Origin of the sequence: uncultured Photobacterium sp. (assembly GCF_947039875.1) — a bacterium.
GTDB lineage: Bacteria > Pseudomonadota > Gammaproteobacteria > Enterobacterales > Vibrionaceae > Photobacterium.
This window is the reverse complement of sequence record NZ_CAMRAN010000004.1, coordinates 1-115,343: the sequence shown is the minus strand read 5'-3', so window position 1 is coordinate 115,343 and position 115,343 is coordinate 1. Positions and strand designations below refer to the sequence as shown.

Annotated in this window: 104 protein-coding genes and 4 tRNA genes; 31 read left to right on the top strand and 77 right to left on the bottom strand. The window is 36.5% G+C overall.

All coding sequences use genetic code 11. From position 1 onward, the window contains the following. Positions 1-258: 258 nt before the first annotated feature. Positions 259-1,113, bottom strand: a complete 855-nt coding sequence (gene rpoS, locus Q0V26_RS02795) for an RNA polymerase sigma factor RpoS (protein ID WP_297476626.1) — start codon at positions 1,111-1,113, stop codon at positions 259-261. Positions 1,114-1,340: 227 nt separating this feature from the next. Here rpoS and Q0V26_RS02790 point away from each other — a divergent pair, with 227 nt between their 5' ends. Continuing rightward, positions 1,341-1,721, top strand: a complete 381-nt coding sequence (locus Q0V26_RS02790) for a hypothetical protein (protein ID WP_297476625.1) — start codon at positions 1,341-1,343, stop codon at positions 1,719-1,721. Next, positions 1,721-1,873, top strand: coding sequence for a hypothetical protein (locus Q0V26_RS02785; RefSeq protein WP_297476623.1), 153 nt, complete (start codon positions 1,721-1,723; stop codon positions 1,871-1,873). The genes Q0V26_RS02790 and Q0V26_RS02785 overlap by 1 nt, the downstream gene beginning before the upstream one ends. A 29-nt stretch (positions 1,874-1,902) precedes the next feature. On the opposite strand, the gene Q0V26_RS02780 is transcribed toward Q0V26_RS02785, so the two are convergent. Further along, positions 1,903-2,814, bottom strand: a complete 912-nt coding sequence (locus Q0V26_RS02780; protein ID WP_297476622.1) for a LysR family transcriptional regulator — start codon at positions 2,812-2,814, stop codon at positions 1,903-1,905. 173 nt (positions 2,815-2,987) lie between these two features. On the opposite strand from Q0V26_RS02780, the gene Q0V26_RS02775 reads away from it, so the two are divergent. Together Q0V26_RS02775 and Q0V26_RS02770 are read left to right on the top strand one after the other, a co-directional pair. Further along, positions 2,988-3,542: a YbhB/YbcL family Raf kinase inhibitor-like protein gene (locus Q0V26_RS02775; protein WP_297476620.1), complete on the top strand. Its 555-nt coding sequence runs from the start codon at positions 2,988-2,990 to the stop codon at positions 3,540-3,542. Positions 3,543-3,788: 246 nt separating this feature from the next. Beyond that, the gene (locus Q0V26_RS02770; protein WP_297476618.1) at positions 3,789-4,004 is read left to right on the top strand and encodes a hypothetical protein; all 216 of its coding nucleotides are present in this window, start codon (positions 3,789-3,791) and stop codon (positions 4,002-4,004) included. Between the two features lie 196 nt (positions 4,005-4,200). Here the strand turns inward: Q0V26_RS02770 and Q0V26_RS02765 are convergent, their stop codons facing one another. The 5 genes from Q0V26_RS02765 to Q0V26_RS02745 form a co-directional block, all read right to left on the bottom strand. Further along, positions 4,201-4,413 carry a cold-shock protein gene (locus tag Q0V26_RS02765; protein WP_036791338.1) on the bottom strand — a complete coding sequence of 71 codons (213 nt, stop codon included), beginning with the start codon at positions 4,411-4,413 and terminating at the stop codon, positions 4,201-4,203. Positions 4,414-4,764: 351 nt separating this feature from the next. Continuing rightward, the gene (locus Q0V26_RS02760; protein ID WP_297476591.1) at positions 4,765-6,270 is read right to left on the bottom strand and encodes a DHA2 family efflux MFS transporter permease subunit; all 1,506 of its coding nucleotides are present in this window, start codon (positions 6,268-6,270) and stop codon (positions 4,765-4,767) included. Continuing rightward, positions 6,270-7,316: an HlyD family secretion protein gene (locus Q0V26_RS02755; RefSeq protein WP_297476589.1), complete on the bottom strand. Its 1,047-nt coding sequence runs from the start codon at positions 7,314-7,316 to the stop codon at positions 6,270-6,272. Before Q0V26_RS02755 ends, Q0V26_RS02760 begins: the two co-directional genes overlap by 1 nt. 520 nt (positions 7,317-7,836) lie before the next feature. Continuing rightward, positions 7,837-10,671: an FAD-binding and (Fe-S)-binding domain-containing protein gene (locus tag Q0V26_RS02750; protein WP_297476587.1), complete on the bottom strand. Its 2,835-nt coding sequence runs from the start codon at positions 10,669-10,671 to the stop codon at positions 7,837-7,839. Between the two features lie 149 nt (positions 10,672-10,820). Further along, positions 10,821-11,303: a transcription elongation factor gene (locus Q0V26_RS02745; RefSeq protein WP_297476585.1), complete on the bottom strand. Its 483-nt coding sequence runs from the start codon at positions 11,301-11,303 to the stop codon at positions 10,821-10,823. A 166-nt stretch (positions 11,304-11,469) separates the two neighbouring features. Between Q0V26_RS02745 and Q0V26_RS02740 the strand changes: the two genes are divergently transcribed. From Q0V26_RS02740 to Q0V26_RS02725, 4 genes are all read left to right on the top strand, one after another. Then, positions 11,470-12,009: a hypothetical protein gene (locus tag Q0V26_RS02740; protein WP_297476583.1), complete on the top strand. Its 540-nt coding sequence runs from the start codon at positions 11,470-11,472 to the stop codon at positions 12,007-12,009. A gap of 1,116 nt (positions 12,010-13,125) precedes the next feature. Continuing rightward, the gene (locus Q0V26_RS02735) at positions 13,126-13,665 is read left to right on the top strand and encodes a GNAT family N-acetyltransferase (protein WP_297476581.1); all 540 of its coding nucleotides are present in this window, start codon (positions 13,126-13,128) and stop codon (positions 13,663-13,665) included. A 119-nt stretch (positions 13,666-13,784) separates the two neighbouring features. Then, the gene (locus Q0V26_RS02730; protein ID WP_297476579.1) at positions 13,785-14,090 is read left to right on the top strand and encodes a cysteine-rich CWC family protein; all 306 of its coding nucleotides are present in this window, start codon (positions 13,785-13,787) and stop codon (positions 14,088-14,090) included. A 123-nt stretch (positions 14,091-14,213) separates the two neighbouring features. Next, complete coding sequence (locus Q0V26_RS02725) at positions 14,214-15,257, top strand: hypothetical protein (RefSeq protein WP_297476577.1); 1,044 nt, start codon at positions 14,214-14,216, stop codon at positions 15,255-15,257. Positions 15,258-15,337: 80 nt separating this feature from the next. Here the strand turns inward: Q0V26_RS02725 and Q0V26_RS02720 are convergent, their stop codons facing one another. Next, positions 15,338-15,673 carry a hypothetical protein gene (locus Q0V26_RS02720; RefSeq protein ID WP_297476576.1) on the bottom strand — a complete coding sequence of 112 codons (336 nt, stop codon included), beginning with the start codon at positions 15,671-15,673 and terminating at the stop codon, positions 15,338-15,340. Between the two features lie 380 nt (positions 15,674-16,053). Here Q0V26_RS02720 and Q0V26_RS02715 point away from each other — a divergent pair, with 380 nt between their 5' ends. Together Q0V26_RS02715 and Q0V26_RS02710 are read left to right on the top strand one after the other, a co-directional pair. Continuing rightward, complete coding sequence (locus tag Q0V26_RS02715) at positions 16,054-16,545, top strand: CreA family protein (RefSeq protein WP_297476574.1); 492 nt, start codon at positions 16,054-16,056, stop codon at positions 16,543-16,545. Between the two features lie 288 nt (positions 16,546-16,833). After that, the gene (locus Q0V26_RS02710) at positions 16,834-18,402 is read left to right on the top strand and encodes a DUF4832 domain-containing protein (RefSeq protein ID WP_297476572.1); all 1,569 of its coding nucleotides are present in this window, start codon (positions 16,834-16,836) and stop codon (positions 18,400-18,402) included. A gap of 72 nt (positions 18,403-18,474) precedes the next feature. On the opposite strand, the gene Q0V26_RS02705 is transcribed toward Q0V26_RS02710, so the two are convergent. The 15 genes from Q0V26_RS02705 to Q0V26_RS02635 all read right to left on the bottom strand — a co-directional run bounded on the left by Q0V26_RS02705 (position 18,475) and on the right by Q0V26_RS02635 (position 33,930). Then, positions 18,475-19,374 carry a hypothetical protein gene (locus Q0V26_RS02705; protein WP_297476570.1) on the bottom strand — a complete coding sequence of 300 codons (900 nt, stop codon included), beginning with the start codon at positions 19,372-19,374 and terminating at the stop codon, positions 18,475-18,477. Between the two features lie 105 nt (positions 19,375-19,479). Beyond that, positions 19,480-19,914 (bottom strand): hypothetical protein, encoded by a 435-nt coding sequence (locus tag Q0V26_RS02700; protein ID WP_297476568.1) that lies wholly within the window; start codon positions 19,912-19,914, stop codon positions 19,480-19,482. Beyond that, positions 19,914-21,023 carry a glycosyltransferase family 4 protein gene (locus tag Q0V26_RS02695; RefSeq protein ID WP_297476566.1) on the bottom strand — a complete coding sequence of 370 codons (1,110 nt, stop codon included), beginning with the start codon at positions 21,021-21,023 and terminating at the stop codon, positions 19,914-19,916. The genes Q0V26_RS02700 and Q0V26_RS02695 overlap by 1 nt, the downstream gene beginning before the upstream one ends. Before the next feature lie 53 nt (positions 21,024-21,076). Next, positions 21,077-22,282: a glycosyltransferase family 4 protein gene (locus tag Q0V26_RS02690; protein ID WP_297476565.1), complete on the bottom strand. Its 1,206-nt coding sequence runs from the start codon at positions 22,280-22,282 to the stop codon at positions 21,077-21,079. A 14-nt stretch (positions 22,283-22,296) separates the two neighbouring features. Continuing rightward, positions 22,297-23,520, bottom strand: a complete 1,224-nt coding sequence (locus Q0V26_RS02685; RefSeq protein WP_297476562.1) for a glycosyltransferase — start codon at positions 23,518-23,520, stop codon at positions 22,297-22,299. A gap of 3 nt (positions 23,521-23,523) precedes the next feature. Then, on the bottom strand, positions 23,524-24,024 hold the full coding sequence (locus Q0V26_RS02680; protein ID WP_297476560.1) for a hypothetical protein: 501 nt from the start codon (positions 24,022-24,024) through the stop codon (positions 23,524-23,526). Continuing rightward, a complete protein-coding gene (locus Q0V26_RS02675; RefSeq protein WP_297476558.1) occupies positions 24,012-25,403 on the bottom strand; it encodes a capsular biosynthesis protein in 1,392 nt (463 codons plus the stop codon). The genes Q0V26_RS02680 and Q0V26_RS02675 overlap by 13 nt, the downstream gene beginning before the upstream one ends. After that, a complete protein-coding gene (locus Q0V26_RS02670; RefSeq protein ID WP_297476556.1) occupies positions 25,404-26,612 on the bottom strand; it encodes a capsular biosynthesis protein in 1,209 nt (402 codons plus the stop codon). Further along, positions 26,609-28,708: a polysaccharide biosynthesis tyrosine autokinase gene (locus Q0V26_RS02665; protein WP_297476555.1), complete on the bottom strand. Its 2,100-nt coding sequence runs from the start codon at positions 28,706-28,708 to the stop codon at positions 26,609-26,611. The genes Q0V26_RS02670 and Q0V26_RS02665 overlap by 4 nt, the downstream gene beginning before the upstream one ends. A gap of 15 nt (positions 28,709-28,723) precedes the next feature. Continuing rightward, on the bottom strand, positions 28,724-29,263 hold the full coding sequence (locus Q0V26_RS02660; protein WP_297476553.1) for a polysaccharide biosynthesis/export family protein: 540 nt from the start codon (positions 29,261-29,263) through the stop codon (positions 28,724-28,726). A 1-nt stretch (position 29,264) separates the two neighbouring features. Continuing rightward, positions 29,265-30,599, bottom strand: a complete 1,335-nt coding sequence (locus Q0V26_RS02655) for an outer membrane beta-barrel protein (protein ID WP_297476551.1) — start codon at positions 30,597-30,599, stop codon at positions 29,265-29,267. 3 nt (positions 30,600-30,602) lie between these two features. Then, the gene (locus Q0V26_RS02650) at positions 30,603-32,018 is read right to left on the bottom strand and encodes an undecaprenyl-phosphate glucose phosphotransferase (protein ID WP_297476549.1); all 1,416 of its coding nucleotides are present in this window, start codon (positions 32,016-32,018) and stop codon (positions 30,603-30,605) included. A gap of 326 nt (positions 32,019-32,344) precedes the next feature. Further along, positions 32,345-32,635: a molybdenum cofactor biosynthesis protein gene (locus tag Q0V26_RS02645; protein ID WP_297476548.1), complete on the bottom strand. Its 291-nt coding sequence runs from the start codon at positions 32,633-32,635 to the stop codon at positions 32,345-32,347. 209 nt (positions 32,636-32,844) lie between these two features. Continuing rightward, entirely contained in the window at positions 32,845-33,378 is a 534-nt protein-coding gene (mog, locus tag Q0V26_RS02640; protein ID WP_297476546.1) for a molybdopterin adenylyltransferase, read from the bottom strand. 105 nt (positions 33,379-33,483) lie between these two features. Beyond that, the gene (locus Q0V26_RS02635; protein ID WP_297476544.1) at positions 33,484-33,930 is read right to left on the bottom strand and encodes an isoprenylcysteine carboxylmethyltransferase family protein; all 447 of its coding nucleotides are present in this window, start codon (positions 33,928-33,930) and stop codon (positions 33,484-33,486) included. Positions 33,931-34,067: 137 nt separating this feature from the next. On the opposite strand from Q0V26_RS02635, the gene Q0V26_RS02630 reads away from it, so the two are divergent. The 3 genes from Q0V26_RS02630 to Q0V26_RS02620 all read left to right on the top strand — a co-directional run bounded on the left by Q0V26_RS02630 (position 34,068) and on the right by Q0V26_RS02620 (position 35,547). After that, entirely contained in the window at positions 34,068-34,574 is a 507-nt protein-coding gene (locus tag Q0V26_RS02630; protein WP_297476543.1) for a M48 family metallopeptidase, read from the top strand. A gap of 40 nt (positions 34,575-34,614) precedes the next feature. Next, entirely contained in the window at positions 34,615-34,965 is a 351-nt protein-coding gene (locus tag Q0V26_RS02625) for a hypothetical protein (protein WP_297476541.1), read from the top strand. A gap of 159 nt (positions 34,966-35,124) precedes the next feature. Next, on the top strand, positions 35,125-35,547 hold the full coding sequence (locus tag Q0V26_RS02620; RefSeq protein WP_080155523.1) for a DUF3010 family protein: 423 nt from the start codon (positions 35,125-35,127) through the stop codon (positions 35,545-35,547). 69 nt (positions 35,548-35,616) lie between these two features. Here Q0V26_RS02620 and Q0V26_RS02615 read toward each other — a convergent pair whose 3' ends face one another. Together Q0V26_RS02615 and Q0V26_RS02610 are read right to left on the bottom strand one after the other, a co-directional pair. Next, positions 35,617-36,171 (bottom strand): rhodanese-like domain-containing protein, encoded by a 555-nt coding sequence (locus tag Q0V26_RS02615; RefSeq protein ID WP_297476537.1) that lies wholly within the window; start codon positions 36,169-36,171, stop codon positions 35,617-35,619. Between the two features lie 96 nt (positions 36,172-36,267). Next, positions 36,268-37,863: a DUF4832 domain-containing protein gene (locus Q0V26_RS02610; RefSeq protein WP_297476535.1), complete on the bottom strand. Its 1,596-nt coding sequence runs from the start codon at positions 37,861-37,863 to the stop codon at positions 36,268-36,270. Between the two features lie 162 nt (positions 37,864-38,025). Between Q0V26_RS02610 and Q0V26_RS02605 the strand changes: the two genes are divergently transcribed. Beyond that, positions 38,026-38,871 (top strand): mechanosensitive ion channel family protein, encoded by an 846-nt coding sequence (locus tag Q0V26_RS02605; protein WP_297476533.1) that lies wholly within the window; start codon positions 38,026-38,028, stop codon positions 38,869-38,871. Between the two features lie 43 nt (positions 38,872-38,914). On the opposite strand, the gene Q0V26_RS02600 is transcribed toward Q0V26_RS02605, so the two are convergent. The 4 genes from Q0V26_RS02600 to Q0V26_RS02585 all read right to left on the bottom strand — a co-directional run bounded on the left by Q0V26_RS02600 (position 38,915) and on the right by Q0V26_RS02585 (position 40,971). After that, on the bottom strand, positions 38,915-39,706 hold the full coding sequence (locus Q0V26_RS02600) for a ParA family protein (protein ID WP_297476531.1): 792 nt from the start codon (positions 39,704-39,706) through the stop codon (positions 38,915-38,917). Between the two features lie 116 nt (positions 39,707-39,822). After that, positions 39,823-40,206, bottom strand: coding sequence for a VOC family protein (locus Q0V26_RS02595; protein ID WP_297476529.1), 384 nt, complete (start codon positions 40,204-40,206; stop codon positions 39,823-39,825). Between the two features lie 2 nt (positions 40,207-40,208). Next, positions 40,209-40,751, bottom strand: a complete 543-nt coding sequence (locus tag Q0V26_RS02590; protein WP_297476527.1) for a hypothetical protein — start codon at positions 40,749-40,751, stop codon at positions 40,209-40,211. A 4-nt stretch (positions 40,752-40,755) separates the two neighbouring features. Next, complete coding sequence (locus tag Q0V26_RS02585) at positions 40,756-40,971, bottom strand: DUF3820 family protein (protein WP_297476525.1); 216 nt, start codon at positions 40,969-40,971, stop codon at positions 40,756-40,758. Positions 40,972-41,310: 339 nt separating this feature from the next. Here Q0V26_RS02585 and Q0V26_RS02580 point away from each other — a divergent pair, with 339 nt between their 5' ends. Next, positions 41,311-41,727 carry an META domain-containing protein gene (locus Q0V26_RS02580; RefSeq protein WP_297476523.1) on the top strand — a complete coding sequence of 139 codons (417 nt, stop codon included), beginning with the start codon at positions 41,311-41,313 and terminating at the stop codon, positions 41,725-41,727. Positions 41,728-41,786: 59 nt separating this feature from the next. Here the strand turns inward: Q0V26_RS02580 and Q0V26_RS02575 are convergent, their stop codons facing one another. Next, positions 41,787-42,335, bottom strand: coding sequence for an NUDIX hydrolase (locus Q0V26_RS02575; protein ID WP_297476662.1), 549 nt, complete (start codon positions 42,333-42,335; stop codon positions 41,787-41,789). Between the two features lie 118 nt (positions 42,336-42,453). Beyond that, positions 42,454-44,772: a penicillin-binding protein 1B gene (gene mrcB / locus Q0V26_RS02570; protein ID WP_297476521.1), complete on the bottom strand. Its 2,319-nt coding sequence runs from the start codon at positions 44,770-44,772 to the stop codon at positions 42,454-42,456. A gap of 294 nt (positions 44,773-45,066) precedes the next feature. On the opposite strand from mrcB, the gene Q0V26_RS02565 reads away from it, so the two are divergent. Next, a complete protein-coding gene (locus Q0V26_RS02565) occupies positions 45,067-45,522 on the top strand; it encodes an exoribonuclease R (RefSeq protein WP_297476519.1) in 456 nt (151 codons plus the stop codon). A gap of 132 nt (positions 45,523-45,654) precedes the next feature. On the opposite strand, the gene Q0V26_RS02560 is transcribed toward Q0V26_RS02565, so the two are convergent. Together Q0V26_RS02560 and hdfR are read right to left on the bottom strand one after the other, a co-directional pair. Beyond that, positions 45,655-45,819 (bottom strand): hypothetical protein, encoded by a 165-nt coding sequence (locus tag Q0V26_RS02560; RefSeq protein WP_162836320.1) that lies wholly within the window; start codon positions 45,817-45,819, stop codon positions 45,655-45,657. Positions 45,820-46,045: 226 nt separating this feature from the next. After that, a complete protein-coding gene (gene hdfR, locus Q0V26_RS02555) occupies positions 46,046-46,906 on the bottom strand; it encodes an HTH-type transcriptional regulator HdfR (RefSeq protein ID WP_297476514.1) in 861 nt (286 codons plus the stop codon). A gap of 219 nt (positions 46,907-47,125) precedes the next feature. Here hdfR and Q0V26_RS02550 point away from each other — a divergent pair, with 219 nt between their 5' ends. From Q0V26_RS02550 to Q0V26_RS02540, 3 genes are all read left to right on the top strand, one after another. Beyond that, positions 47,126-47,482 carry a DUF413 domain-containing protein gene (locus tag Q0V26_RS02550; RefSeq protein ID WP_297476512.1) on the top strand — a complete coding sequence of 119 codons (357 nt, stop codon included), beginning with the start codon at positions 47,126-47,128 and terminating at the stop codon, positions 47,480-47,482. Positions 47,483-47,609: 127 nt separating this feature from the next. Next, positions 47,610-48,635, top strand: a complete 1,026-nt coding sequence (gshB, locus tag Q0V26_RS02545; RefSeq protein WP_297476509.1) for a glutathione synthase — start codon at positions 47,610-47,612, stop codon at positions 48,633-48,635. Next, complete coding sequence (locus Q0V26_RS02540; protein ID WP_297476507.1) at positions 48,622-50,601, top strand: flavohemoglobin expression-modulating QEGLA motif protein; 1,980 nt, start codon at positions 48,622-48,624, stop codon at positions 50,599-50,601. The genes gshB and Q0V26_RS02540 overlap by 14 nt, the downstream gene beginning before the upstream one ends. 99 nt (positions 50,602-50,700) lie before the next feature. Here Q0V26_RS02540 and Q0V26_RS02535 read toward each other — a convergent pair whose 3' ends face one another. From Q0V26_RS02535 to Q0V26_RS02500, 8 genes are all read right to left on the bottom strand, one after another. After that, entirely contained in the window at positions 50,701-51,987 is a 1,287-nt protein-coding gene (locus Q0V26_RS02535) for an MFS transporter (protein WP_297476504.1), read from the bottom strand. Positions 51,988-52,387: 400 nt separating this feature from the next. After that, positions 52,388-52,861, bottom strand: a complete 474-nt coding sequence (locus tag Q0V26_RS02530; protein ID WP_297476660.1) for a glycine zipper 2TM domain-containing protein — start codon at positions 52,859-52,861, stop codon at positions 52,388-52,390. A gap of 163 nt (positions 52,862-53,024) precedes the next feature. Beyond that, the gene (locus Q0V26_RS02525) at positions 53,025-54,176 is read right to left on the bottom strand and encodes an ABC transporter permease (protein ID WP_297476501.1); all 1,152 of its coding nucleotides are present in this window, start codon (positions 54,174-54,176) and stop codon (positions 53,025-53,027) included. Beyond that, positions 54,163-55,347 (bottom strand): ABC transporter permease, encoded by a 1,185-nt coding sequence (locus Q0V26_RS02520; RefSeq protein ID WP_297476499.1) that lies wholly within the window; start codon positions 55,345-55,347, stop codon positions 54,163-54,165. Before Q0V26_RS02520 ends, Q0V26_RS02525 begins: the two co-directional genes overlap by 14 nt. 4 nt (positions 55,348-55,351) lie before the next feature. Beyond that, positions 55,352-56,326: an efflux RND transporter periplasmic adaptor subunit gene (locus tag Q0V26_RS02515; protein WP_297476497.1), complete on the bottom strand. Its 975-nt coding sequence runs from the start codon at positions 56,324-56,326 to the stop codon at positions 55,352-55,354. Then, the gene (locus tag Q0V26_RS02510) at positions 56,326-57,741 is read right to left on the bottom strand and encodes a TolC family protein (RefSeq protein ID WP_297476495.1); all 1,416 of its coding nucleotides are present in this window, start codon (positions 57,739-57,741) and stop codon (positions 56,326-56,328) included. Before Q0V26_RS02510 ends, Q0V26_RS02515 begins: the two co-directional genes overlap by 1 nt. Before the next feature lie 216 nt (positions 57,742-57,957). Then, positions 57,958-58,419 (bottom strand): TetR family transcriptional regulator, encoded by a 462-nt coding sequence (locus Q0V26_RS02505; RefSeq protein ID WP_297476493.1) that lies wholly within the window; start codon positions 58,417-58,419, stop codon positions 57,958-57,960. Between the two features lie 130 nt (positions 58,420-58,549). Next, on the bottom strand, positions 58,550-59,269 hold the full coding sequence (locus Q0V26_RS02500) for a L,D-transpeptidase family protein (protein WP_297476491.1): 720 nt from the start codon (positions 59,267-59,269) through the stop codon (positions 58,550-58,552). Between the two features lie 230 nt (positions 59,270-59,499). Between Q0V26_RS02500 and Q0V26_RS02495 the strand changes: the two genes are divergently transcribed. Together Q0V26_RS02495 and Q0V26_RS02490 are read left to right on the top strand one after the other, a co-directional pair. Continuing rightward, positions 59,500-60,753 carry a leucine-rich repeat-containing protein kinase family protein gene (locus tag Q0V26_RS02495; RefSeq protein ID WP_297476489.1) on the top strand — a complete coding sequence of 418 codons (1,254 nt, stop codon included), beginning with the start codon at positions 59,500-59,502 and terminating at the stop codon, positions 60,751-60,753. 297 nt (positions 60,754-61,050) lie between these two features. Then, positions 61,051-62,676 (top strand): AMP-binding protein, encoded by a 1,626-nt coding sequence (locus tag Q0V26_RS02490; protein WP_297476658.1) that lies wholly within the window; start codon positions 61,051-61,053, stop codon positions 62,674-62,676. Positions 62,677-62,737: 61 nt separating this feature from the next. Here the strand turns inward: Q0V26_RS02490 and Q0V26_RS02485 are convergent. From Q0V26_RS02485 to Q0V26_RS02470, 4 genes are all read right to left on the bottom strand, one after another. Then, positions 62,738-62,814, bottom strand: a tRNA-Asp gene (locus Q0V26_RS02485). Positions 62,815-62,854: 40 nt separating this feature from the next. Next, a tRNA-Ser gene (locus Q0V26_RS02480) sits at positions 62,855-62,945 on the bottom strand. 157 nt (positions 62,946-63,102) lie between these two features. Then, positions 63,103-63,450, bottom strand: a complete 348-nt coding sequence (locus Q0V26_RS02475) for a RidA family protein (protein ID WP_297476487.1) — start codon at positions 63,448-63,450, stop codon at positions 63,103-63,105. Between the two features lie 103 nt (positions 63,451-63,553). Further along, positions 63,554-64,834: an FAD-binding oxidoreductase gene (locus tag Q0V26_RS02470; RefSeq protein WP_297476485.1), complete on the bottom strand. Its 1,281-nt coding sequence runs from the start codon at positions 64,832-64,834 to the stop codon at positions 63,554-63,556. 188 nt (positions 64,835-65,022) lie between these two features. Between Q0V26_RS02470 and Q0V26_RS02465 the strand changes: the two genes are divergently transcribed. Then, complete coding sequence (locus Q0V26_RS02465; RefSeq protein WP_297476483.1) at positions 65,023-66,057, top strand: spermidine/putrescine ABC transporter substrate-binding protein; 1,035 nt, start codon at positions 65,023-65,025, stop codon at positions 66,055-66,057. Between the two features lie 67 nt (positions 66,058-66,124). On the opposite strand, the gene Q0V26_RS02460 is transcribed toward Q0V26_RS02465, so the two are convergent. Further along, entirely contained in the window at positions 66,125-66,763 is a 639-nt protein-coding gene (locus tag Q0V26_RS02460) for a deoxynucleoside kinase (protein ID WP_158258924.1), read from the bottom strand. A gap of 343 nt (positions 66,764-67,106) precedes the next feature. Here Q0V26_RS02460 and Q0V26_RS02455 point away from each other — a divergent pair, with 343 nt between their 5' ends. Next, positions 67,107-67,727 (top strand): LysE family translocator, encoded by a 621-nt coding sequence (locus Q0V26_RS02455; protein ID WP_297476656.1) that lies wholly within the window; start codon positions 67,107-67,109, stop codon positions 67,725-67,727. A 665-nt stretch (positions 67,728-68,392) separates the two neighbouring features. Here Q0V26_RS02455 and Q0V26_RS02450 read toward each other — a convergent pair. The 4 genes from Q0V26_RS02450 to Q0V26_RS02435 form a co-directional block, all read right to left on the bottom strand. Beyond that, positions 68,393-68,469, bottom strand: a tRNA-Asp gene (locus tag Q0V26_RS02450). A gap of 40 nt (positions 68,470-68,509) precedes the next feature. Beyond that, positions 68,510-68,600, bottom strand: a tRNA-Ser gene (locus Q0V26_RS02445). Between the two features lie 165 nt (positions 68,601-68,765). Then, entirely contained in the window at positions 68,766-69,752 is a 987-nt protein-coding gene (locus tag Q0V26_RS02440; RefSeq protein ID WP_297476479.1) for a formimidoylglutamase, read from the bottom strand. A gap of 41 nt (positions 69,753-69,793) precedes the next feature. Further along, positions 69,794-70,522 carry an IclR family transcriptional regulator gene (locus tag Q0V26_RS02435; RefSeq protein WP_199190749.1) on the bottom strand — a complete coding sequence of 243 codons (729 nt, stop codon included), beginning with the start codon at positions 70,520-70,522 and terminating at the stop codon, positions 69,794-69,796. A gap of 326 nt (positions 70,523-70,848) precedes the next feature. Between Q0V26_RS02435 and Q0V26_RS02430 the strand changes: the two genes are divergently transcribed. Further along, positions 70,849-71,571: a YebC/PmpR family DNA-binding transcriptional regulator gene (locus Q0V26_RS02430; RefSeq protein WP_297476476.1), complete on the top strand. Its 723-nt coding sequence runs from the start codon at positions 70,849-70,851 to the stop codon at positions 71,569-71,571. 269 nt (positions 71,572-71,840) lie between these two features. Continuing rightward, positions 71,841-72,524, top strand: a complete 684-nt coding sequence (locus tag Q0V26_RS02425) for a type 1 glutamine amidotransferase domain-containing protein (RefSeq protein ID WP_045036249.1) — start codon at positions 71,841-71,843, stop codon at positions 72,522-72,524. A 141-nt stretch (positions 72,525-72,665) separates the two neighbouring features. On the opposite strand, the gene Q0V26_RS02420 is transcribed toward Q0V26_RS02425, so the two are convergent. The 18 genes from Q0V26_RS02420 to Q0V26_RS02335 all read right to left on the bottom strand — a co-directional run bounded on the left by Q0V26_RS02420 (position 72,666) and on the right by Q0V26_RS02335 (position 96,264). After that, positions 72,666-73,253: a DJ-1/PfpI family protein gene (locus Q0V26_RS02420; RefSeq protein ID WP_045036248.1), complete on the bottom strand. Its 588-nt coding sequence runs from the start codon at positions 73,251-73,253 to the stop codon at positions 72,666-72,668. A gap of 9 nt (positions 73,254-73,262) precedes the next feature. After that, positions 73,263-73,907 carry a bifunctional 4-hydroxy-2-oxoglutarate aldolase/2-dehydro-3-deoxy-phosphogluconate aldolase gene (locus Q0V26_RS02415; RefSeq protein ID WP_045036247.1) on the bottom strand — a complete coding sequence of 215 codons (645 nt, stop codon included), beginning with the start codon at positions 73,905-73,907 and terminating at the stop codon, positions 73,263-73,265. Further along, positions 73,894-74,874, bottom strand: coding sequence for a sugar kinase (locus Q0V26_RS02410; protein ID WP_052668021.1), 981 nt, complete (start codon positions 74,872-74,874; stop codon positions 73,894-73,896). Before Q0V26_RS02410 ends, Q0V26_RS02415 begins: the two co-directional genes overlap by 14 nt. Before the next feature lie 191 nt (positions 74,875-75,065). Beyond that, positions 75,066-75,920, bottom strand: coding sequence for a tagatose bisphosphate family class II aldolase (locus tag Q0V26_RS02405; RefSeq protein ID WP_297476463.1), 855 nt, complete (start codon positions 75,918-75,920; stop codon positions 75,066-75,068). 117 nt (positions 75,921-76,037) lie between these two features. Beyond that, a complete protein-coding gene (locus tag Q0V26_RS02400; RefSeq protein ID WP_297476460.1) occupies positions 76,038-77,597 on the bottom strand; it encodes a DUF2264 domain-containing protein in 1,560 nt (519 codons plus the stop codon). Positions 77,598-77,682: 85 nt separating this feature from the next. After that, positions 77,683-79,302, bottom strand: coding sequence for a sulfatase-like hydrolase/transferase (locus tag Q0V26_RS02395; protein ID WP_297476457.1), 1,620 nt, complete (start codon positions 79,300-79,302; stop codon positions 77,683-77,685). Positions 79,303-79,372: 70 nt separating this feature from the next. After that, positions 79,373-80,662, bottom strand: a complete 1,290-nt coding sequence (locus tag Q0V26_RS02390; protein ID WP_297476455.1) for an anaerobic sulfatase maturase — start codon at positions 80,660-80,662, stop codon at positions 79,373-79,375. A 203-nt stretch (positions 80,663-80,865) separates the two neighbouring features. Then, entirely contained in the window at positions 80,866-83,310 is a 2,445-nt protein-coding gene (locus Q0V26_RS02385; protein ID WP_297476450.1) for a polysaccharide lyase 8 family protein, read from the bottom strand. A gap of 209 nt (positions 83,311-83,519) precedes the next feature. Beyond that, positions 83,520-83,813 (bottom strand): SemiSWEET transporter, encoded by a 294-nt coding sequence (locus Q0V26_RS02380; protein WP_107275984.1) that lies wholly within the window; start codon positions 83,811-83,813, stop codon positions 83,520-83,522. A gap of 326 nt (positions 83,814-84,139) precedes the next feature. Beyond that, complete coding sequence (locus Q0V26_RS02375) at positions 84,140-85,072, bottom strand: alpha/beta hydrolase (protein WP_297476447.1); 933 nt, start codon at positions 85,070-85,072, stop codon at positions 84,140-84,142. A gap of 212 nt (positions 85,073-85,284) precedes the next feature. Further along, positions 85,285-86,292, bottom strand: coding sequence for a substrate-binding domain-containing protein (locus Q0V26_RS02370; RefSeq protein ID WP_297476444.1), 1,008 nt, complete (start codon positions 86,290-86,292; stop codon positions 85,285-85,287). 32 nt (positions 86,293-86,324) lie between these two features. Then, positions 86,325-87,242 carry a ribokinase gene (gene rbsK, locus Q0V26_RS02365; protein WP_297476442.1) on the bottom strand — a complete coding sequence of 306 codons (918 nt, stop codon included), beginning with the start codon at positions 87,240-87,242 and terminating at the stop codon, positions 86,325-86,327. Between the two features lie 172 nt (positions 87,243-87,414). Next, a complete protein-coding gene (locus Q0V26_RS02360; protein WP_297476439.1) occupies positions 87,415-88,431 on the bottom strand; it encodes an aldose 1-epimerase family protein in 1,017 nt (338 codons plus the stop codon). A gap of 53 nt (positions 88,432-88,484) precedes the next feature. Further along, positions 88,485-89,807 carry an L-fucose:H+ symporter permease gene (fucP, locus tag Q0V26_RS02355; RefSeq protein ID WP_297476436.1) on the bottom strand — a complete coding sequence of 441 codons (1,323 nt, stop codon included), beginning with the start codon at positions 89,805-89,807 and terminating at the stop codon, positions 88,485-88,487. Positions 89,808-89,902: 95 nt separating this feature from the next. Further along, a complete protein-coding gene (gene rbsD, locus Q0V26_RS02350; RefSeq protein WP_297476434.1) occupies positions 89,903-90,322 on the bottom strand; it encodes a D-ribose pyranase in 420 nt (139 codons plus the stop codon). A 369-nt stretch (positions 90,323-90,691) separates the two neighbouring features. Further along, entirely contained in the window at positions 90,692-92,407 is a 1,716-nt protein-coding gene (locus Q0V26_RS02345; RefSeq protein ID WP_297476430.1) for an NAD-dependent malic enzyme, read from the bottom strand. A gap of 651 nt (positions 92,408-93,058) precedes the next feature. Continuing rightward, positions 93,059-94,522 (bottom strand): MFS transporter, encoded by a 1,464-nt coding sequence (locus tag Q0V26_RS02340; protein ID WP_297476427.1) that lies wholly within the window; start codon positions 94,520-94,522, stop codon positions 93,059-93,061. Between the two features lie 605 nt (positions 94,523-95,127). Further along, positions 95,128-96,264, bottom strand: a complete 1,137-nt coding sequence (locus Q0V26_RS02335; RefSeq protein WP_297476424.1) for a YadA C-terminal domain-containing protein — start codon at positions 96,262-96,264, stop codon at positions 95,128-95,130. Between the two features lie 391 nt (positions 96,265-96,655). On the opposite strand from Q0V26_RS02335, the gene Q0V26_RS02330 reads away from it, so the two are divergent. The 3 genes from Q0V26_RS02330 (at position 96,656) to Q0V26_RS02320 (ending at position 99,174) form a co-directional block, all read left to right on the top strand. Beyond that, complete coding sequence (locus Q0V26_RS02330; RefSeq protein WP_297476421.1) at positions 96,656-96,877, top strand: GntR family transcriptional regulator; 222 nt, start codon at positions 96,656-96,658, stop codon at positions 96,875-96,877. Positions 96,878-97,315: 438 nt separating this feature from the next. Beyond that, positions 97,316-98,347: a tryptophan--tRNA ligase gene (trpS, locus tag Q0V26_RS02325; protein ID WP_297476419.1), complete on the top strand. Its 1,032-nt coding sequence runs from the start codon at positions 97,316-97,318 to the stop codon at positions 98,345-98,347. A 281-nt stretch (positions 98,348-98,628) separates the two neighbouring features. Then, positions 98,629-99,174 (top strand): DUF2799 domain-containing protein, encoded by a 546-nt coding sequence (locus Q0V26_RS02320; protein WP_297476416.1) that lies wholly within the window; start codon positions 98,629-98,631, stop codon positions 99,172-99,174. Positions 99,175-99,251: 77 nt separating this feature from the next. Here the strand turns inward: Q0V26_RS02320 and Q0V26_RS02315 are convergent, their stop codons facing one another. The 8 genes from Q0V26_RS02315 to Q0V26_RS02280 form a co-directional block, all read right to left on the bottom strand. Then, a complete protein-coding gene (locus tag Q0V26_RS02315) occupies positions 99,252-101,705 on the bottom strand; it encodes a molybdopterin guanine dinucleotide-containing S/N-oxide reductase (RefSeq protein WP_297476389.1) in 2,454 nt (817 codons plus the stop codon). A gap of 13 nt (positions 101,706-101,718) precedes the next feature. After that, positions 101,719-102,810, bottom strand: a complete 1,092-nt coding sequence (locus Q0V26_RS02310) for a NapC/NirT family cytochrome c (protein WP_297476386.1) — start codon at positions 102,808-102,810, stop codon at positions 101,719-101,721. Between the two features lie 332 nt (positions 102,811-103,142). Continuing rightward, positions 103,143-103,388: a hypothetical protein gene (locus Q0V26_RS02305; protein WP_297476384.1), complete on the bottom strand. Its 246-nt coding sequence runs from the start codon at positions 103,386-103,388 to the stop codon at positions 103,143-103,145. Between the two features lie 154 nt (positions 103,389-103,542). Then, complete coding sequence (locus tag Q0V26_RS02300; RefSeq protein WP_297476381.1) at positions 103,543-104,634, bottom strand: hypothetical protein; 1,092 nt, start codon at positions 104,632-104,634, stop codon at positions 103,543-103,545. Beyond that, positions 104,597-105,316: a hypothetical protein gene (locus tag Q0V26_RS02295; protein WP_297476378.1), complete on the bottom strand. Its 720-nt coding sequence runs from the start codon at positions 105,314-105,316 to the stop codon at positions 104,597-104,599. Before Q0V26_RS02295 ends, Q0V26_RS02300 begins: the two co-directional genes overlap by 38 nt. Before the next feature lie 2 nt (positions 105,317-105,318). Then, positions 105,319-108,117 (bottom strand): CS1-pili formation C-terminal domain-containing protein, encoded by a 2,799-nt coding sequence (locus Q0V26_RS02290; RefSeq protein WP_297476375.1) that lies wholly within the window; start codon positions 108,115-108,117, stop codon positions 105,319-105,321. After that, positions 108,114-108,659, bottom strand: coding sequence for a hypothetical protein (locus Q0V26_RS02285; protein WP_297476374.1), 546 nt, complete (start codon positions 108,657-108,659; stop codon positions 108,114-108,116). Before Q0V26_RS02285 ends, Q0V26_RS02290 begins: the two co-directional genes overlap by 4 nt. An 82-nt stretch (positions 108,660-108,741) precedes the next feature. Continuing rightward, a complete protein-coding gene (locus Q0V26_RS02280; protein ID WP_297476371.1) occupies positions 108,742-109,314 on the bottom strand; it encodes a hypothetical protein in 573 nt (190 codons plus the stop codon). Positions 109,315-109,822: 508 nt separating this feature from the next. Here Q0V26_RS02280 and Q0V26_RS02275 point away from each other — a divergent pair. Further along, positions 109,823-112,069, top strand: a complete 2,247-nt coding sequence (locus Q0V26_RS02275) for a hypothetical protein (RefSeq protein ID WP_297476369.1) — start codon at positions 109,823-109,825, stop codon at positions 112,067-112,069. Between the two features lie 614 nt (positions 112,070-112,683). Beyond that, complete coding sequence (locus tag Q0V26_RS02270) at positions 112,684-112,821, top strand: hypothetical protein (protein WP_297476365.1); 138 nt, start codon at positions 112,684-112,686, stop codon at positions 112,819-112,821. 385 nt (positions 112,822-113,206) lie between these two features. On the opposite strand, the gene Q0V26_RS02265 is transcribed toward Q0V26_RS02270, so the two are convergent. Then, positions 113,207-113,974, bottom strand: a complete 768-nt coding sequence (locus Q0V26_RS02265) for an EAL domain-containing protein (RefSeq protein ID WP_297476362.1) — start codon at positions 113,972-113,974, stop codon at positions 113,207-113,209. A gap of 245 nt (positions 113,975-114,219) precedes the next feature. On the opposite strand from Q0V26_RS02265, the gene Q0V26_RS02260 reads away from it, so the two are divergent. Then, positions 114,220-115,119: a helix-turn-helix transcriptional regulator gene (locus Q0V26_RS02260; protein WP_297476360.1), complete on the top strand. Its 900-nt coding sequence runs from the start codon at positions 114,220-114,222 to the stop codon at positions 115,117-115,119. Positions 115,120-115,343 lie beyond the last annotated feature (224 nt).

Here is a 115,343-nt window from a genome sequence, read left to right as displayed (position 1 = left end):
ACCAAACTAAAACAATGACAAATATAGTTAAAAAAACAAACACTTCGCTTTGTTAACTGCATCATGGATGAGATATCACAACAATACTTATAAATGATAGGGACTTTATCACTAAGGACGTAATGTTATAATATGCACTTTTAATATAAAGTGCTATCTATCAGTATAAAGCATAACTCTATATTTATAATCAATACCTTGGAAATAAAAAAGATGACAAATGTCACCTCTTTTTATACTAAGATTAGCAATAATTTTTTATGCTGATGCTGAAAACAACATTTCCACATCATAATTATTATTAACTAAAGCACGCTTCAAACGCATAAGATTTTTTATTTGTAATTGTCGAATACGCTCTCGTGTTAACCCTACTGCATCAGCAACTTCTTGTAATGTTTGCGGCTCATAACCTAATAACCCAAACCGACGACAAATAATTTCACGATCACGCTCAGTTAATGTAAATAACATTTTTTTAGTAATCATTTGCATATCACTACGTTCTATTACTTTATCTATATTTGCATCTTCATCTGCAACAAAGTACGATAACGAATTATTATCATCTTCATTCAATGTTTGTTCAAATGATAAAACATGCTGATTATTTGTCATTAAAAAAGAAATTTCACTTACATCACGCTTTAAATAGTCTGCGATATCTTCTGGTGATGGCTCATTATTATTCTTCGCCATTAAATCACGATGGGCGCGTAAAATCGTATTCACTTCTTTTGACACATGTACTGGCAATCGAATAGTACGACTTTGATTATGAATGGCCCGTTCAATCGTCTGCTTAATCCACCACGATGCATAAGTAGAAAATCTGAATCCTTTTTCTGGATCAAACTTTTCGACAGCCGTAATTAAACCAATATTTCCCTCATCAATTAAATCACTCAATAATAAAGTAGAGGCTCGATATTTTTTAGCTAAGTTAACAACAAGACGTAAATTAGATTCAATAAGAACACGTTTAGCCTGTTCATCACCTAATAATGATTTACGACTATAAAGAATCTCATCTGTTTTTGTTAACAAAGGTTTAAACGATATATCATTCAAATAAAGCCGAACAACATCATTTTCAAATATAGCTTCCTTCATATATCATCCTTGAGTATTTACCATTATTTATAGATTACATAATAAATCCACTTTTATCCGATATACAACAATTAATTACAAAAATTTAACCTTACACTGATAAGTTTTTATCAGTTACAAAAGTGAGAGCTTAATAGTTATTTTATATATTTACTATATGTGTCTAAGGTATAATATTTATATTATTAAACCTAAATAATGGCAAAGTAGATCTAATGCATCCCTTCATGAAAAAAACAATTTTAGTCACCCTTACTGTTGGTACTCTATTTTCAGCGGCAGCAAATGCAACCAATTCTATTGTTGTGCAATCGTGTGTCAGTAACCAAAATTATGATGAACAAGGTCTTATTCTTTGTTTACAGCAAGCCACAAAAAGTGCCAAGAATCAAGTTTATAGCTTTACAAATCAAGGTGATAAATACAGCAAACAAATTGATGATCAATGCTCTAGCCAAAAAGCTACCATTGATAAAGGAGCAGTAATAAGTAGTGATAAAGCAACATTAGCCATGTGCTATGCCAACGCATGGTCTGCCGCTCGTGATTCACTACTTGGTGAAAAATACAGTACGACATTAACGACTGATGTTTATAAGGATAAATAATGAGACAGCTATCTGATTACCAACAACAGATTCAGTCATTAGTTTGTAATAATGAATACTCGCTAGCACAAGCAATCTTACAATTAAGATCACTGCTTGAAGATATTGAAAATGATGATGCGATTACAGATACTGCCATGCATGCTGAATAAATCATTTATTATTTACAATTAATAACATATCAAACAGCAGCCGTCACAATATCATCATTAATATATGACTCAATTTCTTGATAAAGAAGTTGAGTTGATGGATTCTGCATTTTCTCATAGTTACTAACCAAGTAATAGCTAGGAATATTATCCTGTATAACACCCATATCAATAGCTTCTATAAGAACACCCTGTCTCAAATACGATTCAACAAAGATACGATTTATAAATGCAATACCGATACCTTGTATTGCAGCTTCAATCGCATGCATTGAATTTTGAAAATACACCTTACTTTGATTAGGGTCTAATTTAACATTATTATTCGCTAAAACTAAATCCCATTGAATTAATCTATTCGTCGTTTCAATCAAAGTACTCGTTGATAATAATTCTGCTGACAAGTAACTTAGAGGCTTATCAGTATAATCAGGTGCACAAACAGCAATCATTTGTTCCTGAAATAATAACTGACAGTATTTTTCATTTGGTTTTTCAATACTATAACGAATTGAAATATCGATATTTTCTTTATTTAAGTCTAACATTTCAATGGTATCAATAAAGACAACTGAAATATCATTTTCATTCAGGTATGTGTAATTAATTCGAGGTAATAGCCACTTGTTTAATAATGTTGGTGGGATCGCTATTGTTATTTTTTGCTTTTTTGTCACGAAACCAATATCTGTCGTTGCCTGATCTAAATCTTTTAAAATCAAACCAATACGATTGAAATAACGCACACCAGCATTGGTTAATTTAATTCCCCTATGTTGGCGAATAAATAATTTTTGACCAATAAATGCTTCAAGTGTCTGAATCTGATGGCTCACAGCACCAGGTGTTACAAATAGTTCTTCTGCTGCTAATTTAAAACTTTGTAATCGAGCTGAAGCTTCAAAATAAATAATACCTTTTAATGGGGGAAGTGATCTCACATTGAATCCTTAAGTGATTTTTTCTCAACTATTGATACAATTTTATTGGTTTGAGCTATTGTTATGCATAAAGCATTATACGAATTAGATATTTAACCATAACGTTTACTGATTATTCGATAATGATAACACATTAAAATAACATCAGTTTTAACTAACCCATAGGTACTACTATGAAAATTAAGACGCTTGCTGTAGCGCTGCTTTTTACCCTACCATCTTTTATGTCACAGGCTGCAATGACATTAAACAGCCAAAATATTACTAATGATCAAACATTAAGTAATTCACAACTTTTTAACCAATGGGGCTGTACTGGTAAAAATGAATCACCACAGTTAAGTTGGACTGATGTTCCTACCGGTACTAAAAGCTTCGCTGTAACTATGTACGATCCGGATGCACCAACAGGAAGCGGTTGGTGGCACTGGAGTGTAATTAATATTCCTGCCGACGTACATTCATTAGCAGAAGGTGCAGGTGCCGTTGGTGGTAAAAACTTACCCAAAGGTGCAAGTATGGTAACTAATGACTTTGGTTTTAAAGGTTTTGGCGGTGCATGTCCTCCACCAAAAGCAAAACCACATAATTACCAAATTACGGTTTATGCCTTAAATACAGCTAATATCAAACTACCTGAAAATGCATCTCCAGCATTAGCGGGTTATAACATCCTTGCTCACGTAATTGGTAAGGCTCGCCTTGTTGCACCAACAAATGCTCGATAAACGATAATGACTCATTGAAGCTACTCTAACATTAAAGTAGCTTCAATAGATTAATGCACCTTTCTCCATAGCCTTATATTCCTAAAGTCCTTCTATTATAAGCAATTTAATATTACCTAACCTGCTTAGATTATCCCCTATACAGAATGTCGATCTGTTTATATCTATCATGCTAAATACTGCTATTATTCACATACAGAATGACATACTATTTAAATAAAGATATTGGATTTATTAAGGAACAGCATGACATATTGGAAAAAGCTTCATCTGACTCGCCAAACAATCACTGGCTTATCATTATCAATTAATGTTGTTTATCCTCCAGAATTTGAATCTAATATACGCAATGAAATGCGATCGTTAAAAACAAACTATCAATGCCCACAGATCTTTAAGAAAGAAGTAATTAGTATTATTTGTGCTTATGATGGACGATTAGTCAATTTTAATCAGAAGTAATTAACATTATGACTAGATGATAATTAATCAATTAATGTAGATAAAGAAAGGTAAGATGTTAGCGGATAATGCAGTCGTTTATGCGTTAGCAGAAAGATTAACGCGAAGATATTTAAAAACAAGCCCCAGAAACTACAAAAGCGCAAATAACAGAGTTATTTACGCTTTTATCAAACTTTATAGATTAACTATAAAATTATAGAGCTACAACGTTTGCAGCTTGAAGACCTTTTTGGCCTTGCTCTACTTCAAAAGACACTTTCTGGCCTTCAGCAAGAGTTTTGAAGCCTTCAGAAGCGATTGCACGGAAGTGAACGAATACGTCAGCACCGCCGTTGTCTTGAGTAATGAAACCAAAACCTTTCTCTTCGTTAAACCACTTTACTAGACCAGTTGATTTGTTAGACATGATGTGTCCCTTATATAAATTCTTTAAAATTATCGTAAAATACGATGCACTGAAGCTCGAATTATTAAATATGACGATGAAAAGCGAAGGGAAACACTAGTTTACACAACAATAACGAAGATGCTTCTAAGGGTTTTTCTTTAACTTAATTCTCGTTCAATAACTCTAGCTACAGAGTAGCAATATAATCTCATTAAACTTTGTATTTGTAAAGTTTTTTATAGGCGAGATTTTATTGCCGCCAAAAAAAAGCACTGCTATTAAAAAATATTTTATATCTCATTATAAATAATCATAATGTTAATAAAACCAGCCTATTATCATCAAACTTTAGCGCCTAAAATATGCCGTTTAATTCTCACTAATTACATTTTTTTTAAATCGATATAACGCTAACAATGGTAATAATGCTACGTAAGAAAACATCAAGAAACCAAACGTGTATACAAACGCCACTAATGTTGATTGTTGATATAATAACGCACTCACTTGCGCAATAAAGTTAGGATCAGTCACTGTTGTGTGATGCTGCATTGCTTGCTGCTGTAATATTGGATTGGTCGCCGTAATATCAGCACCTAATGCATGCCACTCTCGTTGTTGAGTACGGCTGAAATAAGTGTTTACGATTGAGATACCAAATGAACTACCAATGGTTCGGCATAAATTAAACATTACTGCGCCACCAACAGCATATTTTTGCTCTATTGTGCGATAAGCCATTTGACTCAGTGGTGCAAACACCAATCCCATTCCCATTCCTTGAATGATCGATGGCATCAGAACCCAATATAAATTTATATCCATTGAGTATTGCATCATTAAATAGGTGCCAAAGATACTGAACCCAAGTCCGACAGCCACCAGCATTCGAGGATCTAATCTATCCATGTATTGCGCCATAACGAGCAATACAACAGCAGATGCTAATCCACGCGGAGCCATCACAAATCCAGTTGTTTCCACTGGATAATGTAATAACTGTTCTAACATCATTGGTTGAAGTTGGGTGATACCAAACAATCCCATCGAAAAGCCAGCCATGATCAAGCATGACACCGTTAGGTTACGATCTTTTAATAGCCACATAGGAGCGACATCCCCTTTTGTACGCCATGAACGAACAATAAAGAATACCCATGCTATTGCACTAATGATCAATGAAAATAAAATGAAGTTAGACTCAAACCATCCTTCTTCATTACCTCTATCTAGCACCATCTGCAATAAACCAATACCCACTGTCATACCAATAACAAGAGGCCAATCTAACTTTGTTTCACCTTTACCATCAATCTTAACAAATAGATAAACTAAGGTTAAACATAATGCACCTACGGGGACGTTAACGTAGAAAATCCAGCGCCAGTCCATATTTTCAGTGATAATCCCTCCCACAGTTGGCCCTAAGATTGGTCCCAATAAAATACCAACGCTAAATAATGCCATGGCTTTACCACGCTGATCCGCGGGATAAATTTGCACCATAGTTGATTGTGCGAGTGGAATAACTGACGCCCCAAAAGCCCCCTGCATAATACGAAAGGTAACCATTTCAGCAAGACTATCTGCTTGACCGCATAAACCTGATGTAATGATAAAGCCAATAACAGAAACGATCAGCAACTTGCGTACACCAAATTTGAGCGCAAAATAACTCGCAAGAGGAATACAAATAGCTTCAGCCATTGAGTAAGAAGTAAGTACCCATGTCACCTGTTCAGACGTAACCCCTAGTGCCCCCATCATATGCGGTAAAGCAACGTTAGCAATCGTCATATCTAGCAATACCATGATTGCTGATAACATAACGGCTAAGGTGATCCATAAGCGGTTAGCTGGTGTAACTGAACTCATTAGTTAGTCTCTGATTGAGTATCAATAGTCACATTTGCACTCGCACCAACACGAAGTAATGGTTTATTTTTCAAATCAATAAACTTCACTCGTACAGGGAAACGCTGTGGTACTTTCACCCAGTTCCCCGTTGCATTTTCAGCAGGTAGTAGTGAGAAAGATGAACCACTTGCAGGAGAAAGAGCTTCAACCTGACCGTGATAAGTTACATTCGGATACATATCTAATATAACCTTAGCAGTCATGCCCACTTTTAATAAGCCAATATCTTTCTCTTTATAGTTCGCTTGTAACCATGCTGTATTATCTTCAATTAATGGCATCATCGCCAAACCAGGAGAGACGACACTACCAGGACGAACGCTAACCTTACCTAGCTCACCATCATGTGGCGCATAGATATTAGTATAAGAAAGATTCAATGTTGCTTGGCTTAATGCAGCAGCTGCTTGCTTAACTTGTGGGGCTTCATTGCCTTTCGCACCTTGTTGGTTAATTAATTGCGACATTTTTGCACGAGCAGCTTCAAGTGATGTTTGAGCTCCTGCTAATTTTGCTTTAACGTCATCACCTTGTTGTGCTGGTAACAATTTGCGATTCACTAAATCCATTATACGGTGATACGTTTTTTGAACATCGACGAGATTGGCATCAGCCGCACGTACATTTGCACTTGCCGCTAAAATAGCATCATCAGTGGCTTTATTTTGCTGTGTTGCTACTTCATAAGCCGCTTTAGCTTGTTCTAGCTCAATTTCATAAGGGGCAGGATCAATCTTAACCAATAAATCACCTTCAGTAACATGTTGATAATTTTCAACACCTACAGTAAGTACTTTGCCACTGATTTGTGGTGCAACATAAAGAATGTTGGCATGAATATAAGCATCATCAGTACTTGGATATAATTTTTGATGACGTGTATAAAAATATCCTGCAGTACCTAAACCTGCAGCAATAACAATAAAAATAATAATATTACGAAACTTATTTGTTTTTTTTGTTGAGTTTGGTTGTTCTAGTTGAGCCGTATCTGTCGTTGCCATGGATTTATCCTATTTAGCTAAATTTGAGTCTAGGTGATAGAGATTATTTTCGCTAAAAATATTTTTATATTCATCATGCGTACATCATCATCGTCATTAATATAAGTAATGATTTTTTGGTGAAGATAAGCGCAACTTAAAGTCATAAAATAATAAGCTTGCCCACCAAAGCTTTCAAGTACAGAAAACAGTGACCAACAACTCAAATAGGTATATTAATATCGATTTTTACGATTTATTTAATATGATTTAGAGTAAACGCATTAAATTAATGATTTTACTCTGCTAAATAACCATAATCAGAGAGATATTAATAATAGAAAGAAGATTGCTTTAAATATAAAAACTTAATAACCACTTTTACTCACGGTCGCTTTTTAAACATTTTGCCACTAATCCATACCATTAAAATAAAACTTCATCTGCCGCGATATTTTTTAAACAAATTTAAAAACAAAAGCCCCATAAAAAATAGGGCTTGATTGTCCATCATATTTAAACACTAATAAACTATTTAGTATTAATGCAAAGCGCTTACTTTATCCACTAAATATAAAATGGAACGATACTCAATACCGCTGTGTTCTGATAAACCAATTTCACAAGTTCGACTATTTGAATACCCTTCACTACACCCTGCTGGGACCTGTGCCTTTAACGGTGCAAGTGCACTTGCATTAAGTTCAGGTGTAGTAAAACCTTTATCGCCAGCAAAGCCACAACAACTAATATCATCGGGAATAATGACATTTAATGCACATGCTTTAGTCACTTGCTCAATCAGTGGTGCTAACCCTTGGCGTCGAGAAGTACAGGTAATATGCAACATCACTGGGTCTAACTGAGGTGTGATTTTTAATCTTGGTAAAACAAACTCAGCAACAAACTTGAACGGTTCATAAATAGTCAATTCTTTACATAAATATTGTTTACTGGTGCTGGCACATGGACTGGTATCCATCAAAATTGGATATTGGCCTTGTTCTGAAGCCGCCCATAAAACTTGTTCAAGTTGTTGCGCTTTAAGGTGTGCTGTTTCGGGAAAGCCTTTACTTGTATAAGGCATGCCACAACATTGATTATTTAAATCAGCTGGCAAAATAACCTCATAACCCGCTTTTTCCAATAACGATATCGTAACTTCAACTAACGCACGCTTATCCTTTGCTTGTGCTTCAACCCCCATATTTCTGGCGGCACAACTTGGGAAATACACTATCCGCTCTTTGGTAATACCACTAATAATTGGAGCTACTATTTTTGCAGCAGGTAACGGTAAATGAGGTGTCCATTGTGGAATTTTATGGCCTGATAGTTGGTAAGCCTTTTGCGTGAACTTATGCATTCTATTGGTACCTAATAGATTATGCATCTTATTCGCAACAGTTAATCCCGCCTTGGCTGACGCTGTTACCGTTGCAAAATGGTTTCCTGTCCATGTGGCAATTTTCTTGGCTTTTTCAGTATGATTCTGGCGTAATTTACGCACTAAATCACCCGTATTAATACCAACAGGACAACGCTCTGCACATAAACCTGTTGCTGCACACGTATCGAGTCCATAGTAACGGTAGGTTTTTTCCATCGCCGCTAAACGAGCAGGATCTTCATCGCTACGTCGTAAGCGTGATATTTCACGAAACACCGTATTACGCTGACGTGGGGTTAATGATAAATTACGCGAAGGGCATACGGGCTCACAAAAGCCACATTCTACGCACTTATCAATAAGTTCATCAGCAACGGGCATGGCTTTCAAATTTTTAATATGTGATTTTTTATCCGCGTTAATGATCACGCCAGGATTTAGAATACCGCGCGTATCAAAAATACCTTTAATTGCGAGCATTAACTGATAACCGTCATTTCCCCATTCAAGTTCAATAAACGGCGCCATATTTCGGCCAGTACCATGCTCTGCTTTTAACGAGCCCTGATAATCAACAGCAACCAATTGAGCCACGGCATCCATAAAGGCGCTATAGCGTTCAATTTCAACTTGTGTATCAAATGCCTGTGTAAAAACAAAATGCAAATTGCCCGCTAAAGCATGACCAAAAATAATGGCTTCATGGTATTCAAATTGTACAAACAGTGTTTGTAAGTCACGTACTGCGGGTGCCAATTGATCAATAGGAAAGGCAACATCTTCAATTATTACTGTGGTACCACTTTCTCGTACAGCGCCAACAGCAGGAAACAGCTCTTTACGAATACCCCATAATTGATCACAAACTTTCGCATCACGACTAAAATTCACTTGTTCAATTGGCGAAAATGCGTTGATTATCTGTTGTATGCCATCACTTTGAAGACCTAAATCTTGTTCATCTTCAGCATGCAACTCAATTAATAGCGCCGCCGCTTCAGTGTTGCCATCAATACCCAGTTGAGCAATAAAGCGTGGCATGCCTGGTTTTTCTGCTACAGATGCCAATGACCGATTATCCATTAGCTCTACCGCTGCGACACGGGTTTTACTCAATTGGCTTACTGCAAGGCATGTTTGTTCTATGTCAGCAAAGACAAACAGACCAGATGCTTTAAAGGCGTGATTTACGACTGTGTTATAAGTGACATCCGCAATAAAACCTAATGTCCCTTCTGAGCCAACAAATAAGTGCTGTAACACATCAATGGGATCATCAAAATCCACCAGCGCATTTAAACTATAACCCGTGGTATTTTTTAAGCGGTATTTATGGCGGATCTTATCCGCTAAAACACGGTTAGCCTGACATTCACTCACCAATAACATTAATTCTGAGATCATCTTGGCATGGCTTTTTTTAAATGCAGCAATACTGTTGAGATCTAACGTATTAAGTAACGTACCATCAGCCAATACTACCGTCATTCCAGCAATAGTACGGTAGCTATTTTGTGAAGTACCACAGCACATTCCAGATGCATTATTGGCAACAATACCACCGATTTTACAACTATTAATAGAGCCAGGATCCGGGCCAATTTTACGTCCAAATGGCGCTAAAATAGTATTTGCCTCGGCACCAATAATTCCCGGTTGTAACCAGATTTGAGCCCCATCATTCAGTACTTTATAATCACGCCACCGACGCGTTAATGTAATTAATACGGAATCTGATTGCGCTTGACCTGAAAGGCTCGTACCAGCAGCACGAAAAGTAACAGCAATTTTACGTTCATAACACGTTTTAACGGCAAAAATAACTTCATCAAGCGTATCAAGCTGTAGAACTAATTGCGGTAACAAACGGTAAAAACTGGCATCAGTACCATAAGCAAACAGTAATGTTGGATCGGTAATGATTCTTTGTTCATCAATTTGCTGACGTAATTGTTCTATCAAATCCGTATAAACAGGCTGCATCATTGCTCCATGTAACTAGTCGTCGGCATAACCTTTATGCTCATAATTTTATGTCGGAATAAATGATTCTACTGCTATAGATAGGATGGTAACTCGTAACTAATTCACACTTTTGATTATTAGTATGATCACGTTGGGAAAATCAATAATGATTAAACAATATTAATAACATCAAACAATATGATATTACCGCCGATATGAATATCTACTTCTTCATCAACCTCTCGTCCTAGTAATGCTTCACCAAAAGGTGATGTAGGTGTAACGATAATCACATTTTGTCCACCAATCGTAAACTTTAATCCACCAGCCGCTGGGCCTAAAAATACGTGTTTTACATTACCGTCATGATCTTCTAAAGCAACTAAATGGCCAACGACAACAGTATTTTGTTGTGTAGGCATTGAGGCAAATAAGTGCTGGTACGCACTAATATCAGCTTTACATTCAGCTACCCGCTGTGCCTGACCATGAGCAAGATATGAAGCTTCTAATGCAAAAGTATCATATTTATTTTCAGCCACATTTTCATCGTCTGTAGCAGTATTGTAAGCGCGCATTGCAGCTTCAGTCGCTATTTGTAATGTCTGTACTAACTGCTGCTGAATACGCTCGAGTAACACAACTTTATTCATCACAGTTCCCTCTCTATAACCAAATGGGCGCTGATTATACATTGAATAGAGAGACAAACAAAAATGGCAATAAACGATTGTTATCAGTATCTGTTCACATTAAAGAAATACACCTCTATGCCGATATATTGTTGTCTTTATTATTACAAAACCTAGGTCTATTTATATGTGTATTGTTAAACGGTTATTATGTGTGATGTGTTTTGTGATGGCACAACCCACAATGGCATTGACCCCAATCCATTTACTCAATTATCAAGATAGCTATGGTAATCTTTCACTAAAAGACAGCGGTAATATTCGCTTGCCTGATCCCTTAATCATAAATGGCAATCTCAATCTCGAAAATAGTCGCATTAGCATGCTGCCTTTACGCCTTACTGTAAAAGGGAATCTCAATTTAGCTTATAGCAGCATAGAACACTTACCATTAGCACTCACCGTTGATGGGTATATCAATCTTACTTACTCTAAAATTAAACAGCTTAACTTTGGTTTACGAGTACTTGGTGATCTTAGTGTTGCGCATACTCAACTCAAAAAACTACCTGATAACCTTTACGTCAAAGGTGACTTATTGCTTCAACATAGCCAAATTCAGACCTTACCGAATAAACTGGTCGTCGGCGGTAATATTTATATCGGTAATATGCCACTCAAGACTCTACCAAGCGATATTATTATTGGTGGCTCGTTATATAGATAATAATAAAAATTGCATATATATGAGTATTAACATTGAGCTAAGCAGCAAAGCAAACGGTTGCCTTTGTATAGTACAAAATAAATAAGAGCATGAATTATTAAAAGGGATATAAGTTAGCCAGAAATTTTATAACGTGAATATGGATTTCTGGCTACTTTGGCAGTTGATATTTGTTATAAACAATCTTCAACAACATTTAATTAGAGGATAATTAAATGTATTCATTCCTTTATTGCCTAGAAAGAAATGTTTTCTTTAAACCTAAGCTTTAATAGCTTTAGTTGTTTGATTCTTATGGTAAAACCACTGTCTGCGACTACGTGTTTTCATTATAAACCTCTCATTTTTTTCCCAATGAGCAAGGTTGATATCACTATATATTAATACCGTTCTTACTCGACTATTTGTGCTCTATACTAACCAATATTATATGACGTTATAATGACACATTAATTGAATTATTATGAACAACATGATTTGCATATCTATTTATGACAACAACTTCTAACAACAAGTTCAATTGTGAATAAATATCACTGTGATAATACTTCGTGGAGGGTAATTTAGGAAAGAATACAAACGTAAGACTTTCTAATTTTTAGAATAACTTTCACCTAACGATCTATATCAACATAGTTAATATAATTATATTTTTACACTTTGACAACTCTTCTCACCTTTTTTTTGTGAGATATATCTTTATTTTATTAATTATAAAACCAAAAAAAACATAACACACTGATAAAAAAGAACAAAACCATCATAACAATAGCATAGCGCAATCCATGAAATAGATAATGGCTTGTACTTATCAAGAACAGATCATTGATTTTAAAGAGAATGAATACCTTCACTATAAAATTATTACTGGTTCACTCATCGCCAAGCATAACAGTTGGATTTAATTTATCAGAATCAGTGCAAATCAATCAAACCGCGCTAAAGCTCCTCAATAAAATGTTAACCAAAAGATCTATCTCCTGATAATAATTTGGTGTGACTCCACAGATCTATGATTTAAACCAGTTATCTACTCAATAATTGATCATAACCCTATAAGTTAAGTTGTATTTATTGATTAATAGTCACATCTAGCCATGTTTACGAGTACATTCTATGACTAAAAATCAACCACTGCTAACAACAGAACGCTTAATTCTACGTCCTTTAGAATTATCTGACGCAACCAAGATACAGCAGCTAGCAGGCAATGTGGATATCGCTAACGGTACAATCAGTGTTCCACACCCTTATTCTGATGGTTTAGCTGGAAAATGGATCGGAAAACATTTGGCAGGTTGGTACAGCCATCAATCCGCTATTTTTGCTATCACACTAAAAAGTAATCACCAACTTATAGGCTGTGCAGGATTAGAAAACATTAATCAGCACAGTGCACAATTGGGTTATTGGATTGGCGTCCCTTTTTGGGGTAATGGCTACTGCACGGAAGCTGTTGAACGCATAAAAGAGTTTGGGTTTAATAAACTTAATTTACACCATCTTTATGGACGACACTTAAAAACAGTGTCAGGCCCCGAAAATGTTATGATTAAAATTGGCATGAAGCATGTGCCCACACTTACAATACCAAGTCATCACATCTCACAAGATAATATTGCGATCTATGAAGTGTTAAAACAAGCAGCATCATAGAATTGAACTATGATATGAGAAAACACCAACGGTATTATCATGATAGTGAAAGTAGCATTTGTATTTATTAATCGTTAGCATACTCATCATTAAACATGGCTTATTAATGAGTATTAATCGTGAAATCACCTTGTGTTGCTAAATGTAAAAACAATGCCGGAATTTGCAGTGGCTGCTTACGTACAATGACAGAAATCAGCCACTGGATAGCCTATCCAGAACACCAACAACTGGCGATCATGGCTGAAATAAAAGCAATAATACCAACGCATCAGTGCCCACAATGCCAACAGTCCGCACAATGTGATATTCAAGCAGGAAAATCGACCTGTTGGTGCTTTGAGATTGAACCTCGTCAAGCACTCACTGATTTTCCGAATACTTGTCTGTGTCGCCAGTGTTTATCATTGATGCCCACTTTGTAATATTTCACCATCGGCATATAGAAGCTAACCTTATAGCCATTAATGCTTCCAACACGTTACAATTATTACTGCATTATAAAATAATACAACGCATATACGCGATCGATACTATCTGGAACAAATATGGGCATAAAAGTTAATAAACGTCAGGGACAGCTTCTTAGTGATACGATCACCCAATGGCAGCAACAGCAACTTATTGATACTCAACAAGCTCAGCAGCTGCGTCAGAGTTACCACGTTATTAGTTTTGATTGGAAGCTCCTCGCCGTCTATTCTTTTTGGGTTGCTATCGCCTGTTTTATTCTTTCCGTTATTTTATTAGTGGCCGATGATTATCTCATAGCATTAGTCTCACGCCTCATTAACACACCAACAAGCGTTTTAACGGCATTGAGTACAGTACTTGCTGGACTATTATTTTACTTTGGCGTTAAACGCCGCCAACGCTATCCAGAAAAAAACGTCAGTAATGAAGCCGTGTTCTTCTTCGGCATACTCATAACGGCAGTAGCAAGTGGGTTTCTCAGTCACACCACTTTAGCATTACATTGGCATGAAAGTATTTTCATACTCATCCCGACGATGGCTTATGCGATTATCGGGCTTCAACTTCGCTCTGTTTTAGTATGGCTATTTGCTTTATTCGGTATTGGCTTATGGGTATTAACTGAAACTTCTTATCTTGCGCACGATCATTACTTCTTCTGGGGAATGAACATCCCATTACGGTTTATTTTTGTAGGAATGCTGATTGTGGCGTTAAGTACGGTCTTTAAACCGCATACTCGATTCTGCTTTGCTAAAGAAGCTACTTTGTTTGTTGGATTGATTTATTTCTTTAATGCGTTATGGATGCTAACTATTTTTGGTAACTATCACAGCCTACAAGCTTGGTCTCATGTTAAACAAATCGAGCTATGGGGCTGGAGTGTGGCAATGTTTTTTATCACTATAGGTGCAATTTTTTACGGTATTAAAAACAATAATTCTTTAATTCGTGCTTTTGGCATTATCTTTTTATTTCTGTGTCTTTATAGCCGTTATTTTGAATACTTCTGGGACACGTTACACAAAGCCCTATTTTTTGCGATATTAGCATTAAGTTTTTGGGCAATAGGTAGTCGAGCAGAAAAAATTTGGCAATTAGGAAACAAAAAAGAATAAACAGCCGCTGTAATAATAATCATTCGCCAGCGGCATTAAAGAGGATTTATCGAACTGAAGACAAAAAAGCAGAGTTATCACTATCTAACAGCGTGTTGTTCTAAATTATATAGTCGAATTTCATGTAACACACGCTCAGTTAACATATCATTCATAGTCTTTCGCATTGACTCCTGCATATCAGAAATAACAGGAAATACATTTTGATTCATTTCATCTAAGCAATTTTTAGACACTTTCATTTTCAAATCAAACTCAAACGAAGCAAGTGTTAAAAATTTTTCCATTCGCTCGATAACAATGTCAATCATGTAACTATCAGCACCTAAATCTAACAATTCCTGTTCAACAATTAATTCTAACGGCGTACGATCGCGAGGCTGTTCTTTTACTGGAAACACAAGAATATTTGACATCATATCCTCCTCATAATCAGTAATAATCATCCGTTGATAATTATTATAATAACAATGCTGTTACATTCATCCTATGTGTAATTTTAGCAATTGAAAAGACTATTTTTAATATAAATTATAATTTAAGGAACATATCTGTTTTTAATCTGTAAGATAAAACCAATGATGATACCTATTTATCAACAACTTAACTAAAAATAAATCTTGCCTATAAATCTATAATATTTATTTTTATCACACTTACCTGAAACAGATTTGTTGATGAAAAACACGATTTTTAAAAAGTGTATAATGAAAAAGATCAAAATTTCGCGTATAACTTAGCACAATAATAACAAATTATAATTTAAGTGAGATTATTCATTTAACAGGGAGTCTATATGAAAAAATTTTTAATAGCCGCAAGTTCTCTTGCTATCGCATTAACACTAAGCGGCTGCTCGGATAATGAAGTAGGCGATGTTTCTTTAGGAATGTTTACCACTAAAGACATTAAATTAAATACATTAGTCGATCCCGTCGTTCCTGGCGTTACGTGCCATATAGCAAGTATTGAAGCCGATTTAAGTCTAGCTGATCCTTCTGATTCTTCTATTTCATGCCGCCAAACAGGTGAGATAACACCTGAAATGATCGCTAATATTAATAAATCAAAATCAGGTGAAGTAGTATTTAAAAAATCTAAAAGTATATTTTTTAAATCAATGAAAATACGTCGAATTTATGATCCTCAATCAGAAACATTGATGTATTTATCATATTCAACCAAAACAACAACCGGCAGTTATAAACACAGTTTATCAACAGTACCATTGTGGGGAACTAAAGCTTACGTTGATCATACGCCAGCGTCGGCAACCAATATTCAATAATATTGCATTATCGCTTCTTATCTATCTGATTTAGAGGCGATATATTGCACCCACCCTTCAGTTTCAAATATATAAAAAGTCAATAATGCCCCCAGAAAGCGTTAATCTAATAACCGCATGCAACATAATAGCAACATTTCACCTGCAAACAAAATTATCATTATTGAAAAAATGTGATTTTGATTCCGATAATAACCCTTCTCTATTAGTCTTTTTTTGGCATAGTTCACACAATAATAATACATATTAACGATGTTTAATTATTTAACATTCCACGGATGAATAATTATGCTAACAAATACTAAAAAATCGATCGCTTTCAAGATACCTTCCCAATCAATCACTCTGTTGGCGAAAATTTGCTTACTAACGTTTACAACTTTACCATTAGCTAATATGACGATAGCACAAGAGATAACCCAAATAAGCACACCAACAATTATCGATAATATATTAATCAATCCTGATATCGGTATTACTGATCATCAATCATTTAATATTCATGGTGATCCATGGTGGAACAAGCCAAGCCACCCAGAAACCTCTGTGGTTTATTTCCGTTGGTACTGGGAAGAATTGGAACCCAAAAAAGGTCAATATAACTTTCAACTCATTGACGACACAATTAATCAAGCTGCCGCATTAGGTAAAAAAACAGTTATCCGATTTATGACAATGGCAGGAAAAGACGAGGTTTATTACAATCCGTCCCCTAATGAAGGAAAAAAAATACTAGGTGTTCCTTGCTGGGTAAAAAAACAAATAGATAATAATACAACAGGGGACGATTGCGCAGACGACAATCACTTTGTAGTCGATTATAAAAATCCTATCTTAAAAAATAACTTACAACAGTTCATTACCGTGATGGGAGAACGCTATAACAAGAATAAGAATATATTACGTTTAGATATCGGTTTAATTGGTACTTGGGGAGAATGGAACCTAGCATCACAAATGGGTTATCAACAGCCAACACTAGGTCACCATGGGTATGGTACAAAAGATTTAATCCCCTATATCAAATTAATGCAGAATGCGTTTCCGAACAAACAACTTTCTATTGATTTGACATCAACTGATGATGATATTACTAGCTATGCAACCAAACGTGGTATTGGCTGGCGTGCCGATTGTATTGGAGACTGGCAACCCAATTGGAATCATATGGAACAAGGCTATCCAAGTACCATTGAACACATACAAGGCAATGGTCATAATACGAATGAGCATGCTGATCCCTATTTCCTTAATCGTTGGAAACAAGCACCCGTTGATTTTGAAGTTTGCCAAGACCTCGATTATTGGGCAAAAAATGAAAAAATTTACACACTTGATAATGTTAAAAAGACGTTTGACTTTGCCCTTGATTCACATGCCTCTTTATTTAATCTAAAGTCAGGTAATGTACCGACGATCTATAAAGATCTTGTTAATGATTTCATTAAGAAACTCGGCTATCGATTTGAACTTTCATCCGTTGAAATAAGTAGCCGTTTTATACCAACATCACCCATAACTATTATTTCAACATGGCAGAATACGGGCGTAGCGCCTAGCTATAATAACTACCCTGTAATGTGGCGTTTACGTAACGCTGATAATCATGTTGTCACCTATCTTTCAACCGACAACGATATTCGCACATGGTTACCCGCAGAAAACCGTGATGCTAGCGCACCAACGTATAAACAAACGAATACCTTTTATCTACCCGCTAATATTAAACGTGGCAACTATCAGCTAGATGTTGCCCTTGTTGAACCCTCAACGACAACGGCTAAAATTAAACTGGCCATTGATGGGATACTTGATGATAACTGGCATCATATTGATACGATAAATATCAAAGAATAAGTACTAAAAAGCGCCTATTCATAATGAATATGGCGCTTTCTCACTTAAGCATCTTAAGCGTGTAAATACTATTTATTTACTAAAATAAGGAATTTCCTTACCAAACTTAACCATAGCTAAATAATTAATTTTTCTATAAATATTACTATATTTAGATAAAATATTTTTTGAGTCAATAACGGTCATATTGCCCCAGTATGACAATGTATGAATACCATCAGAAAATGGAGCAACAGGCATTACATCTTTGAAAAATTCTTCTGCATAAACGGTTTTTGATAGCTTCGTAATATGCATCACTTTTAAGCTGCCACCATATGTTACGGCGCAGTTTTGACAAATACGATAATAATTATTATCACGATCAACGATCGGCCCACCATTACGACCAAAAGCTTTATCATTTGCGATAGGAGAACAAGGATGAGGTTGATAATCACCTAATAAAGTATCTGCAAAAAATAACTTTTGCTTAAAAGGCTCGTCAGAAGTGGAGGTAAACAAGTAAAATACACCATCAACTTTTTTTATACAGGTATCAATATATTTACCACCACTAAGTAACGTTTTTATCTTCTCAAATTTAATACCATTAAACTTATACAATGAAATTTCATGCAAATCTGACGTTTCAATAATAGAATATAATTCATTTTCCTCTTCAAATATAAAAGGAAATGATTTATGCCCTACAATTTTATTTACATTTTCAAAAAAATCATAACGTTTACCATTAAAATCAACACATTCAATTTTACCATTACCATGAGAGTAATCAAAAATCTCATATGCAATATAATCTTTACTGTTTAATGTAAATATAAATGGATCAGCTTCAAAATCTTTATCTGTAAAATTAAACCAATGAATATCATAGGTATTTAAGCCATTGATAATCACATCTAATGGATTTTCTCTAATTAACCCAATACGCCAAAAATCTTGATCCGTAAACTTCACCACCCACTTCATATTATTTAATTCCTTATATTATCCTGTAAAATATAGAACACATATAATCATAAAAACATTAACAACTTAATAGAATATTATACTTTAATAAGAAATCCATTATCACTATTGTAAAATATGTAATCTAAAATAATCCCAAATCCCAAACGAAAAATGCTTAAAAATATCGATTCCTAATGCAGACTTAATTAAATATAAAGCTAACACAGCAGATATAAATACAACACATAGCCCAAAAACAATGTGGATTGCTTTAATAATAGTAATAATCGGCATTTGATGCCGAGGTGCTGTACGACGATCTTTACCTAATAAAAATACGGCATAATAACGCCAACGTCCAATACCAATAACAGGACGAAAATCAATATAGTGATCATTATAACCACTATTAATCGCCACTGATTTTTTAATTGCAGCTAATTGCTTATAATCAAATGAATTCAAAACCTCTGTAGGTATCGTGCTTATAACACGATTAATAACATCTTGTTGAATTTTAGTATACTTATCGTATGAATCAACTACATCCTCATTCATTACAATTGACCATTTTCTGAGGCTAAAAAAACATCATAAGTCTGCTGTGCAATTAATTGCCAATCATATTTTTTTAAATATTCAAAATAACAAACTAATGGTTGATCTATTGTCATCGTCAACAATATTGCTAATTTTTGACTATCTCCGCATGGAAAATAGCATTTATGATCCAAATGCACAGCCTTATTAGCCGGAATATCACTAACAATAACAGGTAAAGAAAATGACATTGCTTCTAATAAAGCAATTGGTAACCCTTCACTAAATGATGGTAAAACAAATGTATCTGCTTGCGAGAATATACTATGTAATTCCTCTCCAGATAAAAACCCCGTTAATATAACGTTGTCCATCTCTCTTGCTGTATTTTTTAACCGATAACTGTATTCTGTTAAATGATCACTATCGCCAACCAATACTAATTTTTTTTTGATACCGCTAAGTTTATAAGCTTCTAATAAAACGTCTAACCCTTTTTCTTGAGAAAAACGCCCAACGGCAATAATATAATCTCGCGGCTCAAGATCATACTTAGTTAAATAGTTATTGATCTTACTCTGTACAGGTAATTGTGGAGGGTTAACACCATTAAAAATCAGATGGGTGTCACGACCATATTTTTCAATCATTAAATTTTGCATAAAATCAGAGATAACAATAACCTCTGATGAATAATTTATTGCCCATTTCTCGCCAAGACGAAAGATAAATTTTGCTAATTTACCCCATTTTTGATGATCATAATTTTGGCTATGGTGTGTAAATACTACTTTTTTACCAAATAAACGTAATAAAGGAATAACTAAACCAGAACCAATAGCATGCACATGTACAATATCAGCACCTTCTTTTATTGCGTAAAAAGCAGCTAAAAGTGAATGTAAAGGAGCCTCTAAAGATTTATTTGTCACTGTAGGTAAGGCTTTTAATTTAACACCTCCATACACACTTTCTGAATAAGGAACATAAGGTTTACGGGCTGTTACCGTTATATCTAAGCCATATTTTTTAACTAATAGAGGATATAACGACTGGCAATGGGACTCAACACCACCAGGTACATTAGGTATACCGCGCGTACCCAAAACTAAAATAGATTTATTCACAATATCATCTCTTAAAATGTCAGCAATTAACTGGCATTTATTATTAGGGGAAATTAGTTAGCTAAAAGTGATTGATATAATTTAATCAAATCTCTTTTATGCGTATCTAATGAATATTTCTCTAATAATCGCGCCCGCCCTTTTTTCCCCATTGCGATAACTAATGCTTCATCATCTGCTAATAACTGCATTTTAGCGGCAAGGTCATCGGCATCACCAGGTGCAAACAAATAACCCGTTTCAGTATCTAATACTTGCTCGGGAATACCACCTATATTGGCTCCAATCACTGGCTTTCCGTAGCTCATCGCTTCTAACACTGACATAGAGCAGTTTTCATTCCACTCTGATGGCACAATAACCGCTTTCGCATTTTTGATAATATCAGTCAATGCCTCTCCAGTTTGAAATCCTAATAACTCAACATTATCAAACTGTTGTTTAATATGATCAAACATCGGCCCAGTGCCTAATACTTTCAGTGGTGTATTGCCCTTAAGTTGGCTATGTGCTTGTGCTAAAGTCACAATACCTTTTTCTTGAGTTAATCGACCACAAAATAAAAAGTATCCCCCATCGTTACCAATACCGGTAGTTGATGCATCAATACCATTGACGATCACATCAACATTTGCTGATGGAATTTGACGTAAAATCATTAATTTCATAAATTCACAAGGCGCTATAAAAGCATCTAATACTTCATAGCTCTTCATCATACGATGATATACCGCCTCTAATGATAATAGTATGCTTCGCGGCCATGAGCCATCCTGCCACTGGTATTTAAATAAATTAATATTACTACCCGAGATCCAATCTAAGTCAATATTCTCACCAGCAGCAAGCATACTGTAATTGGGGCAAACAGACTTATAATCATGCGCAGTTAATACTGTTTTACAGCCTAATTTTCGTGCAATCTTGATCACGGATGGTGTGATTTGATGATAAATATTATGGAAATGAACAATATCAGGTCGCTCAGCTTTAATTAGCTTTTCAAATTGATCACATGCATATTGATTATGTACAAAATTCACTGCAACTTTAATATTATCAAAAATAGAATGTTTACCATGATAATCAACATTATCAACAAAAAAATCCGTATAATCTGATGGAATATTCTTTTCATGCTTCATTGAAAAATCAATAACTTGATATCCTGCTTCTTGCACCATATCGCGTTCTTGAAAGAAAACAGTCTCAGCGCCACCATGTGGGAAGAAAAATTTATTAACAAATAGAACTTTCATTAAATTACCAGCCATTATGAATTTTTTTGATTAACGACATTCTTAATATCAGCAGCAACTTGCTCACCAATAAACGCGTAAGAACGGTTATTTTTAATATAATTATATCCAGCATCTAACTCTGTTTGTGTCATTGGATGCTGTGCCAACTCAACCATTGCAGCAGCATAGGATTGGCTCGTTCCATCAGTCACTCGTCCACAACTCGATTGTTCAATTACAAATTGTTGATCAGGTGAATCATTACAAATCATGGCTTTTTTAAGTGCCATATACTCCATAGCTTTGGTCGGTGTTGATACATCTAGCAATAACCCTCGATTCATAAAACCAATCACCATATCGACACCTTTAAGGTATGCCCACGCCTGCTCTGTTTGTACCCAACCCGTAATATGAAAATCATCACTCAATTCCATATCATTAGCTGTTTGTTGTAAAAATTCGCGATCTTTCACCACTTCTGAATCGCCAACAAAAAGTAATTTAAGTGTAGGCACGGTAAGTTTAGCTTTTTTAAATGCTTCAATAATAACGTCAAGTTTGCGAAGTCGATCAAGGCTACCTAGATAACCAATAACAGGAGCATCACCCCATTTTTGTATTTTTATAGCATCAGTATTAGCAAAGTCATCGATCTTTTCAAAATCAACCCCCATTGGCACAACCATCATATTGCTTTGTTCAATGCCTTTATCTTTAATGTAATTAAGCATGAAGTCACTTTGGACATAAACACGATCTGAATGCGGTAAAATAATACGATAGAGGATAAACTCCTCAAGCAAACCACGCGCTAAAATAATAGGACGCTTCCAGCTAGATATATTTTCAGTCTGATCTTTCGCACGCATAGTGCGACTTTCAGCATATAAAAACGACACCCAATAGGTATAAGGTAGCTTGATTATTTTAGCGATCACTAAACAAATTAAGCCCACCCAAACCATGTCACGTACTTGAATTAATTGAAAACCGTCTTTTTTTGCGCTAAAAGCTAACTTTGCAGCATTAAAGAAATAAACTATTGAATCTAAATAACGATTAGCTGTTTTTTTACTCGTTTTTAAGGTACTACTCTCGGTATGAATATTAACAGTTTCAGTTTTAGGCATACCTACAATAGTGGTATTCACACCCTCTTTTGGTAGTTCTTTCGAGTATAAAACATCAACATCTGGACGATAAGATGGTAATTCTTCAGGTACAAAGTTAATCACATTTACTTTATTATCCATCAGTTAACCCTCATTTATTTGTTTAATCACTTTTGCAGGATTCCCAACAGCAACCGAGTTTTTAGGTATGCTTTTCACAACAATTGCTCCTGCACCAATAATTGAATTATCGCCAATACTCACGTTACCTAGCACAACCACACCAGGGCTTAATTCAACATTATTGCCAATAACAGGTGATACATGCAGACCAGAAACAGGATCAACTTTATTACCTATCGTGACATTATGTTTAAGCATCACATTATCACCTAATACACTATCAGCATTAATTACAATATTCTGAGGGTGATGCAATATAAATCCTGCACCAATCTTTGTTTTTGGTGATATATCAAGTCCACAAATAAACTTTAGAAATTTTAGAATAATAACGTTAAGAATGAATATTTTTTTAATTATTCCACAAGTATAATATAAAGATGCTAACCGAAAATTAACAATAAAAAATTTAGATGTTAAACCAGAATTTAATATTAGCTCTTTTTTTATTAATTCAAGCATATCAAAGCCCTTTTTTTTGTTAAGGTTGCTTTACGAATAATCATTATTGCACCTAATACAAAATAGAACTGAAATTGAAATACAGGTATCAATGCAAGTAATGGTGAATAAGGCAAAGTAAGTAGGCCTGCAATAATAAATCCAATAAAAGCAGGTTGATAGGATAACAATTTAATATCTGCTTGTGATAAATTCTTAATCGAAAAGAATGGCTTTGGCTTTGATCCTTTTAAAATAAGAAATACAATCATTAATAATAATCCGATTCCGACAAGACCAATTTCCCATAAAAAAATGGCTAATGCTGTTGAGCCTAAACTTAATTCAAACAACATCGCAATATAACCAGGATCGGCACCACCAGCATTTGAGCTATTTAGACCATAACCAAATAACTGATTTACAAGACCATGAATATCAGAATGGTATGACCAAAATGCTAATGCCGTCACACGCCCTAATTCATCTAGGTTACCATCAAGACCAGCAACGATAATTGTCGGATCAAAAATATAACCAATATTTTGTAGAAAAATATCAAAAATACTCATCGAATGTGATTGATATTGACTTGAAAAACCTAATGATAAAATAGTTATTATTAATGATAATAGAATAAAGATACCAGCAATAGACAAAATAATTGTTTTAAAATCAATGACTCTAACTTCTTTAATATAGCTAGATTTAATATAGACATAAAGTAAAAAGAATGGAGCTAGTAGCGTAACAAACTTCACTTCAGCAACGACACAAATAATAAAACCAATGGCCAAATGCAGTACTAATGACCGTAAATTTGCAACACCATGCTTATATTCAGATAGTTTCATCATCATAATTAGCAGCGTAAATAGTCCCATTGAGGCTCCATTACCACCAGCGACCATACTACCGCCAAAAGTACCAACGACAGAATCCCATGAATCCATTTTTCCTTGAAAAGCCACACGAGCAGGAACAACGACTAAAGCTTGATACATTACCAATGGTATTTGAGCATAGAACACCCAATATAACTTTTGAGTGATTCGATACAATTGCGATTCACGACAAAAACCAAGGATCAAACAAGGTAATAACAATGATATGCCTAACCCGTTTTTAATACCTGCAATAGTGGTTTTTAGCCCTTCTTGCATCAATGTAGTCGTTATCGCTAATACAAAAAAACCGATAAAAAGTACAAGTATTGCTACTTCAAGCTGATCAAGTTGCTCATAATTATAACGTGTTTGTAATGGCACCAGCACAACCATTACCATCGTCATAATAAAAGGTAACCATAAAAATGCATCAATATCTGAAAAATATTGAGCAGTTCCACTAAAAATGAGTGTAATAAAAATATAAGCCTGAAAAAAGGTGCCTGTATTCATTTACACAACACCTTCATCACGTAAAATAATGGCATGTTTATTAATTTTAATATAAATCACTAAGTATCTTCCTGCCGTTAACACAGTGAAGACTAACAATGAAACTGCATAGCTTTTATATATTAATGGCATTATTAAAAATGCTAATACAACGATTGCTAACTGCTCACATTGAATTCGCAAAAAATAATTAGGCGTGCCAAATATTAATTCAATAACAGTCATTGGCACAAAAGCAAGCATAGCAAATACATAAGGCAACATTAAACGCGAGGTTTCAACAGACTGTACCCATTGTTCACCAAGTACATGTTGCGTTAACCATGGATACACAAAATAAATACCGCTAACAGTCAGCGTTGCTATCGCTATTAAAAATAATCGCACTTGCTTAAATTCAGCGTAATTAAATACTTTATTACGGAAGTCCTCAGACCATTTAGAGAATGTATAATTACGTACTGATTGCCCAAGAATAAGTACTGGTGATAAACAAAAGCGGTTAACAACAGCAAAATAACCTGCAACTAATGGACTAAACCAATAATTAATAAGTACAGTTGGTAACTGTAAGCTTGCATTAGCGACAACTTCAGCGGTTCCTACTCGAGATAAATGATTCCAATGTTTAATAAAAAAACGAACTTGGGTTGTAGGTAAAAAATCAGACTTACAAAAAACATTAAAATCCAAACACTTACACAACCAATAACTAATTAAGCATAAATGTGCACCAGCCCATATATAATAAAAAAGCTCAATTTTCCATGATATTAATAGTGCCAAAAATACGATCAAAGTAACTGATATTCGTTGAATCGCTAATTTACTAAACACCTTATTTCGTAAGAAAACATACTCAGAAATAATCATCATTGAATAACTGGCGGTTAATATATAAATCGCAAAAAATGGTAGCGAAAAAAAATGACTCACAATATAAATATAAATTGCACTTGTTACCCAAGATTGAAACATACAAAATACTACGGCTTTACCCAGATCTTGTTGATCAACTTTTGGTAACAAAAAATGCGAACCATAAAGCGCAATTTGGGCACCAATCATAATAATGCTAAACGTAAGTGCGTAGTTACCCACATCTGACATACCAAATCGGTATGACATGAAGAGGATAGTAAACGCAGCTATCAATTGCGAAATAACGGAAGCGCCACCTAACGTAGAAGCCCCTTTTATTAAACTCATAAAAGAACATCCTTTGGTGATGTAACTGCTATATTCTCATTTGATTCTAGATCTGATTCACTAACTTTGTTCAATACACATCCCAACACCGTTGCTTTATATTGCTTAAGTTGATTTATCGCAGATACAGATACATTAGTACTATTGCAATTAGAAGCAACCACAAACAAAATTGCATCTGTAAGTTGGCTAATTAAAACAGTATCTTTAGCATCCGTTACAGCAGGTGTATCGATAATAATATAATCATATTCATGCCGTAGTTCAGTACATAGAAGACTTAACTTATTATGTGTTAATACTAATAATGGAGAGCAGGTTGTATCACTTCCTACGGTTAAAATATCAATACCATGATGATTAACAATCACATCCTGCACTAATACATTATTATAAAGAATATCAGTTAAGCCGCCATTATTAGCATAGCCGAAAGAATGAGTAATACTTCGATGGCGTAGATTCATATCAATCAATAATACTTTACTATCAATAGCTATCGCTTTAGCAACTAAGGTCGATACTAATGACTTCCCCTCTCCCGCCGTTGCCGATGTTACAGCTAATATTTTAGCATCAGTATTAAGTAGCAATAGTTGACTACGAATACCTAACGATGCTTCATCTAATGTTGAAAATTCCACACTATTATCAACCACTAATTGAGGGGTGATCGATTGAGGATATAACTTGATCTCCCCAATAACTTCAAGTCCTAAGCGTCGTTTTATTTCATTAATAGACATTACCCTATTATTTAAGGCTGCCATTACAATGACAAACAAAACAGAGATCAGTAATGACATAATAGCGATAACGATAATTAATAATTTTTTATTAGGTTTTGTTGGCTTCAATGGCGCTATCGCACTATCAATCGCTTTTGCCGTAGGTTCAGCAAATTGGCCACTAACCTGTGTTTCATTCTGGCGTTGTAGTAATTGATTATATAATGTACGTGTTTGGCTAATATCGTCCATTAAATTGTTATATGTTGTCTTTTTCTCACCTAATAGCTGAAATGCATTTGTCCGTTTATCTACAGCAGTTTGTAATTGATTTTGCTTAATTATTGCTGATTGATATTGCTCTTTAATCCCTTCTGCTATTTCATTAATCAAGCTAGTTGCTTGACGCTGAAGAATCTTCAGTTGTGATTGCGCTTGAATCACTTTCTCGTATTTAGGCCCATAACGATGTTTAAGATCTGCAAGTTGCGATTTCTGCTCTATAATCATCTGCCGTAAATTTTCCATCTGCGGATGACGAGAAACATCAGGAATAGCAGCTAATGCATTGAATCCTTGTTTTTTATAAGTCGTCACAACATTATAAAGCGCTTCTAGATTTACTCGCTGAGCAGTAGCCGTTGCTAAATTATCCATCAATAATGATAGCTGTTCAGTTTGAAAACCATCAACACCACGAAAAGTAATTAAATCTTCAGTTTTGAGGAATGCATTCAGCTTAGCTTCTTTAGCTTTCAATTGATGATTTAGGTCACTTACTTCTGTTTTTAATAATGATGATACATTTAAATTAGCATCTCGATTATCTTCAATTGAATAATTAACAAACACTTTAACAATATCATTAGCAACAGCCGCTGCATCTTTTGCCATTGTTGACTCAAAACCAATTTCAACCAATTGTGTTTTTCGAATAGGTGATACCGTCATATGCTTCAATACATACTGAATGCTGCGTTCTTTTTGTTTCGCTAACGTATCCAGTTTGTCATTTTTATTACCAATAAACTCACGATTTTCATACAGCTTTAAATTATCAACTACTCGTGAAATCACACGACGAGATTTTAATAATTGATACTGAGTTTCATAATATTCTCTACGTGTCGAATCAAAATCAACGACTTTATCAAATGTTGTTGGATTAGCGAGTTGGGCCTTTAACAACACAGTGGCATAAGCTTCATATTTTGGCGTTAATTTTAAAATAAATGGAATCGATATTCCTGTTACAATTACAACAAAAGCTAAAATTTTCCACCAATTTTTTTTTGTTGATTTAAATAAACGTGAAAAATCAATAGTACTTTCTAATTTACTTCCTTCTTCAACAAATAATGAACTCATCGATAATTACCCTATCTAGAAAAAACTTTGATCAATAATAACTATATCACCTGGAGAAATAGCCTGAGTTACAACAACATCTTTCAAAAGTTGCCCATTTGAGCGACGAAGATTAATATCACAACGATCGGCACGATCAGTGAATCCTCCTGCGACAGCGATAATTTTTTCTACAGTTAGCCCCGGTTGATATTCATAACTACCTGGCGTTTTAACTTCACCAGAAACATACACCGGACGAAACTCAAGCATTGAGATAGTTACCATTGGATGGTTAATGTAACCGTCTTTCAGCCTATTACGAATATCAATAGCAACTTGATTGGGTGTTTTCCCTGCCAACTGTAATTTACCAATCAGCGGATAAATTATATTACCACTACTATCAATGATCACTTTCATTGACAAATCAGGTTCATTGAAAACTAAAATTTGAATATGGTCACCAGCACCAAGTAAATAATCATCACCTACTATTTTCGATGCCGGAAATGCACTAGTACTCATAAATAAACTAACAGTTAACACCCAAAGAATAGATACTATTTTCTTCATTTTAAATCGCCACCTTAACTGATAAGCTAAATTGATTCTTTTCATAGCCTAAATTTCTAATATATTGTCTAGGAATAGGTTTTTCATTAATAAATACTGCATCTGTATTCAGGCTTGAATAAAAAAGAGCGTATCTATAATCAAAATTTACTTCTATTTTTGGTCTAAATAAATAACTTAACCTTAAATCAAAATAATGATACTTATCCTTTCTATCTCGAATATGATAACTATCATTGAGATTCTTATAAGAAAGATGACTAGATATATTCGCTAAAAACTGATGATCCCATGTAATACTATTTTCAAAAGATTGAACAAAGTCACCTGTATTTTCAGGTTCTTTTACTTCACTTTTTGACTGTATAAATAAAGTAGAATAATCAGCAGGTTGCCATTTATAAGAAACATTCCAATTTACACCTGAAAAATCACTACTTTGCATTGTCTTTTGTACTCTAGACACGGTTGCTTCTATTTTTGACTTTCCTGTTATTTGACTAATAAATGAAAGTGCTGTAATTAATTCATCATTATCACGCTGATAATCTCTATAATTATATTTTTTATATATCAGCTTATAATCAAAACGAGTTCTATCTGTATATTGATGCTTAAATGTTACATTAGCATCTGTTTCTGTCATATTTTCATCATTTAAATATGTATTAAAAGCAGATGTATAACTACTAAGAATATCATAATCTAATCGTTCTTGTGATAAATCAAAAACGAGATTACCTTTAGCACCTTTAGCACCATAGATATATTTTACATTTGCTTTTTTATTTATTTTTTCAATTGGTCTCGTAATATTAAACAGATCAAATGTCGCCGATTCTTGTGACGGAGAATCATCAGAAAAATAAAAACCATTTGTAACACCAGTTCCGAGAGCTTCATGCCCAATATCATAATTCACTAACAATTCTAAATGGTGCCGAAAACCAAGTTCCCAAGTAAAAATACCTGTTAGATTATGATCTTTATAATTTTGATCACTTTTTCCCCGATAACTTGAGACGTCATTATTATATTTTTGATAATTACCAAAATAATAAAAACCAAAATCTTTTGTATTTCGCTTACCAATGATAGACATCGAAGGATTTAAAAAATAAAAATCTGAACCAATAATATGATCATCGTGTTGATTAAATACATTATCATCAAAACCATAGCCAGCATTGATTGATGAAGAAAATTCCAAACCTAAAAGAGAATCTATATGCTTAGACTCTTGAAAAGTACTGTCAGCATTTACAACTAAACTGTAAGTTATACAAAGATAACTTACGAGCAATAAATGAATATTCTTCATCTTAAATAAAAACATAATTTAGTACGCTGTCTCACTAACAAATCCTTTAAAGATCGTTAATAAAATAATCTTTAAGTCTTTTGATAATGTCCAGTTTTGAATATATTGTAAATCATACTTAATACGCATTTCCATTTTATCTAAAGTATCCGTTTCACCACGGAAACCTTTAATTTGAGCAAGACCTGTAATGCCAGGTTTAACCTTATGACGTAACATATATTTATTAACGAGAACTCGATATTCTTCATTATGCGCGACAGCATGGGGGCGAGGTCCAACAATAGACATACTACCTTGTAACACATTAAAAAATTGTGGTAATTCATCCAATGATGTTCGGCGAATAAAGGCACCAAATTTAGTTACACGAGGATCATTTCTTATCGCTTGGGTGACTGTTGCATCATTTTCCATGACACCCATAGAACGAAATTTCCATACTTGGATTTTTTTACCACCTAAACCATAGCGATCTTGTTTAAACAATACTGGACCTGGAGAACTACGCTTGACACCAATAGCGACAACAACCAGTACCGGTGAAATTAATAAAATAATAATAAGACTAATAATAATATCTTCAATGCGCTTCAATATCCCCCCCATACCTTCAAATGGAGAGCTAAACACACTAAACGTTTGAACATTACTAATAGTGCGGATCTGACTGACATTTAAATCATAAGTATATAAATCAGGGACGATATACGTTTCAACAATGGTATCCGATAACAATTTCAAAATCTTTTGAATACGATTTTTTGCAACCATTGGCAAAGCAATATAAACTTCATCAATTTCATTATTTTTAACTAGCTGTACTAGTTTACCTATATCTCCACGAAGTGGTGTTTTTGATAAATAACCAAACCGATTAAGATCACGATCATCAAAATAAAATATTTCAAATTTTTGATAACGAATATCTTTTCTTAATGCATGTTCAATAGCAATACCACCTTTAGTCATACCTAATATTGCAATTCTTCTCACTCCACCTCTACGCCTTAAGAATTCACGAATAGCATAAATAACTACGCACTTAATGATAATCATGCAACTAATTGATAATATGATCCACTGCCAGACAACAGCATAAGTTAAGTTTGTATTATTAATATCATCAAATGTATTTAATTGTTGGCATAAGAAACTCCATACTATAAATGATAAAAAGAACGTTAATAATGTTTTTAATATCGAATGATAATAATTTTTACGAACAAATTCTTTATACAATCGACAATATTCACCAATAAGTAAGAAAATAACAGAAAAGAGAAAACTAGCACCTAAGCCAACAGCAGTTTCATGTATACCATGCAAGGATGTAACAAGGGTCAATAGCATATTAAGCAGTAGGAAATCACTGGCTTTTATTAATATAGCGTAACCGTCATCTGCTATTTTTATCGTTTCTGTTTTCATCATTTAAATCACCTTCTAACACTATTCGTTTCATACTTGCCTAAATAATGCTCTGCAGTAGATATATAGACGTATTTAGTTATTATACTGTAAAAAAAACCCAAAAAAGGCTAATTTTTTAACTCGGGAACAATAATAAAATATTCTAATTAGGCATCAACAAAAATAAAACTAACAGAGGGATAACACCTAAAAAATATCACTTTAAAAACAAACACTTAAAAACACCCCCCCCCCTTAATATTAAGGATGTAATGATGACCATAAGTATAAACAAAAAATTTTAATAAAATATTATCTGCTTTTATTTTTAATCATAAAAATGATAACTAAAATATTCTTGCTGATTTTACAGGGTAACTTTTCATTAACAAAGAGCCAATAATGGCCATACAGATCCCAATCAATAAAACAACAAAATTTTTATGTTGATCGACCGCGAATATATTTTCTGCATATGTATTATCATATAAATCAGAGCCAGCAAGATTAAGAAATGCGCCCATTTCAGTAAATATATGCTCTTGACCAATCATGCCAGTTAATGACATAACACTCCATAGCAGAGAAATAAAACCCAAAGAGACAGAAATAAAACCCCAACTTTGTTTAACATCCATATCCAAACCTATGTAGTGACAATTTTACGCATTCAATAATGAAATTTGCACGAGAATATTATAAATAACAAGTAAAAACAATTCACAAGGTAAATGTTATTAATATTTTACTGACCTTTATTTACGGGTTTTGTGAGCTTTATCCAAATTTTCACCAATAAAAAAAGCGATACCGAAGTATCGCTAAAATAATATCATTTACAAAATATTTATTTGTTTTTAGGACGAAATGGTTTAATGACAGTTTCATTGCACGTCAAAAATGGGCCATTCATTAAATCAATACAATATGGAATAGCTGGAAAAACGGCATCTAAGCATTCACGAATAGATTTTGGCTTGCCTGGTAAATTCACAATTAAGCTATCACCGCGTAATCCTGCTGTTTGACGTGATAAAATTGCTGTAGGCACAAATTTTAATGATTCCGCACGCATTAATTCACCAAAACCTGGCATCATTCGATCACAAACGGCTTCTGTTGCTTCAGGTGTAACATCACGCTTAGCTGGACCAGTGCCACCGGTTGTCACAACTAAACTACACTGATCTACATCTGTCATCTTAATTAATGTCGCTTCGATAATATCTTGTTCATCAGGAATGATTTTATAAACAGGCTCCCAGTCCGAGGTAAGATAATCATTCAATGTATCAATAATTGCTTGCCCTGAGATATCTTCATAAATACCCGCGCTCGCACGATCACTTACTGTTACGATACCAATTTTTGCTTTACTCATGTGTAGCCTCTTCACTTAAAATCAATCTCACATTGAATAGTAACATTTCCATCACTACCAATGGTTACCCCGTGTATAAAAATCAATAAGATGATAAATCAAATATCAAAACCATCGTCTTACTTGACGGCAATACTGAGTATATTCTTCACCAAATAAGGTTAATAATACTTTTTCTTCTGGTTTAATTTGATAGTGATTGATCACTACTATAAAGAAAACTATACCCAATATTGTTGATAATTCACCATAAATAAAAACTGCCGCAATTAACAGTAGCAACAAACTTACATACATTGGATTACGACTATATTGGTATATACCACGCGTTACTAATCGAGCGGTTTGCTGTGGTATCAAAGGGCTGATCGTTGTATCCGCCTTTGTCAAAGCTAAGACTGATAAAAAACCACTCACCACAGCAATAATAATCAATGGTATAGCAATGATCCAAACTGTATTGAATTGCCACCATGGTAATAAATAGTGGCATCCGTACATAATAATTAATGCGACTAACATGAAAATGGGGGGCGGTATTTTTAAAGCCACAGTCATCGTCCTTATACTGATAGATAAATATTTTATCATTGTTAACTTAATTTGACGTTAAAGTTATCAAATAATAAGGTTGCCTCAACAGTGGTCACCTTATAGCATGAGCATTTTGGTTAAGAGTCATATCGGTCATGCAACAACTCAAATATATTCAGGGTTATCCTGCTCACCTCGTGGATCAAGTTCAGCAATTAATTGACAAAGACCAACTCAAGACATTGTTACTTAACCGTTACCCTGCACCGCATACCATTAAAACAGAAAAAGCGCTTTATGATTATGTTATTGAATTAAAAAATCAGTATTTAAAAAAATCAGCCCCCATAAGCAAAGTCGGCTACGACAATAAAATTAATGTGATTAACCATGCATTAGGCCTACATACCTTTATTTCACGTGTACATGGTAATAAAATTAAAGCTAAACATGAAATTAGAATAGCAACTGTCTTTAAAGATGCTCCATTGCCTTTCTTACGCATGATTGTTGTGCATGAGTTGGCACACTTAAAGGAAAAAGATCATAATAAAGCTTTTTATCAACTTTGCTGCCATATGGAACCTCAATATCATCAACTTGAATTTGATATGCGAATGTACCTAACACAGGTTGAACATTTTGGTTCTATTTACAATTAAGGTTATGATACTCATCATAGTGTAATTATGAGATAACAGCATGCAACAAGATGAATTTGAAACACTGGTAAAAGAATTAGCACAACTTGATTCCGTATCAGCAATCCTTGAAATGCTAACAAACAATGAAGAGCCAGAAATTGCAGAAGCTGCGGCAGCATTAATTGGCCACTTTAGCCTCGCGGAAATCGAAGGTGAAAAACGTATTTACCACGTTTTCAGTCAAGAAAATGAACAAGGCGAACCTGAAGAATTTGCAGAATGGGTAATGAATGATGGCGATGAAATGCTACGTTTTATTGCTTGGTTCTTCTACACTACATTTGAAATCACAGATAAAGAAACATATTTAGCCGCTGGTTGTACTTACAAGCCTGTTAAGCGCAACTAAAATGCAATAACAACGCTAACGACGGGATCGTTGTTAGCGTTACTAATAGTAAAAATTTAAGTTTCAACAACAATATTAATAAAAAATTACCGCATCACTAACAGCTCACCGCTTTTTAGCCTACAATAACGACCAAAATATTATGATTCAGGTATAAACATGAAAATTTGTTCAGTTGAACTACGTAGCAACGAAGCTATTATTTGCCTACTCACTTTAGAGGGCGGAATGATCGGTATTCCAGAATGCCGAACTCAAAAGTTCATTATGGATAATTCTCTTGATAACCAAAAAATGAGAGATTTCCAATTTGCATTTAAAAAACTACTTGATGACTATAAAGTAGAGAAAGTTGTGATTCGTACACGCGAAACACGCGGAAAATTTGCAGGAAGTTCTGTCGGTTTTAAGCTTGAATCTGCTATTCAGTTAATTGAAGATCTTGATGTTAACTTTATGTCTAATGCAGATATCAAAGAAAAACTAAAACGTAACCCTATGGCTATTGATTTCCGTGCAACAGGTTTACGTCAGTTCCAAGAAGCTGCATTTACTACAGGTTATGCCTTTCTTGGTCGCTAATGACAACAAGCTGTAACAAATAAAAAGGCAGCGTTATATCAATAACGCTGTCTTTTCTCTAATTACATCCTATTTTTTAGCCATCAATTGTTGATAGCCACCATCTAAATTAATCAGTTTACAGTGACCAAGCAATTTTAATAACGATATTGCAATAACTGAACGATACCCGCTTCCACAATGCACAATATATTGTTTATCTTTATTTGGTAGCTGGCCTTGCAATATATCAGATAGCGGTAATTTTTCGGCATGAGGCACAGATCCTTGTGGATACTCATTAACCTCTCTAACATCAAGTACAGCAGGAGCATCACTTTGTTTTATGTTATTAAATTCGTCCGTTGAAAGGTGAGCTAACACATCACCAGCAGAATTTAGCTCCATTAATTTAGCGTTGCTATAACCCAACTCATTAATAATTGCTATGACCTTATCAGCATCCGTAACGGTAGCAATTACTTCAATATCCGCATTTTTATCCGGTAATAATAGTTCTAACCAATATTTAAAGTTTCCCCCACTAAACCCAACAAAAACACTGCCGTCTATATGGTGCTCTAAAAATTCATCTGCTGATCGTGTATCAATAATAATATGCTTACGATCTGTAAATATATGCATGTTTACTGTCCTACATTCAGTGCGTTTACTTATAAAAACCCAATCTATTTAGTAACTCAGGTTTAAAACAACAGTAGAAATCGTTGTAATAATATATTAAATAACATTTATCATTGTTATCTCATTCCAGCGACCTATATTATTTTGTTCTTCAATATATTGTTGACGATTTATCATTTTAGATTGTTTTTTATTCTTATCAATAACGTAATTGTTACCATTATCATCAGTAAGTTTAGTATCAATAGCCAAACTTATTTTGGCTTTTCGTGTATATATATCAACTAAACCGACATCAAGGAAATATTCTCCTGCTGGAATATTATTAACTTTAAATTTGTCAGTAATAATATAAATAGGATTTTTAGTCTCATCATTATCAGCAGGAAGCCAATTAACAATATTGGCCATTGAAGTATAATAAGCAACAATATCACCATTTATAGATCTTAAACGCCAAGTCACTGGATAATTACGATAACTGGGAGCAACACCTACATTTTCCCAGGTTGAATTGATATATATATAGTCATTATTATGTACTACATTATTTACTTCTAGTTTATTTAATTGATATCGATAACCTAATTTATTTAGAAATTGTTTAACTAACAATTGATACTGTTCTGGAATTGCGCCTGATTTAGCATTAATTAATGAAGCATGCTGCTTTAAAGCAAAGTCAAATGTTTGTCGTACCTGATTATACGTAAGGCGTTGGGGATTTTTAATATTATGCCAATCTTGTAATGAACCTTGACAAATTTCAAAATCGACCGCTGATTTTTTCCAGCGTTGATTAAATAACATATCTGGGTATTTATTTACTGATGCGTCTGTCATATGTGAAATCATCGTCGGATAACCATCTTCCATATGATTCCATCCTTTATTCCAGTCCCCTAAGCAATCAACTCGCCAGCCAAGACCCTTTTGAGTTGCATAACTAAGATAGTCGCCTTTATTGGTACCTAGCATCACTTTTGGCGTATGTGGGAAAGCTTTTATAATAAAATCAATATAGGGCTTAAGATCTTGAACCCTGTAACCATTATCTGCCATTGCTACACTTAAACTACTTTTTGAGGCGTAGCCAGATAAATTCCATTCACCCCATGAACCCACCATACCCACATCAATACGTAATAATGCTTGGTTATTATCATAGCGCTTACCTAGTGCCGATAAAAACTGTTGCGTCCTATGAATAAACAATGGATTTTTGAACATATTTACAGCTTCTTTATCGGATAAATGGCAGCTGGTTCCATTTAAGCCATGACCATATAATTCTTCTACAAGCCAACAAGGTATGCCACTACTATCTTTATTAACATCAGCATCATAAATAGGATCGCCTTTCCCTCTCAATGCCATAAAACGAATGACTACTTTCTTATTTACTGAAGCCGCTTCTTGCAAAACATTATCTATTTTTCTTTTAAGCATTGCCTCATTCAAGCTCGGATTATCTGCCGTCGTTAATTGATCCCAATACCAACGGTAATAGACTGTGCTTGTATCAGGATAAGATAGAATTGGCGTATCACCATAAAAAGGATTAGAGAGTTCATTACTAACAATTCTTTGTAATTCTGTAAATCCAATACCTGGATTTGTTAATATAGCATCACTTTTTTTAGGATAAATAACAGAAGAAGTGAGAAGCAAAGAAAGTAATATTGAGCTCATTAAATATCCCATAATAAACTAAAAACACCTAGATAGTATAAAGTGAATATGTATAATATTAAATACTATTTTTATATTATACAAAAATTAACCATTGGATTTAATATCAATCTATGCAATATTATTTAGATTAATAGTAATATCATACATATAAAGGAATTTATGGATATAATAACTGAAATATTCACCTATTTATTAACCAATAAACTTCTTTTTACTATTATAATAGTTGCAATTATTGCTCTCGTACGCCGATTTATTTTATCGCAAGTACGAGGAGATGAATTTTTCGTTACCGAAACACAACGCAAATGGATGTCACGCACTAAAAACGGGGCATTTATTTTAACTTTAGCGACTTTATTCATATTATGGCGTTTAGAAATAAATGAATTTGCACTTTCCGTCACAGCAATTGCTGTCGCTATTGTTGTCGCATCTAAAGAAATTATCTTATGTTTCACTGGCTCTATTCAGCGCGCAAGCTCTCGTTCATTTCGAATTGGTGACTGGATAGAAGTGGGAAAAATTTGTGGTGAGGTAATTGAACACAACATGATGGCAACTGTTATTCAAGAAATAGATCTGCATCATGGGCAATACCATTATACGGGTAAAACCGCCACTTTGCCGAACAGTATGTTTTTCACTTATCCGGTAAAAAACCTCAACTTTATGAAACGCTATGTTTATCATAACTTTTCAATTGTAGTAAAAGACTTTGTTAACCTTTACCCTTTGTTACCAATAATTATAACTAAAATCGATCACCACAGTGAGGATTTTATCGATGTTGCTCGCCGTTACAATAATGTGATAGAAAAACATGCTGGTGTCGACCTTCCGGGCTCTGAACCTCATATACATATCAGTAGCTCAACCACAGGCGAACAAATTGTACATTTTATGCTATTTTGTCCAACAGAACGCGCGACCCACCTTGAACAAGATATCCGTCGTGATTTTATGGAAGAATATCAACGTGCATTTCCATCAACGACGGCATAATCTGTTAATGGTAATTCAAGTTAGAATTACCATTAATTCTATTTTATGCTTTATTTTCTACTGTTACAGCGGGTTCAATTCCATCATACAATGCAATAAATTGCTGAGTCAGCTTATGGTTAGGATCAAAATATAACATTGGACACTGTTGATAGTGAGATTCTTTCATTTTTATCGATTGAGACAAATAGGGCTCTAAAATAGGAAAACCCAGCATTTTTATCTCCTCAATAATTTGCCGCGGAAACTTTGCCTGTGCATTAAACATATTCACGATAATGCCTTCTAAAGCTAAATCACGATTATGATCATCGCGCAACTCAGCTAGATTATCCATTACCTTGATTAAAGCTTGCTGAGAAAAACTATCACAATCAAAAGGAATTAGTAATTTATCTGCGGCTATTAAACCCGCTTTAGTATAGAAATTTAGATTTGGTGGGGTATCGATATAGATACGATCAAAATCATCGGTTAATGCGTCAAGTACTTCACGTAGCTTATATATTTTATAACGTCGTTCAAATTCCACTTCTAACTTATCAAGTTTAGGGCTAGAAGGAATAACAAATAAGTTTTCATACGCAGTTGCTTGAGGATAATCACACGCAGGAGTCGACATCGCGAACCAAGATGCGGTTTGATTCAATAATTCAGCCATCGTTTTATCGCTAGGTTGATTAATATCAATCCCTAAATAGGCACTACTGTTGCCTTGTACATCAAGATCTATCACTAATGTTTTATATCCATTAGCCGCACTAATTGCCGCTAAATTAACCGTGATACTTGATTTCCCTACACCGCCTTTCTGATTAAAAATAATCCTGCGCATTTACTTCATCCCTGATCATCGATAACTACCAATAAATATACATACACACGCATATTGTTGTTAGTTAAATATATCATTAATATTGATACACTGTGATTTATTCATGATCATATTTATTATATTTGATACAACTCTAACGGTAAACCATCAGGATCATTAAAAAAAGTAAAGGCTTTATTGGTTAATTCATCAATACGAACAGGTTCAACAGCCACCCCATTTATTTCTAAATAACGTACAGTTGCAGCGAGATCATCAACTGCAAACGCTAAATGACGTAACCCTTGTGCTTCAGGATAATTGGGCCGCGAAGGCGCACCGTTAAATGAAAATAACTCTATTTGGCTATTATCGGGTAACTTTAAATCTAATTTGTATGAATCCCGCTCTTCCCGGTACGTTTCACAAATAATCTCTAACTGTAATAATTGTGAATAAAACACTTTTGAGCGCGCATAATCACTACAAATTATTGCGACATGATGAATTGCTTTCAACATTACTATTCTCCACTTATTGTTGGGCCATTTGGCACATAGATAGCATCAAAGGGAGCAAGTAAGCGAGGGTTATGGCGAATATCGACATTTTTAATCAAAGTTTTATCATAATTTAAGTACATGAGTAGCGGGTTATCACTCACATCTAATTTTTTTAAATGATTAAAACTAACATTAACAATTTTTAACTGAGGATTATCGGTCAAATCTAAATGAGACAATTTATTATGTTCAACACTTACAAGTTGTAATTGACGATTGTGACTAATATCAAGATAAGTCAGCCTATTTGATGATAAATCTAAACTATTCAGATCAGTTAAATAACGTATTTCACGCGCATCTCGTATATTAAAATGACTGCACTTTAACGACGTAATTTGTTGAATATTATCTTTACCTTGCGCAACAACACAACGCTTAAAATTAGGGTCAAGAAACGTTAACTCGCTAACTGTTTTAGGTTGCGCGCACCCAGTGAATACAACGCTAGTGATAACCACGATGATAATTTTATGTAAACAACGATAATTATATTTCAACACTTGACTAAACCTGCCTCAAAGGACGAATCACTGATTCTAATCCTTCTATTTTAAATTCAAGCGCTAGCGCCATTAATATACCCAACTGCCCTTCAGGGAAACCCTGCTTTTGAAACCATAATAAATATTCATCAGGCAAATCGATTAACACTCGACCTGCATATTTACCAAATGGCATTTTCATATTTGCCAATTGCATAAGATGCTGTTTTTTAAACATAAATACCCTAATAACGATATAAATAACTTAAATAGCCACTGTTAAAAAAGAGTACGTCCAAGACAAATACCCTCATAAGATAATCTATCATATTAAAAACAATAAATACCATGTAGATATTTACTCTATTAATATTCTATTATTTAGCAACTGAATATTTACATTTTTAACGATCTTTGTCACACTTGACGTCCGTTTTTTTCATTAGCAAGCGGATATAATCGGCAATAGATAATTACTACACATTCATATTCCCACTATCGCTGATTATCAATATAGAAAACAAATAAATCTCAATACCTTACGGTAGACATCGACAATAAGATTAAGAGAATCTCCATGAAAAAAACGTTACTAACAGCGCTATTTATTACAACTATATTAACAGGTTGTGCAAATTCATCCCAAAATACACCAGATCTTATTAATACGTGGGCAGTAAGTTCTATTGATGGTTATACTCAACCTATCGATACTTTAACCACTAAGCCACAACTAATTATTAATAAAAATCTTAATGTTACCTATTCTGGTTGTAATACACTAACCGGTAAAATACGCGTAACAACTCAAGATATTACAACCAAAAACTTAGTATCAACCCAAAAAATGTGCATTCAAACAGAGCAAGCAACGGTTGATGGTTTTGTGAAAAAAATGCTAACTGGCCCTTCTGATTTTTTAGTCAATAATAATACCTTAATTTTAAGCTCAGATAATCATACAGTTAGCTTTAAACGTGTTGCAAAAAAATAAGTTTATTTCAAGGCTTACAACAGCTAAATGATATTGTGAGTCTTGCTATTTATTGCCAACTATTGCGCTATCGGTGTGGCTAATAATTCAGCAACAATACGTTTTAATAAAAACGTTTCGCGTTCAATAGACATGCCTTTTTTATCAGAAAACTGCATGGTGTGTTCATTATGAGCAATAGCATCAAAAATATTAATCCATACTGGTCTCATACCATTTTTCTGCTCATAATCTTCTAGTTGTGTTTTACCTAATTGTTCATCAATCGTGCAGGTATAACAAAATGATTCCATATGAACAATATCATATTCAGCTTTATACCAAGGTCTAAACTCTTCATATAATCCAAACGGTTTAATATCACGCACATTCATCGCGCCGGTCTCTTCAGCTAACTCTCGAATTAATCCTTGAACCTGATCTTCTCCGGCGTCAATGCCACCTCCGGGTAGAGTGTAATCATGATAACGAGCAGTATATAACATCAAAATATTATCACCATTTAGTACAATCGCGCGTGTTGCTTGGCGATGATATATTGCTAATGTAGCTGACTTGAGATCAAGCTTGGTTAAGTCAGTGTGTACTGACGATTTTAAAAAGCGCATCACGGTTTACTCATTTTATATTGCAAGCGAACATTGTACTGAATCAATCGCTAAAACACGAACCATCTATATATGAAAAAGCCTCCATAGCAGGAGGCTTTTTGATAGTAAGTACTAATTACCAGTTAAACAAATTATTGAAAAAACCTTCAACTTTATGTTTTACTTTTTCGACTTGGCAGTTTTGTTTAAGATCGCCATGTGGGTCCCAAATAGGCATTCGAGTTTTACCTGCACAACTTGGAATATACTCACCATCTGCGGCAATATTATATTTTTCAGCTTCTATATTTGCAGGTTGGCGCAGTAATAATGGCTCAGGCTTGCGATGTTGAATATAGTTAGTATAAAGACGCAAGGCACCACTCGCCCCCGTTAAATGGGTACTCTTATTATCATCGCGCCCCATCCAAACAGTAACGACTTCACGGCCATCAATACCCACATACCAGCTATCACGGCCATTATTCGTCGTACCTGTTTTTCCGGCTAAATGAGTATTTGGAAACAGTTTATTCAATGAATGAGCTGTACCAAATTTAACCGTATCTTGTAGTGCAAACATAGTTAGCCATGCCGCTTGCGGTGGTACAACTTCTGCTGCTTTAGGCCAGTTTTGATACAATACTTTACCATTCTCATCAACAACAGCATTCAACGCCGTTAGCGGTGCTAAAGAGCCTTCATTACCAATCCCCTGATACATTTGTGCTACGTCTAGCGGTGATAAGCTAATTGAACCAAGAAATAAAGAAGGAACTTGAGGAATGGCTTCCCGTGGAATACCTAATTTAGTTAACGTATCGGTTACTTTATCAACACCAACAGCCATGCCTAAGTTCACCGTTGGCACGTTGTATGACTTAGCCAGTGCAACAAATAATGGCACTTCACCACGGTATTGACGATCGTAATTACGTGGGCTCCAAGTTGCACCATCATGCATTTTGATCGATAACGGTTGATCTTTTAATGACGTTGTAAGACTAAACTGTGCTGGATTTTCCAACGCACTGAGATACAGCGCAGGTTTAATCACGGATCCCACTTGACGCTGGGCATTTATCGCACGGTTATAACCTGCAAATCCAGGTTTATCGCCACCGATCATCGCGCGAATTTCACCAGTGGTACGATCTACAATAACCACTGCGGTTTGTAAGTCCTTACCTGCGCGTTTTTGCACTTCAGGCATGACTTGAGCAACCGCTTCTTCGGCTAATTTTTGTGATTGAGGATCCAATGAGGTAAAAATGCGTAATCCTTTACCAGCTTCAAACGCTGTACCTGCTTTTTGTTCAAGTTCGGTTTTAATTTGATCAAAATAGGCTGGTTGACGTTTAGCCAATTGACCTTTCTTCTGAATATCCAGCGGCAACTTAATCGAAGTTTGATAAACTTTATCACTGATTTCGCCATCTTTGTTCATTAGACCTAAGACGATATTGCGGCGTTCTTTAGCTCGCTCTGGATGACGCCAAGGGTTGTAATAGGTTGGCCCTTTTACCATACCAATTAATAGAGCAAGCTGATCAACCCGTAACTCAGATAATGGGCGATCAAAATAGTATCGTGATGCTAAAGCAAAACCATGGATCCCATGCCCGCCAAACTGAGCCAGATACACTTGGTTCATGTAGGCATCAAGGACTTCTTGTTTGCCATAGCGAGTATCAATAATGATCGCCATGTAAGCTTCTTTGAATTTACGCCAAAATGAACGCTGACTACTTAAAAACATGTTCTTCGCTAACTGTTGCGTTAGTGTACTACCACCTTGAACAGTATGACCTGCTTTAATATTGGCAATAAATGCACGCGCAATACCCACTAATGAAATACCATCATGCTCATAAAAATGGCGATCTTCCGTGTCAATCAATCCTGCGACTAACAATTTAGGCATTTTATCTTCAGGTAAATAAATACGCTGTTCATCTGAATGGGCTTCTAGCATCCCTAACATTTTAGGATCTATGTGCAAAAAGCCTAACTCACGATTAGAATCTAAATCCATGATACGAGTAATGCTGTCATTATTAAACGACACCGAAACATGCCGCGCCCCTTCCGGCCCTTCTTTAAAATTAAATGGTCGACGGACAAAATCAACTTTCCAACCGTTAGCTGAGTATTCGCCACTTTGATCTGGGTTCGCAACCTTTTGATACCCTAATACTTTAAGTTCATTAACTAAGGTGTTATATGTTATCGGCGCCCCAGGCTGTAATGCCATTTCACGCGCATAAACAACAGAAGGCAATTGCCATAATTGACCTGCAAACTTAGCGCTAATTTGTTGGTTTAAGTCATAACCTAAATAAGCCATACCAGCGGTACCAATTAATGCAGCACCAATTAAGGTACGCACAATAATACTGCGCTTTTTCTTTGTTTGAGGCACTTGAGAAGGTGTTTGTTGATTATTTGACGTCATAAGCCTGTTCAATGTAATAAGTTCGTCCTTACCACCTTATAAATCAGGGTGGCAGCCAACGTATTTTGGTAAAGCATTCACTAAATGATACCAGTATTTGCACACTGATTTTAAATAGAATTACTATAACTTAATATGTAAATTTGGTTATCATCACGTTGCCAGATATTTTCACACTAATCTATCAATTTGGGTTTTATTAGCCTTTTAGACATAAATACTCCAAAATACGCTTCTTTATTTATTCGCCTATGATCAATCCTGATCGGCGTCGTGGTATCTGCGAGAAATTATATGCAACGTGATTATACTTTAAACTGCCTTTTAACCATGCCGCGACATGAATTAGAAGAATTTAGTCTTCGCGTAATCGGTCGTATGGTACCAGAAGATGTAATGCAAGAAATATTTACCTTTGATCAAGAAGAAATTGATAGTGACGAGCGTTTAAAATCAACCCAGTTTGATGCGATGCTACGCATGACAGCAATTGCCTTAGGGGAAGTAAATGTTGCATTTTCTGATTCTGATAATGCCAAACAAAATAGTGAGCGTATGATCCGTTTATTATTATGGCATTTTTATGCCATATCTTTTCAGCTAGAAGAAGCAATAACATTAGAACAACACTGTGCTGAAGTAGAAAAAATCTTAATCAATGCACCAGATAATGCGTTTGATTGGGTCAGTGTGTTAACTGAGTTGCTACACCGTTATGCTACGTTAAGTGAACAAAAAAGTGCATCATAACTGCTAGTTATTATATTTATCACGACAGCATATATTTTGTAACACGATTAAATAATAAAAAGGCGTACCCTTCTAGGTACGCCTTTTTTAATGCTTAATTGCCGATCTTTTATCGTGAATTACACATCACTATTAATAATCGAAATCGCTGTACTCCGGGCTATCGAAACGCGAACGAGTCACACGACGTTTCTTCTTACCACGAGATTGCAGATCTAAATCCTGAAAATCATCTGCAAATTCAGAATTGAATTTTGATTTGCTGCCTTTGTGAAATTTTTGGTTTAACTTAGCCATTTGCGTTTCCTGAACTACATCCAGAGTAGATAATTATTAAAATAGAACACTGGCAATTGTAATGTTCTATTGTGACAAAACAGTGCTAAGTTGATGTAAAAAACATGACAGACAATCCGGTCCATAGCTCATTGTTTCTAACCCTAGCAGTATTTTTTCTTAGACTAATTCAGGAATTCGCTCCCGTACAACAAGTTATTTTACTGGTAATGATAAATAATTCACATCAAATGCTTTCGATCACATTCTGAAACGGAACATCGACAATTGCATTAATTAATGCTTCTTTTTCACTACCTTCGCGCCATACTAAATAAAGACTTTGCTCCATAATTGGTGCGTCTTCAACAACATACAATTTATCTGAAACAGCACTATTACCAACAACAAAAGAAGGGAAATATCCGACTCCGCCATTTGCCAAAAGATAATCGAGTGCCATTTTGCATGAATGGGTATGCAGTACAGGCGTACGCTGTAATTCAGGTATGCGACTGTGTTCCACCGAAAAACGGGTTCCCCAATCAAGATAGATTAAAGGCATGTCACGCACACTATGTACATTACAATTAGGCTGATGAGTCACTAGCTGTAATTGATAATCACGTACTTTTTGAACATATAAGTTTTCAATTTTAGGAGGTTCACTGGTAATGAACAAATCAATACTTTTATCAAACAATCGTTTTGCCATACCTTCTCGTTTTACAGACTCTAAACGTAAAGCAAGACCAGGCACAGTGGCATAAATATGATTAATCCAAGCTGAGATACCATCAAACTCCCAAAATAAAGGTGATGCGCCAATCGCTAGCTGGGTATTTAGGCTATCAGTTAACGCCACATCTTGTTTAGCCCGACCCCAAGTTTGCAAAATTGCTTCTGCATAAGGCTGTAAACGTTCACCAGCAGCAGTAAGATGCACATTTCCACGCTGACGAGAAAATAGCGGATTACCTAATTGTGACTCAAGCTGGCGGATACGAAAGCTAACTGCAGATTGGGTCAAATATAAGTTATCTGCAGCACGACCAAAGTGACGTGTTTTGGTAACTTCCAAGAACGTTTTAAGTAATTCAGTATCCACGGAAATATTCTCAATAATAAGAGTAGGTTAAATAAAAAAAACGGTATAAGCCTGTCATTATATAGCGAATAAATTCAATGTTAATACCTTATAGAATAGTACAACCTATTATCACTGAATATTAATTAAATATTTTCATCGTAACAATAAAAAATAATTGATTTACAACTTCGCAAGTCTGGATAAATATCAGCGCAAATCACATCAAGGACTTTATGAATGAGAAGTGAAGGTAAATTTTACGACGATAAAAATTTCCCACGCGGCTTTAACCGCTCGGGTATTTTTACTATTAGTGAAGCCAGCGTCTTAGAAAATTATGGACGTTCTATGCGGGCTCTATTTGACGGCACCACCCAACCTATTGATGATTCTGAAATTCAGTTCTTAGCTGAGATTCAAGGTCAACAACAGGCAGTGTCTGAATTTGGTAAATGTTGGCTCAAATACCTAAACCATACCAGTCATAAAACACGTAGTTATACATTATGTGTTTCACAACGAGCTCATACGACAGGCTCTTACGGTGAAGATGATGATAGCGATAGTGGCACTGATAACGATATCGATTATTAAATAGCACTTACAGAAACGGATTTTCAAAACAATCGCCAACAAAATGAAGCCATCCCACTCTGTGTGATGGCTTATTTCTTTATATTAGCCTGTACGATAATTTAACAGGCCACTTTTTGGTATAGCTATGAAAATTTGTTTTGTTATGTATCCGTGGGAACGCGTTGAAGCAGAAAACGACTCTACTTTGCGCCTGATTCATGAAGCCGCAAGTCGCGGTCACACGGTTGCAATCACAACACCGAGTAACTTAACCATGCGCGACAGTATGGCAATTGCTTTCTGCAACGTATTAAAAAAAGGTGAAGTCTCAAACAATATTCCAAGCTTCTACCGCAAAGCTGAATTTAATAACGCCGAACTACCATTAGCGGGATTTGACGTTATCTTTATGCGTGCTAACCCGCCATTAGACACCATGGCGCTGAACTTCCTTGATTCAGTACGCGACCATACCTTTATCGTTAACGATATTGATGGCCTACGTGTGGCAAATAATAAACTTTATACCGCTTCATTACCCGATCCAAACAAAGAATTTATTCCTGTTACTCATGTATCTAAAAACCGTGATTACCTTGAACGTGTTCTTGATGAATCACCACAAGAACGCATGATCCTTAAGCCGTTAAATGGTTACGGCGGAAAAGGCGTGATCTTGATTGAAAAGAGCGCTAAATCAAGTGTGAAATCACTATTAGATTTCTACATTGGAGATGATCAGAACTACGTGATTCTTCAGGACTACATTGAAGGCGCAGAACAAGGCGACGTGCGCATCATGCTACTAAATGGTGAGCCTATTGGCGCTATGCGTCGTATCCCAGCAGAAGGTGATGTACGCTCAAATATTCATGCAGGTGGCCGCGAAGTAAAACACGTGCTGACTAAGCAAGAACTTGCCCTTTGTAAGCACATTGGTGCTAAGTTAGTCCGTGATGGCCTTTACTTCGTTGGTTTAGACGTGATTAACGGCAAATTAGTTGAAGTCAATGTGTTAAGTCCAGGCGGCATTACCCGTATTAATCGCTTAAACCGTGTGAAGTTACAGCGTAATGTGCTGGATTTTGTAGAAAGCGTTGTGATGGCAAAAGAAGTTGGCATCACTCGCAAAAACGATTTTCGGAAGGTAATTGCAGATGCAGCTTACTGAGTTAGAAATTTTAGAAAAAATCCGCACTCTTACGCCATTTGAAGCCCATCTCAATGATGGCAGCTTAATGATTCGCATCAGTGAGTATCAGCCTTATATCGCAACAGCGATCCATAACGGTCATAAACTACGTCAGTCATTGCAATCACAGTGTGCATTGACTGAAGAAGAACGTTATTTTGAAGAAGATCCCTTTACTGGTGATTTTATTTCTTCATTACCGATTGTATTACAAGGTGAAGATTCACGTTATGAGTATGATCTCAATCGTACACCCGAAAATTGCATCTATGATGACGCATGGGGTAAGAATGTTTGGTCAACGCCTATCAGTGATGCTGAACGCGAAATAACCTTGGCTAAACACCAAAGTTACTACCGTATTCTTCAGTGCTTAGTAGAGACGTTAGAGCTGCAATTTGGACTATGCCTAATTTACGACATTCATTCGTACAATTACCAACGCATTGATACTGCAACACCGACATTTAATGTAGGTACTATGCAGATTAATCGTCGTCGCTGGCGCAAAGAAATTGATGTCCTGTTAGAAGGGCTTAACAATATTGAGCTGCCTAATATTGATGTTAATGCACTTGAGAATGATATTTTTAAAGGTTTAGGCTATCAAGCCGCTTTTATTAAGCAACATTTCAAAAATACCTTAATTATACCGATTGAGGTGAAGAAGATTTTCATGAACGAAGAAGGGGGTGAAGCCTATCCTCTCGTGATTGAAAAACTAAAAGAATCAATGAAAACAGTAATCACTGAACACGCAGCGTTTACGATCACAAAACGCACCAAAGCGAAAGGACTTACAGGCAGTGATGTTTTAGCATCGAATCTTTCCAAAGAAGTACTTAATCTTGACCGTAAGCTGTATAAAATAGCACGAGGAATTAATACCTTAAGCTATATTAACCCTACTAACTTAAAACAAGAAAAAAGACGTTTTTTAAATAAGCCATACAGTTATCAGCCACAATTCACTTACCGTCAACTGGATTTGGATCCGTATAAATTCCGTGAGCAGCTTTATCGCTTACCCGTTGAAACAATCCGTGATGCTGATGTACAAAAAATGTACCGTAAGGTCATCGATCAGTTAGCTGTACGTATTGATTTGCTTTGTAGCATTGGTACTGATGAGTTTTTATATAACTCACTGCGTTATTACGGCCAGCCTGATGAGCGTGATATCGCCAATGCAAAATTTATTTTGCATGCGTGTGAATATAAAGATCAACAACCTGCAAATATCAATGCCAAAGAAGCTATCGAAGCCTTTAAAATCGCGGCGGCTGAATATGATATCCCTTGTAAAGTAGTATCATCAAAGCAATTAATTGCTCGCGCGATGGTGAGTGGCAAAGTGATTAAAGTTAATCCAAATAGCCGCTTTACTCAAGATGATTTAGACGCCTTGATTCACCATGAATTAGGTGTTCACCTTGTTACTTCAGTAAACGCTGAAAGACAACCACTTAAAATTTTACAACTAGGCTTACCGGGTAATACCCATACTCAAGAAGGTCTTGCGATTTTATGTGAACATTTATCTGGCAACTTTCCACTGCATCGCTTAAAAACATTGGCGTTACGTGTGGTTGCGGTTGAAATGATGGTTAATGGCGATAGTTTTAACGATTGTTTTAATAGTTTACGTCATGATTATGACGTGTGCGATGATGAAGCCTTTACCATTACTGCGCGAGCTTATCGTGGAGGTGGTTTTACAAAAGACTTCCTTTATTTACGCGGCTTAAAAGATGCCATTCATGCATACCAAACAGAAGACTTAACCTCATTATTTATTGGTAAAACAGGGTTTGAATTTAAGCCGTTACTCGATGAACTGATTGAACGTGGTATTTTGAATACACCAAGCTTTATGCCAAAAGCATTGGATATTGATGCCGATATAGATCCTGTGATGGATTTTATGTTGAACTCTATTCGATAATCTGCGGTATAAATTTTTCATCTTTTATTATTACTAATATCGAAATACAAAAAAAGCGACCATGATGGTCGCTTTTTTATTACCTATAAAATCAAAATATTACATAGGTAAACGTTTACTATCAACGCGGATAATAACGCAAATTAACACAACTAATGTTACAGCGATAGCAGCTAACAATGTAAACACACCATTCCATGAATAAGCAGTTTCAATCATTGCAATCGGCGCACCAGCAAGCGCAGCACCAATATATGTAACACCACCTTTAAGGCCTGTTGCCGCACCCGCACCATCAGCATGTGACGCTTCAATAATGCCTAAAGCAAATAGCATCTGTGGAGCATAAATACCAGCACCGATAATAAAGAAACATAGTGCAACAAGCAGGTAACTCAAATGGATAGTTAGAGCAACACCAACCATACCGCCAATCAACACAAAGCTATAAATTAAAATTGTTTTCCAACGATCGGCACCAAAGAATTTATCGGAGATAATACCAGAGGTTAAGCCGCCAACAATACCGCCGACTTCAAACCAAGCCACTAAAGAATTAGACTTAACCAAATCCCAATGCAGCACATCAACGAAGTAAACACTTACCCAGTCACTTGAAACAGTACGAATAACGTAGATACATAAATCACCGCCAATCGCTAACCAAATAATTGGGTTAGTTAAAATGTAGCGCTGAAACATTACCCACATTGATAATCCAGCTTCAGAACGCTCATTAATTTCTAATTGTTTCGCATCATTACGCCATACACCAACGTTCGGTAGACCATAATTTTCAGGCTTACCGCGCATCAAAATAGCGGCAATCAAGGCTTGTACTGCGGTAATAGCAGCTGGAACATAAAACGCATAACGCCAGTTACCTGTGTAAGCGATCACAGCAGAGGCAATTAATGGGGCTAATGCACCACCGACATTATGCGAAGTATTCCAAAGTGAATACCAACCGCCACGTTCAGATTTTGAATACCACTGACTAATCGCTTTCGCAATAGGTGGAAAACCACAACCTTGAACAATCGCAGTTGAACAATACAACACTAACAGCATCGTGACACTGTTCGTCATACCAATACCGACGTTAATAATGGCAATAACAACGAGTACTGGAGCTAAAAATAAACGAGGGTTAATTCTATCGGCAAGAAGGCCTGAACTAAATTTTGAAAGGCCGTATAGAATATAATAAATCGATGAGGCTAAACCAAACTGAACCACAGTCATGCCAAGATCTTTCATTAACAATGGTGCCGCAGCGGCAAACGCTTTTCTTGAAATATACATCACTGTATAAGTTAAGAAAGTCGTGATAATTATTTGCCAACGAAGGCGTTTATAAGTCGCATCGAGCTTAGGATTATTCATTAAATATGCGTCGTTCAAAGAGGGTATTTAGAATAACGCACAGCCTACTCTTTGACACAATTAGTTACAATTTAATTATTCGTTCATTATTTGACCTTTGGAATATTCCTTCACAGCATTGATAAGTAGACTGATCATACCAGATAAACCCCCAACAGATACACGATTAACAGGGCAAAAAGTTAAAGGTGTTAAAAAAACAGCATCTCATGATAATTAAATCATGACTAACAGCATAATAATTTGTTAAAAAAAACAGATTCAACGTTCACAAAAAAACATCCAGGGAAACATTGACCCTAACAAAGTAACAACCAATGAAAGTTAAAAATCATATTGTTAAATAATAGGCAATAAAAAAGGCAGTACTCACTGCCTTTTTATCAATCATGCTGTCAGATTAATTGGCTGAGACAACACGTGTTGTACGTCCTTGCTGATAAAGATCGACGCGTTGTCCAACTTTAAAGAGCATATTAGGATCAACTTCCTGTACAACGGCAACAGTACGGCCACTATCCAGTTTAATGATAATGTTGACACCTTGGCGTTTACTAATTGCATCACCAGCGCTACTACCTAACGCACCACCAGCAAGAGCACCGCCAATAGCTGCAATATCAGAGCCTGAACCACCACCAATTTTCGAGGCTAAAATACCACCGACAGCAGCACCTGCAAGCGTACCTATCGTGCTTTCACCATCAGAATTCATTGTCACAGCATCTAGCTTGGTAATTGTCCCACTCAAAACAGTTTGCATTGTACGAGCTTCAGCAACATTATAAGTATTGCCATAAGGATTTTGAGCACAGCCTACAACACCGAATGACAATATCATTGCCACAGCGACCATCATTTTTTTATTTGTCATCGATTTATGACTCAAGACAATCTCCTACTATTAAAGTCTCATTCAACTTACTAAGTGTGGCTGTAATTTTAACATTTGCCACATCTTATTTACGCAACTAGCGCCAATATAAAACAGCGTATATTTAAATGCAAAAAAAAGAGCACCTAAATGCTCTTTTTTATTATTTAATTATTCGTCGTGAACATCGCATTAACCAATAACTAATCCCTGCAAAACCAATAAACTGTAACCATAGCTGTCCCCAACGATCTATTTCTTGAGCAAATGTCGCACCAAGTTGATTAAGTCCAAGAAAACCATTAATTGCCGCAGTTGAAGGTGCAAGTTGCGCAATATAGTTAATCGCTGTAGGTATTGCTGACGGTGGCCAAATAAATCCAGCACTAAATACCAGTGGTAACGAGCTCAGAAGTACGACTAATGTGACTAATTCACAACGTGGTAATAATTGGCCCAATACCATACCAAGCATGATAACGGCTAATAAAAATGGGATCGTCATCATGATCAAGTCACCTATTGATGCCAACCGATTCACACCGTAATAAACATAACTAAAACCAAAGTAATACATCACTAAAGGTAAATAAATCAAACAAAATAAACATGCGCGTACCGTCATTACCATCCAAATTGGATACTGCGCCCAATATCCGGTTTTACCCGCAGCGCGCGCTTCATTCTCTGTAGCTCCCATCATTCCAACCCCAATTAACAGAGTTTGATGTAGAATCAACACAAAAACGGCAGGTACAACATAATTGATGTAGCCCATGGTGACATTAAATACTGGCCGCATATTAAGCTTCATGGCTGTCGCATGCTGAGTTGCCTCAACTACACCATCTCCGGTTAACATCATACGGTTTATTTTGGCTTTAATGGCTAAGCCATTGCCGGCATCATTTAAGCCTTCAACCACCGTACCATAAACTAAGAATAAGGCAGCATTACCAGCATAGGCCAATGTTGGGCTGGTTTCCATCATCACATCCCGATAAAAATGTTCAGGGATCACCAAAATACCATCCACTTGCCGATCTTCTAACGCAACTGCCGCGGCATGAATACTGCCAAGCCGTTCTGTAATATGAACTTGTGGCGTGGCATTCGCCATTCTAATTAACTCACGACTCATTTGGCTATGATCAAGATTAACCACTGCCACCCGTTGTTCTCGTGGTAATTCATTTATATAAGGTAAAGGATATAAAAATGAATAAAAAACAACCCCACCAAAGACAGTAAATACCAATGAAAAATTACTGAAAATGGCTTTTAATTCATGTTTAAATAAATCACCCCAACTCATGATGATCTCCCGCGACAGTGCCCATAGTCACCAATGCTTTTTTACGACGAACTAACATTAATCCCATCGCTAAAAATAAAGCGCAAATAAAGCTACTTAATACCACCAATTGATGGAAAGCTTGATACCAACCACTACCATAATCGACTTGCTGTAATTGCACTTCAATATAATGGCTAACGGGTAACAATCCACGCCACATTTTAGCAATAATCGGCATATCAGTAGCAGGAAAGGTGATCCCCATAAAGGCAAACGCAGGTGCAGTATAAGCGGCAACAAAGCTCATTGCCCGTGGAGCTTCCATTGCTACAAAATAAATTAAGCTCCCCATACTTTGACAAGCAAACACCATAAATAGCTGCGCGACAATCAATATTCCCCATTGACCATGCATTGGCCAATCAAGCGCAACATACATCCACCATAAAAAAAGCACACCTTGAATTAAAAACAAACCAGAATAAGCAAATAACTTACCTAATAATTTTTGACACGGAGTATGTGCTAACCAACACCACAGCCCCTGACCACGAGCCTCATGTACTAATGCCAACACAGTCGTTGCTACAATTAGAATTTGCCAAATAGACGGAATAATCGCTGAAACTAAAAATTGACCATAATGGCTATTACTATTAAACAAAGGAGTTATTTGAGCACGAATAGGTACCGCTTGCCCTAATGCTTGTAAGGGCACTGGCGCACCGGAACTCATATTCCTTATCGCCTCGACACCAGCATTATAGGTACCTTCAACTTGTAGCATTGCCGAGCTAATAACTTTACCAATTAAGATAAATTGACCATTATAAAAAGTGGTGATTTGTGGTGCTTGGCCCAACTTAACGTCTTTTTCATAGTTATCGGGGATCACCACCATCGCATAAATGTCATTAGCCCGCATTGCAGCACTGGCTGTGTGATCATCGGTAAACTGGCGTGTCACGGCCATACTTGGGCTGGCATCAATATAGCGCGTTAACTGGCGTGACATTTGGCTATGATCAAGATCCACAATACCAACAGGTAAATTACGTGCTATACCCGTCGCAAAAATCGCCCACATCGTCAAAAATAACAATCCAGGTAGCCAAATAACTAACGCTCGCAGCCATTTATCTTGCCAAATAGTCCGCCACTCGTTTTTTATTGCTGAATAGACAACCATATCATTACTCAACAATCACACTCATACCAACTCGTAACCCTTGAATAGGTTGAGTTGGACGAGCTTCAACTTCAAACGTTCGCATATCAAAACCTTTCGCGGTGTCGGTTGCACGCCACGTCGCAAAGTCACCCATAACCGCTACATGGGTCACTTTTAATTGATAGCTTTTATCTCCTAGTGCAGGAATGGTCACGTTAAAGGTTTTACCTTCTTGATAGTCTTTTAATTTATCTTCACGAATATTAAATACAGCCCAAGCATCGCTAATATCGATAATATTAACCACGGGAAAACCTTGTGGTGCTAATTCTCCATCATGTAGTAGTACTTGTGATACTTCACCTTTATGCCAGCTACTTATTTTTGTATCAGCAACATAGGCTTGAACTTCAGCAACAGCGCCTGCTGCCATTTTTACTTTTTCTTGAGCCGCCCGTTTGGTTTCAACACGCGCCCCTTCTTTAGCCATTTGATACATCTGGAAAGCAGCACTTTCTGTATATTGAGCCGCTTGCCATTGGGTATACACTTCGTCACGCTTTTGTTCTGCTAATACACCATCTTTATATAGGTTATTAATACGAACATAGGTTTTTTGCATCAGTGCCGCCGCCGCTTTCGCTTTACCCCACTGATCTTTTGCCGCGGCAATCTGTTGAATACGTGCGCCATTTTCTGCTTCTTGAGCTAATGCTCCCGCAGCTTGTTCACCCGCTTGTGCTTGTTCTAATTTAGCATCAATTTCAGGGCTTAAAATAGTAAAAATTAACTGCCCAGGTTGTACTTCATCACCTTTACGTACCAATACTTTGTCAATACGCCCGGGCACTTTAGATGCGATATTATATTGCTGAGCTTCAATTTGACCTTGCATACGTTCAGGTTGAGGTTGATAAGCATGCCAAAAGGTATAACCGAGCCATCCAACCACTGCGATAACAGGAACCGCCACTGCAATTGCTTTTAACTTACTCATTATAATTTAACCTCGATCCCTTGATATTGCTGATAATTTTTAAATGTATTCATCTCGCCACTGATAGCAAGCAAGCGCGTTAAACTCGCGACATATTGATAAGCCGCAGCTAAACGTTGCGTTTTAATACTGGCGACAAATAACTCGGCATCGACGACATCTAATGAGGTTGATAGCCCTTGCCCAAAGGCTTTTTCTCGCAATAAACTGTTTTCATTCGCCAGTGCTAAACTAGATGCAAGACCGTTATATTCTTCTAATGCTTGTTTCGCTTCACGGTAAGTCTTTTCAACCAATACCGTTAGATCTTGCTGTGCTTGCGCTTGTAAGTGATTAACTTGTGTCACCATTGAATGCGCTGCACTTAGTTTTCCTGAGCGGCCAGAGTTATCAATCAGTGGTACACTCACCCCAACGCCAACGGCCCAATCAGGTGCCAATGTCGCGGCTAAACTGCCACTATCATGCAGGTTATAATCCCCATATAAGTACACTTCAGGGTAGTATTTACCTTGTTCAACATCTATCAAGCCTCCCGCTTGCTTACGTTTTGCATCCAAAATATGCAAACCGGGATACGTCGCTAAGGTTTTATCAACAAAAGTAGACATTGGTGGTAATGAATGATTAATAAACAGCCCTGTTGATGGCATTACCGGCGTCGCTTGCTTTAATAACTGAGTTAATGCTACTTGCGCGATTTCTAAATCACGTAATGACTTCTGCTGTTCTACTTTTGCTTTATCATAAGCTGCTTGCGCTTGTAGACGCTCTACCCGCGCAATTTGGCCTTGTTGTTCAAGCTTTATTGCGTCTTCATAATGATGTTTTAAACCACTCGCCACTTCAATTCGCGTTTGTAATACATTTTTCGCTAATACAACCCCAAAATAAAAACGGGATAAATCTTCAAATTTTGCTTGTTGCTGCATGGCTAACATATATTTTGCTTGATCTGTTTTTCCTTCGGCAATATCTTGAGCAGCATTAATACGACCACCAGTAAATATTGGCCAGATGGCCCGAATCGAGCTAGTAAATACATCACGATCAGAAATATTAGAGGTCAATGCCGAGTTCAATTGTGAATTAGAAACAATATTATTGATCACTTGACCAATTTCAGTATGTGCAGCAGAAGTACTACCAAAAATGTCTGATGGCGACAATTTAATATCATGATCTAAACGCGTATAATTCGCCCCAATGCTAACCTTGGGTAAATACATATCTCTGGCAGCATCTTGCATATACTGTGCTTGTTCAACACTGGCTCGATCAGCTGCTAAGCCATCATTTGTCGTAACAACAGTATGCCATGCATCATTAAAACTAACAGGTGCAGCATGTACCGTTGGGACGATAACTAATAATGCAATCGTGAGTTGCTTCACCATCAATGGCCTAATCTTCATGTATGAACCTTTAACCTCTTTCCAGCCAATGCGTAAATATAGAGCAGATACTCTAAATTAATAAATTTTAACAGATAATGAAAAGATTACTTTATTTTAATTACCTGCCTATTCAACGAAAATATTAATATCAGCTGTACCTACAAACAAAATAGCCCACAAAATGTGGGCTATTAATATTTAGTCAAAAAATTACTGTTATTAAATAAGCAATAATTAACGTGCTAAACGAATTAATGAGCGTCCTAATAAACACTCTAGTTCACCAATACTTTGTTTGCCGTAACGTTGTTCACAAAGCGTAAATAAACGCTCAATGCCGCGATGAGCAAATTCATGTGATGTTTCAGCAGAGGAGATATGATGGAATAATAATCGTAAAATAGCGCGAAAACTTTCATCATCTAACGCAGCAGACCAACTTGTTGCAAATGCCTGCAAATCACTGGTTAAATCCAACTTATCAACAAAGAGATGATAGATACGGCCATCAAGTGCATGAGCGAAATCTTGCTTCTTAGGAAAGTGATGACTGATGCCTGTTCTTGATATACCCGTTTGGTTACTCAAGGTGGTATACGACATTTTATCGTAACCTAAGGTTAATATTTGCTCAATCACTGCATCCATAATAGTCTGAATAGTGATCTCTGTGTCTTCTTTACTACGCTTAGGCATAATGCGTTGGCTCTGTTCTAATCATTTTATGCAACGATAATATCCTTGACACGAAGTAATCATCTCAAGGATATTGGTTCGCTGTAGTATTACAAAATGTTTTTCGCTTAACTAGGGTAAACCCACATAATTAACGATTAAATTTTCTCGCATACTGTTCAATGTCGCGGTATAAAATTTTAGTCCAATAAGGTTGCGTGTTTACAGCGAGCAATTTACTTTTTCGCGGATCGTGTGGGCTAATCAATACTTCTATGTTGTTAATACCTGTTCTTTCGGCTAATAAAAACAATTCTTCAATCGCGTAATCCCCCATAGCTAAACAACCAACTGAAGATTGCTTACCGTGAATAAAAATATTATTCCCCGGTGAAGTGCGCCCTTCTAATTGCGCATACTTTCGATCAAATGCGTTAGGATAATTGAGCTTCATTGATAAATGATAACGGCTATTAGGGTTTAGCAATGACACTTGATAAACACCCTCAGGCACTTGTTTATCACCTTCACGCATTTTGGGCCCCATATGACCACTCATTTTTTGTATATCATAATCTTTTACGTAAGACCATTTACCTTTTTCTTTCGCCCACAGCTCAACACTTTGCTCTTGTTTCATCGCAAATAAAGCAATATTCTGCGGCGGATAAGTTAACCCAACATTATCAAAGTACCGTTTTAATCGAGGCTCAACAAAAGGCGAATAACGATTCATAACATCACTAACAGTACGACTACCTGCTGGTGGATATGATGCATACGTTGATGATGGGATATATAACGATTCTGCGTGTGCACAACTGATCGATGTTAACACTAGCATTACTGGACAAATAACGTTCTTTAACACACTACCCTCAATGATAATTTTTCTACACGCATAACATTGCGGTAATTCACCGATAACTAACCATGGTCTATGGCTGAATTGTATCAGTTTACTCGAATTACTGCTTAAACAACCATCAATTTATACATGAATTTAAATGAAATCGTAAACTTGTACAGTAGTCGTGATCTAACCCTTTAAAATCTTTACAATAGCACTATAAATTATACCTAATGAAAAATGAGACAATTTTGCATACGTTAGAACAATTACGCTCAGGCCAACTTGAAGGCACTACACATTTAGCGTTAAGCGAACAACTGACGCTGTTTCCTAAAGAAATACTAACACTTGCGAGCAGCTTAGAAGTGTTAGATCTAACCAACAATCAATTAAGCCATTTACCTGATAGTTTCAGCCAGCTAACTAAATTACGCATTATTTTTATTTCAAATAACAATTTTACTGAATTACCTACCATTTTAGGGACTTGTCCTAATCTTGAAATGATCGGCTTTAAATCCAATCAAATCACCACCGTTGATGCTAGTTCACTGCCGAAAAAATTACGCTGGTTGATCTTAACCGATAATAAAATAACAGCCCTACCCGAAGCACTTGGCGACTGTATCCATTTACAAAAACTGGCACTCGCAGGCAACGCCCTAACGGCGCTACCGCTATCAATGAAAAAATTAGTTAACTTACAATTAATTCGATTATCCGCCAATGCATTAACCGCCTTTCCAGATCAATTATTGGATTTACCCAAATTAGCATGGCTGGCTTTTTCTGGTAATCATTTCAATCGTCATCAGCAGGTTACTAATTCACTGCCTTATGTTGCTTCAAATGATTACCAACTAGAAAAAGTATTAGGGCAAGGTGCTTCAGGCGTTATCTCTTTGGCTCAATGGCGGTCTAACCCACATCAACTAGATAACGACATTGCGGTTAAAGTATTTAAAGGGCAAGTTACCTCTGACGGTTATCCGCAAGATGAATTAAATGCGTGTTTAAAAACAGGTGCACACCCCAATTTAGTGGCATCATTAGCCCAAGTGAGTGAACCCAATTACTTAGCCTTAATCATGGCTTTAATTCCCGCGCATTATCATAATCTTGGATTACCGCCAACATTCGTTACTTGCACTCGTGACACATTCCCTGCTGAATTTACACTGTCAATTGCAGCAATAGCGACAATTGTTAAACAAATGACAGCAGTAATTAGCCATATACAAACACAAGGTGTCGCTCATGGTGATATTTACGCACATAACGTATTAGTTGACGACAATGCTAATATTTTAGTGGGTGATTTTGGGGCTGCATCTATTTATGATGATTTATCCCCACAACAACAAAAAAAAATTGCCGTTATTGAATGGCGAGCTGTTGGTTATTTTATTGAGGATTTATTGTCTATTTGCCACATTCAAGATCAAAATACAGCGCTATATCAACAATTATATACTCAATCCCAACGTTATATTTCTGCTTAATTATCATTATTATTCTCTCTAATATTCTTATTCAATTTATCTATGTCACATAAGACGCATAAATTGAATAAGTTCACGCCCAATTATTCATACATCCGCTTAAATATAAGCCATTATTATTCAGTAGGTTAAGTTAACACCCTCTTCCAAAAAGCCTTTAAAACATTAATTAACCAGTATTATCACGCTTGACTATGATGAACATAACAGCTTAAATTTAACATTATAACAACATCATAAGTTATGACCCATTTATCAATCGGAGTGCTTATGGCTCAATTGCAAACACCTGCTGATATGATCATCAAATGGGCCAATGAGCGCCCTGACGATATTTATTTAAAGCAAATTATCAACCGTAAGTTTGTTAATTACACTTACGCAAGTGTTGCGGATAAAACACAACGTCTGGTCACAGCATTTCAGCAACTAGGCATTCAACCAGGTGAACGTATTGCTCTGATTTCTAAAAATTGTGCTGAATGGTTTATTTGTGATCTAGCTATGATGTTAGGGGGTTATGTTAGCGTCCCTATCTTTCCTACTGCGGGAGCAGACACTATTGCCCATTGTATTGATCATAGTGAGGCAGCATTAGTCATTATCGGAAAATTAGACAACCCAGCAGCCGTCAATGATGTCATAGCCAGTCACCCTACACTACCAACAATTGCCTTTTCTTACCCTGGCACACCAACATGTCAGTATCAATTCAATGACCTTATTGAACAATATTCACCCACAACTGAACGTCGAACACATCATGATACGGATTTAATGTCTATCGTTTACACTTCGGGCACCTCAGGCATGCCCAAAGGTGCGATGTTAACGTATGGCGCATTTGTATGGTCATCACAAAAAATTATTGAGCATATTGGCTTAAAAAGTGATGAACGGTTATTTTCTTATTTACCATTAGCCCATATTACTGAACGCGTTTATATCTTTGGATCTTCGATTATGTCAGGGTTACAAGTCGCCTTTCCTGAATCTCTCGATACCTTTATTGATGATGTAAAAATGCATCGTCCGACTATTTTTGTTTCTGTACCCCGTTTATGGACCATATTCCAACAACGGATCCAAGATAAACTGCCACAACCTAAATTAAATATTCTGCTTAAAATTCCACTTGTCTCAACATTAATTAAACGTAAATTAGCCCAAGGATTAGGATTAGATCACGCACGAGTGCTCGGCTGTGGATCGGCTCCCATATCTACTGGATTATTATCTTGGTATGAAAGTATTGGACTTAATATTACTGAAGCATGGGGAATGACCGAATCATTTGCCTATAGCACCCTTAATCATCCTTATCGTAGTGATAAAATTGGCACCGTAGGTAGAGCAGGTCCCGGTATTGAATTAAAAATTGCAGCAGATAAAGAGATTTTAGTGCGCAGTAAAGGCTTATTTAGTGGCTATTATAACAACCCACAAGCAACCCAAGAAAGTTTTGATAATGATGGGTGGCTATATACGGGTGATATTGGCCATTTAGACAATGATGGCTATTTAACAATTCAAGGCCGTAAGAAAGATACATTTAAAACAGCGAAAGGCAAATTTGTTTCACCTGTCCCTATCGAAAAGCGCTTAATGGATCTGGGTAATTTTGAAATGGTATGCTTAATAGGATCAGGAATGGCCGCGCCTATTTTATTAGCCGTTGCTCATAACTATGTTGAATTCGATCAATCTCGCTACGAGAAAAAACTCCAAACTATTATTCAAAAGATAAACACAGAGCTTGAATCACATCAAAAAATAAAAGGCGTACTAATGATAAAAGAACCATGGAGTATTGATAATGGTATTTTAACGCCAACCTTAAAAATAAAGCGTCATATTTTAGAACAACAATATGCAACACTTGAGGAAAATTGGAATAATAAACAATTAATAAAATGGCAATAGTACAGAGTAGATAATCCAGATGCAAAAAATCCCCGTCATTTCTGACGAGGATTCATTGTGTTGGCGGAGCGGACGGGACTCGAACCCGCGACCCCCGGCGTGACAGGCCGGTATTCTAACCAACTGAACTACCGCTCCAATTCTGTATGAAACTCGATTAAATCAAATTTCTAGAATATGGCGGAGAGATAGGGATTTGAACCCTAGATACGCTATAAACGTATGCTGGTTTTCAAGACCAGTGCTTTCAACCGCTCAGCCATCTCTCCAATGCCGCGCATAATATCGAGGTTAGCTAATCGTGTAAAGCTAAAATTTAATTAAAAACATCAACCGATTAGTTTTTGTACTAAATGTAGCGTTTTACCATGTATTCATATATAAAAGGCCGACATATTGTCGACCTTTTATGATTACAAATAAGCATTATTTTTCAGCAGCAATCACAGAGATTTCAACCAATAAAGCATCACGTGCCATGCTTGCTTCAACACACGCACGAGCAGGAGCATATCCGGCAGGCACCCAATTGTCCCACACCGCATTCATCTCAGCGAACAAACTCATATCTTTAATATAAATAGTTGCTGATAACATATGCTCTTTATCACTGCCCGCTTGTTCAAGCAACACTTCAACTTTATCGAGCATCGTCTGTGTCTGCTCGGTAATGTCTTTAGTTGCATCAGCACAAACCTGACCACAAAGATAAATAGTACCATTGTGCTTAACAATACGACTCATACGGGCTTTCGTTTCTTGACGCTCGATCATAAGGCTCTCTCTGATTGATTTAAATAAGCAAATAATTCACTATTACCGTACCAAGATGGCAAATAAACTTACTTTTTTATATTTTATTGCAACTAAATTTTAATTATTTACCCAGTGAGTCTTCTAATCGTGCTTTCCAGATAGCCATTGCTAGTGCCGGTTTGCGTAAAACTTCTGGGGTTGGAATCCAACCATGTTTAATTTTAGCAAACACATCAAACCGTTCAGCAGTACCTGCCATTGCTTCAGCAACAACTTTACCTGCAATATTGGTTAATCCTACACCATGACCAGTATAACCATGAGCAACATAGATATCATTGCCTAGATGATCAATTTGCGGCATGTAAGAACGAGTAACAGCAAACAATCCGCCCCAATGGTATTCCATCTTCACGTCAGCAAGTTGTGGGAACACGGTGATCATGCGCTGGCGTAGACGCTCACTTGAATCGCTGTATTCACCGTTAAATGGGTGATTAACACCACCAAACAGAATGCGACCATCCGGTGTTGGGCGGTAATAATCAAGGCTGTTATTTAAATCTGACATTGCCATCATATTACTGATAGGTTGACGATCGCCCAATTGCTCAGTCACACCAATGTAAGACACTACAGGCAATACAACACTTTGTGCTTTACGGTGCAATCCTTCAAGGTACGCATTACACGCTAATAAAACTTGTTTGGCTTTAACCTGACCTTTTGGAGTATGGATAATATGCGGATTACCTTTATCCAGTTTTACTGCTGGCGTATTCTCAAAAATAGTCGCACCTAAGCTTAACGCTGCTTGTGCTAAACCTAAGGTGTAATTCAATGGGTGCATATGAGCACTGTTTGAATCATATAGACCACCTAAATAACGCTCAGTGTGTGCCACTTGATTGACTTTATCTTTGTCCCACCAGCTAGCACTTGGATAATCATAACGGCTCTGTTTTAAGTCATACCAAGATTTTAGCTCAGCTTCTTGGCTTTTCTTCAACGCCAGTTCGATATAGCCTTGTTGAAAATCACAATCAATATTAAATTTCTCGATGCGATCACGAGCAATATCAACTGCTTCACAAGAGAGATCCCACAGCTGCTTACCCCACTCAGGTCCGTATGTTTCATCAACTTCACGTAACCCTAAACAATAACCCACTAAACACTGACCCCCATTACGCCCAGATCCTCCCCATGCTAAGCGTTGTGATTCAAGCACCACAACAGAGAATCCTTTCTGACGTAATTCAATCGCGGCGTTTAATCCTGTCATACCACCACCAATAATACATACATCAGCTTCAATTGCTTGATCTAGTAGGGGTTGTTCAGGTAACGCATTAACGGTTGCTTGGTAGTAACTATCGATATATTGACTGTTGATTGACATTCCAATTGCCCACAAAAAAAATACAGGTTAAAAATCGCGCGGATAATGTCACGAGTCTTGATGCTTCACAAGCAATTTATTACTGTGACTTAGTTCATAATTTAGCTTGATTGTTTTTGACACAAACAAACTTCTGTCTAATATCCGCGCTCAGATCTGACTTACCTGGTCAATTAGGAATTAATAATATGAATAAAATATTCAAAGGGGTGACCACACTAGCATTCGCACTTTCAGCATTTAATGTTTCGGCAGCAAATGATGTGCTTAACGTTTACAACTGGGCGGAATATATGCCAACAGATGTAATCAAAGCCTTTGAGAAAGAATATGATGTCACCATCAATTACTCTACATTTGATAATAATGAATCGATGTATACCAAGCTCAAGCTACTTGATAGTAAAGGCTATGATGTTGCATTTGCTTCAACGTATTTTATTGAGAAAATGGCGCGTGAAGGCATGCTTGCAAAGATAGATAAAAGCAAAATGCATTACTTAAATGACATTTATTCTGGTCTAATGAAACAACCATTTGATCCTAATAATGATTACTCTTTACCTTATGTATGGGGCGTCACGGGGATTAGCTACAATGCAGAAGTAATCACATCCGATCAGGTAACGAGCTGGAAAGATTTATGGAACACCAATTTCAAACAACAAGTGATGTTACTTGATGATGTTCGAGATGTGTTCGGTATGGCACTGCGGGCACAAGGTCATAGTATTAATAGCACCAATGAAGCAGAAATTAAGCAAGCTTACGAGAAATTACGTCAATTACGCTCAAACGTTGTCGTTTATAATTCTGATGCTCCTCATGTTCCTTATGTTACCGGGGAAGCAATGGTAGGAATGCAATGGAACGGTAATGCTTTTATGGCACAAAAAGAAATGCCAGAGCTTAAATTTGTTTATCCAACCGAAGGCGCTATTTTATGGATGGATAACTTTATCATCCCTAAAGGTAGTGAGCATAAAGATCTCGCATTTAAATTTATCGACTTCTTTATGCGTCCTGAAAATCAGGCAAAAATTGTTGAAGAGCTAGGCTTCCCTGCCCCAAATAAACAAGCCAAACAGTTTTTACCGACTGAATTACAAAATGACCCGATGATTTTCCCAACTGACGCACAAGTTGACCACGGTGAGTTCACTGATGATGTAGGTGACGCTGTTAATATTTACCAAAAATATTGGCAGATGCTAAAAAGCTAATCACAAAAAAAGCTACAGTTAATAGTTAACTGTAGCCTCTCTGGTGTTATATCACTACTCAGTGACATTAGTTCATATCTAAACCAGCAGCATTCAATTGTGGTAATAGATCAGCAACAGCAAGTGGTGTATTCCAATCAATATGAATTAACGTCGTTCCCATCTTACGACATGCTTGTGGTAATACAGCATCATGAAATGCATCAATATCACTAATATAACCAATATCTAATCCCATTTCCTCTGCACGTCCACGCTGACGCATACGGCTATAAGCCACTTCAGGATCGGTTTTTAAATAAATACAATAATCAATGGTTGGGTATTGATTGATTTGACTGATCAAATGCTGATAGCACGCCATATGCTTAGCAATATCTTCAGCCGTGCTGTTGTAATTAGCAATACAAGCATGAGTAAAGACTAAATCACTAAGTAAAGAACGCTCAATAATATAGACACCTTGAGGATTCAAATTATTCAAAAGTTCAGCACGTTGAGCCGTGATGTAGCACTGAAAATTACTGCGAGCCTCGACGTTAAATGGATCACAAGTAAATTCACCTAATAAATGTTGAAATTCAGGATCAGAATCTACTGGTTCTAAAATGGCAGTTGCATTTAAGGCGACAGCTAATTGAGGGAGTAAGGTCGATTTACCAGCACCAATATTACCTTCTACACATATAATTTTAGGCTTATCCAAGAACTTTTCCCTCTGAAGACTTAATAGACAGAGAACCACGCAGTGATACTCTTAAGATTTGCTAATGCAATAAGCTCGACATTCTGAAACTAATCGCTCCAAAAAACCATGTTTTATGTGTTGTTTGATTATTAAAAAAGCAAAAAGGAGTACTTTAATTATCACGTTCAAATTAACAATAATAATTATTATCATAAATCAGCGGTAGCCAACAAATAAAAATATATAAATACAATAAGTTATACAAAAATGAACAATGTTGTCATTGATGTATGAAAATTTAAAGGCAAAACATTGTTTGCATGATAGCATTCAAAAAATGCGTATTTACAAGGATGATATGATGTCACTAGAAGCTGCAATTGCCTTCTTTTTTGCTATTTTTATTTTTGCTATTACTCCCGGGCCTGGTGTATTTGCTATTCTCGCCAAAGCAATGGTCGAAGGTCCTCGTCAATGCATCATGATGGCATTAGGGATGGTAGCAAGTGACCTGCTTTATTTACAATTAGCCTGCTTTGGTTTAGCGACTATCGCTGACAATTGGTCAGAAGTGTTTGTGATTATTCGTTATTTAGGCGCAGGTTATTTAATTTACCTCGGCTATAAAATGTTGACGGCTTTATCACAAAACCAACAATCAGATACTGAGCAACAGCCACAGCAAGCACCTTTAGCCAGTTTTGGTCATGGCTTTTTGATTTCAGCCTCTAATCCAAAAGTTATTTTGTTCTATGTGTCTTTTTTACCGACGTTTATTGATTTAACCCGTTTAAACAGCACTGATATCATTCTAATTTCTGTTTTGTCATCCATTGCCTTGATGTCAGCCATTATGTTAGTTGCTTATGGCGCTTCACGATTAGCTAAAGTGATTAAGGCACCCATCGCACAGCAACGATTAAATAAAACAGCAGGTAGCATTATGATCGCGGCAGGTGCGTATTTAGCGGTGAATAAGTAGTTGTTTGATTCGCGACTAACTAACCTTATATCATTCTCGACAGCGAGGTGACGAACAACCCCCCGTCATTCCCTACAGTGAGGTGACGACCAACCACCCGTCATTCCCTACAGTGAGGTTACGAACGAGATAGGGAATCTACTTCCCACGCGTCGTAAAGTGACTGTTTTCGTTGCATTTTAACGTATGTTCACTGCCGTCTTTAATGCTCAAACACGTGATGAATAGATCACGGATAGTTCGTGCCTCTCTTCCGAGATGACGGATAATAACCCACAATCATTTAGCATAGAACAGATGCAAAAAATCCTCACATTTCTGACGAGGATTCGTTGTATTGTGAAGCGGACGTGAACTTGCCATTCCGAAAATCAGCGCGCCCCCCAGCGTAACAGGCCGACGATTAACACTTATGCCATCACATCTAACATTTATTATCTAAGTTTTGAAACTCAAAACGCAAAAAATCCCCGTCATTTCTGACGAGGATTCATTGTGTTGTGAAGCGGACGGGACTTGCCATTCCGAAAATCAGCGCGCCCCCCAGCGTGACAGGCCGATATTGACACTTATGCCGTCATTTATCGCATCTAACATTTATTATCTAGATTTTGAAACTCCAGATGCAAAAAATCCCCGTCATTTCTGACGAGGATTCGTTGTGTTGGCGGAGCGGACGGGACTCGAACCCGCGACCCCCGGCGTGACAGGCCGGTATTCTAACCAACTGAACTACCGCTCCAATTCTGTATGAAACTCGATTAAATCAAATTTCTAGAATGTGGCGGAGAGATAGGGATTTGAACCCTAGATACGCTATAAACGTATGCTGGTTTTCAAGACCAGTGCTTTCAACCGCTCAGCCATCTCTCCAATGCCGCGAATAATACCTATCATCACGGTGGCTGTAAAGGCTTTTTTTATAAAAACATTATAATTAATGACTTTTGTATTACTATTCAACCAAAGCCATCAAAAGAGCATCTTTATGATCATAAAATCATCATTTTCATGCTGTTACTCATATATAAAAATGCGTTAAACAAAATGAACAATGGTTTGAATCAGTTTAGTCGCCAATTTTGCAGTCTGATTATCGTAATCATATTCTGGATTCAACTCTGCAATATCAACAATTTTAACTTTGCCACTCGCCATAATATATTTAATTGCCCACTCCACCATTGATAAGCTAACACCATGCATACGCGTCATATTCGCACCAGGAGCAATCGAGGAAGAAAATACATCAAGATCGATACTCAATTGAATACAATCAACACTATCAATAAAGCTATCTAATTGTGCTTGAACATGTTTTTTATTACGCGTCGTCATTTGATTATCAAGTAGCCACTGACAACCGAGATCTTCTGCCAATTTAAACATTGCTTGTGAATTAGCATGATCACAAATACCAAGACCAAGAAAATCAAAACTGCGCTGTTGTTCTTTGCTATAACACCATGCAGCATGAAACGCAGATCCCGCCCGTAACGATAATGATGGTCTTAGTTCAAAATGCGCATCAAAATTAATCACGCCCACTCGTTGCGGTAACAATTGTGGTTGCTGATCTTCAGTAATCATCACGGGGGCTGATTTTACTTCGGTACTGAAATCAGACAGTGCTTGATAACTAGCAATAGAGATTTCATGCCCACCACCGAGCACAACAGGAAAATGACCATCACGTAAGCAACGCAATAATAATTGGTGCTGTCGTTGGCTAACGGCAGCAAAACTATGATCATTATTGGTTTGTTCTATATCACCCGCATCATAAAAAGGTAATTTTGTTTGAGCATGGGTGTAAGGCAATATCCGTCGAATACTTGCAGGACCTTCTTTCGCGCCTTGTAAGCCACGTCCCCAATCAAGACTCAGATCAGAAATGACACCAACAAGCATAATACCGGGCTGGTATTGCTGGACATAAGGGCTGATGAGCGTATGTTTACGATGGTATGCCATCGGTTTTTGAGGCTCATTTTTAAATAACTTTTTTAATTGATCAACTAACATACGCCAATCTTCCCTCTCTTTCATTGCACAAACAACACAGGCTAGTGTTGTGGTGGTAATGCTCTTGCTGCTTGTAATACACTCATTACAATTTTATTTTTACGGCTATTTATACGCTCTGCTGGCGCCATAACACTAACCGCACCGACAACTTTATTACCAACAAATACCGGTGCACTCACACCAGAAACACCCGCATCAATTTCGGATGTACTGATTGCAAAACCATCTTGTTTAATAAGATCTAATTCAGCAATCCACGTATCTATCTGTGTTTGTTCGGTAATATCATAATGCTCTAAAATCGTTAATTGGCGAGCTAACGGTAAGTAAGCCAAAATAACTTTAGCTGATGCACCACGAATCAATGGCTGGCTTTGGCCTTTTTCATAACTACAACGCAACGCATAAGGGCTATCGATACTATCAACACAGAGTGCATTAAAACCTACGGCAACCATATACGCTGACATCTCACCAGTTTGCTGCTGTAATCGTTTTAAAATCGGTCTTACACCATCAGGTAATGGTGAATTCATTTCAAAATTACGTTGCAGTTGTAACGCAGCAGGACCCGCACTATAAGTATTACGCCCATGATTCTCTTCAATTAAATTCCAATCACGAAGCAACGCTAAATAGCGATATAAACTACTTATCGGCATTTCCATTTCGGTACTGAGTTGCTGTGCTTGAAGCGGTACATTTGACGCCGCAATATGAACCAGCACTTGTAACAATTTTTCATTAGCGCTTAGTGAATGAGTCACAGGTAAGTTATCTCTAATTTGTGTGATGATTATTTGTAACCAATTATAGCGCGAACAACAAGAGGAATTCTTATATTGTAAGAAAATATAGGATTTATTTGCTTTGTTTTATTACCTTACGAGAAATTAAACTATATTTGAAATCTTTAGCTCCAAAAATAAGTATTCCGATTACTCTTTTTTAAGTTGGTTTAATATTTCAACGTAAAAATAAAAAAAACGTCTTTACTTAGCATAAATACAGATCTAACTAGCCAGAATAAAGGGGTGCTGGTAAAATATTTGCATAATTGACCGTTTAAAACAGTAAAAGAGAGTGATTCCTCATGGGAAGAAAGTTCGAAGTACGCAAATTGTCTATGGCAAAAACCCAAGGCGCTAAGATCAAGGTTTACTCAAAGTATGGTAAAGAGATCTACGTTTGTGCTAAGAACGGTAGTCCGGATCCTGATAGTAACCTAGCGCTTCGTCGTCTTATCGAAAAAGCGAAAAAAGATCAGGTACCAAGCCACGTTATTGAAAAAGCAATTGATAAAGCAAAAGGCGGCGGCGGTGAAGATTACTCAACTGCACGTTACGAAGGTTTTGGCCCAGGCAACTGCATGGTTATCGTTGACTGTCTAACAGACAACAACAACCGTACTTTCATGGACGTTCGTCAAGCATTCGTTAAAAACAATGCAAAAATCGGTAGCCCAGGCACTGTTGGCCACATGTTTGAACACCAAGCTGTGTTTGAATTTAAAGGTACTGACGAAGAAGTTGTTCTTGAAAATCTAATGATGGAAGACGTAGACGTTACTGACATCACTTGTGAAGATGGCGAGATCACTGTTTACGCTCCACACACTGAATTCTTTAAAGTGAAAAACGCACTTACTGCAACAATGGCTGACGTTATCATTGATTCAGAAGAAATTGCTTTCGTACCACAGACAATGACTGAATTGGCTGGTGACGACATTGCAATGTTTGAAAAATTCCTTGATGCACTAAACGATTGTGATGACGTACAAAACGTTTACCACAATGCGGAAATGGCTGACTAATTATAGTCTTTCATTTCTTCACAAAAAGGTCACTTTAGTGGCCTTTTTGTTTATCCCCTTATATAATATCTACGATTAAAAACATTGACTGCACTACAATTATAATAATGCTAATGTTCAAGCCATTATTTATTATTTTTCCTTAGATATAATATTGATAAAAAGAGTAATTATTACGCTTGTGAGCCACATTATTTAAGCCTATAACTAATACAGGCATTAAATTATGTATTTTTAATCTCAATGATTAAACGAGGGCTTAAACTAATATGAATATCTTAATCGTATTAACATCTCATCAAAATTTAGGTACAACCACAGCAAAAACAGGCCTATGGTTAGATGAGTTTACTGTCCCTTTTTATCTCTTTAAAGATAATAACGATACTGTGACCCTTGCCTCTCCTCTGGGTGGACAAGTACCCATTGATCCAAAAAGTGATACCGCAGAGATGCAGACAGAATCGGTTATTCGATTTAAAAATGATACTAATGCAATCACGCAATTAGCTAATACCTTACTATTATCAACTATCGATCCAGCCGATTATGACGCTGTATTTTATCCTGGTGGACATGGGCCACTGTGGGATTTATCCCAAAATGCCGCATCAAAACATATTATTGAATCAAGTTACCAACACCACAAACCCACTGGCCTTGTTTGTCATGGCCCCGCAGCATTAAAAGCACCTAAAAACGCTGATGGCAGCCCACTTATTGCAGGCAAAAATGTCACTGGTTTTAGTAATAGTGAAGAAGACGCGGTTGGATTAAGTGCTGTGGTTCCTTTTTTACTGGAAGATATGTTAACTGACCAAGGTGCACATTACACTCAAGGGCCTGATTGGCAGAGCTATATTGTAGTCGATGACAATCTTATCACTGGCCAAAATCCAGCATCAGCACAGGCAGTTGCGACAGAGATAATTCGTCAATTAAAAGCACATTAATATATGCCCTTTCATTACGATCTCTTTTTGATAGATTTATTGTTAAATGATTATTTAAAAGGTTTCCGCTAAATATATAAAAGCCTAGTTATTTAACCTAACTAGGCTTACTACTTTCTCTCTATAATTATCGCTATAGCACTATGCGTTATTTAACGGCCAGTGATCAAAATAGATATGGCTTGCTTGCCAATCTACTTTGGAATGATTATCAGCTAACAAATAGCGTGCAACCGTAAAGGCAAATTCAAAACTCACCCCTAAACCACGCCCGGTAATAAATTGACCGTCAACAACCACTTTCTGTTTAACAAATTCACCGTCATCAAATTTTTCAGCTAATTTATCACCGGTAGTATATGTACGACCTTGTAATAAATGATGCGCAGCAAGTACTTTTGCGCCAGAAGAGCATAATGCACAAATATACTTATTGGCTTCAATATGACGCTTTAAAAAAGCAATAACATTGGCGTTAGCGGATAAATTATCAGTACCTTGTGGGCCACCAGGCATCATCACCGCATCATAAGTCTTATCAAATTTATCTGTTAACACATAATCGGCGCTGATTTTAGTTTCAAAGTAAGTATTAAGTGCTGTAGTTTCCATGCAAGACAACACATCCACTTTAATGTCTAAGCGGCGCATAATGTCGATAAAAACCACCGCTTCGCCTTCTTCAAAACCATCAGCAAGCAGTACTGCAACGTGTTTTACTTCTGTCATCGTCAATCCCTATGCCTTCATCTGAGCAATCATTGCACACACTTCACGTACATTACCGGCAATCAGATCCCAGTCATGATTGGTAATTGCCTTGGTTGGTGCAATCCATGTTCCACCACAAGCGATTACTTGTGGAATCGCTAAATACTCACCCAAATTAAGCGGTGTTACGCCACCCGTTGGCATTAACTGAACCTGACTATAAGGCCCAACTAATGATTTAAGCATGTTCACACCACCAGAAGCTTCAGCAGGAAAGAACTTCAGTGCACTCACACCTAATTCTAATGCTTGCTCAACCAAGCTTGGATTATTCACCCCAGGGATCATTTTAATATTATTAGTGAGGCAATATTTCACCGTAGTTGGATTAAACCCAGGGCTAATAACAAAGTCAGCACCCGCCTCAATAGCTGCATTCACTTGTTCAACGGTTAAAACAGTGCCTGCACATAACACTATCTCAGGATAAGCAGCACGTATTAAGCGAATAGACTCCGCAGCAGCTGCGGTACGAAAGGTAATTTCAGCAGCAGGTAGACCATTTTCAACTAATATTTTAGCAAGAGGCACAGCATCGACTGCATGCTCAATTTGAATGACAGGCATAACTCGCAATGCACGCAAACGATCAATCCATTCATTTGTCATCATAATTACTACTCATTAAATCCGTTAAATATTGGGTACATTGCAGAGGAATAACGGCACCGCGATGCTGAATCACTTGAGCGGCAAGATTATTTCCCCACTGACAGCAAGCAATCATTGGCATACCTTTCGCCCATGCCGCTAAATAAGCAGCATTAAAAGAATCCCCTGCGGCTGTTGTATCAATGACAGCATCAATCTTATTACCATCAACCAAGCCTTTTTGACCTGCTTGTGACCACATAGCGCCTTTGCTGCCTAACTTCACCACCACTTGGCTAACCCCTAAACGGTGCAAGCGATCAGCAATAATATCAGCGGGTGTATCCACCTCACCACGTAATAAATCTTCATCATCTGCGGTAACTAACGCAATGTCAGCTAAGCGATACAATTCTGATAGCCATGTTTTAGCATGGGTAGCGCCATTCCATAATCGTGGCCGATAATTTGAATCAACCGCAATTTTACAACCTGATGCTTTTAATTTTTCAAGGGCCTCAACGAGCTTAATTTTGCCATGTTCAGGCAAAATAGCCAAAGAGATCCCTGAGAGGTAGATCAAATCATAGTCTTTTAATTGCGCAATAATCTGTGAAAACTGAGCATGTTCACACATATAGCGTGCGGCGGAATCATTGCGCCAATAATGAAAGCTACGCTCTCCTTCGGCATCAATTTCAATGGCGTACATGCCGGGTAATTTATCGCGTTCACGCATCACAAAACGGCAATCAATGCCTTCAGACTGCCATGCATCAATCATGGCATTACTATAATTATCAATGCCTAATGCGGTGATATAACTAGGGGAACGTTGAGGAAGCAATCGAGAAAGATAAATCGCAGTATTGAGCGTATCGCCACCGAAACTTTGTTGCTGAGTTGCAAAAGGCGCACCACTCAGCTCAATCATGCACTCACCTAAAATGGCGATATTGCGCTTTATTGCTGAAGTTGGAAATGTCATTTTTCCTCACCTATTAACCATTATTCGCTATCAGAAAAAAGGCCATGACGATGAGATATGAAAATCAATCATGGCCAAAAAACATCATCACTCAAAGTTATAAATGTAATGCCAAATAAAGCTGATCAGCTTAAGGGGGAAATGGCATTACATTGTGTCATCCCTGGCGAGAGGTTATAGTCTGTGGCTAATTACGCTTTTCCCTCGCTACCACATACGCGAATTTTATCTTGAATAATTTTCTTCATTGCCGCTTTACCCGGAATAATATAATGACGAGGGTCATTCGCTTCAGGGTGCTCAATAAAGTATTGTTTTACAGCATCAGAAAAGGCGATTTTAAGTTCAGTCGCAACATTCACCTTCGTAATACCGAGTTCGATACAACGACGTACATCGGCATCTGGCACACCTGAAGCGCCATGAAGCACTAATGGTGTATCCGTTTTACTACGAATAATGCCAAGACGATCAAAATCTAATCGCGGCTGCTCTTTATACATACCATGAGCAGTACCAATGGCAATCGCTAATGAATCAATACCTGTCGCATTAATAAATTCAACCGCAGCATCAGGATCGGTGTAAAGTGCATCTTTATCTTCAACAATAAGATCATCTTCCTGACCACCTAAACGGCCTAGCTCTGCTTCAACAGAACAATCCCAACCATGACAGAATTGCACGACTTTACGAGTAAGATCAATATTGCCTTCAAAGCTATGATGCGAACCATCAATCATCGCTGATTTAATACCTGCTTCTACTTTAGTACGAATATCACTGAACGACTCATGATGATCCATATGTAACGCAATTGGCGTTTGATAAATATTTGCCGCTTTAAGACAAATACCCACCAAGTAATCAGTGCCAGCATAAGAATAAGTTCCAGGCGTGCCAGCAAGAATAACGGGAGAACGCATCTCTGCCGCTGTTTCAAGTACAACTTGAATTGTCTCAAGATTATGAATATTAAAAGCAGGAACGGCATAACCGCCTAGCTGCGCTTTCAACAGCATTTCACGCGAAGAAACCAAAAACATAAAAAACCCCAAACCTTCCGTTAACTTTCGATTTAGATGATATTCGAAAACAAAAACAAATAAAAAGATCTGAATCACATAAACACTTTCAAATCGAAAATAAATAACAAAATGAAATCAAAAGAAATGCGACATCTTCGATGAATAACAGGTAATACCTTTACGCAATAAGTTATTCTTCGGCCTTTCCGCTCGTCCTAAAATAGTTTCTAGCCAGTAAGAACGGGCTGATTGGGTCTCTAAACGACGAGATAATGGATTTTGTTCGGTGATATAATCATTTTTAAATATCACTACTACCTCTTTCGTTTCGAAAACGCCAATGACTTGCGCATTGATCGCCTTAAATTCCACATTAAAATTACTTTGTTCAATGGGTAATGGTTGTGGATCTGCTTGCCACAAGCCACTTCGATCACCACAAAATAAGGCAATATTCAATGCTCGCAATGACCAGAAACTGCTTGCTGGGCCACTGTAGTTATCAACTAATCGAGTATCATCATCAAACAGCCCTTGTGTTGGCGCGCCATGTTGCATCGCGCCATGACCAATAAAATATTCCAAACTAGTAGCAAAGGCGCGTTGAGCTTCACCAGCAGTAATAGCTTCACTGTGTTGATCTAGAGCCATAATCAGAGGTGCGGCGGCGGCAAGACGATAACAGGCACTGCGACCAAAAAAAGGCAGGCCTTCTGCGGTAAATAAATAGCGATATTGACTGACAAAATCCGCAAGAGTTTGATGAATAAATCCACTATCAAAACTTGAATCTATTTGATCGAGCCAATAGAGCGAGTAATGAAATCCCCACGCGTTGTAATAATCATAATTCCCTTTCGCACCATCACGGAACCAGCCATCACCCACATGAAACGCTTTAATGCGTTGGTATTTATCCTGTGCAATAGTGTCTTCCCCTGTTAATGCCTTAATGACAAATTGCACCGTCAACGGAAAAAGGTGCCAATTATTATCAACCGTTTGACAGTGGTTAACTTGTTTAAACCACGTAATAATTTGTGTCTGCTCAGCCGTGTTCATGGGTTGCCAAACATGGTCACGACTCAACCATAGCGCTAACGCTAAATCAGCACTTTCACAAATACGCTGGTCATAGTCATGCAATTCCCCCCAATATCCCGCATGCTGAGGGTCTGTTCCGGCTAAAAAAGCATTGCGTAACATTGCGACAAAGTCTAATGGATGACCATTAAGCCCCTCTAATGGCTGCGAACCATGCTGGCTGACCCATGCTGCTATTGTAGGTAACACTCGACTAGTGCCTTCCATCGCATCGGTACGTGCACTTTGCTGGCTAGGACGCCCCGGATAATAAGCATGGCTATAGTCCCATACCGCATAATGATCAAACGCTTGTGCAACATAGCGTACTAAGTATTCACATTTATTTTTAATACTTAGTGCATCATTAGTAAAACAGGCCGCCACTGCGACATCATTATCAGAGTAAGTCGCCGCTTTCATTTTTAAACGCACAAGTCGCTGTTTAAATAACGTCAAATACATTGCCGGTGTTGGGTGCTCATAAGGAATAATGGGACGTTCAGTTGCTTGAATTTGTTTTGCTACATAAGGTAATGGCTCTGTAACATCGGTGGGGGTATGTAATGCCGATTCAGAAAGTGAAATAGCCGCTTGAGTATCATTTATCATTGTTATCCTCCATGAACAATAACGCACCACAGCCATGTTGATATAACGTCAACATGATTGCAGTGCGATAGTGGGTGATGCGTGATTAACCTTTTGCTGATTCCGTTAGCACTTGGTAACGATCTTGTCCCCATGCGACTGGTTTTGGCTTGTCTTTGATCCACTCATAAAAAGCTTGTTTCATTTGCTTCACTTTTTGTGGATATTGCTGAGCAAGATCTTTTGATTCACTTGGATCAAGCTTGTCATTGAATAATTTCACTTTATTGGAGCCATCATCATAGAAATACAATGCCCATTCTTGATCACGAATTGCCCATGAACCTTTTGATAACTTCTCTAGATTTGGATTGCTAGGAATGTCATTTGACTCATAAGTGATCCACTTCCAGTAACCATGCCAAAATGCATCATTTTCTTCACTGTAATGTTTCGCGCCAGGACCTGCCCAGTAAATGTATTGGTGTGGAGACTGTGTTGTTTTTCCTTCAAGTACAGGCAAAATATTTTTACCGTCAACTTGCATCTCTTCTGGAATCGCAATCCCAGCAGCACTTAGAGCAGTTGGTAGAATATCTAATGCTGAGATCAGAGTATCGTTAGTGCCACCAGCAGGAATATGCTGAGGCCAATAAGCGACAAACGGTACCCGTACACCACCATTGTACATCTGACCTTTATAACCACGATCCATACCATTCATTGGCATTGGTGATTCATGTACCGCGCCATTATCAGATAAGAAGAAAATAAGTGTATTGTCTAATTCACCCTTTTTCTTCAGCAATTCAACAATTTGTCCAAGCCCTTCATCAGCAGCATTGATCGCAGCAAAATATTTATCCGCTTCAACATTACCGGTATTAAAACGCTCCATATATTTCGCGGGTGACGCTTCTTCTAATGGAATATGCGGCACACTAAAGGCAAGGTTAATAAAGAATGGCTTATCACCACTTTGTTCAATAAATTGCAGCGCTTCATTGGTCAGGTTATGGGTTAAATAACCCGGTGCTGGAATATTTTTACCATTTTGATAAATCGCAGGTGAGTTCCATAATGCGGCGCCAGAGGCGTAAAAACTGTAGGAATAATCAAAACCACGTTGTTCTGGTGAGTATTCTGTTGGTGTTACAGGGATCTGATTATCGTGATAGTCACGAGTTTTATTATTATCGGCAACGGCATTTTTACTGCTTATTTTTGAATTATGCCACTTACCAATATTGGCAGTATTGTAGCCATTTTCTTGAAATAGAGCGGGAAGTAATTTGATATCTAATGGCACACCTTGAAGTGCATCATCATTACTGTAAGTACCAAAGCTAGTTGGGTAACGACCAGTGAAAATACCTGCGCGCGAAGGACCACAAACAGGATGAGCCACAAAAGCATTGGTCATTTTCACGCCTTGTTGCGCTAAACTCGCCACCGTTGGCATCGCACGTTTAGCGGCATCGACCATCTTATCAAAATCACCTTGATAGCGAACAGGTACAGGCCGTTCAGCTAAGGTTTTTTTATTCAAACTGTCTAATGCAAAATCTAATTGACCTGTCCCCAAATCATCCATAACCACTAATAATACATTGGGTTGTTTTGCTGTGGCTGTTATTGGGGCTGCATTTGCTACAGCAGAAGAGGCCATGCAAGCCGCGGCCACAAAACTCGCAATTACCGTCTTCTTCGTCGAGGACAGATTCATTGTATACTCCTTGTAATATACTGCTGTAACACACAGCAATACGTCTTAAAATTCAATTTAATAATCAATATTATGCTGAGCGTAATTGTGCTAAATAAGGCAAGGCATCTACTGCCGTTCCTCCTTGTTGAATCGCCTGACTCATCATGTGCATGGCAGGGGCGGTATGGCGGAAAATCTGCTTATAGGAACCACACAGATAATTTTGTTTATGTTTTTCCCCTGCCACACTAACTAGCCGATGCTTAGGGCAACCGCCATAACACAACCCATGCACCTCACATTGCTGACATTGTTGAGTCAACTTTTGCGATTTAGCACTTCCAAACCGCTGTTGTTGTTTACTGGTCGCTAACTTAACCAGTTCGGTGGTGGCAATATTGCCCAGTTTATTCGCGGGATATACATAGTGATCACATGAATAAATATCACCATTGGCTTCTATTACCATTGCTTGACCACATTCTTTTGATTGCACACAAACAGAGGCTGGATAACCAAGCCATGTCGCTAAAATACTGTCAAACATACGTACAAACACAGTGCCAACATCGTGCTGTAACCACTCATCAAACACTTCACTCATAAACTGACCATAACCCTCAGCAGGCACAGAGAAATGAGTTAATGGTGCGTCTTTTTGGGGTGAATAATGACCGCTGCTATTGGCTTGATATTGTGTCTGTACTTCAACAATAGGGATGAACTGTAAGTGGCGGGCGCCTAATGAAGTTAAAAAGCGGTAAGTCTCACGGCCTTTGTTCCAATTTTGATCATTGATAACCGTAAGAATATTAAATTCAACTTTATATTCTAAAAGTAATTCAATGGCTTTTTTAACTCGCTCAAAAGTTGGTTTACCGTTGACTGAAATACGATATTTATCATGTACTTCTGGTGTGCCATCAACGGAGACACCAATCAGAAACTTATGTTTGGCAAAAAATTGCGCCCACTGACGATTAATAGCAACCGCATTAGTTTGAAAACTATTGGTAATATTCTTACCAACGCCATATTGAGCTTGGTATTTAACCACGTTACGGTAAAAATCCAATCCAGCGAGCGTGGGTTCACCACCCTGCCACGAAAAGTCGATATCAGTACTATTTTGACTTGCAATATAATGTCGAACATACCGTTTAAGAGTCGCATCTGACATTTGATCACTACTTGAAATCGTCGAGCTTGAATCTGTAGCATTTACAGCAGAACCACAACGATTATCATTGGCATTACCCACAACCGTTTCTTTTTCTAAATAAAAGCAATAATCACATTTTAAGTTACAACGGTAACTGGTTGGCTTAACCATCATATGGAAACGTGCTTGTTGAGAATGAAATGAAGACAGCGCCATAGTTAACCTTTTTAAATGCTTTCGAAATACTGATAACACATCATACGAAAGAAAACGAAAGATTAAAGCGGCAAAGATCACAAACGAATAAAAATGAAAGATAACGTAAGTATTTTTATCTTATGAAATAGAAAGTGAAAAAATGCCGTTACTAAGTAGCGGTAATCTGTAACTTAATAACGGCGATATTAATGACAGAATAATTAATCAGCGGAGACGACTTTCAGCGCGAAGTGGTAGCTTTGACCAATTAATCCTTCTACATTGATCATCAGGTTGCCTTGACTATCAAGTTGTAATCGTTGCTCTGCATCACTTTCAATTTGAACAGGCTTTGTTAACTTCATATATAACGTTGTCTGCGTCTGTAATGGATCACTAACTGCAATCTCTAATTCGCGATCATCTTTTTCAATTATTAGTGCCATTTTTGAAAATGCCGTGATTTGCTTGGTGATCATAACGCCTTGTTCTGTCCAGACGTTAGCCGCTGTTACCTCTTTATCTTTATGGATGATAATATGGGCTAAATTATCATTACGACGAACTTTAATTGGCATTTCATCAATAAAGTCCTGCACATCGTCTTTATTAGCATTAGGCATAACGACGTATGCATAGTGATCATTTTCAGGTGTTTGTGCTATTTCAGCAGAAACAAAGTTAGCACTTACTTGTCCACTACGCGTTCCAATATCACTCCAATCCCCTGTCCTTAGTTGTTGTGCAACAGTAACCGTTGTTGGTTTTAGAAATACATAGCTAATATCACTGTCATCAAGTTCATCATTGCCAAGGGTTAATGTTCGTAATTTCAATAATTGATTTAACTGCGGTTGCCAACGCTTACCATTAACATATAACGTATTATTTCCCCTATCAGCCAACTTTCGGTTCATTACTGTGGTGGTAATATCAGCTTGAATAGTTGATTTAATATCAGAGCCTAACATCACGATCTCATCTTCAAACATAAACCATGACTTTTTAGCTGTTAACGTGTTACTCCAATTACTAAACATCATTCCAGCAGCACCAATATCGTCAAAACGCACCGAGCCAACCCAATCCATTTGTGTTTGACGACCACCTCGAATTTGATTTCGCTGGCCACCACAATCAGACATCAATTGATTATCGACGGTTGTCCCTTCTAAGCGGTAACGGTTTACTGCTGGCCAATAATTCTGATAATGATCAAGCTGACCATTGTAGAGATAGCCCATGCCATCGCCAGTAAACCATCCTTGTTTGTTTTCATTATTCATACACTCAAAATTACCTAACCGACTTGAGTGCATCGCTAAACTAAAGCTCCAATCATCACCACGATAGACAACTCTATCCATCGCTGGATAGTTAAAGAAACCTTGTAACTGTTGCTCACCATTAATACTGGAATCAGCCACTAATAGTTTTGCTTTTTGGTAATTTCCAACGTGATTAATCGAGGTAAAAAAGTCGAGGGAAGTATCTTGAATAATTTGAGTTTTAATTAAATCTTGTAACCGCAATTTTGTTTGTGGATCAGCACCATCAAGATAATGTAACAGTGAAGCAATCACTAAATGCCCAACCTGATGACCTTGCTCTGTTGGCCGAGATATAGCACGACCGTTCACAAACTCCATCATGGTGCCACGCTCTAATAATGGCGCGTAACTTTTAAAAATAATTGGATAAATATTTTTAAGCACAGGATCAGTAGCTTGCCAAGGTGATCCCGCAACCAAATCTAATTGTGCACCGAGGCCATTAAGTAACACATTGCCGTAAGTACCGTTATAAGCAATATCATAATGCTGTAAAAAGCTACCGTCACTATAAAAGCCATCACTGGTTGTCACTTCCGCCAATACAGGTGATAAAGCAGCAATAGCGGCTTCTATTTCAGCACTATTGTTATCCAAAATACCACGCAAAATAACTACTTGAGTATTATCAGTGCGGTTACCCCCTGTTGATAAACGGTAATGAGGATTACTTGACACATCAGCACCAGGCCCAGCACCTAAATGGGTTGCCTCTGGCGTAAAATAACGGGTTGCTTGAGTATGAGCGGTAATTAGTTGCAGCGGTAATTGGTCATATAACAACACTAAAATATTATGTATATCTTTGGGCGTACCAAGCTCCCAGTGCCACCAATTACCCCATTCTTTAGCACCAACTTTATAATAATGTTGATTTAGAAATGTCATTCCATCGATAACCGCATTTAATAACGCTGAATTATTTTGAAGCGACCCATCACGTAAACGATAAGCTTTTGCCATACTAAATAGCCGCTGGTAAGAGGTTCGAAGATTAGCCCCTAAAACCTTTTTACCGACATCAGTTTGATCATCTAATACCACATCACTCCACAGACTCGTCCGTGTCGACACGGTTAACATTGATGACCAATATCGATTAGCAGCATTATTAGTTGTAATAACAGTTTGTTTTAAAGTTTCATCAAAGGGAATAGTGGCATCACCAAGAAAGCTCGCCGCCCAACGTTGGCGCAATGCTTGATATTCCACCAGCGATTGTGATTGTTGATGGCTAACAATCAAAGCAGAGTTAGATTGAGCAAATACAAAGGTAGGTACAATCAATGTCGATAACGCTACGGCAATAGATACCGCTAAATTAGCATGTTTCATTATTCCTTTATCCTTCCGTTATTAATTTTCGTTTAATTACGGTACTGGATAAAATGAAAGCAACAAAGTGCCATTGTCACTCTTTTCCGATTGAAAAATGATCATAACTTCAGTTTTAGCCACAATATCACAACTGAAAGCTGAATATATGTAAAAATGAAAGCAATGACCATTGGTAAACAAACTACATACAACAATCGTACATAGCCTTAAAACGTGCCACCAGTATGCCAAAAAATACCAATCACCATTGCCATATCCATTAAAAACCCCAAGCTATTACCAACCCAAATCGGGGGATTTTTATGAACAAAGCCATATACAGCCCATAATGCCGCTAATAAGGCATAAAGTACCCATGTGGTTAATGATAATCCCAATGCGTGTTCTGTATGAGAAAAGAACAACTTAAACAACTGCGGTAATGTTGCTAAAGGCCCTACGATACCCATTAACAACATAAACGGTTCAAATGCGCTTGCTAAACGTTTAAGACGAGGAATCATTGGCTATCCTTATGTATTTTATTGATAACCTAATAGTATTCAAAAAATACAGTTTAAAACACCCGTTGTTACTCATTAATAACAAATCGTGATTAAGATTCACAATATGCACTTTTTTACAGCAATAGCCATTGACTTAATACGCAACCACACTATTCTGGATAAGAAGAAAATGATGAAATATATACAAACTATGGAAGGTGTTAGATGGATTTACTACGCGGTTTATATTTATTACTAGAGTCAATATTTGAATAATGAAACAACTATTTCTCAACCACTAAGTCGTAAGTAAATCATTTAATACGTTTACTTACGGCTTTTTATTCAGTCTCATCCATTCTTAAAAACTCTCCAATCACAGTGTACAATTGCCGACAATGCTGCGGTACCACATATTCTAAGTTTAAAAACGCATGTACCATATCAGATACATGATAATGTTGCGCATTAATGCCTTGCTGACGTAATTTATTGTAATAAGCAATGCCTTCATCCTTTAAGGGGCAAAACTCGGTCGTAATCACTAACGTAGATGGAAAACCAATGCGGATTGGTAACCATAACGGTGATGCCGTGTATCGATCTTGGTTATTTTGAAAGTATTGATCGAAATACCATTGCACTTTATTTATCTGAAGAAAATAATCATTACCATTCATCACCACCGAAGGTAAAGACAATGTGTAATCAAGGCTAGGATATATAAGCACTTGTTTACTAATATATACCTCGTCATTTTGTACCATCGCACACACGGTTGCCGCCAGAGCGCCACCAGCAGAATCACCGCCAATAGCAAGGTAAGGAATATAATTAACCGCCATATTATTAAGTCGTGAAAAAAGATGTTGTAAGCACAATCGTACATCATTAATCGCAGCGGGATAGGGATATTCGGGGGCTAGACGATAGTCAATCGCCACAATAATATACTGGCAAGCTAAGGCCAATTTACGGCAGATAGGATCATAAACGTCAAGACTACCCGCAACATGCCCACCACCATGTAAATACACTAATACAGGTAAGGCTGTTTGTGGCTGAGGATGATAAACACGAATAGGCACATGTTCGATAATGTCATCAACGACCATATCTATATGTGGTATCTCAGTAATGTATGTTCGAGTTATAGTCGCTAGACCTGCTCGTACATTGGTCGTACTAAATTCAACACCCGCAATCATTGTAGTGGCTAATTCATGATTAAACGCCTGTAACCAGACTGCAAGTGAATCATCTACTTTGCGCATAGATTATCTCGCCTCTCTCAAAGTACCGCTTATTGAGTATGCTATTTTAAATCTCAGCGCTATCTGAAAAATAGCGATAGTTAAATTATAATCTATTGAGATAACATCATGCTATGTAAGATAAAAAAATATGACAAGCGGGGGAAACTTATCATCTAACGGTAATCTATTCACTTGTTATTAGCTCGATAAAGTCGAAGCTATTACTTATTCTAATTGACTATTTTGACACTGTTTCGAGTCACTAATGTAGGTTCAATTTGAATCACTTGTGTTGCACTTGCCTGATGATCTAAACGGGTTAATAAAGTTTCAACCGCAGCCTGCCCTAAGCGATACTTTGGCTGGTGAATAGTCGTCAACGCTGGTGACATAAATTTAGCAATATGGATGTCATCATAACCAATCACAGATAAATCATCAGGAACACGAATATCACACTCATTAGCCGCATTCATCACCCCTAATGCCATCATGTCATTAGAGACAAAAATAGCACTTGGTAGCACACCATGTTGCTTCATTTTCATAAAGGCATCATAGCCACCTTCACATTCAAAATCGGATTCAATGATCCACTCAGCATGAAAGGCTAAACCCGCCTCATTCATCGCGCGTTTATAACCTTCATAACGCATTTGAGCTTGATGTCTAATCAATGGTCCGGTTATACAACCAATATCAACATGACCTGATTCAATCAAATATTGGGTTGCCATATAGCCGCCCCGTAGAGAATTATCTTGAATCTTGTCGCTAGTAAACAACATCGGTCCCCAATCCATTACTACAACGGGAATATCAGGATATTGTTCAAACACATCAATACGTTCACCTTCTAATGATGAACACATTAAGATCAACCCATCAACCCGCTTTTGTAATAATGTATTGATAGATTCACGCATCCGTTGGTGATCACCTTCGGTATTACACAAAATAAGGCTATACCCATTTTGATAACAGCTACGCTCAACACCTTTTACCACTTCACCGAAAAATGGGTTGGTTGATGTCGTCACCAACATGCCAAATGTTTTAGTGCGATTAACTTTAAAACTACGTGCCAACACTGATGGCCCGTTATAATGCAGTTCTTTTGCCGCGTTATTAACCCGCTCTGATATTTCATCACTGACAAAGCGGGTTTTATTAATAACATGACTCACCGTGGATGTAGAAACCCCAGCTAATTTTGCGATATCTTTCATCGTAGCCATGTTGTTGATCCTTGGTGAATAATTACGCTTATTTATTGCTGTGCAAGAAAATCTTCAACCTCTTTACGGGTTGGAATTGATGTTTGAGCACCAAAACGCGTCACGGAAATAGCCGCCGCCGCATGAGCAAATTTGATTGCTGATTCTAAAGCTAAACCATCTAACAAACCAGTCACGAATGCACCGTTAAACGTATCACCCGCCGCCGTTGTATCAGTCACTTCAACGTTAAAGCCTGCAATAATGTCTCCACGTCCATCCTGACTTAGCCATACACCTTTAGCACCAAGGGTAATCATTACCGTTTTAATTCCCTTTGCATGCAGAATATTCGCCGCTTGTTGCGCACTTTCAGCATCAGTAACCGTTACCCCAGTCAATACTTCCGCTTCGGTTTCATTGGGGGTGATCATATCCACACAGGCTAATAATTCATCAGACAATACGCGCGCTGGTGCCGGATTTAAGATCACCATAGTATTTGCGTCTTTAGCAACTTGCGCCGCTTTTTCAATGCCACATAACGGCGTTTCTAATTGCATCAATAAATAATCAGCATCACGAATACGATCTAAATCAGCTTCAATCGCACTAGCTGTTAACTTTGCGTTCGCTTCAGCAGAAAGACAAATACTGTTCTCACCGCAATCTGATACTTGAATCATTGCAATACCAGTGGGGCAATTCGGCTCCATTTTTACGGCCGTAATATCAATGCCATCCATGCGGAAGTTTTCACGAATATTGATTCCAAATGAATCATCTCCTACACAAGCAATAAAGCCGATATCTGCATGTAAACGCGCAGCAGCCACCGCTTGGTTAGCCCCTTTTCCCCCAGGAATAACTTGATAATTACGACCGTGAAGCGTCTCGCCTGGGCGTGGGAAAGAAGGGACTTGCAGAACATGGTCAGCGTTAACACTACCTAATACCACTAACTTATTCATAGGATTTTCCTCGACTCTTTATGAGCCTTTCTAGTAGAACATAACAAAAATGGATGATTTTAATTTTTAGTTAAATAAACCGTTAAAATAAAAAATCAAAAGCATCCATTTTACTCTCTCCTATCATCATTAAATAACATTTAGGAGAGAGTAAACTCTCATTGATAACGATTTAGAACGATTGGCAAATACCTGTACGTACACTAAAACAACGCTCTTCATTCGGTTGAAGATAAATCAAAGTACCCTTCTCTTTAGCGGCTAAGAAACCTTCAGGTCGACACGTTGCAGGCAATGCAAATGCCGCAACTTGTTGATCACCATTGCACAATAACCATCGTGTCGCACAATTAAAGTCATGGGTATCAAACTCAGTTTGCAGGTACTTATCAGCATCAATCTGCATCTTAAATACGGCTTTATCAACATAACGAGCAATATCATCCATGCAATACACCACTTCAGGATCATGCATTTCTGGTTGATCTAATATTGAAATCGGTGCTGATGTTTTCAAACCTTCGTTATATGCCAACCACTGTGATGTCGGTTGTACGTGCGCAGGTACACTTTCTCGTAACATTAAAGCACTGTCTGGAATATTCTGCGTCATCACTGCATTTTCAACATATGTGGCGTTAATGTGACACATATACTGCAACGGCATATTCACAGAGGCAAGGTTTTTCACCACCATATTAATATCAAAGAGGCTGACATCTTTATTCAACTGTACTGAAGGCGTCGCTAAGTAGTGATCGCCAAATCCCATTACATATTCATAAGAGCCTTTGATAACAACACGATCATTATCAATCTCTAACCACGCAGTATCCATTGTTGCGCAAGGCATTTCACCATGTAATACATGATCATCTTGTGGCGATGGGCATCCCATACGAATCATGCCAGCATGAAAAGCAAAACACCCATAAGTTTCAACGACTGTTTTGGCAAATTTTGGTTCAGAGAACATATTTTTCATGCATAAATCAGTATTCAAAAACTGGGCATCCCAAATCATCTGTCCCATAAAAGGTAATACGACTAAATGCCCTTTTGCGTTTTTAATTTCAATGGCATGCACACCTGAATTATATAGAAAGCTATGGATCTCAAAATGTTCAGACTGAGCGATCAAGGTTCTCTGTTTTGTGAAATTTTCTTTATATAACAGTAAGGTAAACATATTTAATTCCTCCAAAAACTGACCACCCATGATTGAGTGGTCATAACAGAACATTACGCTTTAGCAGCCACAAAATTGAATTGTTGTTTGTATTTCTTCTCATTCATGAAGTAAACAAATACCACAGCAAAACACAATGCACTGACAATGAAAGAAGACTGTAGGCCAATATTATCGGCAAGTAGACCTTGAATCACAGGAATAGCCGCACCACCGATAATAGACATCACCACAAAACCACCCGCTGTTTCTGTGTAACGTGTATCAACAGATTGTAAGGTAGAAGCAAAAATTGTAGCCCAGCAAGGTGCAAACAAGGCTGACGTACCCACTGCAACCCAAACAGCGCTGAAATTAGGAACAAAGGTGACATACATCAAGCAAAGAAAGCCGATTGCTGAGTAGCCCATTAATACATTTTCTTGTGCCGTTTTAGTGAATAAGTAGTTTGCTAATAACTTACCTAAGAAGTACATAATGAAGGCATACAATAAGTAGTTAGCCGCATCATGCTCAACCATATTATGATCTAACTCTAACGCCAAACGAATGGTGAATGACCATACTGCTACCTGCATACCAACATAAGCAAACTGAGTCGCAATACCTTTAAAGAAACGTTTATTGCCCATTAGGTAAGACAGTGTCTCACCAAATGATGGCTGATTATCTTTACTGTCTGTCGCTGCTTTACAGTTAGGGTATTCAGTAATCGCAATTAAGATAGCGATAGTTGCTATTACACCGACTAGCCATTTGTACGGTTCTAATGTTTGTTGTAATACTTGGTATTTAAACGCTTCAAGTTCAGGACCGGTTAACGTTGCCATCATATGACCAACATCAACACCTTCTTGGAAAATTAAATGTTTACCCAGTAATAAACCAATAATGTAGCCCATCGCATTGATCGTATGAGAAACGTTTAAACGTAATGTTGCACGCTCAGGCTCACCAATCATTGCAGAGTAGGTATTACATGATGTTTCAAGGAACGATAGTCCAATCGCAATACAAAAAATTGCGGCTAAGAACATGGTATATGTACCGGCATGAGATGCAGGGAAGAACATCAAACAGCCAAAAATATACAATGCTAAACCTAATAAAATCGCTAATTTATAAGAGGTTTTTTTCACAACCATCGAGGCTGGAATAGCCACTAAAAAGTAAGCGCCATAAAACGCTGACTGTACTAATGCGGAAGCAAAATTAGACAGTTCAAAAATTGATTTAAATTGCGTAATCAATACATCGTTCAGAGCAGCTGCCGCAGACCAAAGTGCAAATACTGATGATAATAATAAAAATTGGAATATCGGTGTTCTATTTAAAAAACCATCAGCATGTTGAACTGTATTATTCTTAATAAACATAATTTATCTTCCATAAATAATCACTCTAATCAAAGAGCATGGTATTTATTCTCTGTTGTCATAAAACAAGGCATCGATAAAAATTATTTTAGCGCTTAAAAAACGACACCGGTTTGGAAAATAACATTGGCATACGGTGTATATTCTCCTGTTCTCACAACCGCACGGCTTTGCGCTGTGCGTTGCTTAAATTCCTCATGAGATAAATATGAGATATGAATCGGCTTAGCTGTTGCTGTACTCTCTTGATCTAAAATAGCTAATAATGCTTGATGATGTTCAGGACTGACTTCAGCAAACTCAGCGGCCATAATAACCCCTTCAATTTGTGATTCAGATAACATTACTTTCACTGTATCAAGAAAACTTGGTACGCCATGAGTTAACGCAAGATCGATGCGTTTTATATGTTGAGGTATCGGTAAGCCTGCATCACAAATAGTAATTTCATCTGTGTGTCCTAGTGTTGCCACAAGGTATGAAAGCTCTGCATTAATTAGCGTCGTTTTTTTCATTTGGTAGACCTTCTCGTTACACGTTATACCGTTCAAATTTTCTGTCTTAGAATTGATATTTTTAAGTGACAGAAAAACACATCGAAACGTTTCGATGTGAATAATAAACGGCCTCAATAATTTCACCAGTGCGAAATAGATAAGGTGTGAGAATGATCGCTTTCAACGTAAATAAAAGACCCAAAATATCTATTTGGCTCACAGTTTCACCATCGAAACGTTTCGATAAAAAAATAAAGCCATGAGATATAACAACGGATAAGCCCCAAATAACATAAAAACACTAAGATAATGATTTATAAAATAAAAAAGCCATATCCAATCATGAATATGGCTTTCTTTATCTGAATATTTTATAAAATAACGTGCTTATACGCGTCGATAAGGTAAGTATACCGGTTCCCACATATGCTCAGATAATGCTTGCTTCAAATCTTTATCTCGTAAATGGCAACAAGCATCCGTTGCTTGCATCTGCGTTAAAATTGAATGAGCCACATGAACAGACACAGCTTTCAACACACTAATACGAGGGTAAATACAACCTCTGGCAATATCTTCATCACTCACACACGCAGCAAGCGCATAAGATGCCGTGGTAAACATATCTTGAGTGATTTTTTCCGTTTGCGACACAATCGACGCTAATCCAACTCCTGGGAAAATAAACACATTATTGCCTTGTCCAATACGATATTGATGGCCATTATATTCAACATCAGAGAACGGGCTGCCCGTTGCGACGATCGCTTGCCCATCACTCCAATGATAAATCGCTTCAGGAATCGCTTCACAATTAGCGGTAGGATTAGATAACGGAAATATAATTGGCCTTGGCGTATATTCCATCATCTTTTGAATATGTTCCGCCATAAACGCACCACCGATACCACTTGCACCTAATAATACCGTAACAGGATGATTATTAATAAGCTCAGTTAAACTTATCTTACCCAACTCAGCGGCATGCCACCCAGCAGAAATAGAACGTGATTTAGCATAACGACGTTTATAATCTTCAAGCCCATCGCGATCATCAAATACCACACCTTGAGAATCGAGAATAAAAATCTTCGCTCGCGCAGAATGATGAGTACAGCCTTCTTTTAGTAGCCCAGCATAAATCTGATCAGCAACCCCCACGCCACCAGCACCCGCTCCATAGATCACATAAGTTTGATCCACTAAGCGCTCTTGTTTTATCTTACATGCCCCTAAAATACCCGCTAATACAACTGAGCCCGTACCTTGAATATCATCATTAAACGACGGCAAGCTGTCTTCATAATCACTCAGATTATCAAACGCATTGGCTTTACTAAAATCTTCCCATTGCAATACTGCTTTTGGAAAATGGCGTTTAACTTGTTGTACAAATGTTTTAATAAAGCGTTTATAGGCATCACCACGAAGACGTTTACGTGAAATACCCAAATACATAGGATCATCAAGCAACTCTTGGTTATCAGTACCGACATCTAATACTATCGGTAAACAATGTGCGGGATGGATCCCTGCCCCTAAAGTATAAAGTGATAACTTACCAATCGGGATCCCCATACCGCCAACCCCTTGATCGCCAATACCTAAAATACCTTGGCTATCAGTTACGACAATAATTTTGATATCTTTGCCCATAAAATGACGTGACATCTCACCCATCGCACTTACGTTTTCTTCGGTAATATATAGCCCACGCGCTTTTTGATAGCGATGGCTAAATTCCTGGCATGCTTTGCCAACAGTAGGGGTATAAATGATGGGGGTCATTTCTTCTACATGACGTGAGAGTAACGCATAAAAAAGGGTTTCATTACGATCTTGAAGTGAGCGTAAAAAGAGGTATTTTTCAATATCAGTGGAAGCACTGCTAAAGCCGTCATAGACACGGTTAAGTTGATCATCAAACGTTTGTACTCGCGGGGGTAATAATCCCGTCAATTGAAAAGCATCGCGCTCTTCTTGAGTAAAAGCCGTACTTTTATTTAAAGTGCGATCATTGAGTAACTCGGTGCCCGTTAATGACACAGGACGAAACACTTTCCCTTGCGAATCTTTCCATCTGAGGTACTTACCGATAGTCATATTCTATCTCCGTGTATAACAACAATAGTCCACACACTTTATGATCACAGATAACCATAACGACTGTTATGCGTAATGATAAAGTTGCAATATAAAACCAAGTGTATATATAACTGTTCAACAAAAATGTGAACAGTCGCATTTTTAATCACATTGCCGATTAAAAACACTCATCTAATTGGTTTGCTACATTCAGTTTGTTTGCTACACGAAGAAAGAGATCTATGAAATATTATTCAAAATAATAGAAAATTCTAATTAAGGTATTTTTGTTTAGATTAAAGATTTTCATGCCTAATCACAACATTATTGCCAGTAAGATGCAATTAACAACAATACAAAAATCGCAACAATAAACTTTAACAATAATCCTAAGCTTGCGCCGCCTTTTGGGGCTTTATTACAACAGCTCATCTTGGCATCTACTCTCTACTATCAATCTATTTAATAACATTATAAAGGTTACATTGAGGGGAAGGTCAAGCGGATAAAGTTAAGAGAGTTACATCGTCATCATGTAACTCTCTTTAAATAATAGCGCATTGATCAACACTATGTAGCGTCAGGAAAATATACACTCAGCAACGTATAAATATAAAAAAGCACCAACCATAAGCTGATGCTTTAAAATAAATTGGATGATGTCAGTATTTACATACTTTCAATATTTCTACCTGACGTTTCGAAACGGTACTTATGTGTTACCCATGCGCCAAGCAATGACGTGACCACTAAACATAATAAGAGCGTAAACACGCCAATTCCATGTAAAAGAATCGGAAATAAGAAAGCCGTTAAAATAGCACCAAATTTAGCAATTGATGCTGCAAAGCCCGCCCCTTTGGCTCTAATTTTTACTGGAAAAACTTCACCAGATATCAAATAGGTTTGCGCATTAGGACCTAAATTATTCATGAAATTGAATAACATAAAACCTAAAAACAGCATGTACATTTGATAATCACCATGCAACTTCACTGAAATTGCCGCACACAACAAACCAACTGCACAACCAATAAAACCGTAAATCTGAAGCTTCATCCGGCCAACAGATTCAGAAAAAATAATCGCACAGATAACGCCAATAATTAACAAGCAGTCAATAACAGCGGTACCTTTTGCTAAATAAATTGTATTAGCAATTGTGTTATGTAATGCATCGCCCCCTGCTGCTTTATGTGGATCAAGCACAGAAGCAAGAATCACTGGCGTAAAAATACCAATACCATAAGTACCAAGATCTTGAATGAACCAAGGAACTGATGCCAAAATTGTTTTTGCACGATATTTTTCTTTAAATAACCGCTTATAGCCATGTAGCCAAGACGTTAATTCAACTTCATCACACGGTGTCTCTTCAATTGGCATCGATGACTGCTGCGAACGATGCAGTAATCGTTTCAATGAAACTTCAGCATCAGCTTTACGATTTTTAGACAAAAGCCAATGCGCACTTTCTGGAATAAAAAAACGTGCAATCGTAATCGCTAATGATGGAATCAAAGCAATAATATACATTATCCGCCATGCATTAATGTCATTAACATACGTCAACACAAAAATACCGGTTAAAATACCAAACAAAACACCAATAGACTGAAATGCAAACGCCCCCAAAACCAACTTACCACGGTTTTTAGATGGGATACTTTCAGATATCATTAAGTGCGCCGTAGGATAATCACACCCTAAAGCTAAGCCAATACCAAAGTTAAACACTAAAAGACTTAAATAAGATTGACTAGTCGCCATTCCTATCAAGCAAATAGAGAGTAAAGCCATCTCAATAATGAACATTTTCTTACGTCCATAAAGATCAGATAGCCCACCCAGAGCACTCGCTCCAATTAAAATACCAAACAGAATCGAGGAACTAATTATACCCTTCTGTAGCTCTGTTAAATGAAATTGTAGGGTTAATAATGGTAGAGTTAACCCCATCATAAAAACGATCATACCCTCAAAAAACTTACCAAATGTTGCTAGTAACCAAATTCGCCATTGCACACGTGTCATTGACATTGAATATTTACTAGTAACTGGATTATTTATTGATATTTCATCAATATAACTCTGGATCGTATTTTGCGGTTGAATCTCTATTTTTTGATTCATGTTAAAATCAACAATGCTTATTGTCTTAATTCAGACGAATATCAGTATTAAAGTTGGCAGTATATAAACATATATCACAACTAAAGATGAAATTTATTTTCTAACTGTAATTAATCGTCATTATGCATCACTGACTGTTTAATTTGCTTTTAGAAGGTAAACCAAATCAAACAACACCAACATTAAGCTTTAAAATCATACCGTTACACAAAACAAGGAACAATAAAAATAGCGCCTACATGCTGATTTTGAGGTTTATTTTATATGTAAAGATCAAAAATAAAATATAAAATACTATTTATTATATATGTGTAAACTAACATTTAAGCAATCTTCGCTATTTTAATGAAATTTAAATCTCCTCCACTCACCATTTTTATTACTAAAAAATAACTATCAAGCGTGAAATATTCCTCTTTTTGTTAAAAATACGATCTTTTTTATAATCATAATGAACAGGCCGAGACTTACTTAATAATCCTCATTATGAGTAATAACCACGGCCTTAGATGTTACCGCACACAAAAATATTAATTATGATTAACTGTTTTTATGTGTATAAAAATAAAGATTTTTTCTCTATTAATTCATAATATTAGAGAAATTTATCTAAATGACCAGTTAGCACCAACAGATGTACCAAGATTATGCTGAGAATCATACGAAGATGTTAATCCAATGGTCGTACTTTTATTTACTCTAAACTTAGCACCAATAGCTGTTGCGGCTTGCTCACCATATGAACCAATACCAATACCAATATTATATTTATATCCATTCAGTGGTGCTGCGATTTGTGTCATTGCCATAGCAGAAGCTGTGCCAGCATCAGCACGCTTTCTTACTTGATAGATATCTGTCTTTAATTGATTAAACTTATTATCAACGTAAGTTTTATTATCAGAATCAATATTGTCTATACGATCAGAATTATGTTGAATATTGTTACGGTTAGTTGTTATCCCATTCGTATTTTTACTAATATTCGTCTGGTTGGTTGACGCCAATTGCTTCGTATTCGTTATCTCAGTCGTGTTGTGCTCTACATTAGCTGTATTGGTACGAATATGAGTCGTATTATTATTGATAGTAGTTACATTACGATTAATCATTCCAGCATTAGTCGTTATATTTGATGTATTAGTATTAATCGCACCAGTATTGGTGGTGATGCTTGATGTGTTCGTCATTATTGTATTTTTATTAGTCACAATATCATTTTTATTCATTGTTATATTGGACGAGTTTTTCACTACCGCCGACTCAACGGTTTTAATTTTCGCTTGATTAGCCGCTATATTATTTTTTAATGGCGTAAGTTGACTAACATTAACCCCATCAGTATCTTTTTGACCTGCTGCCATATTTTCAATACGACGCTGTTTATATTGAGTACCAATAGATACCTGACCATCATCAGAATACGACTGATTACCTATGGCAATGCCGTTATTAATAGCAACAGCACCAGCACCTAGAACAACTGATTCACCCTGAGCTGAAGAATGATTGCCAATAGCAATAGATGTATCGGCCGCATTTGCATTAGAGCCAATCACAAGATTACTACTTCCTTGAAAAGATGAATCTCTACCTATAGCTACATTGCCGCTTGAAATTGTGCCATTTATGACTGGATCTTGACCGCCAATATTCGGTGTATTTATTACAATATTAGTATTTGCCGCAAATGCAGATGTACTTAGTAATGTAGTGCATAAAACAAACGGAAAGATTTTCATGATTAAATCTCTAATTAATTGTGTTGCTGCATAATTGAGAGATCGATACAAAAAATCCATGGCAAAAAACCGTCAATATCAATCTAAAAAAACGATAATAAAACAGTGATCAATTTTGTTAAATTACACTTTGATATTAAAAATCATGTTACCCATTGTTTTATAGATAAATTACATTTAACAGTAAATAAGCATATGAAATACATATAACAAAAACAAAATGCATATTAACGATAAATGAAACGTATCTTTCCAATAAAATATAGTGCTGAAATAATCCTTTTTAGTCCATTACAACCAATAACCTTGGCAGTAATGACACAATAATGACATACCACTGTTATGCTATTCGGTATAAGTACAGCTTTAACAATGATAATCAAAGGTAACAATGAGCACACAACAGCCATCATCACTCTCAATAATTTGTGACACGATTCTTCAACAAATTGACCGAGGGTTATTTGCTACTCAATCAAAACGATTACCATCAGAACGAGAGTTAAGTGATATCTTTAATACTAACCGAGTGACAGTAAAACAAGCACTACTACAGTTAGAATCTCAAGGTATTATCTATCGAAAAGAACGTCGAGGTTGGTTTTTAATATGATAATAATATCAAGACTACGAGCAAAGGAATGCCAACATAGAAATATAAAATAAAGAGAAAAAAAGAAAAACCACAATTAATCTTTTTCACTTATAAAATCCGCAGTATAAAAATATATTCAGATATCTCTATTTTCATATAAAAACATTCACTACGCTCAACAAACCAATTACTTGGATTTACAAGCAATAAAAAACATCATTTATTTACCAAATAAAACAACTTGTTTCATTTAATTATTTTGATAGGTTCATCATATGAAAAAGATAACAAGCACTATCTCATCCCTTTTCTTTTGGTGGCGTTCTTCATCGAGCGGCGCTGAATAGAGTTATCTTTTTATTTCTATTTCATTTTGCCGCCGGAAGGTTGCAAATGAATACGCCTAATCTTATCCGTATTTCCCCACCTCTCCGGCGCACTTTTTCGGAGAAGCATATGAACACTCAAGCATCAATTGCACCAAATCAACATCAACCTATTATTCTTACTGGTGACCGTGCTACAGGTCAGCTTCACCTTGGCCATTATGTTGGTTCATTACAACAACGAGTACAATTACAGCATCAATACCAGCAAAACATTCTCGTTGCTGATATGCAAGGTCTTACCGATAATGGCCATAATCCACAAAAGATCGCAGACAATATTCTTAATGTTGTCGCTGATTATTTAGCGGTTGGTATTGATCCAAAACTCACCACTATTTGTCTTCAATCTGCCATTCCTGCTCTCGCTGAATTAACCATGTATTACTCCAACATTGTTTCGATTGCACGTTTAGAACGTAACCCTACCGTTAAAAGTGAAATTCAGTCTAAAGCCTTCGGCCGTTCTATTCCTGCTGGATTTTTAACTTACCCAATATCTCAAGCCGCTGATATTACAGCATTTCGCGCAAGCTTAATCCCTGTCGGTGATGACCAATTACCAATGCTTGAACAAACCAATGAAATTGTTAGAAAAATAAATACTATTGCAGGTAAGAATATTTTAGTGGAATGTCAACCGCTATTAAGCAAAGTCGCTCGCTTACCAAGTACTGACGGTAAAAATAAAATGTCTAAATCAATGGGGAATACCATCACATTAGGTGCTGATAGTAAGACGATTTCACAAGCAGTAAAATCAATGTATACCGATCCTAATCATCTCCGTGTTGAAGATCCTGGCTGCGTTGAGGGTAATATTGTGTTTACTTACCTTGATGCTTTCCACCCAGATGGGGCTTATATTGAAACGTTAAAGCAGCAATATCGCCAAGGAGGTTTAGGTGATGGAACAACCAAGAAAATCTTAGAACAATGTTTACAAGATCTAATATCACCAATACGTAAACGTCGTAGTGATTATTTAAATAACCAAGATTATCTCATTGAAGTCCTAAAAGCAGGAACCGAACATGCTAACCAACAAACCCAACAAGTTTTAACGGATATTAAAACTGCCTTTGGTTTGAATTTGTTTTAATCATTAGCGATATCTATAACCATTAAATATAGGTATCGCTTTTAATTAACACGATCTATTAACATATTAAATAATAGCACTATCAATTCATTAGCCTTTTTATTACCAGAAAATCACTGTTATTTATGCATAGATCTTAGTATTAAAAACACCTTACTTTATTTTTAATTGTTATCCCTCTAGAATACTCCGTTTTATTCATTATAAGATAATCATTCATGACGATAAAATCACTCACTATTACACTTATATTATGCTCAACGGTAAGTGCATGCTCCGTAATGAATGAACAAGAATGCCAGGCGGCGAATTGGTCGGCTTTAGGATATTTAGATGGCTCACAAGGCGCATCAGCTAATCAATTTAATGAACGTAGCTCTGCATGCTCTGAATATAAGGTTCATGCTAACTTTAACCAATATCAAGCAAGTTATCAGCAAGGGTTAATAACATACTGTACTGAAAGTCATGGTTTTTTTGTTGGTTCAAATGGCAATCGCTATCTTGGTGTTTGTCCACAATCGACCTCTGCTCTATTTTTACGAGGTTATCATCAAGGACAACAATTATTCACGTTAAAAAACAAAGTGACTCAAGCCGAGCAAGTATTACAAAATGAACAATATGATAATGAATATCAGCAACAACGATTGAATAGATTAAAAAACAGCATCATTTATGATAAGTTAACGGCTCGTGAACGACAGCAGAAATTAGAAAAGATAGAAGAAATCAATCAACAGCCTAATTTGATAAAAAAGCAAAAAGCACAATTAAAGCGATTAAAAAAAGAATTAGCTGAATTAGAATTAGTACAGCGCAATTAAAAATATCTTTTTTATTAACTATTTATAAAAAAAGCCGAGTATTAATACTCGGCTTTTTAGTCAGGTTACACTATTAACTAACCGTTTTTAGGTGGTGTAAACGCCGTTAATGTTGGAGCAATACCTGTGAATTTCTCAATTTTCACCACTCCAGAATTACCACAGTTACCATTACCTAAACGGGATGTTGGAATATCCATAGTTAATACGTTTGGCCCACCATTTTTACACATGCCTGTTTTAGAGTCTAAATCAGGCCATGCACCTTCGTGGATACATACGCTGCCTTTTTTAATACCATCAGAAACAAAAGCACCAACCAAAACTTGGCCACGTTGGTTGTAAGCACGCACTAAGTCGCCATCTTTAATACCACGGGCTTTTGCATCTTCTGGATGGATCGTAATCGGTTCACGGTTCTGTACCGCATATTGTTTACGAAGATCAGCATAGTTAAATTGGCTATGTAAGCGATGTGCTGAGTGTGATGTCATTAACTGCAATTCACCATCATTGTAATTAAACATCCACTCGGTTGGCTCCATCCATACTGGGTGTGGAGGACAATCATCTAACTTAAAGCTTTCAATCGTTTTAGAAAAGATCTCAATTTTACCACTTGGCGTACCGAGTGGATTCATAATTGGATCTTTACGAAAATCAGCAAAACGTACAAACTCAGCGTTCTTTGCATTCCACTTCATTTCAATAAGTTTGTTTGCTTCCCAAAACTTAGAGAAATTCATCATAGGAACACGTGCGTTACGGCCACCTTTTTGAGCAGTTTTATAGAAATCACGCAGCCATTCCATCTCCGTTTTGTTTTCCATATACACATTTCGACCGCCGGGCTTTAGGTGTTCTGCCATATCAGCAAATACATCTAAATCACTACGCGCTTCGTTTTGTGGCTCAACCACTTGCTTCATCGGCACAAGATGCTGATTAGAGTAATCACCTGTCATCGTCAGATCATTACGCTCAAATGAGGTCGTAATAGGTAGCACGATATCCGCATGCTTAGCCGCAGCCGTCCAGTATGGTTCAGAAATAACGATCAATTCAGGTTTTTGCCATGCTTTGATCAGACGGTTGGTATCTTGGTGGTGGGTAAAGTTAGCACCACCCGCCCACCAGATCATTTTTAATTCAGGGAACGTTAGCGTATGACCATTATGTTGGTACTCTGTGCCCGGTTTTTCTAAACATTCCACAATACGCGCAACAGGGAAACCCGTCACCGAACCTTGAACAGCCCAATCATTACCGCCGGCTGAGCTTGTTCCTAGAGATGGCGACATTGCAGGTAATACACCAGCGTCACGGGTCGGATTACCACCATTAGAGTAATGGTATGAATAACCAAAACCACCGCCAGGTAAGCCAACTTGACCAAGCATAGAAGCAAGAACTGTCAGCATCCAGTGACGTTGCTCACCGTGTTGCTGGCGTTGCATACCCCAACCAGCCATCAGCATGGTGCGGTTTTCTTTGAAGATTTTAGCCAGAAGCTCCATTTGTTTTGCAGGAACGCCACAAATAGCTTCAGCCCATTGTGGTGTTTTCTCGATGCCGTCTTCTTTACCCATGAGGTAGGCTTCAAATTGCTCAAAACCTACGGTGTATTTAGCAAGAAATTCAGTATCGTGTTGTTGTGTTTTGATCAACTGATAAGCAATACCCATCATCATTGCCACATCTGATTGCGGATTAGGTGCAATCCATTGTGCTTTATCACCAAAAAATTCAGCAGTTTCTGAACGCATTGGGTCAATGATAATAACAGTTTTGCCTGATTTCTTAAGTTGATGGAAAAATTCAAGACCTTGACCATCACTTGAAGACCATGCAATTTTTAAAGTGTTAATTGGGTTCAAGCCCCACAACACCACCACTTCACTGTTTTCTAAAATTACCGGGTAAGTAGTTTGTTGTTCATAAACTTCAATCGAGCCAACAACGTGCGGCATAATAACTTGAGCCGCCCCCGTAGAATAGTCGCCTAAGTGACCCGCATAACCACCCGACATACTCATATAACGCTGAAGTAATGTTTGCGCTTTGTGCAAGACACCACTTGAACGCCAGCCATAAGAACCAGCAAAGATAGACTCTGGACCATAAGCTTTACGAATACGCATATGTTGCTCATGGATCAGCTTATAAGCCTCATCCCATGATACTTGCACAAATTCATCGCTACCGCGTACACCTTGAGGAGCACTTGGGTTTGCTAAATAGCCTTTACGTACCATTGGGTATTTAACACGTGCTTTAGTGTAAACCTGTGATGGTCCTGTTTGTTGTAAGCTGTTGGGTACAGTTTGCGCTAAGCCACTTTTGGTTGAGATAAGTTGACCATCTTTAACTTCACAAAGCAAAGGCCCCATACGACCAGCGGTTAGAATTAATGAATCTGTACGACCCAATGCAGAGGCGTTTACAGATAACGGAGCGATAGAGGTGATCGCTAATGCACCAGCAGATGCACTTGCGCCTTTTAAAAAGCCGCGACGAGTAATCGTTGTCATAGTCACCACTCCCTTATTGATGAGTTGCCACGTCTTTCGCGTGGTTTTGGAAGAATTTAGTTAAGATCTCAAGGTTTAGTTCAGAAATATCTGTACGTGCACCCATGCTTTTTGCAACAGGACCCCAAGAGTTAACAGTGAAGTGATTAGCTGGAATTTTAGCGTGGCACGTTGCACAGTAAACGTTATCCAATTCTTCTGCGTAATCCCATAACGGTTGATTAGAAGCAAGAACAGGCGCATCAATAGTGCCTGTTAGCTCAGCACTACGCCATTGATTACCGTAAGCGTCAGTTTTAGCCTCACCCAGTTTTAATGCTTTAATACCCGCATCCGTTAAGGTCGCGATAATTGAACGTTGACCTTCACCCATGTAGATAACAGATTCTGCACCTTTCATTTGGTAACCAGAAACCATAACCGTACGCTGATTATCTTTATGCGCGACAGTGGTTAATTCAACGGTTGGATTAATCGTCGCAAGATCAGCCATTTTAATGGTTTCAATTGGATAAACTTTTACTGCGTCTGCTTTAGTATTTTTAGCCATGTCGAAAAGGTGATCAAAAGCGGAGGTATCTAACGTAGCTTGTGGTGCAAAGTGGGCTACACCTTTATGGCAATCTATGCAGGTTTGATTATTTTCTTTACCGTATAAATGCATTTTCTGTGCACTAGCTGATTGGTCATAGGTTTCCATCGCATCAAGACTATGACAAGAACGACAAGTAGCAGAATCGTTTTCACGCATTTGTCCCCATACCGTTTCAGCCATTGCTAAGCGGTGATCTTCATACTTAGCATCAGTATCAATCTTACCCGTAACAAATTCATGGTAGATGTCTTTAGAAGCTCGAACCTTGGTAATTAAATAATCAATCGGATCTTTAGGGATATGGCAATCAGCACATTCTGCACGAATGCCTTTTTGATTACTGAAGTGTACTGAACCTTGATATTCAGCGAGTGGTTTTTGCATCGTATGGCACGACACACAAAATTCAGTGCTAGAGGTTGCATGAAGTACAGCTTGTGTACCCCCTAAGGTTAACCAGCCAATAACAATGCCGATAACAGCGATTAAAACAATATAGCGTTTTTTCATAAGTATGATCCTTTAGTTAGCCTTAGTCTTTACAGGGCTATCTAAAAGATTTTACCGTCTAATATTACACACTTATTCACAAACTATATTTTTTTGCCACAAATGTGACTCAACCCTCATAACTGATTGTGCTATCAATAAATATTTACTTTTATTGACTTATTTATAAGTGCACATTTATATTTCTGACGTAATTTCTTATTTTTAGACCTAAAAGTATACAATCATTATATTTTTAAAATATATAGAGTGAATATCATATTAACAAATAATCAAGTCACAATAGCAAAGTATATTACCTATTGCGGCTTGATTTTTATTATTGCTTATCATCAATTTAGATATTTTTTATAAACAGCAATATTTGCTTGTTGTGGCAATAATTTAATATGCGTTCTGTTTTCTTCATATTGCTGAAATAGATATACTCTTTTAGGGCTTATCGCGTTTTTCTGCTTTCTTTTTTTCATTAAATTTGAATTAATAATAGAACATAAAGATAAATACCCATAGGTATCATATGCAGATTGAAATCTTTTATTTACTCGTTTTCTTAATTGACTTTTCTTTATTGACATCTCTACACCTAAATAATCATCATCAAATGATAATATCCAGAATAATTTCAATTGTATTATTGTATAAAACTAAGCTATAGGGTGTAATATCAGCCTATAGCTTATAATGAACTACATCTAATATAGTAATAATGACTTAAGCTACATTATTACTTTAAAGATTTAACCCAAATGTAAAAACAAAATTACCGTAATATTGTCCAAGAGCGACAGTTTCTCTCTCTTTCTTTATTTTCACATCAATAGGGAATTTAACTTTCGTACCACTAACATTAATCTTAGTTGTAGAGACTTGTTCCACTCCATCTGTCACTAATTCTTGCACTTCACAATTAGGACAAATAACATCTATTGGAATATCGGCAGCGCCTAGTTTTCCATTAATATGCTTCAAACTAAAATCATTCCCTGTAGGGATATTTAATACTAATCCGGTCGGGAATGATCCCGTAGCGATAACATTGAACTTTGCGATCCCTTCAAGATAAGGGCTCTCAGGTTTAGTCATACTAAAATCAAATTCGTGTACACCAGGGTTTTCTAAGCGTACATCAGCGATATATCCAGGTTTATAAGCAATACTAATCACGAAATTTTTAAATAAATTCTGCCAAGTTTTAACCCCTGATGCTGGTACGATAAACCCATAAGGGTAGGTAAAACCAAAGCTGTAGTTATAGAAGCCTTCTTGTTTTTCTTCTATGGGCAAATTATTAAATGCTTCAACAATTTTAGCATTATCAATCGATAATATAGGTCTAATAAAATGATATGGCATCGCATTATAACCATTCACAACAGATCCAGAACAAACCGTAGATCCTGATGAATTTACAACATAAGCAATATTACCACTCGTACCATATGTATCACACTTTGTTACTGATAGTTTTTCACTAACCTCTTCAAGTGCATTACTTGATTTATATTCAAGACCGACAATTGATACAGCATCAGAAATATCTACTTTTGCCCCACTAGGACCAACTAAGACAATATTTTTACTATCATGTTTAAATCCTGGAGACCAAGCCGTTGTTGGCAGTAAATTATGTTCCGGCTCCCAGTCTGCTAACGTTTTATAGCTAGCGCTAGAAACACTCGATACGACATTTCTGAATTTAAGATCATTACCCGTTAATTCTCCATCTAACATAAAAGAAAAGCAGTTAGACGAATATATAGCTATTAACAATAAAAAATTTTTATTATTTAATAATTTTATTAAATATGGCTTTTTTATCATTTGCAACGACCTCTTTCCTATAAAAAGTATCATCAACTGATGAAACAAACACATCAATTGTTCCCTTTCTTGCATTTTTAGGTAGAACTAATTTTTTGGTTTTACCGGGAAGTAAAATAACTTTAGTACTACAATCAGACTTAAAGCCTGCACTACATTGGTTAAAGAATACTTCTAATGTAGTATTACCTGTATTTTTTAATAATGCATTCTCATTCTTTTTATCAATTGAATACGCTATTTTTTTATTTTTAGCCGGTATAATAAAGATACTTTCATAGCCATAACTTATTGCAACGCCTTTCTGTTTACCATCTTTTGAATAAGGTGATGGTGTAAATTGCACGGCAAAAATAGTATCGAGGTCAGGATTACAGCCATCAGCACACAAGGCTCTTATACCTACTTTTTTCGCCATTAACGGGTCAAGAATAAATTTATTTTGGGTTAAAGTCGCCCCCCACTCCAATAAATTGGCTTTTGTATAAGGCATTTTAACCAGCGTACCATTTTTCATTTTAATTTCTGATAACTTAACATTAACGAAAGCTGGCTGGTTTTCATTGTTTGTAACAGTATAAACCCCCGCGCCATGGCTATCAGCAATTTTAAGCATAGTATCAATAGCAATCGCATGTGATATTGAAGGAAATAGTAACGCCAATAATAATAATTTTTTCATATTTAATTCCAATTCTTATTCAACAATAATACGTAATTTGAAATTGCATCTTTAGGTACATCTGCCGTTAACATAATATTTGAAAGTTTTTCTTTCATATCATTACTTACTATTTGTTCTTGATCATAAGATACATAAACTAAGTTTTTATCATCACCAAACTTCTTTTCAATAATATTATATTGACTATCTTTATCTAGAGAAGCATAACGCCATTTATTTTTAGTCTCAAAAATACCGAGGTAAACATAACGCATGTCTTTTCCTGTTTGAGGATCCGTCATTACCAATAACTGTTCATTATCATCAGGTATACAGTAATTCATACCGATATTTAACACACTAATATCGCGTACTTGAGGAGTCAAACAAGTTAGCTCTTTATCTTTATTTTTCAGAACAAACGGCTGTCCAGATCTAACTGCAATTTTAAACACATTAGCATCAATATTTTCGACATCAACACAACCTTCACCAACACATTGAACAGCTAAAATATCCTGATCGAGTATGTCTTTAAATCCACTAACAAAAGATACAACCTTAGTAAGGTTCATCTTCGTTTCAACGACACTACCTGGATGAACAAAAAATTCTGCTCTATTTTTACCTGTATTTTCGAGTGATGATGATTCCGTATCAATTCTATTATTATATTGAGCGTATGAGTTTAAGGGTACTATTTTATTATCATTATTAATATTAACATCATATTTTCGACTACTGTCCTGCTCTATAGATAAAACCCCATAGCTGTCATTATCTTTAACATCATCTGATTTCTTAATATCTAACTTAAGATAAGCTTCTGATTTTTGTCTCGTAAAATCAATGCCATCAGAAGTGATTATTTGGGTATTATTCAATGATAGATTCTGTTGTGTCGTACCAACAGTTGAGATCGAAGCATAGTAATTAGCATCAAAGTTATTATTTTGGTAATCCGCCATAATATCTAAAGATGTATCATTGGTTTCATCTCTATCTTTCACAAACGAACTTCTCGCTAATGCTGAAAGTGACATATTATCATCTGGTAATAAATCACCAGTATCAAACTCTGAAGTAAAATCAGTAAATTGATCTTTTTGTGCGCTGGTATCAAAAGAAAGTCTACTATTATTACCAAAAGTTTTGGTGTATCTTAAATTAAATTGAAATTCATCATCATTTTGATTGTACATAACAATATTATCGTCATTTTTATTATATGTAATCTCAAAATTAAAGTTATTAGATGAATCATAATCATAATTATAATTATTGGTTATAGATGTACTACTACCTTGAGCATACTTATAATAATTATAATAAAGTCCAGTCGATAAGGATCCCGTTAGCATTATAGATTTACTGATATTGATATTGGTTCTTGAATCACATGCTTCTGTAAAACAAGCAAGCCCATCATCATCATCAAAATGAAAATCTTCATAGCCGATATTAATCCATGGCGAATATAGATTAATTGTATTTAAGCTGGAACCTTCACTATACAGTTTATTATTATAAGTCAGTTGAGCACCATTAATAAATGTATAATCAATAGCTGATTGGAGGATGAGATCTTTTTCTTCCGATAATGTAAGCGCTCCAGATAAAGTTAGTCCGTCAGCTAAACCATACGCTAACTTAGCTGATGAATACAAAGAATCATTATAGTTGCCACTATATTCATCAAGATCACCATCATAATCATGGTTGTACCCTTCATCATTTCCCTTATTTGTTAACATACCTACTTGAACACGATAATCAAAATCACCTTTTGATAGCTCTGCGGATTTTATATTATAGATGTTGTAATTTCGGTCGAAAAAGACATTATTACCGGACTTAACCGTAACATTAATTTCATAAACACCAGCAGGTAGGTCATTATATGAAATTTCTTGTTGACCTGCCTTTACTGCATACTGTTTAATATATACGCCATTTTTTCGTATCGATAGCAAACCAGCGGATGGTACATATATATTAACTTTCTTATATGCTTGATTCGCTTTAAGTAAAAGATTTCTAGATGAACCAAAAGAAGCATCAAAAGTATCCGAATTTGTAAACGAATCTATTATATCAGTCGCATTCATCGAATTATTATCTGAAAAATAGCCGGCTTTGAATTCGGTATTATGATTAGTTACGTTATATGATAATTCATTAAGGTCAAAAACATCATCTGCATCAGTATTTATATTAAAATCTGACCGTAAATAACCATACTTAAACCCTTTAACTAAACTATCAGATATATTCAGTGACGTATCATCATCATATTGGTTAACAAAAATAGAAGAACTATTAATTAGTGCATTATTGTTATTAACATTTGAAGCATATACTGCAGCTGTTTTTTTATCTTTAAGTACATTTTCAGATAAGAAAACTCTTAAAACATTTGAGTCTATATTATAGAAGAAAGCATAACTATCCGTAATTACAACACATGTACTTGAAAGACCTTCACACTTAGTCGTGTTTTTGATGCCATCTTGAGAAAGTAAGTCTGATAATATTTTATTTACATATTCATCTTTAATATTATTCTTTACAAGAATACTTTTTAAGTTTGTAATTGCAGGCTTGTCTGTTTTATCTAATCTCACTCTATCATACGATCTTAATAAAAATTGTTTCTCCACATCACCAGATGGAAAAGAAATATTTACTAAGCTCCTTTCCTCATCAAACATTGCTTTAAATTCTTCAGGGATATTTTGATGATTTATACCTTCCGAATGTGATGAGGCAGAGTATAGGGATAAAATAAATGTAGATAAAACTAAGTAACGATCATTCATATTGATAATCCAACCATTAATGTCACTTCACCAATACAATTCTTATAATTATAATTGAACTCTGAGAAAGGGATTTTTGAAAAAGACATATTAATATCTTTTATACTAGCTTTCGTTTCAGATACAACACTGTCAAACTTTTGCCAAAGCATTGGGCTTTCTGTACTTATACCAACGAAAACCCCTTCATTATCAGTGATCTTTAATGTAGGAGCATCATAGGGGACGGTCTCTCCACTATATAAAACACAAGAAGCCTCATTTTTAGTAAGGCTAAGATCATAATAAAAATTTTCGCTTCTCTCTGCTGGTATGTTGGTATCAACGATTAATGTTGAATGCGCATCATTAAAGCGTTCTTCAGATTCATCATAGTGAACTGTTATGTTATTAGGTGATGCTACAACCGATTCTATTTTAAACCCAGCCGCAATAGGAGTCACATCAGCTTGCATCATAAAATTCACAGGGAATTCTTGCTGAGCAAAACATAAAGAAGAAAAGTAAGTGCAAATTAGCGCTATTGTTATTTTTTTAGACAAAATACACACCCATAATCAGATATAGTCAGATAAGAAAAAAGATTAGGCATCATAGATGTCTAATCTTAAATATTGCTTACTACTATGCTGAAGGAAGATCAACAACAGTTGCAATAACCTTAGCATTAACAACTAATGGCTCAAGCATGTTAAGTGACTCAGCTTCAGGTGCTGGGATGTCATTAACAACAGATAACTGAACGTTATCTACTTTTACTGGGCCAGCTGCGTCTGTTAGCTCTAGACCAGTAGTAGTATCTTTCATCTTAATATCCATGCCAGCTGTAGGGTTTGAACCCCAAGAAGCTGTGATACCGCTAGCATCAAGAGTCCAGTTTGTAGCTAGTAGATCACCAGCTGACTTAGCACCTGTAACAGCATCAGTTAGGTAGTAACGAGACTCAAGATCGATTGCTTTAGTCGTTTCAAATGTACCGTCAGACTTAACGTATAGCTCACCATCCAGTACAGGGCCAGCAGATTTACCAGTAATTACAACGTTATCACCAGGGATAACTTTAGCAAAACCAGTCCACTGAAGGTAAGCTGTTGAGTGGTCGCCTACTGCTAGGTCTTCTGGCGCTGCTTGAGATACTGCAGAAAAACCAAGTGCTGATACTAATGCTGTTGCTAACAATAAATTTTGCTTTTTCATGAGACTAACTCCAAATATTTTATTATGTATTTTATTTAAATAATCATTCACACCATGGACACCATGGACACCATGGACACCATGGACACCATGGACACCATGGTGATAGTTAATCATAGTAAAGATAATCACAGCATTCGTTAATAGCACACTGAAAGAACATCGTTCGGATATGCTATTAACAACATTGTATACAATATTAAAATCGCGTGCACATGTGCATATTTTTGTTAACATAAATATCACAGTAAAATGTGACGGAATTTAGAATATTTATAATAATTAATTTAAGGAGCTCATAGGAATGACATTGCACTACAACAGCGACTATGGCTATTGTTGCTTAAATATAAAGGTGCTAGTTTAATAAATGTCATTCTTTAAATGGCACCATCCTTTATAAGGTATTAAGTCATTCTTAATACTAATAACAATTCAATATTATATTCGCACGGCATCTGGCCTCGTGCGATATATATAAATCAGCTTTATCATAAAGTGAGGCTATATGTTTAATATAAAAAAGTGCTTAATTTTTAGTTTATTACCGCTGATGCTCTTAGGATGTGGTGGTGGTAGCGATGACGATGGCGATGGGACATCACCATCACCACAAGAAAAAATAGCGATTAATGCTCAGGATTTACTATCCTTTTCACCCACAAAACACACCCAAGTTATCGATCTAAGGCAGAAAGTAACTGCTGAGGACAATCAAGATTTAATTATAGAAAATATAGAAAGTATAGATAGTAACTGTGCCTTTAATGAAAATGATATAAATGGCTTAACATTTAAAGTCACAACAGATAGCGCCGATGTGTGTCGTTTTAAATATCATGTAAAACCACAATCTTCAAAGTATGCAGGCACAAGTGAGGGTATGGTTCAAGTTGTCGTAACAGAGGACTACACCAAAGGCGATTTTTTGCCTCCTGTTTCGCGGACGGTACTCGAAGGCAACACAATAAGATTCACCCCCGAAGATTTACTGATAGAAACAGGCTATGCAATTGATCCTAGTTCGGTATACTTAACAGGTGAGACGGAATCTGGTGATATTGGCTATATTATAGAGCCGACAGGAACAGACATTACGTATAAAGCCCCTACTGATACTATAGGTACTGTTCGTATATTTTATACAGAAATAGACTCAGTTAATAATATTGCTAAACCTGGTGTTATATATATCGCAATCGGCCAAAATGGAAATTCAAGTCCCATCGCTAAAGATAAGGTCTTTCCGACAGTTAATATAATTTCAGGACCACAGCCAATCGATGTTGCAGATCTGATTAGCGATGCTGAAGGTGATGATCTACAGTTGATTTATGTGCAAGCAATGAGTGGTGGTGCTGTAATTGATGGTCATACTTCATTTACATATACCCCAACTAACCCAGGTTCTGAAGCTATTACATATATTGTTTCAGATCATAATGGCGGTTATGGTATTGGATTATTGCAATTTGATGTAACTGTTTACGAAAATATTATTGATACAGTCCAGCAAGTTGAATTTATAGCACCTCTTACATTAAGTGATTTGTCTAAAAATGGTGTGTACACTGGATTATTTCAAGAAGATGGAATGGCCGGAGTTCCAGGCTTATACCCTACTTTTGATAAATCATTAGCTGAAGCTTATTGTAAAACAATGGGAGCATATCTACCCACGACTAGGGCAATGGAGGATATGCGAAAAAATGTGCTTGGAAACCAACCAGTATTTGCAAGTAAGTACCATTGGCATAGTGGTCAGAAATATGCAACAGACGGACGTGATGCTTTTAGTTTATATGATGGATCAAGATCACAAGTAAACCCAGCATATTTCTCATGTGCAAGGAGTATTAAGGATAAGCCTTGGGCATTTGTGGAGAAATATTACGGGGGTAAATTTGATAACCTAGCAACGGTATACTTAAGTTCTGACTCTGGTACAGGCAGTCAAATATTCCTCCCAGAGGATGATTATCAGCTTAAGTATGAGATTGATAATATGAACTACGAAGGGAGAATAATTACTCCTGAAGAAGCATCTCAGTATATTGATATTCAAATACGTGGCAATTCAGTCTTAGTTGAAAAGAAAATAGGCCATGAAGATAAAGTTGTTAGTTTAATACTGAATATTTCCGATCCTAAAGCAACGAATACAACTCAAATAATATATGGCTTGACTATTTGTCCTCCTGGTGTCGATCCTATTATGGCTGATAGATTAGGCTGTACGACAGTTGTTAATGGAAGAAATTCTGAGATGTTTACCTTAGGTTTTTCTAATACGATCCTTAAATCGTTAGCCGTTCCCGATTATAGCACGTTAGGCTCTAAGGAAATTGGTAAAGGATATACTCGATTTAGAGCTATTTACTGGAGTAAACGCGGCACAGAAGCTGCGAGAGCTGTATGGTTAGAGAATATAACAGTTGCTTGTGATGTAATGAATCAACTAAAAATTGCCGGTAGATCTAACTGGCAAGTTGGTAGCTCAACTATTCAAAACAAGTTTGATGCTAAGTGGTTTAGCATACCTGATGCTCAGTATCCCTCAACCCAAAATTTTGTTAAATGGATTTGTTATCAAGATGGTAAAGGGGATGACAAACTTGGTGACTATGGGCAAGGTTATGTCAACGTGGATCCAAATAATAAGTGGTATGTAAACCAAAATATGGATACTAAGTACTTTGCTCCTCAAGACCCAGACAATTCATTTTCATTCCCTTCTTGTTGGTCTTTAAACTAGATCAATAGAAAGTAATGTATTAACTAAAGCATATTAGTAATATTTAATGTAAGGCTAAGTACGATGTACTTAGCCTTTTTTTATCTTACGCAAAACAAGAAAGCGCGTCATAATCTTGCACTCGATTTGCGATTAAAATTCGCGTAATTCGTTTTAGAGCAAGGCCACTCTGTAAAAACTGTCGAAGCAAGAGTATAGGTAAATAACAATGGATAAATGCGTTCAATCACTTAATAAATATAAACTTGGCCAGTATTAGGCGAAAACAAAAGCAAAAGCAACACCAATGACGCTGGCTAGTTTAAAATTTGTGGATTAGAAAATAGGAAAAATAAACATTCCCAAGACTGGCATCATTTAGTTTAACCAGATTTTGTATGTCAATGTGCAAGATTTTAGATCTGAGTAGAGTAATATAGATCTAACAGAGCTTATGGCGGTAGAAGGGCCTTAAACTGTGATATTTCATTCAGATCAAGGTTATCATTATGCATATTATTGGTGGTAAGATCGTCATAATAATAGCATGTTAATAGCAATCAACATTTAATTGCTATTAACAATTAAGCCTATACTTTATAAAATCCGTATCCAATTAAAAATAACGAGAATATATGATGGAAACTGAACTAGCTGCAAAGAAGCCGAGCAAAAAAAAGAAAAATAAGGAAGTTGAAAAAAAAATAAATTTACGTCGGCGGATTGAAGATATAGAAGAGCAACGACAATGGGATAAAGAATGGAACTATTAATAAAATATCTTTTTCAATTAAAACCAAGCACTTCGATAGAAATTTACGTTAAATGACCGCTTCTATTACTAATAAAAATAAATAGTTATAATTTCTATAGTCTAGCTCAATAAGTCTAACATTAAACAAGAGGGCATTTTAATTTCTTCTGTGACTTTCCAAGGGTTGCTAGTTGTTTAATTTATACTGAAGGTTTTTGGGGTTTCTCTTGTTTTCAGGTTTCAAGCTGTCAAAACTATTGTTAATTTCCCGATATCCATCACGCAAGCCACTTCTCATAGGTAACTTTGCTCTAAAAAGTTATACAGTTCTCAATCAAAATTCGGGGATAAAATTAGGATGTATTCTTTGATGCTTATTAAAAGTGTAAGTGATGGCATCACGCCTAAAGAGGCATCATATTATTTACAAAATCATCAACACTCATTGGCCGATGAAAAAAATAACCTTGGCATAAATCAACCCCGATTTCTTTCATCATATTATATGTATCTCTATCTTCAATACCTTCAGCAACAATTTGCGCCCCTAAGCTATGCACTAAGCTAACCAAGTGCTCCATTATTTTCTTGTTTTTATTATTAAAAAAAATATTTTGAATTAAAATTTTATCAATTTTCAACTCAGTGAATGGGATTTCCATTAAACGCGGCAATGATGAATATCCAGCCCCAAAATCATCAATAGACAACCCAAAACCCAAGCCCCTTAAGCGCTTAATATTTTCTAATGACACAGTGTTTTGTCTATATTCTATATTTTCAGTCAACTCTAACGTTATCTGATGACTTAAAATCTGCGATTCTTTACATTTATCTATCAGCCAATGATGGATATTAGGCACATTGAGGGTGCTTGGTGATACGTTAATAGATATTTTTTTTAATTGATGATAGGTTTTAAGATCCCGTATTGCGCAACTAGTTGAAAAGAAAAAAAGCTCATCGATTAGGCCTTCTTTTTCAGCCAATCCTATAAAATCATTAGGATAAACTACTCCCCAAGACGGATGTATCAATCTTAGTAAAACTTCAACTCCATTTAATTGATTACTTTTTGCATCATAGATGGGTTGATAGTAGTTTATAAAATATTTTTTTTCTAATGATTCAAGTATGGTTTTTCTTGTAATACTACATTTTTCATAACCCAAGGAAGCCCTCCCTTTTTAAAAAACAGTGTGGCTTATTATTATTTCAAACATCTTCTTTTAAATTAATAGCATATCAATACCACAAGTATCACCAATGCTATCACTGATGAACATTATTTCATTTAATCAATGATAATTCTTATTATTATATCTAACAAAAAATATACTAATGCCTAATAAATAATTTGCATTTTATACACACCCATAGCATTCTATGGCTATTATCTATGGATTAAGATTTAATTATGAAAGACAATTTTAAAGACTTACTGAAACAATTTAGAGCTGATAACAACCTATCTCAAAACGATTTTGTAGATCTATTCCTTTCATCTGGTAATTCTTTATCTAAATTAGATACAGTTACATTAAGTCGTTGGGAAAATGGAAAAACCGTCCCCTCTATCGCAAAAAAAATAACCATAATGCGAACGCTTAATCTATTAGTTTCATATATATATAGTATTCATGGCTTTGATATACCAACTAAAATAAACTCATCACTTAATACACGTTTTGGTATTGAGTACGAGCGATATAGAAAACTAAATAAACCCATTATAACAAACCATATAAAATTTGAGCATACCGATCAACGTGACAAGATACAACCACACATAAAAGAATACTTGATAAGCGAAACAATGGACATGATTAACATTATCCCGCCATCGTCTTTAAGTATTGGACGTTGGTTTTCAGATGATAAAACAGAAGCCTTTTTTATTCATGCATTTGCGAATAGTAGTATATATGGTGAGAATGGTAAGGATGGTGTCAATTCTATTATAATGTTCGAACAAGTCACATCGTCAAGGTTTTATTATAAATTATGCACTCTTTGCTTGTTCAATGCTATTTTAAATAATCAACATTTAGATTATTTTTTCATCCATGTAAATACTAAATATTTTTTCAAACTCGCTTTATCTTTTGGGTGTGATGTGGTTACGACAATTAATGAATTATCAGCACCTTCAAATGAAGATATGAATTTAAAACACACGAATATATTAAAAATTGAAATAGATAAATTACTATCAAATAAAGATTTTTTATTTTTTTGCTTGCAAAGTCGTATTGATATAAAAGCAGTGAGCCCTCAATCATTAGAGGAAATAGATAGAATATATAAGAGTATCTAATATATCATTTCTTAGTTGATAAGCAGTCTTTTAATAAAATAAACATATACTCAATTAAATGGTGAGGCAGCTATATATGCCTCACCATATTTACATTCTAAAAAATCTAATTTAATAATATGATTCATCGTTATTAACCTATTAAAATGACAAGATAAGTATAACTTTACCTGATTCCCACTATTTAACAGCTACTGTTAAATTATCTCCTATACTTTAAGATA

What these genes read in the sequence shown, in the direction of transcription:
- rpoS (WP_297476626.1), bottom strand. Translation starts at nt 1,113, where the DNA reads ATGAAGGAAGCTATATTTGAAAATGATGTTGTTCGGCTTTATTTGAAT.
- Q0V26_RS02790 (WP_297476625.1), top strand. Translation starts at nt 1,341, where the DNA reads ATGAAAAAAACAATTTTAGTCACCCTTACTGTTGGTACTCTATTTTCA.
- Q0V26_RS02785 (WP_297476623.1), top strand. Translation starts at nt 1,721, where the DNA reads ATGAGACAGCTATCTGATTACCAACAACAGATTCAGTCATTAGTTTGT.
- Q0V26_RS02775 (WP_297476620.1), top strand. Translation starts at nt 2,988, where the DNA reads ATGAAAATTAAGACGCTTGCTGTAGCGCTGCTTTTTACCCTACCATCT.
- Q0V26_RS02770 (WP_297476618.1), top strand. Translation starts at nt 3,789, where the DNA reads ATGACATATTGGAAAAAGCTTCATCTGACTCGCCAAACAATCACTGGC.
- Q0V26_RS02765 (WP_036791338.1), bottom strand. Translation starts at nt 4,413, where the DNA reads ATGTCTAACAAATCAACTGGTCTAGTAAAGTGGTTTAACGAAGAGAAA.
- Q0V26_RS02760 (WP_297476591.1), bottom strand. Translation starts at nt 6,270, where the DNA reads ATGAGTTCAGTTACACCAGCTAACCGCTTATGGATCACCTTAGCCGTT.
- Q0V26_RS02755 (WP_297476589.1), bottom strand. Translation starts at nt 7,316, where the DNA reads ATGGCAACGACAGATACGGCTCAACTAGAACAACCAAACTCAACAAAA.
- Q0V26_RS02750 (WP_297476587.1), bottom strand. Translation starts at nt 10,671, where the DNA reads ATGATGCAGCCTGTTTATACGGATTTGATAGAACAATTACGTCAGCAA.
- Q0V26_RS02745 (WP_297476585.1), bottom strand. Translation starts at nt 11,303, where the DNA reads ATGAATAAAGTTGTGTTACTCGAGCGTATTCAGCAGCAGTTAGTACAG.
- Q0V26_RS02740 (WP_297476583.1), top strand. Translation starts at nt 11,470, where the DNA reads ATGTGTATTGTTAAACGGTTATTATGTGTGATGTGTTTTGTGATGGCA.
- Q0V26_RS02735 (WP_297476581.1), top strand. Translation starts at nt 13,126, where the DNA reads ATGACTAAAAATCAACCACTGCTAACAACAGAACGCTTAATTCTACGT.
- Q0V26_RS02725 (WP_297476577.1), top strand. Translation starts at nt 14,214, where the DNA reads ATGGGCATAAAAGTTAATAAACGTCAGGGACAGCTTCTTAGTGATACG.
- Q0V26_RS02720 (WP_297476576.1), bottom strand. Translation starts at nt 15,673, where the DNA reads ATGTCAAATATTCTTGTGTTTCCAGTAAAAGAACAGCCTCGCGATCGT.
- Q0V26_RS02715 (WP_297476574.1), top strand. Translation starts at nt 16,054, where the DNA reads ATGAAAAAATTTTTAATAGCCGCAAGTTCTCTTGCTATCGCATTAACA.
- Q0V26_RS02710 (WP_297476572.1), top strand. Translation starts at nt 16,834, where the DNA reads ATGCTAACAAATACTAAAAAATCGATCGCTTTCAAGATACCTTCCCAA.
- Q0V26_RS02705 (WP_297476570.1), bottom strand. Translation starts at nt 19,374, where the DNA reads ATGAAGTGGGTGGTGAAGTTTACGGATCAAGATTTTTGGCGTATTGGG.
- Q0V26_RS02700 (WP_297476568.1), bottom strand. Translation starts at nt 19,914, where the DNA reads ATGAATGAGGATGTAGTTGATTCATACGATAAGTATACTAAAATTCAA.
- Q0V26_RS02690 (WP_297476565.1), bottom strand. Translation starts at nt 22,282, where the DNA reads ATGAAAGTTCTATTTGTTAATAAATTTTTCTTCCCACATGGTGGCGCT.
- Q0V26_RS02685 (WP_297476562.1), bottom strand. Translation starts at nt 23,520, where the DNA reads ATGGATAATAAAGTAAATGTGATTAACTTTGTACCTGAAGAATTACCA.
- Q0V26_RS02680 (WP_297476560.1), bottom strand. Translation starts at nt 24,024, where the DNA reads ATGCTTGAATTAATAAAAAAAGAGCTAATATTAAATTCTGGTTTAACA.
- Q0V26_RS02675 (WP_297476558.1), bottom strand. Translation starts at nt 25,403, where the DNA reads ATGAATACAGGCACCTTTTTTCAGGCTTATATTTTTATTACACTCATT.
- Q0V26_RS02670 (WP_297476556.1), bottom strand. Translation starts at nt 26,612, where the DNA reads ATGAGTTTAATAAAAGGGGCTTCTACGTTAGGTGGCGCTTCCGTTATT.
- Q0V26_RS02665 (WP_297476555.1), bottom strand. Translation starts at nt 28,708, where the DNA reads ATGAGTTCATTATTTGTTGAAGAAGGAAGTAAATTAGAAAGTACTATT.
- Q0V26_RS02660 (WP_297476553.1), bottom strand. Translation starts at nt 29,263, where the DNA reads ATGAAGAAAATAGTATCTATTCTTTGGGTGTTAACTGTTAGTTTATTT.
- Q0V26_RS02655 (WP_297476551.1), bottom strand. Translation starts at nt 30,599, where the DNA reads ATGTTTTTATTTAAGATGAAGAATATTCATTTATTGCTCGTAAGTTAT.
- Q0V26_RS02650 (WP_297476549.1), bottom strand. Translation starts at nt 32,018, where the DNA reads ATGATGAAAACAGAAACGATAAAAATAGCAGATGACGGTTACGCTATA.
- Q0V26_RS02645 (WP_297476548.1), bottom strand. Translation starts at nt 32,635, where the DNA reads ATGGATGTTAAACAAAGTTGGGGTTTTATTTCTGTCTCTTTGGGTTTT.
- mog (WP_297476546.1), bottom strand. Translation starts at nt 33,378, where the DNA reads ATGAGTAAAGCAAAAATTGGTATCGTAACAGTAAGTGATCGTGCGAGC.
- Q0V26_RS02630 (WP_297476543.1), top strand. Translation starts at nt 34,068, where the DNA reads ATGCAACAACTCAAATATATTCAGGGTTATCCTGCTCACCTCGTGGAT.
- Q0V26_RS02625 (WP_297476541.1), top strand. Translation starts at nt 34,615, where the DNA reads ATGCAACAAGATGAATTTGAAACACTGGTAAAAGAATTAGCACAACTT.
- Q0V26_RS02620 (WP_080155523.1), top strand. Translation starts at nt 35,125, where the DNA reads ATGAAAATTTGTTCAGTTGAACTACGTAGCAACGAAGCTATTATTTGC.
- Q0V26_RS02615 (WP_297476537.1), bottom strand. Translation starts at nt 36,171, where the DNA reads ATGCATATATTTACAGATCGTAAGCATATTATTATTGATACACGATCA.
- Q0V26_RS02610 (WP_297476535.1), bottom strand. Translation starts at nt 37,863, where the DNA reads ATGAGCTCAATATTACTTTCTTTGCTTCTCACTTCTTCTGTTATTTAT.
- Q0V26_RS02605 (WP_297476533.1), top strand. Translation starts at nt 38,026, where the DNA reads ATGGATATAATAACTGAAATATTCACCTATTTATTAACCAATAAACTT.
- Q0V26_RS02600 (WP_297476531.1), bottom strand. Translation starts at nt 39,706, where the DNA reads ATGCGCAGGATTATTTTTAATCAGAAAGGCGGTGTAGGGAAATCAAGT.
- Q0V26_RS02595 (WP_297476529.1), bottom strand. Translation starts at nt 40,206, where the DNA reads ATGTTGAAAGCAATTCATCATGTCGCAATAATTTGTAGTGATTATGCG.
- Q0V26_RS02585 (WP_297476525.1), bottom strand. Translation starts at nt 40,971, where the DNA reads ATGTTTAAAAAACAGCATCTTATGCAATTGGCAAATATGAAAATGCCA.
- Q0V26_RS02580 (WP_297476523.1), top strand. Translation starts at nt 41,311, where the DNA reads ATGAAAAAAACGTTACTAACAGCGCTATTTATTACAACTATATTAACA.
- Q0V26_RS02575 (WP_297476662.1), bottom strand. Translation starts at nt 42,335, where the DNA reads ATGCGCTTTTTAAAATCGTCAGTACACACTGACTTAACCAAGCTTGAT.
- mrcB (WP_297476521.1), bottom strand. Translation starts at nt 44,772, where the DNA reads ATGACGTCAAATAATCAACAAACACCTTCTCAAGTGCCTCAAACAAAG.
- Q0V26_RS02565 (WP_297476519.1), top strand. Translation starts at nt 45,067, where the DNA reads ATGCAACGTGATTATACTTTAAACTGCCTTTTAACCATGCCGCGACAT.
- Q0V26_RS02560 (WP_162836320.1), bottom strand. Translation starts at nt 45,819, where the DNA reads ATGGCTAAGTTAAACCAAAAATTTCACAAAGGCAGCAAATCAAAATTC.
- Q0V26_RS02550 (WP_297476512.1), top strand. Translation starts at nt 47,126, where the DNA reads ATGAGAAGTGAAGGTAAATTTTACGACGATAAAAATTTCCCACGCGGC.
- gshB (WP_297476509.1), top strand. Translation starts at nt 47,610, where the DNA reads ATGAAAATTTGTTTTGTTATGTATCCGTGGGAACGCGTTGAAGCAGAA.
- Q0V26_RS02540 (WP_297476507.1), top strand. Translation starts at nt 48,622, where the DNA reads ATGCAGCTTACTGAGTTAGAAATTTTAGAAAAAATCCGCACTCTTACG.
- Q0V26_RS02535 (WP_297476504.1), bottom strand. Translation starts at nt 51,987, where the DNA reads ATGAATAATCCTAAGCTCGATGCGACTTATAAACGCCTTCGTTGGCAA.
- Q0V26_RS02530 (WP_297476660.1), bottom strand. Translation starts at nt 52,861, where the DNA reads ATGACAAATAAAAAAATGATGGTCGCTGTGGCAATGATATTGTCATTC.
- Q0V26_RS02525 (WP_297476501.1), bottom strand. Translation starts at nt 54,176, where the DNA reads ATGAGTTGGGGTGATTTATTTAAACATGAATTAAAAGCCATTTTCAGT.
- Q0V26_RS02520 (WP_297476499.1), bottom strand. Translation starts at nt 55,347, where the DNA reads ATGGTTGTCTATTCAGCAATAAAAAACGAGTGGCGGACTATTTGGCAA.
- Q0V26_RS02515 (WP_297476497.1), bottom strand. Translation starts at nt 56,326, where the DNA reads ATGAGTAAGTTAAAAGCAATTGCAGTGGCGGTTCCTGTTATCGCAGTG.
- Q0V26_RS02510 (WP_297476495.1), bottom strand. Translation starts at nt 57,741, where the DNA reads ATGAAGATTAGGCCATTGATGGTGAAGCAACTCACGATTGCATTATTA.
- Q0V26_RS02505 (WP_297476493.1), bottom strand. Translation starts at nt 58,419, where the DNA reads ATGCCTAAGCGTAGTAAAGAAGACACAGAGATCACTATTCAGACTATT.
- Q0V26_RS02490 (WP_297476658.1), top strand. Translation starts at nt 61,051, where the DNA reads ATGATCATCAAATGGGCCAATGAGCGCCCTGACGATATTTATTTAAAG.
- Q0V26_RS02475 (WP_297476487.1), bottom strand. Translation starts at nt 63,450, where the DNA reads ATGATCGAGCGTCAAGAAACGAAAGCCCGTATGAGTCGTATTGTTAAG.
- Q0V26_RS02470 (WP_297476485.1), bottom strand. Translation starts at nt 64,834, where the DNA reads ATGTCAATCAACAGTCAATATATCGATAGTTACTACCAAGCAACCGTT.
- Q0V26_RS02465 (WP_297476483.1), top strand. Translation starts at nt 65,023, where the DNA reads ATGAATAAAATATTCAAAGGGGTGACCACACTAGCATTCGCACTTTCA.
- Q0V26_RS02455 (WP_297476656.1), top strand. Translation starts at nt 67,107, where the DNA reads ATGTCACTAGAAGCTGCAATTGCCTTCTTTTTTGCTATTTTTATTTTT.
- Q0V26_RS02440 (WP_297476479.1), bottom strand. Translation starts at nt 69,752, where the DNA reads ATGTTAGTTGATCAATTAAAAAAGTTATTTAAAAATGAGCCTCAAAAA.
- Q0V26_RS02430 (WP_297476476.1), top strand. Translation starts at nt 70,849, where the DNA reads ATGGGAAGAAAGTTCGAAGTACGCAAATTGTCTATGGCAAAAACCCAA.
- Q0V26_RS02425 (WP_045036249.1), top strand. Translation starts at nt 71,841, where the DNA reads ATGAATATCTTAATCGTATTAACATCTCATCAAAATTTAGGTACAACC.
- Q0V26_RS02420 (WP_045036248.1), bottom strand. Translation starts at nt 73,253, where the DNA reads ATGACAGAAGTAAAACACGTTGCAGTACTGCTTGCTGATGGTTTTGAA.
- Q0V26_RS02415 (WP_045036247.1), bottom strand. Translation starts at nt 73,907, where the DNA reads ATGATGACAAATGAATGGATTGATCGTTTGCGTGCATTGCGAGTTATG.
- Q0V26_RS02410 (WP_052668021.1), bottom strand. Translation starts at nt 74,874, where the DNA reads ATGACATTTCCAACTTCAGCAATAAAGCGCAATATCGCCATTTTAGGT.
- Q0V26_RS02405 (WP_297476463.1), bottom strand. Translation starts at nt 75,920, where the DNA reads ATGTTTTTGGTTTCTTCGCGTGAAATGCTGTTGAAAGCGCAGCTAGGC.
- Q0V26_RS02400 (WP_297476460.1), bottom strand. Translation starts at nt 77,597, where the DNA reads ATGATAAATGATACTCAAGCGGCTATTTCACTTTCTGAATCGGCATTA.
- Q0V26_RS02395 (WP_297476457.1), bottom strand. Translation starts at nt 79,302, where the DNA reads ATGAATCTGTCCTCGACGAAGAAGACGGTAATTGCGAGTTTTGTGGCC.
- Q0V26_RS02390 (WP_297476455.1), bottom strand. Translation starts at nt 80,662, where the DNA reads ATGGCGCTGTCTTCATTTCATTCTCAACAAGCACGTTTCCATATGATG.
- Q0V26_RS02385 (WP_297476450.1), bottom strand. Translation starts at nt 83,310, where the DNA reads ATGAAACATGCTAATTTAGCGGTATCTATTGCCGTAGCGTTATCGACA.
- Q0V26_RS02375 (WP_297476447.1), bottom strand. Translation starts at nt 85,072, where the DNA reads ATGCGCAAAGTAGATGATTCACTTGCAGTCTGGTTACAGGCGTTTAAT.
- Q0V26_RS02370 (WP_297476444.1), bottom strand. Translation starts at nt 86,292, where the DNA reads ATGGCTACGATGAAAGATATCGCAAAATTAGCTGGGGTTTCTACATCC.
- rbsK (WP_297476442.1), bottom strand. Translation starts at nt 87,242, where the DNA reads ATGAATAAGTTAGTGGTATTAGGTAGTGTTAACGCTGACCATGTTCTG.
- Q0V26_RS02360 (WP_297476439.1), bottom strand. Translation starts at nt 88,431, where the DNA reads ATGTTTACCTTACTGTTATATAAAGAAAATTTCACAAAACAGAGAACC.
- fucP (WP_297476436.1), bottom strand. Translation starts at nt 89,807, where the DNA reads ATGTTTATTAAGAATAATACAGTTCAACATGCTGATGGTTTTTTAAAT.
- rbsD (WP_297476434.1), bottom strand. Translation starts at nt 90,322, where the DNA reads ATGAAAAAAACGACGCTAATTAATGCAGAGCTTTCATACCTTGTGGCA.
- Q0V26_RS02345 (WP_297476430.1), bottom strand. Translation starts at nt 92,407, where the DNA reads ATGACTATCGGTAAGTACCTCAGATGGAAAGATTCGCAAGGGAAAGTG.
- Q0V26_RS02340 (WP_297476427.1), bottom strand. Translation starts at nt 94,522, where the DNA reads ATGAATCAAAAAATAGAGATTCAACCGCAAAATACGATCCAGAGTTAT.
- Q0V26_RS02335 (WP_297476424.1), bottom strand. Translation starts at nt 96,264, where the DNA reads ATGAAAATCTTTCCGTTTGTTTTATGCACTACATTACTAAGTACATCT.
- Q0V26_RS02330 (WP_297476421.1), top strand. Translation starts at nt 96,656, where the DNA reads ATGAGCACACAACAGCCATCATCACTCTCAATAATTTGTGACACGATT.
- trpS (WP_297476419.1), top strand. Translation starts at nt 97,316, where the DNA reads ATGAACACTCAAGCATCAATTGCACCAAATCAACATCAACCTATTATT.
- Q0V26_RS02320 (WP_297476416.1), top strand. Translation starts at nt 98,629, where the DNA reads ATGAATGAACAAGAATGCCAGGCGGCGAATTGGTCGGCTTTAGGATAT.
- Q0V26_RS02315 (WP_297476389.1), bottom strand. Translation starts at nt 101,705, where the DNA reads ATGACAACGATTACTCGTCGCGGCTTTTTAAAAGGCGCAAGTGCATCT.
- Q0V26_RS02310 (WP_297476386.1), bottom strand. Translation starts at nt 102,810, where the DNA reads ATGAAAAAACGCTATATTGTTTTAATCGCTGTTATCGGCATTGTTATT.
- Q0V26_RS02305 (WP_297476384.1), bottom strand. Translation starts at nt 103,388, where the DNA reads ATGTCAATAAAGAAAAGTCAATTAAGAAAACGAGTAAATAAAAGATTT.
- Q0V26_RS02300 (WP_297476381.1), bottom strand. Translation starts at nt 104,634, where the DNA reads ATGATAAAAAAGCCATATTTAATAAAATTATTAAATAATAAAAATTTT.
- Q0V26_RS02295 (WP_297476378.1), bottom strand. Translation starts at nt 105,316, where the DNA reads ATGAAAAAATTATTATTATTGGCGTTACTATTTCCTTCAATATCACAT.
- Q0V26_RS02290 (WP_297476375.1), bottom strand. Translation starts at nt 108,117, where the DNA reads ATGAATGATCGTTACTTAGTTTTATCTACATTTATTTTATCCCTATAC.
- Q0V26_RS02280 (WP_297476371.1), bottom strand. Translation starts at nt 109,314, where the DNA reads ATGAAAAAGCAAAATTTATTGTTAGCAACAGCATTAGTATCAGCACTT.
- Q0V26_RS02275 (WP_297476369.1), top strand. Translation starts at nt 109,823, where the DNA reads ATGTTTAATATAAAAAAGTGCTTAATTTTTAGTTTATTACCGCTGATG.
- Q0V26_RS02270 (WP_297476365.1), top strand. Translation starts at nt 112,684, where the DNA reads ATGATGGAAACTGAACTAGCTGCAAAGAAGCCGAGCAAAAAAAAGAAA.
- Q0V26_RS02260 (WP_297476360.1), top strand. Translation starts at nt 114,220, where the DNA reads ATGAAAGACAATTTTAAAGACTTACTGAAACAATTTAGAGCTGATAAC.